The sequence below is a fragment of the Enterococcus sp. AMC1251 genome, from assembly GCF_058216535.1.
This window is the reverse complement of the sequence record NZ_CM177098.1, coordinates 980,415-1,095,757: the sequence shown is the minus strand read 5'-3', so window position 1 is coordinate 1,095,757 and position 115,343 is coordinate 980,415. Positions and strand designations below refer to the sequence as shown.

Below are 115,343 nucleotides of genomic sequence, written 5' to 3'. Positions count from 1 at the left end.
CAAACTTTCAGAAATTCTAAATTGGATCGGACCTGACGAAACAGGTGCTACCAAAATCGTTAAGCAAAGATATAATGCCATCACAATACCGTTCATGGTAATTGCTCTTAGTTTACTGTTTGTTGAAACAGTTTTTTGCATAATTTCCCCTTCTTTCTCCGAGTTTTTTTACAAGGGATGGTTGATGAACCTTGTCGAGGATAGGTCTCCTCAAAAAATGGTACGTAGGCATTATATCTCATAATCAGCTGTTTCACAATGATAAGCTTTAATTGTTCTATTTATTGTTTTGATTTTTCAAGCATTCACCATTCTTAATTTTTAGATGTCTGCTATAATAAGTATTTGTACAAGGAGGGAACAAATGAAGAAACATTTTTATCTCATCATCAATGAAAATGCTGGTGGTGGAACTGGGAATCGCGCCGCTGAAAAGATGATTAAACAACTACAAACAGCTAACATTTATTATAGAACTTTTTACACAGAATATGCTGGACATGAAAAAGACATCGTGCAAGATTTGGCACAAAATATATTGATTCCTTGGAGCTCTGATTTGGAAACAGAAGTCTTTCCACTTTTAGTTATCCTTGGCGGAGACGGAACTTTACATAATGTAATCAATGTTTTAGAACTCTTTGATTCTAAAATTCCGATTGGATATATTCCTTGTGGTTCAGGGAATGATTTTGCTCGTGGTGTGGGAATTGCTAGACAGACTGAAAAAGCCTTTTTCCAACTACTTAAAACCGAATCTCCACAAGAAATTCAGCTCATTTCGTACACTGAATCGATTCAAGAAGAAGTGGGACTTGCTGTCAATAATATCGGTATTGGTTTAGATGCTTCTATCGTCAATGCAGCTAATACTTCTGCATCAAAAAATACATTAAATAAGTTCAACATAGGGGCTTTGTCTTATATTTTTTCTATTTTAAAGGTATTATTCACTCAACAAGGATTTCCAATCCTTGTTGAAATTAATGGAAAAATGATTGAATTTGATCGTGCTTTTTTATGTACAATAACAAAACATCCATACTTTGGCGGTGGTGTATCGATTGCTCCAATGGCCGATCCTCGCAAACCAGTTCTGGATTTTGTCTTGGTTGAACGCGTCAATATGTTTAAAATTTTCTGGCTAATACTGCTATTGGTTCAAAAGAAACAAATGAAGTCAAAGTACTTTCATCATTTTCAATCCAGCAAATTTAAAATCGTTTCAACTGTACCACAGTACGTTCATGCAGATGGCGAAATTTTAGGGAAAAAAAGTACTGATATTTCTTTTGGAATAAAAAGTAGATTATTTTGGTTTTAAGCATATTAAAATAGTGACTGGGACATAACTCTATGAGTTACAACCCAGTCACCTAAAATCCGAATAAACGGTAGGAGCAGAAACAACCCCTTCGGAAATAAGCTGAAATTCACAGAAATTTGAAGAGCAATTTTCGTGAATTCCCTCTTATTTCTCGGGGTTAAACTCTTCTGTCCCAACCTCTACACGTAAATAGACAGTGAAAGAATGCTTTAAAACATTACAAGATACGAGTTGATGTTGCAAAGTAGCTACTTGATTCTCTGGATTGAGTACTTCTTTCCCATCTTGCTTTAGTTTAACGATTCAAATGCCTGTTTCAAATCCTCAATCAAATCCTCACTAGCTTCGATTCCTGTCGAAATTCTCAATAAATCTGGCGTTAGTCCATAAGACTCTCTTAACTCTTGGGGAATATCCGCATGTGTTTGTGTCGTTGGATAAGTGATCAAACTTTCAACTCCACCCAAACTTTCTGCAAAAGTAAAAATCGATAAATTTCGTAAAAAATCTTTGATTATTTTTTGGTCCTTGACTTTAAAACTCAACATTCCCCCACGACCTGGGTACATAACTTCTTCGGTGTATGTACTACTTTTCAAATACGCCACAACTGCCTGAGCATTTTCTTCATGTCTTTCCATTCGTAAGGCTAGCGTTTTCATTCCTCTGATCAATAACCAGCAGTCAAAGGGGGATAAAACAGCGCCTGTAGTGTTTAAGCTATAGGCCAATTGTTCACCGACTTCTTGTGAACGTGCCACCACAACACCTGCCAGCAAATCGTTATGTCCGCCTAAATACTTCGTCGCACTATGCAAAACAATATCCGCTCCCAAATCCAAAGGACGCTGGATCAGTGGCGTATAAAAGGTATTATCAACAATTAACTGAGCTTGATGCCGCTTTGTAAAAACAGCTACTTCTTCGATAGAAACTTCTCTCATCAAAGGATTGGTCGGTGTTTCAATAAAAACTGCTACCGTTTTATCTGTGATTGCTTTTTCAAAACCAGCTTCGTCATCCACATAAATAAATTGATATAGTCCTTGATTTTCTAACTCTTTAAAATAACGATAGCTACCACCATATAAATCTCTAGACGCAACAATCTGACTACCCACAGGAAATTGACTGAACACTAATTGAATCGCACTCATTCCTGAACTTGTCGCTAAACCGATCGTCCCATTTTCTAAAACTGCCAATGCAGATTCTACAACTTCTCGTGTTGGATTTTTGGTTCTCGTATAATCATAGCCCGTCGACTCACCAAGCGTTGGATGTTCATACGTCGTTGAAAAATAAATAGGCGTGTTGATTGATCCTGTTACTGGGTTTTGATGATTACCAATTTGTGCCAAAAAAGTATCTGTTTGAACTTTTCCCGATTGCGATTTGTTTTCCATACACTGCCCTCATTTCTCCCAAAATAATCTAGCTTCATTTTTAGATAAACACATCGCTGTGTTGCTTTTCATTATATACACCAACAGATGCTTAAAGCAAGAAAAAACCGGAACAACGTCTAACCGTTCATCCCAGTTTCTTTATTATTTCATAAAATCATAAGGTGTTGTTTGATCCATCCCTATCATCGGATCAATGGTTTGTGCACTAACTAATTGAGGCGTCAATAGCCTATCCATTTCAGTGTCAACTTGTTCCGTTATTTCTTGAACAGGCTCACTAAATAATGAAATTTCTTCAGATTTAGGTTTCGTCCTCACTGATACAGGCTCTATCTCTTCTTCAATCACAGCTGCTTTATTCTCATTTGAAGCTTCATATACAATTGGTTTATTTTCTGCTGTATCTGAAAATGGTGCCTCTTTATTCAGACCTTCTTCATAAGCTTCCAGTTGCATCCGTGTTGTCAAAGACATATCATCTGCACTAGTGATTCGTTCTTTTAACATCGTTAAACGACTAGCAGATTCATGTGCCACACAAGTATTAAATGCTTGTACTTCACCCAATAAAATTAAGATATCCTTACTTCTGGTGACCGCTGTATAAAGCAAATTACGTTGCAGCATGCGATGATATTGATGAACCATCGGCAAAATAACCATCTTAAACTCGCTACCTTGCGCTTTATGGATCGAACAGCAATAAGAAAGCGTGATTTTGTTCCATTCATTTCGTTTGTAACTCACTTCATTATTATCAAATTGAATCACTAATTCATCGACTTTATCTTCCGAATCTTTGGCTAAAATGATTCCGACGATTTCGCCCATATCACCATTGAAAACGTTAAGTTCCGGCGTATTGACTAAATGCAGCACCTTATCTCCAATACGATAAACCGATTCATTCCATTTTACTTCTTTTTTCGTTCCATCATTAGGATTGAAAATTTCTTGCATCATCTTATTCAACGCGTCAATACCGGCAGCTCCTCGATACATTGGAGCCAGAAGTTGGATATCTTGAGGTGAGAAGCCTTTTGCTTTAGCTTTTGTCACAATTTGACGGACGTAGGTTTCGATATGATGGACATCACTTGGGAAAAATGAACGATCCTGTTGATTCACAGTAAAATCTTGCGGCAATCTTCCTTGTTTGATTTCATGAGCTAAAGGAATAATACTTGAACCATCCCCTTGGCGATAAATTTCGGTCAATTCTCTTTGAGGTATTTCATTGATTTGCAGTAGGTCATGCAACACTTGACCAGGTCCAACGGAGGGCAGTTGATCTTTATCTCCAACAAAAATCACTTGCATGTTGGTTGGAATTGCCTTAAACAAAGTATTTGCCAGCCATGTATCGACCATCGACATTTCGTCGATAATCAATAAACCGCCCTCCAGTTCTTTGGCTGTCATGCTAGGATTTTTTTCCCGACCTGTCAAGCCTAATAAACGATGAATAGTACTTGCAGGCAATCCTGTTGTTTCATTCATCCGCTTAGCTGCACGCCCTGTAGGAGCCGCTAATAGAATGGGGAACATATCCTGCGTATAATCTTTTATATCTAAAGAAAGGCCATTTAGTTCTGCAAATAATGAAACAATCCCATTAATAACCGTTGTTTTACCTGTACCTGGACCACCAGTCAAAATAAAAAGTGGCGCTTTAATTGCTTCTTCAATCGCCTCTTGTTGAGAATCTCCATAAACAATACCTAACCGTTTTTCGATTGCGCGAATGTTTTTTTCAACATCATTTTTATCATATTTGATTTCTTTTTTTCGCGAAAGCAAGCGTTGAATCGACGTTCCGATTCCCCACTCTGAAAAATACAAACTATTTTCAAACAACTTGGTGCCTTCTTGCTGAATTTTTCCTTCTTCCACCAAATGAATGATTTGTTCTGCTACTTGATCTAAAGAAATTTCAACAGGCCGACTAGCTTCAAGGGTATTAATCGTTTCTCTAAGCAACATTTCAGCTTCTACGTATGTATTTCCTGAACGAACGGAATGTTGAAAAATTTCGTGAGTGATTGCTGCTCGTACTCGTTTATCCGAATCTGCTCCAATTCCCAATTGTTCTGCAATATTATCTGCTCGTTTAAACCCAATGCCTTCAATATCTTCTACTAATTGATACGGATTTTCGTGAATAATATCTAACGTTTCTTCTTTATACGTTTGATAAATCGTAAAAGAGAGTTGGCTACCGAAGCCATAACGATTCAAGCCAACAATTACTTGTTCCATGCCATGATTTAAACGAATCGTTTCTATAATTGTTTGTCGCTTTTTTTCATTTAATTGAGAAACTTCTTCGAGAATGTCCGGTGTTTCAATGATACGATCGATCGCATCTTCCCCTAAGATTTCTACAATTTTTTCCGCCGTCCGTTTCCCTATCCCTGGAAATTTTTCACTGGAAAGATAGTTTACAACACCATTAGCAGAAGTTGGACGCTCTTGCTGATAACTATCGACTTGAAATTGTTTGCCATAACGAGGATGATCAACGAAATGTCCAAAAAAACGATAGATTTCTTCTTCCTGAATTTGACCGAAACTGCCAGTTGTTACGATTTCTTTTTCTAAATAATCTGTATTCGTATCTGTGAGTTTCACTAACAACACCTTATAAAAATTGCTGGGATTTTGAAAAAAGATTGCCTGAACTTGCCCAACTATATACTGTTTTTCCTCTCCATCAAACAATGTATCCATCGATTTCACCCCGCATCACAAAAAAATAGTTTATTGTAAAAAAGAATCATCATTCCATAATTTCAAAGTGTAGTTTTCTTTACCTTCTGTTGTTTCCAATATCGACAAGCTATTATTATTCAGCCCCCCCATACTTCGCAGCTCGCTTAACTCTTTGCCTGAAAGTGATTGAATCGCTGCTGTCAACGATGCTCCGTGTCCTACAAAAAGATAGGGACCGTTCCCCTCATCAACTGCTGATTTTACAACAGAAGAAATGCGCGAAATCGCTTGTTCGATTGGCTCTCCTTGAAATACTTCTGGATTGTATCGATCTAACTGATAGCGCATATGGTCTAGCTCTCGTCCATACAGTTCTCTCATTTCCGCGATAGATTGACCTTCTAATTTTCCAAGCCCTAATTCTTTTAGCTCATCTGTATAAAGGATTTCTACTGGTCGTTTTAGTTCTTGATTGATGCCTTCAGCCGTTTTTCTGGCACGTGGCGACGTACTTGAAAAAATCTTCTTAAAAGGCACATCTTTCAGCGTTTGACCTAATAACTTTATTTCTTTATAACTCGTAGGAAGAAGTGGAGAATCTCCAGTCATTCCCTGAAACCTCAGCTCTTGATTCCATTCTGTTTTTCCATGGCGAGTAAAATATAATTTCATGTTTATGCTCCCTTGACTCTTCTTTATGCTTAATTTAGACTTCTATATCTCATCCAGTGTATCATTTTCGCAGACAAAATTCCATTTAACTAAGAGATTATAAAAAATGAACTAGCGTAAATGGATTTCAAAAAAGTAAGTAAAATGAGTTATAATGAATTGGTTAAAATTTTTACTTTGATAGCTAGTCTATCAATTTTCAAATTATACGAGGAGGAATCAGATTTGTTTTTTAAACACATTCATCACATCGCTATCAATTGCTCCGATTATCATAAAACAAAAGAATTCTATATAGAAAAACTGGGTTTTGAGGTGATTCGAGAAAATCGTAGAGAAGATAAAAATGATGTTAAACTTGATTTAAAATTAGGAAATTATGAATTAGAGATTTTCATTTCGCCAAACTCTCCTAAACGTCCATCTTATCCTGAAGCATTAGGTTTACGTCATTTAGCATTTAAAGTTGAGAAGATCGAGGAAGTTATCGCTTTTTTAAATAGCAAAGAAATCGAATGTGAAACCGTTCGAATAGATTCGTTTACTGGAGAAAAAATGACTTTTTTCTTTGATCCGGATGGTTTACCTTTAGAGTTGCACGAATAATTTTGTTAATAAATATAATTCAAAGACCTGCTTTAAAAAGCAATATGTAATAAGTAGATATTTGGTGTCTGTTTGCAACTTTTTATAGAAATACCGACTATTTTTGAGGTAACCAGGATTTTTTATCTAATGATTAGTCTATTACATCTCTTCATCAAAAAATAAATACCAAGACTAAAGGGACGCTCTTCCTTCAATGAGCCTCTCTCTAATCTTGGTACGTTTTTTATATAATAACCACTTGAATAGATTCCACATAAACATTTATTAAGTAAAGATTTTATTCTTTAATCCAATTTATCATTCTCATAGTGATGCTTCAATTCTAATGCTGGAAAATTTTGTTGGCGCAACGCTTCGTAAACCACTAATGCTACCGTATTTGACAAATTTAGCGAACGAACATGGTCATCATTCATTGGAATCCTTAGACATTTTTCTTCATTATCCCGCAAAAATTCTTCTGGTAATCCTGTTGTTTCTTTACCGAACATAAAGTAGTGATCTTTATTGTCAGCATAGTTCACTTCACTATACGTTTGATTGGCGAATTTCGTGATCAAATGTAGTGGACGATCACCTAAATAGGTTAAAAAGTCAATTAAGTCCTTATGATACATAATATTAACGTCATTCCAGTAATCTAATCCAGCTCTTTTCAAATATTTATCATCTGTCGAGAAACCTAACGGCTCGATGAGATGTAAGGGAGAATTTGTTGCCGCACAAGTTCTGGCAATATTGCCAGTATTTGCTGGAATTTGAGGTTCAAATAATACAATATGATTTGTCATAATTACAGTTTCCTTTCATTTAAATGACGCATTATTTATTTTTTATTCGCAAAATCTACATAAAAAAAACGTATCGCCTCGGTGTCAATCACTGCGAGTCGCTACGTTAGTGAAGCTCTTTTCACTAACTTTTATCAGAACAGGAACCTGATAAAAACCAATGAAAAAACAACTTGTATGTAATATAACACCATTACCGGAGCTTTGCAATACCTTTTAGCAAATTTACCAATTGTAAGCGCTATTTCACTTTCCCTTTTAACATACGAACGTCAATTGTGATTTCCGTTAACGGATTGCTTTGGAGCTCTTCCTTTACTTCTTCAGCCACGCCCCACTCAAGCGGAGACATTTCCAATAAATCTAATTGATTCTCTTCTGGTATAGAAAACGTAAATGTCACTCGCTCGTCGACCAACATATCCATTTCTTTAGAAAACTTTGCCAAAACTTTTTCATTTGAATAGGTTTGTTTACTTTCATCGCCTGGATAAAACGCAGCTCTTAGCTCTTTTAAATAATCAGTTTCAGGTATTACCTTGATAACTGTTCCATCTTTTTTTAACACTCGTTGAAATTCATTGTAATGAGAAGGTGAAAAAATATTCAAAACTGTATCCATTGATTGGTCTGCAAATGGCAAGTTAGTCAGATCAGCCACGCACCAAAAAGCGTCGATTGGTTGATTACTAGCCAAATAAATCCCATCTTTCGAAATATCGAATCCTAATTTTGGACCTGCCAAGCCTAATTTAGTAAGCTCAGATAAAAAGCTTCCCTCACCACATCCAACATCTAATGTATCTCCAGCCAAGTTCACCATATCAATGATCCTTTCTAGCAAAGGCTGATACATGCCACTTTGAATCATCTTACCTCTATGAATCAACATTTTTTTATTATATTCTGTTTGAATACTATGAGAGAGGAAATAAATAGTTCCTTTTTTCGATAAATCAAATTGATGGTTTTGTATACATATCAAACTATAGCCTTTTAACTGAATTGCCTTTTTACAGACTGGGCAAAGAAATTGTTCTTGATGTGTTTCTAAAAAATTACGGCCAAAATCAATTTTTTTCAACATATGGTTACTTCCTATTCACTATAAATTCTGACATCAGGAGAAACTGTCGCTATTTATCTTACAACGGGAAGAAGACTTTGGCAACAGCCAGAATTGTGGTACAATGCCAGTGAAGAAAAAGCAAGGAGTGAAGTAAATGATTAAAGAATTTTGTGCTGAAAATTTCACAAATATTCCCACCGCCATCCGTAACGGTGCAGGACGAATCGAATTATGTGACAATCTAGCTGTAGGTGGTACGACCCCTAGCACAGGTGTCATTGAAGAAGTTGTTGCATATGCTGGAGAAAAATCGATTCCTGTTATGACCATCATCAGACCCCGGGGCGGAGATTTTGTTTATAATGATATCGAACTTAAAATTATGCATACCGATCTGATCGAAGCCAAAAAAATTGGAACAGATGGAGTTGTTTTAGGTTGCTTGACAAAAGATGACTGGTTGGATGAAGAAACATTAGAGTTATTGATTGATACTGCTGAAGGATTGCAAATTACCTTTCATATGGCTTTTGATACCTTAACCAAAGAAAATCAATTTAAAGCAATCGATTGGTTAGCAGAACATAACGTACATCGTATTTTAACCCATGGTGGATCTTCTGAAACAGCCATTGAAGACAATTTTGATCATCTAAAAAAGTTGATTGCCTACTCGAATAATCGAATTACTATTTTACCTGGCGGCGGTATTTCTGATAAGAATGTTGAATCTGTAGTAAATGCCTTACAGATCAATGAAGTACATGGAACAAAAATTGTAGGATAAACTTAAAATAATGGAGATTGGATAGACGGTATATAGTTGTCTTTACCTGCCTATCCTCTCTCCTTTGATTCCTACTATTTACTCTAAGTTATTTTGGGATCTATCTTCTATTTTTTTTGCCTCGATACTCATCACTATACTACTTAAAAGACCCAAGCTACCTATGAAAAACAGCTCATTTCTTTTAAACAATACACCTACACTAGCTAAGCTTCCTCCAACAATCAAATTGAGCACAGCGCTTTGATTCATCTTTTGACTGCTCATTGTTGGTAATTCTACATTTACACCTAATTTTTTGTTAAACCTATTCATTTTTTTATTCATTTCATTGATCATTTTTCCCCTCCTATTTTTATTTTTGGTACTACTTTGTTTTATGCTGCATTTCACATCCGTCTGTTTTTTTGTATACAACGGAAACAATTACATTCAAGATTTCTCCTTGTTTCCCGTAAAAATACAACTAGCTACAACACTTTTTACTTTGATCATTTGCCTCTTTCACACATACTGATGGTATGTATCAGATGGAAATAAAAATGCAGTGAAGCATTTTTACTCTTTGATTGCTTTTAACATAGCAACTGCATCGTTAATATAAGCCTCATCAATTAATGGAAAATTTACACCCTCATATAATATCTTAAAAAAATTAAGTTTAGCCAAAAGTTCTTTTTCATCTATTTTATAAAGAGAAGGTGCTAACCAGATATTTGTCGAAAGGACAATCAACTCAGCTAGTTCTTGAGGATAATCCGTTTTTATTGAACCATCTCCAATCCCTTCTTCAACTAATAATTTGATATAAGGAATACTATTTGTAAACGCTTCTGCATATAACTCTCCGATAACTTTAGGATTCGTGATCAGTGATTTTGCAGAAAATGCTAATTTTTGATGTTCTAAAGACTGCACACTCATTGAATTGATCTTCCTAATTTTTTCAAAACCGCTTACGTTTGTCATTGATTCAATTTGATCTGTCACGCCAATTGTATATCTCTTTTCTAAAATAATATTAAAAATTTCTGCTTTTGATTTAAAATGGTGATAAATAACTCCTTTCGTCAAGCCACCTAAATTATCGACAATATCCTGAATCGTCGTATGATCATAGCCCTTTTCTAAAAAAAGCTGCTCTGATACATCTAAAATTTTTTTCACTGTTTCTTCTGGATACTTATTACGTGCCACAAACTTCCCTCCATACATACCGTTAGTATGTATATTATCTAAAAGAACTATTTTTGTCAATTGTATATTTTCAATTAATTAAAAAAAGTGAGTCAAAAACAAAACCGAAAATCCGTTTTGTTTCTGACTCTAAATAAACAATAAATTGATGTTGCTAGATACCTAAAATTAAAATAAATACTGCAGTCTTTCCTTTTGCTCTCAAACAAAATACTGCATAAAAAGGCTAGCAATGCTAAAATAAATCAAAACGCTAGTTAAATCGCTCAAAGTAGTAATAAAAGGTCCGCTAGCAACCGCCGGATCAAATCCTAATTTGTCCATCAGCATCGGGATTAAACTACCTGCCAAATTCGCTACTGTAATAGCACATAACATAGCCATCCCAATTACAAACCCTAACGGGAAATTATGTTGCCAGATCCCAACGACGATAAAAATCGCCACACCAGTCACGACACCTGTCACCAGACCTGTCAACACTTCACTAATGATCAAACGACCAAAATTATTATCTTTTTCATCTGATATCGCCAACCTTCTAACTGCTACTGCTAATGATTGTGTTCCCGCATTTCCAGCCGTTCCTGTAATCAATGAAATGAATACAGCCAAAATACTTGCTTCACTAACTAGTACTTCATAGTGGCTGATTAGAGATGCTGTAGACATTCCTAAAAATAGCAGCGTAATCAACCAAGGCAAACGCTTTGAAGCAGCCTTTATTGGATTTTCACTGACTTCTTCGATATTGACCCCTGCCAAACCAGAATAATCGCTAGCCGCTTCATCATCAATAACATCTATGATATCATCAACTGTTACAATCCCTAAAAGATGGTCATCATAATCAGTCACTGGTAATGCTAGAAAATCATAATCCCGAATCGTTTGTGCAACGTCTTCTTGATCATCACCTACATGAACCGAAATTACCCGCTCACTCAAAACGTCTGCAATCATTGTATCATCATCATTAACAATCAAATCACGTAATGAAATAACCCCGACTAAATGATCTTCCTGATCTACCACGTAAACATAATAAATCGTTTCGGCCACATCTGCCTGATTTTTCAATACATACATCGCGGAACGAACCGTTTGATTCGCAACAATAGAGACAAATTCAGTCGTCATGATCGATCCCGCTGTATCATCTTCATAATGCAGTAATTCTTTGATTTCGCCAGCATCTTCTGTACTCATTAAGCTTAGGTATTTCGCCTTTTGGCTTTTATCAAGCATATTTAATAAATCCACTGCATTATCTGTATACATTTCAGACAACATTTCAGCAGCATAACTGGGACGCATTTCAGCGATATAATCTTTCATATTTTCGTTATCTTCTTCGATAACATCAAACATATCTGCTAACTCTTTGGGAGACAGATAACTATAAATTTGTTTTCTATCTACTTCATCGATTGATTGATAAAATTGTCCTTGCTCATAAATATGGAGGGCTAAAAACAATTCTCGAAACTCAGTCATCTGCTGCTTTTTTAATTTTTCTAACAGCAATGCAAAATGCTCTTCCATTTCTTGCCCCTCGTTCACCCAAACCACTCCTTTCAATCTAAAGTTGATCTACAATTTTCTTCATATCTTCTGCTAAAGGAGAAGTTAACTCTAAGCGTTGCTTCGTAAAAGGATGGTTAAAACTCAATTGACAGCAGTGTAGAGCCTGACGTTCCATACCGCTATCCATTTTACCACCATACATGTCATCTCCCAATAAGGGGCATCCAATTGCCTCAAAATGCACTCTAATCTGATGGGTTCTTCCTGTATGAAGTTGAATGTTTACTAAAGCTTGATTATTCTTACGTTTCAACAACCAATATTCAGTTTCAGCTTGTTGACCAGTTTCGATAATAGTTCTTTTTAGTATAGAGGATAAATCTCGTCCGATTGGAAGCTCTATTGTTTCATGTTCCTTTAAACGCAATACATCACCACCAACCAAGGCTTTATAAATCTTGATAACTTTTTTCTTGCGTAGCTCCTGGTCCAACATAGCATGAGCAAAACCATGTTTAGCAAATAACATCAAGCCTGTAGTATCTCGATCTAATCGAGTCACCACATGAATCACCTGATCTTGGTAATCTTGTGCTTTAAAATACGCCTTCACTCGATTAGCCATCGTTCCATTCGGATGATATTGAGCTGGAATCGATGCAACCCCAGCTGGTTTGTTGACAACTAAATAATGCTCATCTTCAAAAATAATATCGATTGGTACATCATCAACAAGTAACGTTTCATGTTCCTTCTCATCAGGGATCGTAATTTTGACTTGATCTCCAAAAGATAATTTAAATAAAACATTTTCAACAGACTGATTGACTTCAATTTTTCCACCTTGAAACTTTATTTTTGCTAAAAGCCCTTTGGAAATTCCTTGCTCTTTCAAAAAATATTTTACTTGTTGTTCTTCTTTTTTTTCAACTGTCCAATTAAATTCCATTACTTTATTAATCCTCACTAATAAAGGCATCTTTTACTCGATGCCAAAAATGCATATGCCGATAAGAAGCAAAATGAATACGTTCATTCGCAATACGATAATAAATAGACTTGATATCATCTTGGTAAATATCTAATTGATCGACTGTGATCAAATAATCATTACTTTCCTGTAACTTAATTTCTACCCATTCTGTATGTGCAATCACAATCGGCGAACCTAACGTTCTAAAAACTCGATTATTCAGCGAAGCAATCTCGGCGAGTTGAAATGCATTGATACTAGGATGAAGCACGGCGCCGCCAATACTCTTATTGTAAGCCGTCGATCCAGTAGGCGTAGATACAGATAAACCGTCACCACGAAAACGTTCAAACAACTCATCTTTGATAAACACATCAGCGACCATAGTACGATTTGCTCGTTTAATCGTAGATTCATTCAATGCTAAAAAATGCTTATCAGGTTTCTTACCATGAAACTTGATTTTTACATCCAACAAAGGATAACTAACACTTTTTTCTTGATGAACTAAAAGACTTTGAACTAATTCTTCTAACTCATAATCCCGCCAATCAGTATAAAAACCTAGATGACCCGTATGGACACCTAAAAAACTGACGTCGTCCAGTCGATGACTGAAACGATGAAACGCTGATAATAATGTACCATCTCCACCTACAGAAATCACGAGATCTGGTTTCTGGTTGTCAATGTCAATTTTATTATTCTTCAAAAGTAGGAGTAATTGACGGGTAACTTCGTTTGACTTTTGTTCATGATTATGAACGATCGCAACTTTCATACTACTCCTCCTATTCTTTATCCATCCTTTTTTTATTGTTCAATTTTTTATAGTAATTATCCTTTGACTTTCCTCGTCCATGTGAGAAAAGATGCTGTGCTTCTTGGATTTCTTCCCGTATTGAGGACATTTCCTCATCTAATTGATAAGCGGCCTCAGCAGCTCGTTGCAATCGATCTTTCATTTCTTCTGGAAAAACACCTTGATATTTATAGTTTAATGAATGCTCAATTGTCGCCCAAAAATTCATTGCTAATGTGCGTATTTGGATTTCAGCTAAAATCTTTTTTTCACCTGTGATTAACTGGACAGGATATTCGATCACCAAATGATAGGAACGATAGCCGCTCTCTTTTTTGTTTGTAATATAGTCTCGTTCTTGAATAATTTTCAAATCTTTACGATTGCGAATGATATCCACAACTTGCCGAATATCCTCAACAAATTGGCACATGATCCTAAGTCCTGCGATATCCTGCATTTCTTCTTCTAAACGATCAACAGAAATATTACGCAATGCAGCCTTCGTCAAAATACTATCTACAGGTTTCACTCGCCCCGTTACAAACTCAATAGGTGTATGTTTATTTTGTTCTCGAAACTGCTTGCGAATACCGCGCAGCTTGACCTTCATTTCTCCAACAGCCTGTTCATACGGTGCTAGAAAAAGCTCCCACTCTTTCTCCATCCTAATCCCTCTATTTCTTTGAATTTGATTCTCAGCTTATTTTACCATAGAGCCATGAAAAATAGGGCAATTTGAGAAATTGTCTAAAATTTTTAGACAATAGCGAATTTTTTAACTTCTAGTTCACTTTTCTTGACGCAAACGGGTAAAGTATGCAAAAATTGAATTAAATTAAAGAAAGTGGGTCAAATAACAGTGAGTGAACATTTAGAAATAGAATTTAAAACATTATTATCTATTGAAGAGTTTTCACGTACGGTTAGCTACTTTCAACTAAAAGAAGAACAATTTTTTTCACAGACCAATTATTATTTTGATTCAGCCGATTGCCAATTAAAAAAAAGACACATCGGTTTAAGAGTTCGTATACTATCAAATAATGCAGAAATCACTTTAAAAATTCCTGAAAAAGTCGGCCTGTTGGAAATCAACGATGCACTCTCTATTGAAAAAGCACAGCAAATCGTTGAATCGGCTTCACTTCCAGATTATGGAAATGTTTACAACAGATTGACTATATTGGGAATTGATAAAAATGATTTACGTTTAATCGGCAGCTTAACAACTAAACGAGCAGAAATAAAACTTCCCCAAGGTTTACTCGCGCTAGATGAAAGTTGGTACAATGAGCAACATGATTTTGAATTGGAATTAGAAGTAGATGATGAAATCAACGGAAAAAAAGATTTTGTTTCACTATTGAATACTTTGAATATCAAAGAATGCCCAGCACCAAATAAAATCCAGCGAATGATACTAAGCTCAAAAGAAAAAGATTAAGAAGTTATTACAGCAAAAACAAATCATTTCATTTTTCACAGATTTTCTGATAAATTGGGAACACTCAGTTGAGAAATGATGTCTGGTTGCAAAAGAGTCAAATTGGAGGAAGTATGAATGATTGAAATCTATCTGTTCGTTAATCCTTTGGGGGACATTTGTCTCAACGTTGAAAAGGATATTTTAAAATTAGTTGAAACTGAAAACAAAAAAATCCAGTTTCGTTTTATACCATTAGTTAATATGAAAACTATAAACCATCTTATAAAGTTGTTTAACATCCCAGTACATGATATTGAACAACGTAATCAATTGTTTGAAGATATTTATTCCGCTGCACTAGATTATAAAGCAGCCCAACTGCAAGGAAAGAAAAAAGGACGCCATTTACTTCTTGGCTTACAACAAGCTGTGGCGGTAGATAACGTTCCGTACTCTTTAGAATTAGCTGAAAAGCTAGTAGTAGAAGCTGGTGGGGATCTAGATATGTTTAAAACCGATCGTCAATCTGATTTTGTTAAGGAATCTTTTCAAACAGATCAGCAAATTGCCCGAGAAATGGGGATTGTAAAACATCCTTCTGCAGTGGTTTACAATTATACATGTGATCGTGATTTTGGTGTACTTGTAGAAGATTGCGAATCCATGGATGAAATCAAAAAACTGTGTGAAACATCAGAAGATAATTTACAGTATTTTCATGAGAAATTTGAATTAAAGCATTATAATGAAACTAGAGTTCCACATGGACATTTACATTTGCTTTAATTAAAGAGAATAGAGAAAACAGCTCCTTCAGAATTAAAACGAAAGAGCTGTTTTTTTATATTCAAGAGTACGGATAGACGGTAGAAGTAGAAATACTCTTTTTGGAAAATAGCTTCTATCTCAGGCTCCTGCACCTTATTTTTTATTTTTCTAAAGTTCCCAGTAATTTTTCTAACTCGTTTAGTCTTATCTCAAAAACGTTCATAGCATCTTCTATATACTGCGGTTTTGTCATATCCACTCCAGCTTTTTTCATCACTTCTATTGGATAATCACTGCTACCCGATTTCAAATAAGTCAAATAGTTATCCAATGCGCATGGTTCATTGGATAATATCTTATTTGCTAAAGCTGAAGCAGCTGAAAAACCTGTAGAATATTGATAAACATAATAATTGTAATAAAAATGAGGAATCCGTGACCACTCTAAAGAAATTTCAGGATCTTTCATCACTTCAGGACCATAATATTTTTGATTCAATTTACCATAATAATCACCCAAATACTCACTAGTTAAAGGTACACCTTTTGCATCTTCGGTATGAATAAAATGTTCAAATTCAGCAAATTGCGTTTGGCGGAAAATTGTTCCTTTGAAACCATCTAGATAATGATTCAACACGTATGCGCGAATTCTAGGATCAGTTTCTGTTTCCAATAAATATTCTGTTAAAAGATTTTCATTCGTCGTTGAAGCTATTTCAGCTAAGAAAATGGAATAGTCGCCATAAACATACGGCTGATTATTACGCGTAAAATAGCTATGGACACTATGACCCATTTCATGAACTAATGTGTACAATTGATCTAAACTATCATGCCAGTTCATTAAGATGTACGGCGCTGTATCGTAAGCGCCAGACGAGTAAGCTCCACTGCGTTTTCCTTGATTTTCGATGACATCAATCCACCGATCATTGAATGCAGCTTTTACTACACCTAAATACTCTTCGCCCATCGGTTTCAAGGCAATAATTGTTTTTTCTTTTGCTTCTTCATAAGAATACTTGATGGATGCTTCACCTAAGATAGGTGTGTACATATCATACATATGGAGTTCTTCTACTTTCAATAAACGTTTCCGTAAAGAAACATAGCGATGCAACAACGGAAGATTCTTATTTACCACGTCTATTAATGTATCATAAACACTTTCTGGAATATGATTGTTACTCAACGCAGCTTCTCTTGCAGAAGAATAATTACGAACTTTAGCTTTATAATTGTGAGTCTTAACATGCGAACTTAACGTTTGGGCAAATGTATTTTTAAATTGATTATAAACAGTATACAAGCTTTTAAACGCTTTTTCACGGACACTTCTATGTGTATTTTCCATTAACTGCCCATAAACGCCATGAGTCAGTTGAATCTTTTCACCATGTTCATTTTCGATCACTGGAAATTTTAAATCAGCATTATTCAAGATAGAAAAAGTATTACTAGATGCTTCAAAAATTTCACCAGCACCAGCTAATAACGCTTCTTGATCGGCAGATAAAATATGTGGACGATCACTCAAGATATTTTCAATAAAATGACGATAGATCTCCAACTTTGGTTCCTCATCAAAATAGCCCCAAATCTGGTCATCTTCTAATGATAAGACCTCTGGCTCAAACCACGAAACTGCTTCGCTTGCTTGAGCTAACAAAGAACTTGCTCTAGCATATAAAGCTTGGTACGTTGTACTGGTCGTATCTTGATCATTTTTTAAATGAGCATACACATAAATTACTTCGATTTTACGATAAATACTTAACAGCTTTTCAATACTGCCTAAAAAAGCTTTGCTGTCTTTCTCTAGCGTTCCTTTAAATTGTTCAATGTCTTTTAATTCATCTACCAGCGCATGAAAAGCTTCATCAAAAGCTTCGTTATTTTTAAAAATCTTGGTCAAATCCCATGTCTTTTCAGTGGGTAAACTCGAACGTTTTGGCAATTGCTTTGTTTCACTCATTAGATCGGCTCCTTTTCATTTTTTTATCCATAGTTTTATCTTATCACATTTTTAAAGGAGTAGCAGTTATTAGATAACTATTTTCGATTTTTTTCAACCATTTGCTTACGTCTAATATCCTTTGTTTAGAAATTCTTCCGCAAATTTTCCATCCGTTTTCAACTCTAACTAAATGATTACACGCAATCAAATAAGTAAGCATTTGATTTATGCAATAGTCTAAAACTGTCTCAAAAGGAATATTAGGTAACTCGTAAAATAACTCAACGGATTTTTCCAACTCTGTTTTTAACAGCTGAATCAATTCTAAATACCCAAAAACATTCTGATCAAAAAACTGTACCAAATTCCAAATTCGTACTTTTAATAACATATCCGAGCCTCTACAACAGAAGATATGGAGGCCAGGATAATAAAACCAATTTGGTAATTGAAGCAGATGCATGTGATTGTTATATAATTCAGATTGAACCATTCTTATCTTCTCATTTTTCATATATAATTTTCTATTCAACTCGGAATAATACCCTTGTATCAGTTCCCCCATCTTAAATTTTCGTCGAATATAAACTTTTGATATCTCAGGGAAATTTAAGATTTCTAGTAAAAAGTCACTGTAAAAAGACCAGCTTTTTTTTGAAGAATACATTCTCATTTTCCAATCTTCTTCAATATGAAAATATAAGGTCAATTCTTCCTTTTCCCAATCGACTGTCCACAGGTAAAAACCTAATCTATCAGAATAATAACACAAATTTTTGGCTAATTCGCTTAAAGTTTTATGAGTTGAAAATAACTTTTTGCCACAGATCCAAATAGGGACATAACCATGTTTCAAATAACTTTGGGTTCGTTCGATCAGTCGTTGCGTACTCAATGGACTACATTGTATCTCTAATGCAATATTACCTATTAAAAGATCTGGGCGCTGATTCAAAGCTGGTAGATACTTTTCTAACTCATAGTCAATAGCTTCGTTCTCACACCACTTAGCAAAATTTTTTTTCAGTGATACATGCTCTATCGTCTCACCTTCTGAATATGTACTGCAAGAGCTGTTACTATAATGAGAAAAATGCGGTAATTTAACTTTACCATTCTTTATTCGAACTGGATGATCGCAAGCTGGACAAAAATACGGTTTGCCCTTCAGTTGTTCGATTTCTTCTCTCGATAAATTCAACAAGGTTATAGCTTGTTTATCTTTTGAATTTGCACTTAACACATAACTCACCTCATAATTAAGATACGCAAAAATAATACTGATTCATCAAAAAAAACTGAAACAAAGCATACTCGCTTTGTCTCAGTTTTTTTGGAAGTTTATTCGAAGTAATATCTTGTTAACTCCAGTGCGTTACGTTCCATGATACACGTCCCATATTCATTCAATGTCTCAGATGTAACTGTCGATAAATTAGCAAATTCCAATAACTGAGCTAATTCATTTTCTACATCATTTTTCCCTAATTCATCCAATAAGAAAATAACTTGGAGATAATATGTTTTTTTAAATGTATACAAATTCGCTATTACAGATTGTAAAAACACTTCATTTGACAGTTGTACCATTGTGTCAAAATCATTAAGCTCAAATACTAAATTTTTTACTGTATCATCAGCAAATTCTTGTGTTTCATCAGCAAAATCATCTTCGATTTGTTTACGAATTATATTACTAACTTCTTCTGAATTAAGATCGTTAAAACCTTCAAAATTAGAAACTTCATCAATTGATGCATTCTTACTAATAAATAGTTCCAATCCATCGCTTTTTGGCAGAACTTGAAAGGTAACAGCTTCACTGCCTTGAAATTCATCTTCCACATCAACTTCTTCTAAAATACTATAGAAAAAATTCTCTACTTCTTTGTGGTTGCCGAGTAAATCTAAAAAAGTGATTCCTCTGTCAGCTAGATCTTCATTACCTATCAACACACGGATGGTATTTTCGTTAATATGTTCCATTTCCATGTCTCTACACCTCACTTTTGCTAATCAGGAAACTTATTCTTACGTACATTGTAGCGGAATCACGACAAATGTAAAGGGAAAAGTAATAATATTCCTAAATAAACTGTTGTCTTAGTATATTCCTAAAAAACTGTTCTATAAACTTATATGTACTTTTTTTTATTATTAAAAAAAAAAGTAATAAATCGTGTGCTATGTAGAATTTAATCGAAAAAGAAAACCCCTGTCACAAGGACAAAGGTTCTCCTCTTACCTTTTATAAACCTGCCATCAATTGTGCTTGACGTAATTCCAACTGTCTAACTCCTCTTGGTAAGAAGCGTCGAATTTCGTCCTCGTTAAAACCAACCTGTAATCTCTTTTCATCAATCATTATTGGTCGACGCAACAATCCAGGATTCTCTTTTACTAATTCTAGCAAATCTTGCAATGGAAGTTCATCCAAATCCATATTAAGTTTTTGGAAAACCTTAGAACGAGTAGAGATAATCTCTTCTGTTCCATCTTCTGTCATTCGCAAAATTGCTTTCAATTCTGAAATATTCAATGGTTCTGAAAAAATATTTCTTTCCTTGAATGGAATCTCGTGTTCTTGTAACCACGCACGAGCCTTACGGCAAGACGTACAACTTGGGGAAGTATAAAGTGTCAACATGTGCATCACTCCTTATCGTGATTCTCATCACTATTTTGAAATAGGAAATCGAATTGTTTTCCCATTTAACATAAGTATACCCAATTTCTAATAAAAATACTAGCTCTTTTTCAAAGAAAAAACATAATTTTTCGTTATTTTACATGTTTTTTTTAAATATTGAAATAAAGTTCGTTTTTTTTTTACATAAAATTATAACGTTTTCAAAACCGGTAAAATGAGTGAATCCTCATAATCCACTATAACTGTACTAGTCTAAAAGTTTTAACATTTTATTTTTTCTCTATAATCCTGTTTTTTTTTATTTTTAGCTGTATAATGATATCAATGACTTTTTATTAATTGATTAAGGTGGTTACTTTATGGAAACAATTTTTTCTGGCATTCAGCCCAGTGGAATACCAACTATTGGAAATTATATTGGCGCAATGAAACAATTTATTGACTTGCAAAATAATTATGACTGTTACTTTTGTATTGTTGATGAACATGCAATCACAGTTCAACAAGATCCTTTGAAGCTTCGTCAACAAACACGTGGTTTAGCTGCTCTATATCTAGCTGTAGGGCTTGATCCTGAGAAAGCCACAATCTTCATTCAATCTGAGGTTTCTGCTCATGCAGAAGCGGCTTGGATCATTCAATGCAATACAACTATCGGAGAATTAGAGCGTATGACTCAATTTAAAGATAAATCACAAAAAAATGGACGTACTGGCGTAAGCGCTGGACTTTTGACTTATCCTCCTTTAATGGTAGGAGATATTATATTATATAATGCAAACCTGGTTCCTGTCGGAGATGATCAAAAACAACATTTAGAATTAACACGAGATTTTGTGGAACGCTTCAATAAACGTTATGGGCAAGCAAATCAAGCCATTCTGGTTCTTCCAGAAGTTAAAATTGCTGAACAAGGCGGACGTGTGATGAGCTTACAGGATCCAACTAGTAAAATGAGTAAATCAGATTCAAATATCAAAAGTTTTATCTCAATGCTAGATGAGCCAAATATCATCCGCAAAAAAATCAAATCAGCGGTGACTGATTCAACAGGTATCATTGAATATGATCCAGAAAATAAGCCTGGCATCTCCAATTTATTGAGTATTTTCTCTGCAGCTACCGATCGTCCTGTCGAGGAAATAGCTTCTGCTTATAAAGGAAAAGGTTATGGAGAATTTAAAACAGATTTAGGTGAAGCAGTCGTAGAACTATTAGCACCGATCCAAGAGCGTTATTATACCTTACTCGCTTCTGACGAGTTAGACGACATCCTTGACCGAGGAGCTGAAGAAGCTCGTCTTGTCGCCAACAAAACATTACAACGAATGAAAAACGCCATTGGTTTGGGAAGAAAACCACGCAAAAAAGATTAATAAAAAGCCAAGTTGAACGGAATCAGCTTGGCTTTTTATTAATCTCTAAATTGTGCATCATGCAAACGGCGATAATGTCCACCTTTCGCTAATAAATCTTTATGTGTTCCCTCTTCTAATATTCCTTTATCACTAACAACAATAATCCGTGTCGCATGTTTAATTGTTGCCAAGCGATGAGCAATAATAAGTGTTGTTCTACCTTCAGCTAAAGCGTTTAATGATTCTTGAATTACTTGTTCTGTCTCAGTATCTAATGCAGACGTTGCTTCATCCAAGATTAAAATCGGTGGATTTTTTAAGAACATACGAGCAATTGCCACCCGTTGTTTTTGTCCACCAGAAAGTTTAACGCCACGCTCTCCAATTATCGTATCTAAGCCATCCGACATTTGATCGACTACTTTTTCTAAATGAGCTAATTGAATAGCTTTTTGAATTTCTTCTTCGGTCGCATCTAGCTTACCATATGCTATATTTTCCCGAATCGTTCCAGGAAATAAGAACACATCTTGTTGGACAATCCCTATTTGACTTCTCAAAGAAGCTAGTGTCATGTCTTGAATATTAATCCCGTCAATAGTAATTTGTCCTTCTGTTACGTCATAAAATCTCGGCAATAAATTACAAAGAGTTGTTTTACCTGACCCACTTTGACCTACAAAAGCGACTGTTTCACCAGGGACAATCTGCAAATCGATATGATTCAACACTTTCGTAGAATCAGCATAAGAAAACGAAACATCCTCATAGAGGATATCACCATGTAAATGCTCCACCGTTACTGCATCAGGCTTGTCTTGAATTGTAGGTTTCTTATCGATTTCTTCAGTAAATCGTTTAAATCCAGCAATTCCTTTTGGATAACTTTCGATCATATTATTAACTTTTTCGATTGGACGAACAAAAACATTCGACAATAGAATAAATCCAACAAATTGCCCATCTGTAATTTCGCCTTTAATCGTATAATATGCACCAAAAATCAGTGTAAACAAATTGATCAAACGAATGAAAAAGTAATTGTACGCTGAACTGATTCCCATCACTTTATAAAACGTGATTTTTGACTGGCGGTATGCTTGATTCAACCCTTCAAAACGGTGACGCTCAAACGGTTCATTAGCGAAAGATTGTGTCACACGAATACCACTGACAGATGCTTCAACACCTGCATTAAAATCACCAAGGTTGTCATAGATTTTGGTATTAACCTTTGTCATCTTCTTATTAAAGAACACCAAGGCAATAGTAATAAAAGGCAGAGCAATAAATGTAGCTAAAGCAAGCTGTACATGTATTCTAAGCATCAAATAAAATGCACCCGCTAAGGTCATGATTGTAATGAAAACATCTTCAGGACCATGATGAGCAACTTCAGATATTTCAAATAAATCTGTTGTTAATCGACTCATCAATTTCCCTGTTTTTTGATTATCATAGTATTCAAATGGCTGCGTCTGCAAATGTCCATAGAGTTCACGGCGCATATCTGTTTCAATATTTACTCCTAATTTATGGCCAAAAAATACTACAATATACTGTAAAAAAGTATTGAGTATATAAAATAAAAGTAAACCCACACAAGCTAATACGATCAAGCGAAAGTTTCCTTTCGGCATGATTTTATCGATAACTTGATTCACAACTACTGGAAATGATAATTCTAGTAAGCCAGCTAGAACAGCACAACCAAAATCTAAAATAAATAAGTGCTTATATGGTCGATAATAACTAAAAAATCGGTTTAACATAAACTCCCCTTTCTTTTGACACTAAGACTATTATACGCAAAGAGATAATAGGATGCAATCCTATTAAATATTGATAAAAACAAGTTAAAATAAACACTGATATGATTTTAGCTACCTATTTAATTAATAGGAAAAGGTATCAAACATTTGCTTTCTCAATTATTATTTACACAATTTTAGCTATTAGAAATTCTAAAAAATGATTAGCAACCACGAATTCTAGTACTGCCAAAGTAAACACCAAACTAAGGAAAAAGACTTTCGATCTAGTTTTCTATACATTTTGAACCCCTCTAAATACTGTTATGTCAATCACTTGAAAATATAACTATTATTTGCTAGATTATACTTATACATGTACATCATAAAAAAACACCGATAAGTTGCTTATGTCTTGGGGAAGATGAGCTTTATCGGTGTTTATACTTTTTATTATACTAAATGTTGAAATTTTTTCCACTTCAAAATTTCTCTAAGGATATTACTTTTTTGAATAATAAAGTTTAGAAATTTGTTTTTTTATTCCCCTTTTCATCATACAATTAGTGTTTTTCTATAATTTGTCGAAAGTTTCCTTATAACTATTATACTTTGTTCATTAATAATCTGCTCATCTATATTTTTTCCTGTCAGCATTCTAATTTAAATTAAAATTTTCTTTCTGTTCTTTTGTGAAAAAGTTCGCTACAATAGGTAAGGATTTTGAAAATTTTTATGAAAAGTATTAAGGGGTGCAATTTTTTTATGAAAACTATTGTTTTTGATGTTGATGATACAATTTATGACCAGCAACAACCGTTTAGAAATGCAATAAAATCAGTCTTTCCTTGTGTGAAAGATGAAGATATGCATGCTCTATATATTCGTTTTCGTTTTCATAGTGATGAGACATTCCCAAAGGTTATGGCGAATGAATGGACACTGGAGTACATGCGATTTTTCCGAATCAACGAATCTTTAAAAGACTTAAATTATCCGATTGTTTCACAAGAAGATGGTCTAATTTTCCAAAAAAAGTATGAAGATGAACTGGATAATATCGTCATGCATCCTGAAGTAAAAAAAGTCTTTGATTTCTTAAAAGAGAAAAAAATTCCTATGGGGATCATTACAAATGGCCCCACAGATCATCAATTCAAAAAAGTAAAACAGCTTCAATTAGAAAATTGGGTGCCAACTGATAATATTATTATTTCTCAAAGTACGGGCTTTCAAAAACCAGAAAGAGAAATCTTTGATCATGCTGCAAAAGTATTCGGTATGGATAGTGAACGTACATTGTATGTTGGAGATAGCTTTGAAAATGATATTGCTGGTGCCAAAAATGGTGGTTGGAACTCTTTATGGTTCAATCATCGGTTACGCGAAATACCTGCTGATGAAGAAGCATATCATATTAAGGAAGTTACCTCATTTGATGACTTATTCCCTACGATTCAATTGTTATTTCCATAAAAAAATACAGCGTATGCTTAGATTTTTTTTCTAAGTCTACGCTGTATCTTTCTTTTATTCACCAATACTCAAGATCATTCGAATATCATCTTCAGTCATTTTCGCTAATTGTTCTTCGTTTCCTTGAATTACTTTTTGAAATAGCTCTCGTTTTTCCTGTTGTAACGAGTCCATTTTTTCTTCAACAGTGCCTTCTGCGATCATTCGCCAGACCTCTACCACATTCTTTTGACCGATTCGATGCGCTCGTCCAGCGGCTTGTTCTTCCACTGCCGGATTCCACCATAAATCGTAAAGAATTACAGTATCTGCACCAGTTAAGTTTAGACCGGTTCCTCCAGCTTTCAACGAAATCAAAAAGACATCTTTTTCACCAGCATTAAATGCGTCTGCCATATTCATTCGTTCTTTAGGTTTTGTGCTCCCTCTTAAATAGAAAGTTGACAAATCTAAGTCATTCAATTCTTTTTCGATAATCGACAACATACTTGTAAATTGAGAGAAAAGCAACACACGTCGATTGTTTTCTTTAGCAGCTACTAATAAGTCTTTAACTTGCTCTAATTTTCCTGAACCGCCTGTATAATCATCAATAAATAAACTAGGGTCACAGCAAATTTGACGTAAACGAGTCAATCCAGCCAAAATACTTAACCGATTCTTCTTGAAAGAATCTTGATCCATTTGGCTGACATCTTCTTGCATTTGTTTTAGATAAGCTAAGTAAACTGTTTTTTGCTCCTCAGTAAGGACACTGTATAGATTACTTTCGATCTTATCAGGCAAGTCCGCCAATACCGTTTTCTTATCTCGTCTTAAAATAAACGGTTGAATCATTTTGGCAATTTCTTCTGGCTTCATTGATCTAAATAAGGTTTTCGAAGGAAATAGTCCTGGTATAATCATTTGAAAAATAGACCATAGCTCATCCAAATTATTCTCAATTGGTGTTCCACTTAGAGCAAAGCGTTGCGGAACCATTAAACTTTTTAAAGCTTGAGCTGTTTTCGTTCCACTATTTTTTACCATTTGAGCTTCATCTAGAATTAAGTAACCTAAATTCAATCCTTGATACATATCGATATCTTGTCTAAGACTGGCATAGGACGTAATCAATACATCTAAATCCGGCCGATTTGCAAGTTTTTCTCGTTCAGATTTATTTCCAGCTACGACTTCAGTTAGTAAATCTGGCGCAAATTTCTTCAATTCCGCTGCCCAGTTATAAATTAAGCTAGCAGGTGCCACGATCAACGCTGCGCCAGTTTGTTTCTGTTCTTCTTTTTCAGATAATAAATAAGTGATCGTTTGAAGGGTTTTCCCAAGTCCCATTTCATCCGCTAAAATACCGCCAAATTGATAATAGCTAAGCATTTTTAACCATTTAAATCCATCGATTTGATAATTTCTAAGGGTCGCTTGAATTTTTTTGGGCAAATCAACATCAAACTTTTCCGGATGGGTTAAATTTGACACCATTTCTTTAAAAGAATCAGAAAAATGCGCTCGAGTATTATTTTCTAACATATTTTCGATCATTAACCCTTGATTTCTCGGCACTTGAATCGTTCCTTGAACGTTTTTCATATTTTTTCTCAACATCGTCAAAATTTCACTTGTCTGCTGAAACTCTTCCGAATCTAAAGACAAAACTTCTCCAGTTTCCAATGTATAAAAACGATCATTTCGTAGCAAACTTGCTAAAACAGCGTCAATTTCCTGTTCAGCGATTCCTGTGATATCAAAACGCACATCCAACCAAGATTCAGAGTCAGAAACTTCAATCATCGGTTGATAATGGGCCGCATCTAAATATAATTCCCGCAATTTTTTACCCATACGAACTTCACCTAAACGACGAAAAGTCGGAACTTCTGCTTTAAAAAAATAATACAAACGCTCACCAGAAGGTAAAGCTTTTTCATAACCATCCGCAACTTTTTGATAGCCAAATGAGCTTAGTTGCTCTAAAATTTCTTTTTCTTTTTTACTGTCACGAACAACTTCTTGATTCACCCCTGAAGCCACTGAATGGTCATTATCTGTTGAAAAAACAACTTCTCCATAAGTAAAATCAACCCGAACTTTGATCATTCCTTTGATTTTTCGAAAAGTAAAAATTGTTGCTAACGAGTGATAAACAACTTCTTGAGTGACCTCCTCGCTAATCTTCACCCTTCCAATTTTTTCTAGTAAAGGAATAACTCCACCGAAAAAATCTGATAACTCAGACTTTTCATAAATGATTTCAGGTTTTTCAATTCTTTTTAATAATTGTAATAACGTCGTATAGATTGCTTCTTGTTCTTGAGTAAAAATATAGACCTGATCTTTACTAAAGCCCCACTGATAATGTGATAAAAACGTAGTGATCTGGTCATCTATCACTAATTTGTATTTATCATCTGGCTGCTTACTTATATCAAAAAAGATCGGTAATACTCCTTTTACAAAAGAAAGATGTCGATATTTTTTCCCTTCATCGTTTAATTGAAAATATGGGATCAAACTCATTTTTTCAAGTATTTTTTGCCCTTGATCTATTGGCAACACAAGGTAACGTTTATCGATTTTCCCTTTGACTTGGATCCCGTTAGCACCAAGTAATTGACTCGTTTGATAGATTGCTGATAGTTGTTCTAACAACTCTTGGTTTTCAATCGAAAACGCTTCTTTTGTTAGATCAAAATGATGTTGTTTATTGATTAAAAAACTTCCTTCTTTTTGGAAAGTCTGGAAAAATTCACCAATATTTTTAACGATATAGGTTTTAGGTTTAACGCCTTGATTTCCAAGGCGCAATGAAACACCCAAAACAGCTAACTCAGGATAATAACTGTTTGTCTCAATAACATCTACAATATATTCAACCGTTAATGGCGAGATCTTACTTTTTTCTTCCGATAGATTTAGCTTAGAGAAACCCTTTGTAAACATCTCTGAAATAGACAAAGATCGTTTTTCAAATTGGACTGGTTGATCCGCTTTTATAATTCGAGAAGTTCCTTTGTGACGTAAATATAGCTCAACCGCAACTGTATGCTTGCAATAACCATGATCTTTCCAATAAGGACATTCACAAATATCATTTTCTTTGGCAGTTCCATCTAATTGCACACGATACAGTTCATTTCCTAAAACTTCTGCATACCAAATTTTTCTCTCAGAATCTTGCACGACCGACAAGACTCTGCCTTCTTTCATATATTCCCTGCCCCGCTCAACAATTCGTTCTGGAATACTCCACTTCATATTTTCACCTCCTAGGCTGTTTAAGCCGTTTGATAGGTCACTTGACTTTGACCATTTCCATTTGTTTTGATTTGCAATTGCTGTGGAATTCTTGCTTTTAATTCCCTTACATGGCTGATAATCCCGATCATTCTGCCTTCGTTTTCGATTGTTTCTAACGCTTCCATTGCCATTTCTAGGGCTTCTTCATCTAAAGAACCAAATCCTTCATCAATGAATAACGCTTCAATCAAAACGCCTCCTGCTTGCTCTTGGATCACTTCCGCTAAAGATAAGGCTAAAGCCAGCGCCGCAATAAAGCTTTCACCACCAGATAACGTATGAGCACTACGCGTGCTTCCTGCATTATCATCATACACATTGATTTCAAGTCCTGTTTGATTTTTATAACTCCCTGAATCTTGATTCAATTCAAATTGATAGCGATTATTTGTAAGTAAAGCTAAACGTTGATTAGCTACTTTTAGAACCTCCTCTAAATAAGTTTGTAGAACGTATCGTTCTAACCCAGTTTTTCTTGGATTATCGCCATTGACAGTCATCGCCAACTGGTGCAGAGCCGTTACTTCTTCCCATTGCTGTTCAACCGAAGCAATCAATGCTTTCACTTGTGTTTGAATCTTTTCATTGGCTTGAATTTTTTCTTGCTGTTGATAATAATTAGCTTCTCTAGTTTGTATTGAAACCATCAATGTTTCGATTTCTTCTAATAAGCTGGTTATTTCTGGCTGTTCTTTATTTTCAAGCTTTTGTTCTAATTCAGTTAATTGAAACATTAATTGATCTTTTTTCTTATCAAAAGCGGTCAATTCTTCTTTGATTGCTTCTAATTTAGGTACTTCTCTTAGTAAAACGCGTACTATTTTTTCGTCTAGTTCAAACTTAGATTCTTTTATGATTGCAGAAAATTGTTTGTCTAATGACACTTTTTCAGTTAAATTAGCAGCCTGTTCTTTTCTAAGATGCTCTTCACTATTTTTCAGCAACATTTGACTTTCTTTTAGTTTTCCTAATTGTTCATCGATTTCTTGTTTTTGTGTTTCCCATTGGATAATTTGTTCTTCTAGTTGTCGTTTGTCATTTTCTATTTCAATTAAAGTAAGTTGTTCATCGATCAATTGTTCTGAGATTGTTTTTAGTTTTATTTGATTTGCAGCTTGTTCTTGCAGTTTTTCAGTAACAATTTTTTCTTGTTCAGAAACTTTATTCTGTTGCTCTTTAACTGTTTTTTCTAGTTCAACGATTTTATTTTTAGCGGTTTCGATTCGTTCTAACTCAATTTCAAGTTTAACCGATGACGCTTGAAAATTGCTTGTAGTTTGTTCGATTCCCTCTAAAGTCAATGGAGCAGCTAGACTGGTGATTTGTTTTTCTTGTAATCGTTCTAAAAGTGAACGAACTTTGCTATTTTGCAGTTCTAACTCTTTTAGTACTTCTTGTTCGGTAATCTTCGTTTGGCTTACTTGAGCTTGTCGCTTTGCAGCTATTACTTCTTGTTTTTGAGCCATTTGCTCGATATCATTGAGCTTATTTTCTATTGCCTGGATTTCCTCTAATGAAAACTCTTGATGTTCATTTTGGTTTGGGTGCTCCACTGAACCGCAAACTGGACATGGCTCCCCTTCCACTAGAAACAAACTTAAACGACTGATCTGCATTTTTGCCCATTGGCTTTTTTGTTTTGTTACTTGGTCATAAATCGACTCTTTCTCTATCACTGCTTTCTTTAATTCTTCATCCTGGGTACTTAACTGTTCTTTGATCGCTATTTTTTTCATTTCAAGTTGTTGTTGCTTTTTCCAATTTTCTAAAAAAGTTTGCCATTGTGCTTGATAACGTTCTAATTCTAGCTGCTTTTTTTCAATTTGAACCTGTCGTTCTACGACACCTAGTTCCTTTTGATAGTCTTGTTCAGCTTTGAGTTGCGTTGCTTTTATTTCGTTGAGCTTTGCTGTTACTGTTTCTAGCTCTGTAGAACTTTTTTTGATCGTACTTGAGACTTTTTCCTTTTCTTCATATAAAGGAATTTGGAATTGTAGATTTGTGACTTTTTCTTTTTTATTGTTTATTTCTGTGGCTTGAGCTACATTTTCTTTTTGAGCATATTCCCATTGTTGAATCAGTTGTTGCTGCGTTTCTTGTTCTATTTTATTTTCTTTCAGTTCTTGTCCATAAGTTGAAATTAGTTTGGATTTCTCATCGATTTTCTCAATCAATCCTTGATGATTTTTCACCCATTGAAGCTGTTGTTCTTCTATTCTTAATGTTCCAATCCTCTCACTTGCTTCATCAAGTTCTTCTTTTTGTTTTTTTAGCTGACTTTTTTTTAGAAAATCATTGGCTAGTTCTTCTAAAACAAACTTTTCTTGTTCTTTGCTCAACTTTTTCTTTTGTAAAATAGCTACTTCGGATTTTTCTTTAGTTTGTTGCTTGACCATCAATTCCTGTTGCTTAGTTAACGCATCTAATTGTTGTTCTACTGATAAGTCCTCTAATAACGAATCTTGCCAATAAAGTTGATCTAATTTTGCTTGAATAGTTTGCTGAGTTGCTTCAATTCCTTTATTGACCTTCTTCAATTGTGCTTTTAACTGTTCGTTTAGCATCTGATACAATTGTGTACCAAACAAGTTGCGTAAAACTTTTTCTTTATCGTTACTATTTGCGATCAAAAAGGTTCTAAATTCTCCTTGTGGCAAAAGAACGATTTGAGCAAATTGAGTTGCATCTAAGTGCAGCAATTCCTGAATAAAACTATCGACCTCTCGACGTTTCGTGTATTCTCTAAGCTCTTTTCCAGATTGATCTTTAACAATCAGCGAGATCTTCGCACTTTGGGTTCGAGTGCCTTCACCTCGTTTTTTGTAAAGTTCTTGCTCAGGTTTTCTCGTAATCTCATAAAAATAGTCTCCATGAGAAAAAGCCAAGTGAACTTCTGTAGGCTCTGAAGGATCAGCAAATGTTGAACGCATTTCTTTGCCTTGGCGTAACTTTCCTGAGCTTTCACCAAATAAAGCATAACTCATCCCATCAAAAATCGTGGTCTTCCCTGAACCCGTCTTGCCACTGATCAAGAATAGTGACGAGTCCTCAAACATATTAAAGTCAATCGTTTCAGCAATATAAGGTCCAAAGTTTTTTAATGTTAGTGTTAATGGTTTCAACTTATTTCCCTCTTTCTGCTTGATGAAGCATTGCTAGATTCTCTTTAATCCAAACTTTTTGCTGTAAGGTCAATTCTTCTCCCGTTACTTCAGAAAAGAATTGAGTTACTAAATCAGTAGGTGCTAAGGCTTTGATTTCTTTTTTTTGTACACTATTTTTTTGTTGTACTTCTCTTCCAAATAAACGTTCAACCCCAATCACTCGCGGATATATTTGCCGTAACTGATTCATCATATTGGGAATTACAGCGCGATCCGTTAATTGAATATGTAAATAGCTTTCGCGGTCGATCGACTCATAAAATTCCTGTGAGGTCAATTCTTTAAAACTTCCCTCAATCTGTGTCACGTCTCTTAACGGTATGATTTCCTTAAAATCAAATATCGTTTCACCAACCTCAGTATCTACGATCCAAACACCTTTTTTTTGATTCATTTCTGACAAAGAAAATTTTAATGGCGATCCGCTATAACGTGCATTTTCAGCCTGTAATGCATTTTTTCCATGCAAATGTCCTAACGCTACATAGTCGAATGATTCTAGCAATGCTAACGGAACAGTATCCAATCCCCCAACCATCAATTTTGTTTCTGAATCAGATTTTTCGCTACCCGCTATAAAAAAATGACTAACCAAGATATGCGCCATATCTGGTTTGAAATTTTTTTTCATCTCTTTGATAACTTCTTTCATCGCTTGTTCAATCGTCCGAATTTCTTCATTATCAAAATATAATCGAGCTGAGATTGGTTCAAAATACGGCAATAAGAAAATTTGAGTGTTTTTCATTTCTACTGGCTCAAAGGCTTGATCCAAACGAGTATTTAAATGAAAATCTGATTGAACAAACCATGGTCCTCCTGTCTCTAAACGAGTACTGCTGTCGTGATTACCAGAAATAGCCAACACGGGAAATTTTTCTTTTAAATTCATTTCTACGATCATTCGATTGAATGCTTCGATGGCCTCAACGGAAGGAACTGAGCGATCATATAGATCACCTGCAATGACGATTGCATCTACTTTTTCCTCTTTAGCGATCTTTAGAATCTGTTGGAATGCATCTGCTTGTTCTTCTAATAAATCGTAGCCATGTAATTTCTTGCCAATATGCCAATCAGCTGTATGTAAAAAACGCATTTTCCCACCACCTAAAAAAGTCCTTCTTACTATTATACCAAATTTACAGAGAAATATATGGTTCAAACGTATAGAATTTTTTAGATATCAAAAAAAGCTTGAAATATAACTCTTAAAGTCATATTTAAGCTCTAAAAATTGAATTAAAAGTTTCTAAGTTATTCTTTCACTTCGTACTTAAAATTAGGATCAATCTCTTGATCTAAGCTGTCAAAAGCCTCCTGCATTCTACGTTCGACTTCGGCAACGCCTTCTTTATCCATTTTTGGAATATCGCTAACATCAATTGGTTCACCGAAACAAACTGTTACTCGACGACGTTTAAATAGATCTTTTAATGTTAATGGACCTTGATATACCGCAGGAACAATTTTAACTTTTGCCATTTTAGCAATCAATGCCACTCCCCCTTTTAATTCAGAAGAATGACGAGTACCACTGGGAAACATCACCAAACTTAAATCAGTATTTTTTAATGTTTTTACTGGAGTTTTGATTGCACTTGGACCTGGTTTTTCTCGATCGACGGGAAAAGCATTCGCATGTTTTAAAATAAAACTTAGAAATGGATTCTTAAATAGTTCTTTTTTCGCCATAAAACTAAATTTTTTCGGTGATCCTCCTACAGCTAGATATAGCGGTTCCCACCACGTTCTATGAGGTGCAACTAAAATATAATTGTCATTTTGAGGAATGCGGTCTTTCTTTTCATAATGTGCATTGCCGTTGATAATAAATAAAACAACCCGGACAACACCTCGCATAAATGTAAAAAACATGTTTTTCTTCCTTTCTTTTCACTAGCTATAAGTATGCCGAAAGCTGCGGATTTTGACAAGTCTTTTTCGCAGTTTTCCTCTAATCTTAATTGTAGTATAATCTAAGCATATCATCTTTACTATCAAAGAGCTTTACTATATAATTTAAAAAAACTGGAGGTTACGCTAATGATCGAATTTGAATTCTTAAATAAAGAAAAGAATGAAGCCAATTTGATTGCCTTACTTTCTGAACACCAAGAGGATGAAAAAAATGTTCCCTCTGAAAAAAATGTTTCTTTCTCTTTAGCTTTATATGATGATGGTTTTTATATTGGCGGTGTCACAGCAAATAAATGGATGAATACTACCCATATTTCGTTGCTAGCTGTTAATAAAAATTATCGTGGTAAAGGTTATGGTTTTCAGCTATTCAAAAAAGCTGAGGATTTCGCTATTGAATCAGGATCAGAACTTATAACTGTTCATACTCAGGATTACCAAGCAAAAACTTTTTATGAAAAATATGATTATCAAGTTTTCGGACAATTACAAAATACTCCTTTTAGTGGCACTACAAAATATTATTTAGTCAAACGAATTTAATTTGAAGGAATGAATAAAACATGTTATTACCTGGTGAACGAATTGATCAGTTATTTGCTGATGCGATTCAAATTATTCAAAGCAAAGAAGTTTTTTCTTTTTCAATAGACGCTGTTTTACTTGCAAATTTCCCTACATTTCCTAAAAATGGTACGATCGTTGACTTATGTGCCGGTAATGGAGCAGTCGGTCTATTTGCCAGTCGGAAAACAAGGGCCAAAATCATTCAAATAGAACTACAAGAACGTTTAGCTGATATGGGCAAAAGAAGTATCGTGTTAAATCAGTTAGAAGAACAAATGAAAATGATGGAATTAGATCTAAAACAAGCAACTACAGTGATCAAACCCGACTCAGTTGATTTAGTTTTATGTAACCCTCCCTATTTTAAAGAACTACCAACGAGTCAAAAAAATCCGAATCCTCATTTAGCAATTGCGCGACATGAACTTCATACAACATTGAATGAAGTAATTGGAGTGTCAGCAAAACTTTTAAAAACAAATGGCCGTCTAGCCATGGTTCATCGTCCGGATAGATTTTTAGATGTATTGCATGCTATGGAATCAGCAAATATTGCACCAAAAAAAGTTCGTTTTGTTTATCCTAAAGTTGGAAAAGAAGCAAATACACTTCTAATTGAAGGGATCAAACAAGGAAAAAAAGACGGCTTTCGTGTTTTACCGCCATTATTCACTTATGACGAACAAAACAACTACTTACCTGAAATGAAGGTGATGCTCTATGGAAACTAATCATTATTTTTATGTTCTTTATTGCAAAGATGATACATTTTACGGCGGCTACACCACAGATCCTAAACGACGTTTAAAAGAACACAACAACGGTACCGGTGCAAAATACACACGTCTCCCCTCGCGTTTACCTGCAAAAATGATCCACGTTGAGACATTCGACAGCCGCAGTGAAGCAACAAAAGCGGAGTATGCGTTTAAAAAATTAACAAGAAAACATAAAATCGCTTATTTAAAGACGAAAGGAGCTGAGGGGGTGAAGCTGATACATCCCTGACAAAATTTCTAAACAAGCAACTCATACTCATACATAGATAGCCGAATCTGTTAATAACTTAGTCAGCACAGAAATCATTGTTTTTTTCTATGATATTGGTTTGGTATTTTTTAATCTGACTTTTTATAAACTAAAAAGGCTATTTTAATATCAAAAAACTTTTTAAGTAAGATAAAAGTGTCTCCGTAAAATCTTGAATAAACAAACTAATTTTGATCTTTTTTTCACTGAAAAAAAGAGAATTGACCGGGACATAACTCTACGAGTTACAGCCCAGTCACTTAAAATCTGAAAACACGATAAACGCCGAAACTCTCTCTACTCGTTATGAATTATTCAATCACTTCTGCTCCCAAAGTTTGTTTAAAATGGTTTAATGCCCATTCGTGTCCAATAGGATCAAAACTCGCGACTGCATCTTTATGAACCACGATTTTATATCCTAGATTATATGCATCCACAGCTGTATGCAGCACGCAAATATCCGTACAAACACCAACCAAATGAACTTCCGTAATTTCTCTTTCACGTAGACGAATATCTAAGTCTGTGCCACTAAAAGCAGAATAATGTCGCTTATCAATCCAATAACTAGTGGCTTTCTCCCGATTTTCCTCATAAACTTCATAAAGTTTACCATACAGTTTTCGACCGTTCGTACCTGTAAGGTTATGAGGTGGAAATAAGGCATTTTCCGGATGATAAGAATCATTCAAATCGTGCCGATCAATCGCATAAATCACAAAATCATTATTTTCAATAAACTTTTTAGTTATATCTACCACAGAGTTCTCAATCGCTTGCCCTGCGCTGCCCGTTGTCAGAGCTCCATCTATCGAAACAAAATCATTCGTGTAGTCAATTGCAATCAATGCTTTCATTCTAGACCCTCCATTTTAAAAGTAGAACAGATTAAACAAGATGCTCCACAAAGTGGATTACCATTTGTGCAGATTTTTCGCCAGCTTCTTCAATAAATTCATCAAATGTTTGAGTCGCTTCATGGTCTGCTGTATCACTGATTGCTCTCACAACTAAAAACGGAATATTGAATTGCGCTGCTGCTTGAGCAACTGCTGCACCTTCCATTTCACAAGCCAATGCTTCTGGAAATTCTACAATGATTTCCTTCACTTTTGTTTGATCATTAACAAAAGAATCTCCCGTTACGATCAAGCCATGATGAATCAACATTCCTGTTTGTTCAGCCGCTTTTTTCATTTCAAGTTTTAAATAGTCGCTTGATTCATAATACAAAGGCATTCCTGGTAATTGTCCCGATTTATAGCCAAATCCCGTAACATCTACGTCAAAATAAGCTAGCTTATCAGCTATTACTAAATCTCCAACAGATAACCCTTGACCAATACCACCTGCTGACCCTGTGTTGATTACCATATTTACACCATACTGATGAATCAACAAAGTCGTTGTAACGGCAGATAATACTTTACCGATCCCAGAACGGACTACGATCACTTCATGACGTCCTAAAGAACCCGAAACAAATACAGCTCCTGCTCTTTCCCAAGATCGGGTATCAGATAAAGCTTCCTTTAAAATTTTTACTTCTTGATCCATTGCACCGATAATTCCAATTTTCATCGTGGTTTCCTCTTCTCTATAAATTCAATACTATAAATATTAAAATAGCTAACAAAATTGCCACAACAATGATCGCTTTGGTGAGTGTACTGCTGCGTTCGCGAATTTTTGTTTGCTCATTTGAACGAGATTTAGTAATTTCTTTTTGCTTCTTGTGTTCTTTTCGGTAAAAACTAGCTATTTCTTTTTCTTTTTTACGGTACTCTTTATCAGCTTCTTTTTGCTCTTGCTCAAATAATTTCTGAGCCTCTTTATCAGCTTCTTCTTTTCGTCTCCGTAATTCCGTCCGAGTGACTAGCGGACCCTTCCCCATCAGTTATCCTCCTTCAGCAGCTTTTTTAGTTGCTGCAGTTCCCAGTATTGCACAGCAAAAATCGTTTTTGCATCACAAATGAGTCCACTATCAATTTCCACTTTTGCTTCCTCTAATGTTAATGTATATAATTCTAAAACTTCGTCATCATCTTGCGGACGGGGATTAGGAACTTTTTCTAAGTCTTCAGCATAATAAATATGAAGCAGTTCATCAGCAAATCCAGGAGAAACATACATGGACGTCACAAAATTAAGCTCATTCGCTCGAAAACCAGTCTCTTCTTCTAATTCTCTTTTGGCTGTTTCTTTCGGATAATCCTGTTCACCAGGATCAATTTTCCCAGCAGGGATTTCTAAAAGAACTTTTTCCATAGGCTTTCTAAATTGCTTGACCATGATCATTTTATTATCCGCTGTAATAGGAATAATTGCAACTGCTCCTGGATGGAAAACTAATTCACGTGTGCTCGTTTCACCATTTGGTAGGCGTACTTCATCTACAACAACATCAATAATCTGTCCTTTAAATATCTCTTTCCTGGAAATCGTCTTTTCCTCGAACTCTTCAAAGTTCATCATAAAGTTCACCAATCTTTCTATGGATATAATACCTTAATTTTGAAATTTTATCACTTCTCGTTCTTTTTGTGAATCCTTTCTTAGTTATAAATGTCTTTTTTAAGATATCATCTTTGCTTATTAACAATTAATTAAACATTTTAATATACTTTTTATATCATCCAATTATATCAGTAAATAACAATCAGAGCAGGCTCAACCAGCAATAACATAAAAAAAAGAGAAGCTAAACTAGATTACTAGTTTTAGCTCCCATCTATGCAGAATTAAACAATGTGACTGACTGATATCTGATTATTTTTGTAGCTCGGCTAGAGAGTTCATGATTTTGACCAAATCAGCTTTATTACTCTCTTTTTTATCAGCTAATGTCCAACTTATGCATTGCAAATAATGGTCTTTACTTTCCATCAAATCGTAGATATAGTAAACATCCACACCATCTTTACTTGCAGTAAACGTACGGCGCTCACCTTTGAGCCCATTGTATTTGATTGACTCTTTCTTTTCATCCGTTCTTTCGCCTAAGTCAGACAAATCAACAGAGTTCTTAAATGCATCAAAATTATCAAAATCTTTTTTAGCTTCACTTAGAACCATATAGTATTCTTCATTTGAAACATTTTTTAGACTAACATCGGCATTATCACTTAATTCTTTTGTCTCAACCGACTGCCACCCCTCCGTAAGTTCTAATTTAAAGTGTCCATTTTTGGTTTTGATCACTTCTACCTTACCTTTAACTTGATCTTTGGTTTCTTCAGTAGCAGCTTTATTTTCATCCACAGACTCACTTGTCGCAGAAGTATCTCGAGGTTCATAAAATACTTCATCGTCACCATAAGAACTTGATTCCGTTACACTAGAACTCGTTTCTTCTATATAAACGTCATCGTCTTCTTCCACAACTTTACGTCCAGAACAGCCTGAGATCACTAATCCCACTAATAATATAGTAATGATTTTAAATTTTTTCACAATGTTTCTCCTTTTATTCTGATCGTTCTCTTTCATTATACCTCACGTTTCTACTTTTTTCTCATATTTATTTTTGAATTTTTTGTGAATAATTCCGCCCGCACTACATCTAAAGTAGTAAAAAACCCCATTTTCTCTTGCCATTTCTTACATTTTCTCTAAATATCAAAATCAACCTTTGGACTGATATTCTTTATTGAGCAGAATGTGCTAAAATAGCTTATATGGCGGAGGATAGTAACTTTCGATGAAATAAATGATTGGAGGGAATTTAAATGAAAAAAGGAAAACTTGTCCAAATAATTGCTTATTTAATTTTAGCAGGTATAGTTTTGCGTTTTATTACTGGTATACATATACCAACAGTTGCGGTAGTTCTTTTGATCCTCGTGGTATTGATTTTGACTGGATCAAAGAAAAAGTCTGGGAAAAGAGAAGAGCCGTTACCTAATCTTACAAAGTCTAAAGAGGAACACTATGAAACACTCGGCATGACAGATCAAGAAATTGACTTTTTCCGTGATACGATGAATACGACTAAAAAACAAATCATTCAGCTACAAAAAAATATGAGTGCTTCTACTAAATTAAGAGCAATCGACTTGCGTAACGATACATTACGGGTATCAAAAGCTTTATTTAAAGAATTAGTCAAAGATCCAAAGAAATTGCACTTCGCAAACCATTTTCTTTATACCCACTTGCCTAATCTAGTTGACCTAACGGATAAATATTTAGAGATCGATGATCATGAGATCAAAAATAAACAAACATACGAAAAATTGGAAGAAAGTGCTCAAATCATCGATCAAGTCTCTAATTTAATCAAAAAAGACTATGAACAGTTTGTAGCGGATGATTTAGAAAATTTAGATGTTGAGATATCCGTTGCTAAAAGTAGCTTAAAAAGAGATAATGAACGTAGGAACAATTAAGAATAGTAGATTTTACTTTGAAACAAAATGAAATAAATAACCAAATGTTGAAAAGCACTAGATAGCAGTATCTAGCCTTTCAGCTTTCAATTGTTATCTAGCTATGCAGACTAGCTCTTCAGAAAAAAGATTGGATATGTAATGAGGGAAATTTTATCTTAGTTATATTTTCCTATTTTTCAGGCAGAGCAAAGAAGTCTGATAAGCTTTTAACCTTATCTAGATACACAAATCAATCCTTAGGAAAATTGATAGCTTGTCACTAAAGTAAAGCATACATCAATATCTATTTTTTACTTTTAAGCAGGATTAACTGATTTGTTGCGCTTTTAAACTTAGGAGGAATCACAATGGAAAATGACCTAAAAGATATAACACCAGTAAATGATACGCTGGATGATTTATTAAATAATCCCTTTTCAACACCCATCGATTCGTTAACAACGACACAACAGAGTGAAATTTCTGCTCTACAGGATAAGCAAGTTGCAGCTCGTTTAGTTGATAAACTTCCAGCTGACAGACAAGCGCAAGCAAAAGAGCTTGCTGCAAAAATCGATGTGCAAGATTCGCAAGCTGTTATCACCTATGGTTCTGCTGCACAAACGAAATTAAGTGAATTTTCGCAATCGATGTTAAATCATGTGCAAGCTCAAGATATTGGTCCTGTCGGTGACTCTTTAACTGATTTGATGTTCCGATTAAGCGAAGCGAATCCCGATCAACTTAGAGCAGGTGAAGGTAATTTCTTCTCAAAAATGTTGGGAAAAGTAAAACAATCGGTCTTCGAAATCACTGCGAAATATCAAAAGATCGGTGCCCAAATCGATAAAATCTCTATCAAATTAGATCATGAAAAAAATGGTCTGCTGAAAGATAATTTAATGTTGGATCAGTTATATAACAAAAACAAAGACTATTTTGATGCCTTGAATATTTATATCGCAGCTGGTGAATTGAAGATGGAAGAATTACAAACAGTAATTATTCCTGAAGCTATGAAAAAAGCTGAAGAGTCCGGTGATCAAATGGATGTTCAAATCGCAAATGACTATACACAATTTTTAGACCGTTTAGACAAACGAACACATGATTTGCGTTTAGCACGTCAAATCACCATCCAACAAGCCCCACAAATTCGTTTGATTCAAAATACAAATCAGGCGTTAGCAGAAAAAATCCAAGCATCGATTAACACTGCTATCCCACTCTGGAAAAACCAAGTAGTGATTGCATTGACTTTATTACGACAAAAAGATGCAGTAACAGCTCAACGTCAAGTTTCTGAAACAACGAATGATCTCCTTAAGAAAAACTCTGAAATGCTTAAAATCTCTGCAATTGAAACAGCTAAAGAAAATGAACGCGGAATTGTTGATATCGACACACTACAAAAAACTCAAAATGATTTAGTAGAAACAATTCAAGAAACCTTACGAATTCAGCAAGAAGGTAAAGAAAAACGTCGTGCTGCTGAAATCGAGTTAGGTCATATGGAAGAAGATTTAAAGAGCAAATTATTAGAGCTAACTCAATAAAATAGAAAAAACGGGTGTGAGATAAAAGTGATAATTACTTTTATCTCACACCCTAAATACGCTTATCCCCTTACTTCTTAAGAGCTAAATATTTCTATCCTGTCCTCTTTTTTTATACCAATTCGTGATAAGAAGTTTTTATTTTCTCAAATAATTTCGTGTATGGTTTTAACCCTGTGTATTGTTCAATTGTCTGATCCAGCCCATGTTCTTTAATCGCATTCTGCAGTGCACACGCTTCTTCATCCGTTGGTTCTTTAAATTTCATTGCTGCGGCAATTGCAATCGCTAAAGCTTTTGGCGTCTCATTAAAGGCCTCCACAAACTGTCTAGCGGGCTGAATAAATCGATCATTCTCTCCTATTTTTCTAATTGGAGAGCGACCAACGCGCGTCACATAATCTGACACATATGGATTTTTAAAGCGCTCAATAATTTTATCGATATAGGCTTGATGTTCTTGATGTGAAAATTGAAATTTTTTCTCAAGTAACGCACCTGTTTCCTCTAATGCACTTCGTACAATAAATAAAACTTTTTCATTATGAATCGCATCTTCAATTGACTCTATATTTCTCATATGACCAAAATAAGCTGTCACCGCATGACCTGTGTTGACGGTAAATAATTTACGCTCAATATAAGGCGTTAAATCAGGTACATAGTTTAATCCAGTGATTTCTGGTGCATTTTTTTTATCCAACGGCTTCTCTACTACCCATTCATAAAATGGTTCAACCGTGACAGTTAGTGGATTTTCATGATATTGATTCGGAACAATTCGATCTACAGCAGAATTGGGAAAAGCGACAAATTCACTGACGTAGCCCTTTGCCACCGTCGATAATAAAGGGAAAACTGCTGATTTAAGCATTTCAGATCCACCAATCATGTTTTCACAAGCGATCACAGTTAAATACCGATCGGAATTGGCTCTTAATTCAATACCTTTTGCAAGGACTTTAGCTAATTTGGGTAAGATTGTTGGTCCCACTGCTGTCGTAATAATTTCTGCTTCACTGATGTATACTGCTAATTTTTCATTTTCAGTAATACTATTAACTGCTTTGATCCCTTTGACTGTAAAAGATTCTTGTTCTGCATTTGCCAAAATAACTTTATATTGACCTTGATCGTTTATATGGGTAACAATTTTTTCGTTCACGTCAGCAAAAATCACTTCATAACCTGCTTGAACTAATAACCAGCCAATAAAACCTCGACCTATATTTCCAGCGCCAAAATGAACGGCAATTTTTTTCATACTGTCACCTCCTCTTTAAACAGTTCGATGATCTTAGCTTCCGATTTAGCAGCTATTAATTGTTCCACATTATCCATCTCGGAACATACTAGAGCGATTTGAGATAGCAGATCTAAATGTTCATCCCCTAATCCAGCAATACCAATAATCAATTTCACTTCATTTCCATCAAAATCCACACCTTCTGGAATTTGTAAAATAACAATTCCAGTTTGATTGATTAAATGTTTTGAATCATCTGTTCCATGAGGGATCGCTACCATATTGCCGATATAGGTTGTTGTCAATAGATCTCGTTCAAGCATTTTTCCGATATATGCTAACTCTACATACCCTTGATCAGTTAACAATTTACCTGTAGCTTCAATTGCAGCTTTCTTGTTCGTAAACGTTTGTTTTAAAGCAATATTTTCTTTTTTTAATGTAATCATTTTATTTTCCCCTCAATTCTAAATAAGTTAATAATTTTTGTACAAAATAAGTGGTAACATCTTCATTTTCCAGTTGCTGGATCATTTGTTGATCCTCTACAAAAAGCGCGCTGATATAGCTGACAACTTCCAAACCTTCCTGTGAAAGCTTTTCTGGAACCACTATCAAAGCTATTCGGTTGATCGTCATTTTTGTGTGATGCATAGTTTCAATAAAAATAGGCTGTTCTAACGAAAACAATTGAAAAAACGGTTCTTTGATCGATGCGTTGCGAGCATGAAACATTCCAATTTTTGTCTCTGGAATTCCAAATATTTTCCCATTTACATCATACAAAAAAGTACTGACCAGCGACTCAACATCTACATCGGGTGCTTTTTCTAAAAGTTGTGTACAAATAACTCGAATTGTATCTTCCATAGTTCCTATATTTTCGTTTAACTTGGAGTATCTAAAGTTTTTTAAGATTGTTAAAACAATGGCAGTAAAAGTTTGTTGTTGTTCTAAAAAATGAGTGGCTTCTAGTAAAGTTAGTTGCACGGCTTGTTCTTCTTGAGCAATTTTTTTGTGATACCCACTATTTAAACTTTTCAAAAAAATACTGATTTGAGAGAGTTCTCTTTCAGTCAAAATAGGAGAAACTAAAAAATAATCAAAATCTGCTTGACCTAGATCAATTGTAGAAATAATAATATTGTAATTTCCTTCTGCTTTTTTTCTTCCTAGTTCAAACAAAGAGACTGTTTCTAACTTTTTAAGTTGAGGTATTCGTTGTCGTAATCGTGTAACCAACATTCTTGAAGTACCAATACCACTTGCGCATACAACTAATCCGGAAAAACAATTCTCGCTTTCCAATTGCAAAAGTACTGCACCAAAATGCAGAACTAAATAGCCAATTTCTTCATCCGGCACTGATTTTTCCTGATAGACTTGATCGAAAGCTCGTCGTACAACTTTAAATAAATCTGGATAATCTTGCTTGATTGAGTTGATCAATGGATTATAAATACGCATTCCTTGTTGTAAACGTCTTAATGTTGGTCGTAAATGAGCAATCAACCCCTTGATTAAACGCTTTTTTGGTAGTTCTTGATTTAACTCATATTCAACGCTCTTAATTAGTTTTTTTACTAGTATGAGAACTTCTAATTCTTCGTTCTCCATGAAGTGGATCGTATTTTCAGTTGTTTTTACACTCCGAAGATGAGCTGTAACATATGTTGCCTCACCATTTGGAACAAATTCCGGCTCCATTTCCAAAATATCAGCTAATATTTGTTGAGCTGCAGAAAATTCTGGATAGCCCGTCATTTCATTTTTCTTTTCATCTACTTGAATAAAGTTTCCTGCAATCATTCGTTCTACTGAAATCGAAATGTGCACAATTAAATTTGCATATGCTTCATCACTTATCGCCTCTAAGTTATTGTTACGCCAGTTCTTAACACTATATTCAACTTTTTTCAATAACGTTTCACTCACTAAATCTAATAAACGACCTTCCACCCAATCACTTGTTACTAAATCACGTGATTTTTCCTGAAAAAATTTTAGTAGTTGGTAATCAGGAAATTGCTGTGCAAACAGTTCACTCATTAGACTTCTTTTCTGAATCTCACTAGCTTGCAATGACACGCCAAATCCTCTTCGTCTTTCGATTTTAACTGTTTTTGGTAACCGTTCTTCTATTTTGTTGAGATCATTACTGATCGTTGAAATCGTAACATTTAGATCATTCGCTAATCCAACCAGTTTTATTCCTTCATCTTTTAATAGCGCGTTTAGAATTTTTTGCTGACGCTCTTCTGGACTGTATTCATTATAGGATAAGTCCATTAATTGCCAACGAAAACGTTGTTTATCCGAATCTAATCCTGTTAATGTCAAAATTCCATGCTCTTTCACCAATTTAAGCTGATAAGAAGCCAATGTTTCTTCAACTTCTTTTAAATCACGCCGAATGGTTCTAGTACTAACACTTAAATCTTCTGCTAATTCGTTAATAAAAACAGACCGATTATTGATTAGCAGTTGTTCCATGATTAATCTAGCTCTTGCTGAAAGATACATAGAATTCCCCTTTTCAAAAATTGATTAATTAAACTGCTGATAACTTTTCAACTAATTCATCATATTTGTCACTATTTAAAAAATTATCAACTGATACATGATAAGCCTTAGGTAACTTTTCTTTTGCTCGTATAGTTAAATCCTTATGAGTCACAACAATATCAGCATCATCCGGGAGTTGCGATATAGCAGAGTTGACCACTTCAATCGGCAATCCGGCTTTTTTTACCTTGTTTCGTAAAACAGAAGCGCCCATCGCACTTGATCCCATTCCAGCATCACAAGCAAAAATAATTTTTTTCGTATTCGCTAGTTTTTCTGCTGTATCACTTATTTTTTCGACTGTAGAAACACTTGTTTTAGCATTTGTTGTCACGGTTCGTCCTTTTAATGCGCTAACTTTTTCAGAAGCTGCTTCAATCGTTGCATCTGTTGCTTTTGATGTCTTTAAAACCACGGCTGAAATAGCAAATGAAACGGCGGTTGCTACGATGATTCCTGCAAATACACCTAAGTAGCTATCTCGAGGCGTCATTGCTAAAATGGCAAAGATACTTCCAGGAGACGCTGGAGCTACCAATCCAGCGTTAAACAGTGAAAATGTCATTACACCGGCCATTCCCCCACCTATTGCAGAAAGAATTAAGATAGGTTTCATTAAAATATAAGGGAAATAAATTTCATGAATTCCGCCTAGAAAATGAATAATAATCGCACCCGGAGCAGTTTGTTTTGCGCTACCTTGCCCCAAAATAGTGTATGCCAACAAGATACCTAGTCCAGGTCCTGGATTTGACTCTAGTAAAAATAAAACAGAACGACCCGTTTCAGCAGCCTGTTCAATTGCAATTGGACTAATAACTCCATGATTAATCGCATTATTCAAAAATAAAACTTTAGCCGGCTCAACAAAAATACTTGCTAAAGGAAGCAACGAGTTTTCCACCAAAAAACCAACACCTGTTGCTAAAATAGTATTCAATCCTTCTACAGCAGGACCCACGATTAAGAAAGCAATAATAGCTAAAATCGATGCTAAAATACCTGACGAGAAATTATTAACTAACATCTCAAAACCTGGCTTGATCTTACCATCAACTGCTTCATCAAATTTTTTAATACAATATGCTCCAGCCGGTCCAACCATCATTGCACCAAGAAACATTGGAATGTCGGCTCCAGTAATCACGCCCATTGTGACCATTGCTCCAACAACCCCACCACGTACATCATAAACTAATCGTCCACCTGTAAAACCAATCAGAATCGGCAATAAATAAGTAATAGTTGGTCCCGTTATTTCATTTAATTGTTCATTAGGAAACCAGCCTGTTGGGATAAATAAAGCAGTCAAAATCCCCCATGCAATAAATGCTCCAATATTTGGCATAATCATTCCACTAAGAAAGCTACCAAATTGCTGAACTTTCACTTTTATATTTCCTTGCGTTTGTTCCATTGTTTTCCTCCTTCTTCTTAAAACAAGAAAAATGTTGCCTCTTTTGATCCGCGCAGATCACTTCTTAACAAACCTTTGCTTGTCTTCTACATTGTAAACGCTCACCTATAAGGTTACAAGAAGATGAAAGTGTACTTTTGTCCAAATGATTTGGACAAAAATTGAAGAATAAATAGTTCAAAAAAAAACTGAACAGAGCATTTTTCGCTCTGTTCAGTTCCTATATATTATGCTTATCTAATTAAAATAAATGAAAGAATGTTTTGAACAATTTAGGTTAAACAAATGTCCACAGTTTAAACATTCCGTCTGTTTTTTATACTCTTTAGCAGTCATTTCAACCTGACAAACACCACAATGAACAACTTTTATATTTGACATATTTGAGTTTGGCCAAGGAACAAAACTGTGATCTTCCAGTTCATCATGACAGTGAAAACAAGCATAATATTTTTTACAAAAATAGCATTTATTAGCCACAACATCCGCTATAGTATTATAATGAATACATCTCGATTCACTATCAATCGTTAAACCGTATATTTTCACTAAATCATCCTCTCCTTTTAGAAAGAGATTTTGAGAGTCTCTTTGCTATAAAAACAGTCAGAAATGCTTTTACAGCATCTCCTGGAATAAATGCTAGACTTCCCAACAAACTTTTTGGCAATGATACATCTGACAAAAGACTCACACCAATCGCTCCGCACAAATCAATAAATATAGCTCCAAACAGAAAAGTAATACCAAATGCATAAGTAATTTTTTGATTATTTAGATTAAAGGTCTCACTCATCCAACCGATAAAAAATGTAGCAAAGGGATAAGCTAAAAGATAGCCTGCTGAGATACTAAAGAAGACTGTCACCCCTCCTCTACCCCCAGCCAAAATTGGAAAACCAATCGCAACAAGAAGTAGAAAAAGTACTGTTGCGATCGTTCCATTTTTCTTGCCAAGAAGTAAACCACTAAGCATAAAACCAGCATTTTGAATCACAACAGGAATTGGCAAAAGACTAATTGGAATGGGTGGGAAAAACCCTAAGACAATAATAATACTGATCATAATAGCTATTTTAGTGATATCGTTTGATTTCATTTTTTCTCCCCAAATGATAAATTATACTTTATATAGTTAAAAATACTATTTCTACGTTTTTTTGTCAACCATAATCCTAGGAAGGTTAACGTATTCTAGAAACTTTTTTATAAAGACATTTGACTTTATTAGAAAAAAAACATGTCTTTAGTTGTTTTTCTTGATGAGAATGCTACAATAAAGTAAAAAGTACTCTTATCTAATTTAGAGAGGATGAACAATTTGACACATTTTAATTCAAAGGAAGAAGAAAAGCAATATTTTGAACAACAAGCTGATGAAGTTGATTTTCTAAAATGGTATCATCAACAAGAACTTCCTGAATACGAAAAACCTTCCCTGACTGTAGATATTGTTTTAATGTGTTACAACAAAGAAGAAGATCAATTAAAAATACTTTTAATTAAAAGAAAAGGTCACCCTTACAGAAATTCTTGGGCCTTGCCAGGTGGATTTGTAAATAGGAATGAATCAACTGGTGAAAGTGTTCTACGAGAAACAACAGAGGAAACTGGTGTTGTTATTTCTAAAGATAATATTGAACAACTCCATAGCTTTAGTAGACCTGATCGAGATCCTCGAGGCTGGGTCGTAACTGTCAGTTATTTGGCATTTATTGGTGAAGAACCTTTGATTGCCGGAGATGATGCAAAAGAAGTTCGTTGGTTTACCATGGAACGCAATGAAAGTACCCTTTCACTTACAAACGCTGATGTAGAAATTATTTTAGATTTAAATATCGGCGCTTCGACTGGGAAAGATACATTAGCCTTTGACCACAGTGAAATTATATTAAAAGCTTTCAATCGAGTAGCAAACAAAATGGAACATGATCCTCAAGTCCTTCAAGTCTTAGGGAACGATTTTACAATTACAGAAGCTCGCAAAGTTTTTGCTAAGTTTTCTGGTATTGATTATAGAACCATCGATCACTCAAATTTTAAAAAAGCAATGCTTCATCATTTTGAAGAAATTGGAGAACGTCCAGTTGGTATTGGTCGTCCCTCAAAAATTTATCAATTAAAATCTGAAAATTTTTATAAAAAATAATAGTGAATAACAGACTTATTGAAAAGAAGGATAGATCACGTGGTCATATATTTAAGAAAAGCTATACCAAGCGATTTAGAAAGACTTATGAAAATTATTGCATCCGCAAAAAAACTCCTAGTTGAGAACAATATTCCTCAATGGCAACATGATCAAGGACCTAACGAACAGCAATTGGAACAAGATATTCTCCTCCAACGATGCTATGTATTGATTGTTGATCAAAAAATTGCTGGTTTAGGAATTATTTCAACAGGCATTGAACAAGCCTATGAACAGATCAGAAATGGTCATTGGCAACAAACTAATCATAGGTATGCAACACTCCATCGAATAGCTCTTGATCCTGCTTATCGTGGCAACGGATTAGCACTGCTATTGATTAATTTTCTCATTACAACTGCCCGACTGATCAATTATTTAGACATTCGCATTGATACACATCCAAAAAATGAAGCGATGTTGAGAACGATAGACAAAGCAGGCTTTACCTACCGAGGTGAAATTTTATTATCTATCTCTAATGGTGAGCGAGTTGCTTATCAACTGATATTAACTTAAGCGTTAATTTAACTGTTCCATTCTATAAAACCGATGAACAATGAAAAAGTAGTTCAAAGAAATAAATGAGACTTCACAAAATTTCGGCTCTATACTTTCTGATGTTGGTGAGAAATCACCGGCATCTTTTTTAATGCAAAATAATAGAAAAGACACCCTGATATCCTTTAGAATTAAATCAACTAAACCATTCAAAAAGGAACATATTAAGGGGAGAATTTGTCAAGTATTTTCTGGGATATTGATTATTCAGCTCACTCATGTCCTCATCGTAATATCAAAGAAGACAGATCGATTATTCGTTGGCGCTTTAAGACATTCAACGAATGAATTCTTTTCTTCATTAAGGAAATGAGAGAGCAAAAAAATATCGTATACTTGAAACTGTTTCAAAAGAATCAATCGAAACTAGGTTTTGAAAAACGTCAATGGTGTCCTTCCTTCCGTGCCTGTTTAACAGAAAGAGAACTCGTGGATTGGTTACTTGCCTATGATGAAGAATTAAACACTGGCTATCCCCGTTATCAGGAGTTTCTCTAAGCCATTCAAACAAGAGATATTTTAACTTAAGAATCATTTTATGTTTTAGTCATGTTCTTTTTTTACCAAATAAAAAACCTAGAGGAATTTGCCTCTAGACTTCATCATTGATTTAATTCTTTGGATTTTCTTTACCAACATTAGTTAACAAAGAGCCGATCAAACCAAAAAGGAACATGCTTTTAAGTTTGAAAATTATACCAGCAACAACAACTGGACATCCAGCTTACCACTCACTCATGGCGCTATTGTAAAGCAAAGTATAAGAAGAAGCTTTTAGATGAAAAACAAGGGCGATTTACCGAAAACCGAGGTCGAACCAGTGTTTGCACATCTAAAGGCTTAAGAGAGAGAAAAGTGCGTATATTAGAAAAAAATTGACCTATAACATTTTATGAAAAGTATTTTGATCTTTGGAAACATTGAAAGACGCTGATAGTACGTATCATCATTTTACAATCTGTTTTGCAATAAAACTCGAATATTTCACTTGACCGTCTACATTCGGATGAACACGATCCTCATAAAACCACTCTTCATGTTCATTACTATAATTATACCAGTCAATAACGACTAAATTTTTGTATTTCTTTTTCATTGATTCAAGCATCGTGTTAACTTCATTTTGCCATCTTCTTGTCGGAACGCGGACATTAATCCAATAGACTTTGCGTTTAGGACCAATTGCCGTCATAAACTCATCAAATTGATCTTCAGTAAACGAGCCATTTGTGCCAAGTCCAACTAAAACATTATCTTTTAATAATTTTTCTTTATCTAATTTTTCAATGATTGGTGTACTACTATACAGTTGTCTACCGACTTCACCATCAACAATCATCTTAGGGAAAATCTCTTGGAGTCCTGCCGCAGCATCCAGAATAACTGAGTCACCAAATGCTGTGATTTCCATTTCTTGCGCTTTCTTAACTTCATCTGCTGTCAAATCAAAGTTTGCTTCTGGTGCTATAGCAGATTGTTTTGTTGAATCTGCTGTTTTCCCTTCATTTTTAGCTTTTTCTTCTGCTTTTCTCTGATCTGCTTTCTTTTTATTTACTTCAATATTTTTTTGCAATTGTTGCTGTTCTGCAGTCATTTCATTAGCAGGTGCAACAGCAAAAGCGAACAAGGCAAGACAGGATAAAACAATACTGATCAAAGCGGTCAGCTTAGGGACTGTTCTCCATGGTTTTCGGAAAAAATCTTTGATGGCAAACCAAGTATACCGATAATAAAATTTGCCTAAAGGTTTTTCAATAAAGCGATACGAAAGTTCACTGATTCCTAGAATTAATACAATTTCGATCAATGAATGTAAATATACATGATCACTTAACGTTGCAATTTTAGCTTCATAGAAAATCATCACTGGGAATTGATACAAATAAATACCATAACTTCTTTTCCCGAGCCATGAAAATATCGGATTTGTCAACCAGCGATTCATATCAGCTCCTGGATGTGCTGTCACTGCAACTAAAAGTGTTGCAAAGATACTAACAATAAACATTCCTCCGTAGTATACAAAAGCTAAATGGTCTGCTAAAAATAAAAAGGAAAGTAACAAGACAACCAAAGATGTAATTCCTACACCATTTAATAATTTTTTTGCTTTTATCGGGATTTCTTCTTTCAATCGGAAACTTGGCCAAACAAAAGCTAGTGCACTACCCATCAAGATAGAAAATAGTCGTGTATCCGTACCATAATAAACTCTCGTTGGATCAGCTCCTGGAGTATACAAAATCGCCATCAAAAAACCTGAAACAACAGCCAGCGTCATAATAAATGCAAAAATCTTGCCACTATGTTTAACGTATTTTTTAAGAACAATAAATAACAACGGCCAAATTAAATAATTCTGTGCTTCAACAGCTAATGACCAAATATGAGTAAATGGCGACTGCGTTGTAAAGCGGTCAAAATAAGAAAATCCTCTAAAAATCTGCCACCAATTATTATAGTATAGTATGCTACTGGCAACTACACTTCGTAAATTATTTAATAAATCTCTTTGAAAAAGTACTATGTAAGCTGATGAAGCGACCAGCATAGCAACCAATCCAGGGTAAAGCCGTTTCATCCGACGAATGTAAAAGTCTTTTACATCAATTGATTCATTCTGAAGCCATTCTTGTCTCAGTAAATCGGTGATCAAATATCCAGAAACCGCAAAAAAAATGGAGACACCTAAAAAGCCCCCACGCATTGTATTAGGGAACAAGTGATACAGGATCACACCGACAACTGCAATTGTTCGAATCCCATCGAACCCAGTAATATACCGGCGATTTTCTAACCTTTTATTATTATTCATTTATATTCCAACTTTACTAGTATTCTTTTTTATATTTCGTGTAATTTTTAACAAAGGTAACATGATTTTTAAATAACGGATGGATGATAGAAAAAATAAGTTGTGTTTGACCAAAAAAGTGGTCGATAGAAGTGTAATGAATTTCTATCCAGTTCATGTTCTTTGACAGTCGTAGATTTGTTTTTTGACTGATTTAATGTAGCAAATTAAATATACGTTCTTTCTTAATAAATGGCAAGGACTGTTACTCTGTTTCTTTAATTTTTTAAGCAAATTTTAGATATTTTTAAAGTATCTTTTGATGGCTTTTTCTTGATTTCTGTGAAACTCTTTTTTGATTACTAAACGTTTGAAATTTAGGAATAAGTGACTTAAATTTTTTCTATTATTTCTAAGTCTAGATTTGATACTTCCCACCTATTTAAAATAGTGATCATCCATTGCTTTTAACTATTTGTCCTTTCAACGAAATAAAAATTTATTTACTGTCTTAAATATGCTGATACAAAAAAGAAGATAAACAAAACGAATAAACAGTTTTGTATTATCTTCCAAAAACAAACACACGATTATAGGTAATTTTAACCAAAGTTTATCAAAGCACTGCGTTACTACGCAAAAAGCGATTATACAAGTAACGCATATAATGATGGATTATCACTAAGATCAATATAATTTGGATCAAAAGCAGTCATTTTTTCTAATAAATTTGGTAACTCTTCTTTATCTTTCAATAGAATTCCTAAAACAACAGGTCCTGTTCCACGATTGACTTTTTTTGTATATTCAAAACGAGTGATATCATCATTGGGTCCTAAAATATCTGTTACAAATTCTCTCAATGCTCCAGGACGCTGAGGAAAGTTTATTACAAAATAATGCTTTAGCCCTTCAAAAATCAATGAACGCTCTTCGATTTCTTCCATACGGTTGATATCATTGTTGCCGCCACTAATAATACAAACAACATTTTTCCCTTTTATATCATCTTCAACTAATTCTAAAGCAGAAACACTTAGTGCTCCCGCAGGCTCTACAACAATTGCTTGTTTCGTATATAACTCTAAAATCGTTGAACAAACTTGTCCTTCATCGACTGCCAAAAGCTCATCTACATATTTAAACGCATGTTCGTAAGTCAAATTCCCAACTTGCTTGACTGCAGCGCCATCGACAAATTTTTCAACACTATCCAACATCACTGGTTTTCCTTCATTAAAAGCAGCCCGCATTGACTGAGCACCTGATGGTTCAACACCTATTACAGCAGTAGTCGGGCTAACGCTTTTGGTATAAGCGGAAACCCCACTGACTAAACCACCACCGCCAATCGCTGCTAGTAAGTAATCTACTTGAAATTCAGACTCTTTCGCTTCTTGAAATATTTCTACTGCTACAGTTCCTTGACCAGCCATAATATTTAAATCGTTAAAAGGATCTATAAATGCTTTGTTATTTGCTTTAGCATATTCTTTAGCCGCTTTTGCTGAGGCATCAAAAGTATCCCCAATTAATTGAATGGTTACTTCCTCTCCGCCAAAAAATTTCACTTGAGAAATTTTTTGTTGAGGAGTTGTCGTTGGCATAAAAATAGTTGCCGCAACATCCATTTCGTGACAAGTAAAAGCGACTCCTTGGGCATGGTTTCCGGCACTAGCACAAACGACTCCATTTTTCAGCATATCATCTGGCGTTTGTTTAATCGCATAATACGCCCCTCTTAATTTGAATGAACGTACTTTTTGTAGATCTTCTCTTTTCAAATAAACATTGCATTGATATTTTTGTGATAGATACATATCGTACTGCAATGGTGTTTCCGTTACAACATCTTTTAGTGTATCATATGCATCTTCGATATTTTCTTTTGTTAATTTTACCAAATTTTCCTCACCCTTTATTATGTAAAAGGTTGAGAAAAATAATTCTTTCTCAACCTCTATTTACTATTTTAGTCTTCTCTTGATACGAAAGGCATCATTTTACGCAACTCCGCCCCAACTTTTTCAATTGGATGACCAGCGTTATCTTTACGCATTTGATTGAACTCTTTAAATCCATTTTTGTTATCGTCAATGAACCCTTTCGCAAATTTACCATTTTGGATATCGGTAAGAACTTCTTTCATATTAGCTTTTGCTTCAGCAGTCACAATACGAGGACCTGAAACGTAATCACCGTATTCCGCAGTATTTGAGATAGAATTACGCATTTTCTCAAATCCTCCTTCATAAATAAGGTCAACGATCAATTTCAATTCGTGGCATACTTCAAAATACGCTAATTCAGGTTGATATCCTGCTTCTGTCAATGTTTCAAATCCTGCTTCGATCAAGCTAGTTAAACCACCACACAATACTGCTTGTTCACCAAATAGATCTGTTTCAGTTTCTTCTTTAAATGTTGTTTCTAATACTCCAACACGCGTTGCGCCAATTCCTTTCGCGTAAGATAAAGCAACATCGCTAGCTTTTCCTGTTGCATCTTGATAGACCGCAAATAATGCAGGTACCGCAAATCCTTCTGTAAAGGTACGACGAACAAGGTGTCCTGGGCCTTTAGGAGCAACTAAGAAAACATCCACATCTTTTGGTGGGTTGATTACATCAAAATGAATATTGAAACCATGACCGAATGCCAACGCATTACCGGCTTCTAAATTTGGTGCAATTTCATGGTCATAAAGATCTCCTTGAATTTCATCAGGAGCTAAAATCATGACTACATCTGCTTTTTTAGATGCTTCTTCAACGGATAGTACATCGAATCCATCGTTTTTGGCAGCGTCTGCTGATTTACCTTCACGAATCCCGATAATTACTTGATTGCCGTTATCTCTCAGGTTTTGCGCATGGGCATGTCCTTGCGAGCCGTAACCGATAATTGCGATTGTTTTACCTTCTAATTGATTGTTTTCTACTGAGTTATCATAATATACTTTTGCCATTTTTGAACCCTCCAAATTTTTTATGCTTATAAGCGTATGCTTTAAGACCTATTCTTAGTTGTTGCCTCTGGTAAATCCGGTAACACCTGTTCGTGCTAATTGTTTAATGCCATAAGGTGCAACAACATCAACAAAAGCACTGATTTTTTCACTCGTTCCTGTCACTTGAATAACCACAGAGCGTGTACCAACATCAATCACATTCGCTCGAAACGGATCAATCACGGAGAATAATTCTGCTCGAACCGCTGCAGGAGCATTGACTTTGACTAATGCTAATTCTCTTTCCAAATGTGGTTCATCTGTTATATCAGAAACTTTGATTACATCAATTTGCTTATTTAATTGTTTGGTAACTTGTTCACTTTCATTTAAATCTGTCACTTGAATAATGATCGTGATTCGTGAGACCTTGTCTAATTCAGTCGGTCCCACAGAAATACTGTCGATATTGACTTGTCTACGTGTCAACACGCCACTAAATCGATTTAAAACACCAGAATTATTATTGACTGTTGCCGTAATGATTCGTCTCATTTAGTCCACCCCCAGCATCTGATAGTTTGCTTTGCCCGCTGGAACCATTGGTAATACATGTTCTGTTGACGATACCATGACTTCGATCAGCAAAGGACCTGTCTCCGTAAACGCTTCTGTTAATTGAGATTCCACAGTTTCAGGATTATCTATTCGAATTCCTTTAATATGATAAGCTTCTGCCATTTTTACAAAATCTGGTTGAGTTTTAAACACTGATTCCGAACGACGCTCATTGAAAAAACTTTCTTGCCATTGGCGCACCATTCCTAACGATTGATTATTCAAAATCACAATTTTGATCGGAATATTGTATATATTTAAAATAGCTAATTCTTGGTTCGTCATCTGGAAGCCGCCATCTCCCACAAAAAGTACGACCTCTTTATCTGGGCAACCTAGCTTTGCACCAATCGCTGCAGGTACACCGTATCCCATCGTTCCAAGACCACCACTTGTCACAAGCTGTTTTTCATGTTTGAATGGATAAAACTGAGCTGCCCACATTTGATGCTGACCTACATCTGTTGCAACAATCGCTTCACCATTAGTTAGTTCACCAATAAATTCGATAACTTTTTGCGGTTTAATTTCTATGTGTTGCTCTTTGTCATATTTGAATGGGTGTAGTTCTTTTCTGGAAAAGTTCAAATTTTTCCACTCTGTACTATCTGCACATTCGATATCGAATTTTAGCATTTCTTTTAATGTTTCTTTAGCGTCAGCCACAATTGGAATTTGTGTATCGATTGTTTTTCCAATTTCAGCTGGATCAATATCGACATGAGCAATGACTGCATTAGGCGCAAATTCCTTCGGAGCACTGGCTAAACGATCATCAAAACGAGACCCTATATTTATTAAAAAGTCGCAATCTGTTAATGCCATATTTGCAGCAAAAGAGCCATGCATCCCCCCCATTCCTAGAAATAGTTCATTATCTGTAGGAACAGCACCTAGCCCTAACAACGAACTCAATGCTGGTATTTGATATTTGTTGATGAACGTTACTAGTTCTTTCCCTCCATCAGCATGCAAAACGCCAGCACCAATCAATACCAATGGTTTTTTTGCAATCGATAAAGCTTTCATCAGCTTTTTTACTTGAAGTTTATTCGGCTTAACCGTTGGCTGATAACTTGGTAAGTTTAATTTCACCTCTATATCCGCATCGGTTTCCATAATCGTCATGTCTTTAGGTAAATCGATCACAACCGGTCCTTTTCTACCAGTTGTTGCAATGTGAAAAGCTTCTTCAATGATCCTTGGTAATTCTTTGGTTTCTCGAACTTGATAATTATTTTTAGTGATTGGCATTGTCAGCCCAATTACATCAGCCTCTTGAAAAGCATCTTTGCCAATACCAGCAGTAACGACTTGACCAGTAAATACCACCATTGGGATCGAGTCGCTCATCGCATCAGCAATTCCAGTGATTGCATTTGTCGCACCTGGACCGCTCGTCACAATCACTACACCTGGTTTTCCTGTGGCTTTAGCATATCCTTCTGCCGCATGAACAGCTCCTTGTTCATGTCTGGTTAGAATATGAGGAATATCGCCATCATATAATGCATCATATAGAGGGAGGACTGCTCCACCTGGATAACCAAAAATCATTTCCACCTTTTGTTTCAATAATGCATCAATCAAAATTTTTGAGCCAGTTTTCATCTTTCTCTCTTGTTCAGACATAAGCTTCCCTCCTCTTCTAGTCAAGTAAGTCTTCTGGAATCTGCATGATTCCTCCTGTATGAGCTGATGTTACTAGAGCCGTGTAACGAGCCAAATATCCTGTTTTTACCTTAGCTTTAAATTTCGGCAATTGATCATTTCTTTTCGCTAGCTCTTCATCCGACACGTGCAATTCTAATGTACGATTGGTTAAATCAATTTCAATTTCATCTCCATCTTCGACTAACGCAATAGGCCCTCCTGCAGCAGCTTCTGGAGAAATATGCCCCACTGCTATTCCACGAGTTGCTCCAGAAAAACGACCATCGGTAATCAAAGCAACATCTTTTCCTAAGCCTCGTCCAACGATACTTGATGTTGGTGCCAGCATTTCCGGCATACCCGGTCCGCCCTTCGGTCCTTCGTAACGAATCACAACAACATGACCTTTTTTCACAGTATGATCATCGATTGCAGCAACGGCTTCGTCATGAGAACTGAAACAAATTGCTTTTCCCACAAACTTTTTAATTGATGGGTCCACTCCACCAACTTTGATTACACTGCCTTTGGGTGCAATGTTTCCGTACAAGATCGATAAACCACCAACTGGGCTATACGGATTTTCTTTTGGATGGATAACTTCTTTATTTTTGATTACGGCATCTTGAACATTTTCACGAATTGTTTTTCCGGTAACAGTGATACGATCTGGATGAATCGCATTCCCTAAGTCTACTAGCTCCTTCATGATCGCAGGAACACCTCCTGCTTCATGAACATCATGCATCGAATAAGCAGATGATGGGGCAATTTTAGATAAATAAGGCACACGTTCAGCAATCGCATTAACTTCTTCTAAGTTGTAATCGATCTCTGCTTCATTGGCAATCGCTAGTGTATGCAGGACGGTATTTGTTGAACCGCCCATTGCCATATCTAATGCAAACGCATCATCGATTGCTTCCTTTGTGATGATATCTCTTGGTTTGATTTGTTTTTTGACTAGATCCATCAAATGGAAAGCTGATTGTCTAACAAGTTCTCTGCGTTCATCTGATACAGCTAAAATCGTCCCATTTCCTGGTAATGCCATCCCTAAAACTTCCATCAAGCAATTCATGGAATTTGCTGTAAACATCCCTGCACATGATCCGCAAGTTGGACAGGCATTTTGCTCCATAAAATTGAATTCTTCTTCCGTCATTTTGCCTTCTTTAAAGGTGCCAACGGCTTCAAACATATTCGAAAGTGTCAACGTATGTCCTGTTGGATCAATGCCAGCTTTCATTGGGCCACCTGAACAAAAGATAGCTGGTACATTCGTTCGAACACTTGCCATCAGCATTCCTGGAGTGATTTTGTCACAGTTAGGAATATAGAAAACACCATCAAACCAATGTGCATTAATCACAGTCTCTGCTGCATCTGCAATGATTTCTCTACTTGGCAATGAATAACGCATACCAATATGTCCCATAGCAATACCGTCATCTACACCAATCGTGTTAAATTCGAAAGGAATTCCTCCAGCTTCACGGATCGCCTCTTTAGCAACATCCGCTAATTCTCTTAAATGCACATGTCCTGGAACTATATCAATATAAGAATTACAAATAGCTATAAACGGTTTGTTCATATCTTTGGCATTTTTTACTTGCCCAGTTGCATAAAGCAAACTTCTGGCGGGAGCCGCCTCGATTCCTTTTTTGATTTTATCACTACGCATTGTTCATCCACTCCAATTCAGTTATCTCCAGAAGATCTCTTTTTTTGCTTCTTCTGATTCATTTTCTTATTTACTCTGCCACCTCTTCTTTATAAAGATTTCTACAAAAAAAACACCCCATCGATTGAATGGGATGCTTTAGTAAGACCCCCATTTACCAAAGACAAACAGGACTCTAACATCTGCGAAATTTCTCAGTGTTCTAAGTCCTACACGATAAAATAATGACTAATACGTGATTATTGTCTATCTTCTTCATGGCAACGGTCTCCTCTTTTAAAAAATCTATAAAGATTAAAATGGCATGTGATAAATAAAAGCTTTTACTAACTATAAACCTATTAAATGAGAATGTCAATATAATTTGGTAAAAAAATTCAGAAAATTCTAAAAACAGCAGTTGCTATTTTTTTACTCAATATCTTAAGTTAGCTTTGAGATAAAAATTAAGTGACCTAAATAATCTATTCCCTCAATACCTACGTAAAATTATTTAACTAACCTCCAAATAAAAACGAGAATCCGAGTAGAAACTGTAAAAAGCAGTTTCTCGTTAATCGAACTAAAAACCGCACAATGCTTGAACATTGTGCGGTTTTTAGTTCAATTAACAAGAAATATCTCGAGGCAATAAGTCGAAGCTTATCATTACCTACTGAGTACTCGATCTTAAACAACTCTTACCAAAACCTCGTTTTCCCCTACAATGTTATCCTCTTTGAAAATAATACAAAGGTTTGTGAGTTAAACGTTTCATCTGTCTCTTCTTATCTTCAATAATAGACAATAACTCCTCGGAAAAGCTTTCTAAAATAACTCGGCCGCCTTTATACGTACTTCCCCCCATTGAAATTACTTCATCAGGTGTTAATATGATTTTTCTATGGGAGATTTTTTTGAAGAATTCTTCAATCAGGTATGTAGGCAAATAAAAATTATTTTGTGCCGAAAATGATTCTAAATAGATAAAGTCATCAATACTGATATAACAATCGTCCATTGATAGAAAATTCACGGACTTATCTACATAGATATCTCTTTTTTGTAGAATCTCATTAATTTTTTTGTTCAAAAGATTTAAGGTCTCTATTTCTTTGACAAAATTTTCTAATTCTCGATAACGTACAGCTTTGCGTTCATCATAATTCACACGTAAAGCAATACCCACCGATACGACAACTGCACCAATTAAGACACCAGTTATCCCTGTAATAAAAACAACCATTTGGATTCCCTCACTCTTTTCGTTCTTGTTTTTTAGTATAACATATTCCTTCATGAGGACAAAAATATACGAAAAAAAATAATTTTTCGCTTATTTTTTTCACTTTTTTTTTGGTATTTTGATTATTTCTTTTATTGAATAATCTAGATTACTCATTTAGTTGATGATATAATATGACAGTAGTAATATTATATATGAGAGTTGGGGAAGATAGAATGGGGAAAAAAGTGATTAAGTTAGATTTTGATGATGTGGTTATTGCTAACGAAGATGGAAGTACGACACATGCATTGTATGAATGGTTCAATTTTAAGCCGGAAATCGGTGATCTTGTTGATGTTTTTGAAGATGGTGATGAACTAATCATTCACAAAGCAGAACAAGCTACAAATGCAACAGAAAATCTGCAAGATAAGATCAATATCAACATCGTTAATGAAAATAACAATACACAGACACAGTCAGTTGGTGGCTATGTACAGCATGGTAGAGTCGTTAATAAATGGGTTTATTTTATATTAGCCTTATTTTTAGGTGGAATTGGTGCTCATAAATTCTATTCTGGTTTTACAGGGAAAGGAATCATGTACTTAGTATTCTGCTGGACATGGATTCCTGTAATAATTGCATTTTTCACAGCAATTATTACATTACTTAAACCTGCTGATCAAAATGGGAATATTGTTGTTACCTCATAATAATTGAAAAAAAGAGATTACTCCTGTTTTCTCTATTTGTCAGTACTTAGGGTGAAAAACAAAAGTAAATCACTTTTGTTTTTCACCCTTTTTTTACTTAATTCAGTGCATTAAAGTTGACCTTTATTGACCAATAAAGTATACTTTTTTTAAGCATTAAGGTATGCTTTGTGATAAAATGATTTGAAGAGTTTTTTATATAGGAGGAATATACTATGAATTTAATACCAACGGTCATTGAACAATCATCTCGTGGAGAAAGAGCATATGATATTTATTCACGATTATTAAAAGATAGAATCATCATGTTAAGTGGTCCGATCGATGATAATGTAGCAAACTCAGTCATTGCCCAATTACTATTTTTGGATGCACAAGACTCTGAAAAAGACATCTATATTTATATCAACTCGCCAGGAGGAAGTGTTTCTGCTGGATTAGCAATTTTCGACACAATGAATTTTGTCAAAGCTGATGTACAAACAATTGTTCTAGGTATGGCAGCTTCTATGGGAAGTTTCTTATTAACTGCCGGCACAAAAGGCAAACGTTTCGCATTACCAAATGCTGAAATCATGATCCATCAACCTCTTGGTGGAGCTCAAGGTCAAGCAACTGAGATCGAAATTGCAGCGAAACACATTCTTGATACACGTGATCGCCTAAATAAAATTTTAGCTGAACGCACTGGTCAACCACTTGAAGTCATTGAACGTGATACTGATCGTGATAATTTCATGACTGCTCAACAAGCAAAAGAATACGGTTTAATCGATGAAGTAATGGAAAATAGCACCTCTTTAAACAAATAATACTATTGATGTCCAAAAATTCTTTTGAAATTTTGGGCATTTTTATTTAAACTAGTGACAAAAAGCGCTACACTAAAGATAGAAGAAATGAAAGGATGTTATTAACATGGATATTTCAGTGATTGATGCAACAAAAGTTACTACAAAAAATGGTTTGGCAATTGGGAAAGACTCAGCCCCAATAAAAATGGTAGAATTTATGAACGTTCGTTGCCCTTATTGTAAAAAATGGTTTGAGGATTCGTTTGATCTATTGAATGAATATATTAAAGATGGCAAAGTTCAGCGAATTATCAAACTATTAGATAAAGAAAAAGAAAGCTTGCAACGCGGTAATGTGATGCATCACCATGTCGATTATGATTTACCAGAAAAAGGATTGACCGATCTAAAACAAATGTATGATATGCAAGATCAATGGGGAAATCTTTCTTTAGAAGATGTGGCAGTGTTCGCAAAAGATAATTTGCAACTATCTGAAAAGAAAGAAGCAACAATTGTTCAATCAGTAGTTGCAGAAGCGGAAGCAGCAAATATTAAATTTGTACCAACGATCGTGATTGGGGAGCATATCTTTGATGAATCCATTACTAAAGAAGAATTAATTGGTTATTTAAAAGGTAAATAAAAAAATAAGGTTTTGAGAAGTAATGACACTTCCAGTCACTACATCCCAAAACCTTAAAAATATAAATAAACGGTGGTGGTGTAAAGAAACAACTACTACGCTGCCAATCTAAACACTTTTATTTTGATCGCCATCTTTTTGGACTTTATTATCATCATTAGAGCTCAATTTCTTTTCTGAAGTAGAATCTTCAACCTCTTTTTCAGCATCTTCACCAAAACTCAAGATTTTATCCACATCTTCTTTTCCAAGAAAATTACCTAGACCTTCTCCAAGTTGTTTGATCTGCCTCATAATAAAATCTTTATCTTCTACACCCATTTAGTTCACCTAGCTTTCTTCTGCTTTGGCATAACAATCCGTATCTAATAAGAATTCATGCACTTTTTTCTCTTAACTTATCCGCAAATTCATTAATTTTACGAATTCGGTGATTAATTCCAGACTTTGAAATTGCTCCTGAAGGGATCATTTCACCTAATTCTTTTAAGCTCACTTCTGGATATTCTAAACGTAATTCTGCAATTTCCTGTAATTTGTCTGGCAACGCAGTTAAGCCTACCACACTTTCGATATACTGAATATTTTCGATTTGTTTTGACGCAGCATCGATTGTTTTATTAAGATTGGCTGTTTCACAATTGACTAAGCGGTTCACTGAATTACGCATATCACGAACAATTCGGACATCTTCAAATTTCAACATTGAATTTGTCGCACCAATCAACGTCAGAAAATCAGCGATTCGCTCAGCTCCTTTTAAGTAGGAAATATACCCATTACGCCGCTCTAAGGTTCGTGCATTTAAATCATAATAGTTCAGCATCTGGCAAATATCATCGTTATGTTCTTCATAAATTGAAAATATTTCCAAATGATAGCGACTTGTTTCAGGATTATTGACTGATCCAGATGCCATAAATGCACCTCTTAAATAAGATCTCATTTTTTGGGCATTCCCCATAATTTCATCGGATACATGAGTATTAAACATCATCCCATCCAAAATATCTAAATCAGCAAGCACATTTTTCGTATCTTGTTTCAAACGTACGATATAAACGTTATTCTTTTTTAATTTCATTTTTTTTCGAACTAATAATTCTGAGCGAGCATTGTAATGGTCTTTCAACAGAGAATAGATTCGTCTGGCAATCGCTGCATTTTCAGTTTGGACATTTAGTACAAATTGCTGATTCACAATGCTTAATGAACCGTTCATACGAATTAAAGCCGCTAGTTCTGCTCTGGCATGTTCCCGATGAACTTCTAAAGTCGTCAGCTCTTTTTTTACATCTGCTGCAAAAGACAACCTCCGTCCCTCCTCTCTTACTCTTTAATATTTTGCACCGAATACAATCCGAAATAGTTCATCTACAACTTTATCACCATCATGAAAAACGCCACCATCACGTAATTTCAAAAAATCTGTAGAAATTACACGACAGCCTTCATCTCTCAACTTCTGGAAATCATGTTCCACTTGAACTAAATATTCATCATAAATTTCTGGATCCATGTAACCATCTGGAACTTTTTCAGTATTGACTAAAACGGTATCAATAAATTTATTTTTAAGATGCTCATGTAGAACACACACATGATCTGCATCAGTAAAATGTTCAGTTTCACCTTTTTGGGTCATGATATTACAAATGTAAACTACTTCTCCTTTGGCATTGATGATCGCTTCTCCAATTTCATTGATCACTAAGTTAGGCAAAATACTTGTAAACATGCTTCCTGGACCCAAAACAATCATATCGGCTTCTTCTATTGCTTTCACTACTTTTCTAGCGGCTTTAGGCTGCTCATCGTCATTTGTATTGGTCACAAAGACATGATCAATCGTTTTTCGATCAACTGCAATACTTGATTCCCCAACTGCAATAGAGCCATCTTTAAAAACAGCGTGTAAGGTTAGAGGTCTTTCTGATGAAGGATAAACATGTCCGTCCACATGCATCATTTTTGAGAGTAACTGAATCGCCTCATACGTACTCCCACGCATTTCTGAAACAGCTGCAATGATCAAATTTCCGATTGCATGATTAGCAAAATAGTTATCTGATTTGTCAAAACGATACTGAAAAATATCTTCATATAGTTGCGGCATATCTGATAAGGCCACTAGTACGTTACGTAAATCTCCTGGCGGTGTCATATTCATCGACTCACGAATCTCACCACTACTTCCTCCATCATCTGCAACAGTTACAACAGCGGTAATATCCGCACTTTGATTACGTAAACTTTTTAGAATAACAGGCAAACCAGTTCCACCGCCAACAACAACAATTTTTGGTTTTCTAATACGATAGGTTTTCATTTTCATGAGCGGTTTACCGTTTCTTTCCGCTTGTCTTTATCCCTATGCGTAATATTAACATGATAACCTTGTTCAAGCTCATTGCCCAAACGTTCTGTCAAAGCAACCGAACGATGCTGTCCACCTGTACAACCGATAGCAATTGTAATACTTGATTTGCCTTCTTTTTCATAACCAGGCATTACATTTTGCAACAAATCAATAAATCGGGTGTAAAATTTTTCTGTTTCTTGGAAGCTCATCACGTAATCATAGACAGAAGGATCTTGTCCTGTCAGTGGTCTCAACGCTGGAATGTAATGCGGATTTGGTAAAAAACGAACATCCATAACTATATCAGCATCGATGGGTAAGCCATACTTAAAACCAAATGACACGAGTTCTACACGAAATTCATGTGTATCTCTAGATTTAAACTCTTCATTGATACGTTCGCGTAATTGTCTAGGAGATAAATCAGTCGTATCAATTACAACTTGAGCATCGCCTCTGATTTCTTCAAGAATCGCTCGTTCTTTTCTGATGCCTTCTGTGATCAGGCCATCCATCGCTAAAGGATGCGCACGACGTGTTTCTTTATAACGAGAAACAAGTTCTTCATCCGTTGCATCTAAAAACATAATTGTTGTATCGATCAAGTTCGTATTTTCAAGTTCCACTAACATATCTTGAATTTCTCTAAAGAAATTACGTGAGCGTAAATCAATCACTAAAGCGATTTTCGTCACTTTTCCAGATTCTTTGATCAATTCCCAAAATTTAGGAATCAAACTTGGAGGCATGTTGTCAATACAAAAATACCCCATATCTTCAAAACTTTGAATGGCTACAGTCTTTCCTGCTCCGCTCATTCCAGTGATTATAACTAATTGCAAATTATCAGCCATTTTTTAGCGCTCCTTTTAAGCCATTTTACTAATTATAGCATCCCGGGTGTATCAAAGAAAGCTTTTCAAATGATTCTAGTGTTTCTTTCAAACTTTTTATAAATTGAAACTAAAAAAATTGTGTAACACAAGCGTGAATTACGTTTTTATAAATAGTACAAAAAGCAATACAGATGATACTCCCTCTATTTTGATTTCTAAAAGCTAAAGTTCTCTTATTTACTGTATTGAAATTTAGTATACTTATTATTTCATAATATAAATGCCCAATTTTCATTAATGTAAATCCATTTCCACATTATTTAAATTAAATATGATTAATATTAAAAAAATATAATAGTGAAAAAAGACAAAAAAAGAACTTTAGAAGTCCATTTTTGTCTTTTATTTTACTTTATCAATTTTTCTGACAATCTATATTATTATTCCCTGTTAAAGTATGAGTATCTAATACGAGATACATTATTCAAAAGACTACGCATCTTCAATCACGTCAAAATATTCTAAATTCAAAATAGGATCATCACAATTTATAACTGGACGGTCTGCAGGATGGCATTTAACGACCCTAACTTGTATATCTTCTTCTTTTTTGGAGATGGCCTCTCCTACAAAAAACCAAGAAAAATTTGATCCATGACAAACATAATGTGCGCCAATCTTTATTTCTTTTTTTTCCAAGAAAAAATCATCCTTTCATACTTTTTTGATAACTATAGAATATCATGATTTCAAATAAAATACCGCTCAATTTACGTATAAATACTTTCTTTTTTTGACTATTTTTAAATTAAGGTGATTTACAAATGATTTTTTTAGTTTTTTATTATCCCCCCTCATTTTTCCAGACAGTCGCTCACTCTAACTTTTCAGAGAAAAGATAATATTTTTAATAAAAAAAAGACAGCCTTCCAATAATGAAGGCTGCGTTTTTCTTTTCTGAACGGATTATTTATAGAAGGAAAGATATATACCAATAAGGTTGAACAATACATCTAACCACAATCATTCTACTTCAAACATTCAGTTAAATCAAACACAATTGTTGATTCCCATTCAAACTTTATACTTTCTTAAAAAATAATATTTCTCCAAAAAGGAGTATACCAATTTATAAAACACGTTTTAAGTACTTCCCAGTATAACTTGCTTTGACTTTAGCAATCTCTTCTGGTGTCCCTGTCGCGACAATCATTCCACCGCCATCTCCACCTTCTGGACCTAAATCAATTACATGATCTGCTGATTTAATTACATCTAGATTATGTTCAATAACAAGTACAGTATTCCCAGATTCAACAAGTCTCTCTAATACGACAAGTAAGCGAGCAATATCATCTGTATGCAATCCAGTTGTCGGTTCATCCAAGATATAGAAATTTTTGCCATCGGATTTTTTATGCAATTCACTTGCTAATTTCATCCGCTGTGCTTCTCCACCAGATAATGTCGTTGCTGGTTGACCCAAAGTAACATAACCCAATCCTACATCAACGATTGTTTTCAATTTACGATGGATTTTTGGAATGTGTTTAAAGAAATCTACTGCATCTTCCACTGTTAAATCTAAGATATCAGAAATATTCTTTCCTTTGTAATGAACTTCCAGTGTTTCAGAATTGTAGCGTTTGCCATGACATACTTCACATGGAACATATACATCTGGTAAAAAATGCATTTCGATCTTAATGATTCCATCTCCACGACATGCTTCACACCGACCACCTTTAACATTAAAACTAAATCGTCCCTTTTTGTAACCACGCACTTTTGCTTCGTTGGTTTTCGCAAATAAATCACGAATATCATCAAAAACACTTGTATAGGTTGCCGGATTACTTCGCGGTGTACGGCCAATAGGACTTTGATCGATATCGATGATTTTTTCTATATTTTTATACCCAGTGATACTTTTGTGTTTGCCTGGTTTATTTGAATTACGGTTTATTTTTTGTGCTAGAGCTTTTTTCAAAATTTGATTGACCAAGGTACTTTTCCCTGATCCAGAAACGCCTGTAACAGCAACAAACTCTCCTAGAGGAAATTCAACTGTGACATTTTTCAGGTTATTTTCAGTTGCACCTGTCACTTTGATTTTTTTGCCATTGCCTTTACGACGTTCTTTAGGAACCGGAATTACTTTTTTACCAGAAAGATATTGTCCGGTTAATGAATCAGGATTTTTGGCTACTTCATCTGGTGTTCCTGAAGCAACGATTTCTCCACCTAAATGTCCAGCACCTGGTCCTACATCGATTAAATAATCAGATGCTCGCATCGTGTCTTCATCATGTTCTACCACGATCAATGTATTTCCTAAATCACGCATTTTCTTAAGAGATTCGATCAAACGATCGTTATCTCGTTGGTGCAGTCCGATCGACGGTTCATCTAATATATATAGTACACCCGATAAGTTCGAGCCAATCTGTGTTGCTAAACGAATCCGTTGTGCTTCCCCACCTGATAAGGTACCAGCTGCTCGGCTAAGTGTTAAATAATCAAGTCCAACATTTTTTAAGAAGTTCAAACGATCTTCTACTTCTTTCAAGATTGGTTTAGCAATTATTTGCTCTTGTTCGGATAACTTAACAGTCTCAAAAAATTGAACCGCATTTTTAATAGCCAACTCACTAACTTGACCGATATTTGTATTATCTATTTTGACGGACAAAGCTTGAGGGTTCAAACGATAACCCTTACATGTCTGACAGGTTAATTCTGTCATATATAAACGCATTTGATCACGTGTAAAGTCACTATTTGTTTCATGGTAGCGACGTTTTATATTCGTTAAAACACCTTCAAACGGTACTTCCACATCACGGACTCCGCCAAAATCATTTTCATAATGAAAATGGAAAGGTTCACCATTAGATCCATTTAAAATAATCTCTTGATGTTCTTCTGGCAGCTCTTCGAACGGTGTATCCATATCGATATTAAAACTATCCGCCGCTTGCTCCAGCATTTGGGGATAGTATTGCGAGCTAATTGGATTCCAAGGGGCGATTGCTCCTTCACGCAATGTTTTGGTTGGGTCAGGTATAACTAAATCGCGATCAACTTCTAATTTTATTCCTAAGCCATCACAATCAGGACACGCTCCAAATGGTGCATTGAAAGAAAACAACCTTGGTTCCAATTCGCCCACTGTAAACCCGCAATATGGACAGGCGTAATGTTCACTAAAGAGCATTTCTTCTCCGTCGACTACATCAACTAATGCATAACCATCAGCAAGTCGTAATGCCGCTTCAAATGAATCAAATAAGCGAGAACGGATTCCTTCTTTTACTACGATTCGGTCAATGACAATTGCAATATCATGTTTTTTATTTTTCTCAAGTTCAGGTGCTTCTGTTACATCATACGTTTCTCCATCAACTCGCATTCGAACATAGCCTTCACGTTGAATCATTTCAAAAACTTTTTTGTGCTGGCCTTTCTTCTTGACGATTACAGGTGCTAATACTTGAAGCTTCGTTTTTTCCGGCAGTTCCAGCACTTTGTCTACCATTTGTTCAACAGATTGACTGCTAATTTCAGTTCCATCGTTAGGGCAAATTGGATGACCAACACGAGCAAACAACAGTCTTAAATAATCGTTGATTTCCGTTACTGTTCCAACTGTTGATCGAGGATTTTTACTTGTTGTTTTTTGATCGATAGAAATCGCTGGACTAAGACCGTCAATACTATCGACATCTGGTTTATCCATCTGTCCTAAAAATTGTCTCGCATACGCTGAAAGACTTTCCACATACCGGCGCTGACCTTCAGCGTATAATGTATCAAAGGCCAGTGAACTTTTCCCAGAACCAGATAACCCCGTGACGACAACCATCTTGTCACGAGGAATCGTAACATCTATATTTTTCAAATTATGTGCGCGTGCGCCATGTATGACGATTTTATCATTTGCCATTACTTCTCTCCTTTGCTGTGAAACACAGCGAGTATTTTTTGAGCTGATGTTGAACAGCACAAGGTGACCGCTGGGAACGTTGATCCTTTTTCTCGAAACACAGCGAGTATTTTTTTTGAGCTGATGTTGAACAGCACAAGGTGACCGCTGGAAACGTCGATCCCCAACCTTCGATTCTTAGTGTTTTAGCACTTAGAAATTGAAAGTTGAAACGAAGTCTAGCGTCTCTTACTCCTAATTGATAAGAGTATCTATTTTACTCTGCAGCTTTCAACTCCAAAATCGTATCTCTTAAAGTCGCAGCCGTTTCAAAGTCTAACGCTTTAGCTGCATCTCGCATTTCTTTTTCTAATTTCATCAATAAATCAGCTTTTTCTTGGCGACTCAATTCATGATAAGACTTATCAATCTTGATTGTTTCACCTTTTTCATTTGTTTTAGAAATTGAGATCAACTCACGAATTTCCTTAATAATTGTTTTTGGTACAATGCCGTATTCTTCATTATATTTTTCTTGGATCGAACGACGACGTGCCGTTTCATCCATTGCTTTTTGCATCGAATCAGTAATTTTATCCGCATACATAATGACACGACCATCTGAATTACGAGCGGCACGACCAATTGTTTGGATCAATGATCGTTCACTTCTCAAGAAACCTTCTTTATCGGCATCCAAAATTGCAATCAATGATACTTCCGGTACATCCAGCCCTTCACGAAGCAAGTTGATTCCGATCAGTACATCAAACTCACCTAAACGTAAATCGCGAATGATTTCCGTTCGTTCTAGCGTTTTGATATCACTATGAAGATACTTAACCTTGATTCCTAGTTCTTTCAGATAATCTGTTAAATCTTCAGACATTTTCTTTGTTAACGTTGTAATAAATACACGCTGATCCTTCTCCACACGATCATGGATTTCACCGACTAAATCATCAATTTGTCCCATAATCGGTCGAACTTCAATTAATGGATCTAACAATCCAGTTGGTCGAATGATTTGCGGAATCACGGTATCTGTTTGTTCATGCTCATAAGGTCCGGGTGTTGCAGAAACATAGACGACTTGATGCACATGTTTTTCGAATTCTTCTAAACGTAACGGACGATTATCCAAAGCACTAGGCAAACGGAAGCCGTAATCTACTAGCATTTGTTTTCTAGCACGGTCACCATTATACATCCCGCGAATTTGGGGCATTGATACATGGGATTCATCGATCACGAGTAAAAAATCATCTGGGAAGAAGTCGATCAACGTATACGGTGGTTCTCCTTCTGATCGTCCATCCATATGACGAGAATAATTTTCGATACCAGACGTGTAGCCCATTTCTCTCATCATCTCGATATCGTAATTGGTTCGTTGCTCTAAACGTTGTGCTTCTAACAATTTATTTTCACTGCGCAAGACTGTTAAACGAGCCTCTAATTCTTCTTGGATTTGTGCAATCGCATGTTCCATATGGTCTTCATTGGTCACAAAGTGGGTTGCTGGAAAAATCGCCACATGTTCAGTCTCACCAATTACTTCACCGGTTAAAGCATCGACTTCTCTTATCCGTTCAATTTCATCACCAAAAAATTCAACTCTTAAGGCATGATCATCTCTTGAGGCAGGGAAAATTTCCACTACATCACCACGTACGCGAAAACGACCACGCTGAAAATCAATATCGTTTCGTTCAAATTGAATGTTTACAAGATCTGTTAATAACTGACTGCGATCCATTTCCATCCCCACGCGAATAGAGACAACTTGTTCACTATATTCCTTAGGATCACCTAAACCAAAAATACATGAAACGGAGGCTACCACGATTACATCGTTTCTTTCTAATAAAGAACTTGTCGCTGAATGTCGTAGTTTATCGATTTCATCATTGATACTAGCGTCTTTTTCTATATAAGTATCGCTTGAAGGAACATACGCTTCTGGTTGGTAATAGTCATAATAACTAACAAAATACTCGACCGCGTTATTAGGGAAGAATTCTTTAAACTCTCCATAAAGCTGTCCAGCTAAGGTCTTATTATGGGCAATCACCAATGTGGGTTTGTTTACTTCTGTTATAACATTGGACATCGTAAATGTTTTACCAGTTCCTGTGGCACCCAATAAAATTTGGGCTTTTTCTCCACCTTCGATGCCTTCAACTAACCGCTTGATTGCTTCTGGCTGATCTCCATCCGGCTTGTATTTTGACACTAAGTCAAATGTATTGGAGGTCTCTCTTTCTATCATCCAACATCCTCCTCTTACTTCATTTATTAAGTTAATTCAATAAAAATAAATAAAACAATCCACCAAATTTTGTGAGATATACGCTGTTATAACTATAAAATATCTATTTTTTCAATTTGGAGATTCACTCTATTTATAAGAATTTCCAAATTGAAAAAATGAAGGAAACTCCTTTAATTATTTTAACATACCGAACATATTTTCGCTAGTTATAAAACGAGTTGCGTATACGCAATTTTTACGAATTTATATTTTATTTATCTTTGACAATTAGATATACTGTTCTAAAATTAATATTTTCTATTTATCTGATGTTACATTTTATTACATAAGATGTTAGGAAATGAGTTTTTTTTGAATTTCTCATTGTGAATGACTTGTGCTTTTGCCTTTTTTTACTATATAATTATCTAATATGCAAATATAGGAGGTATTTTATGAAAAGGAAACACTTTTTACTCTCATTCATTGTGATGATAGCAAGTCTACTGACATTTACCCTTGGGCAAGATGCTCAGGCTGAGGAAAAAACATATAATATAGGAACAGATTTGACATTTGCCCCTTTTGAATTCCAAGATTCTAAAGGAGAATATGTCGGAATTGATGTTGATTTGCTTCAAGCAATCGCAAAAGATCAAGATTTTAAAGTGAATCTGAAACCACTTGGCTTTGACAGCGCGATCCAAGCGGTACAATCAAAGCAAGTTGACGGTATGATTGCCGGCATGAGTATTACGGATGAGCGTAAAAAATCATTTGACTTTTCAGAACCTTATTTCGACAGTGGGCTTCAAATGGCAGTCAAAAAAGGCAATGACAAAATCAAAAATTACGAAGACTTAAAAGGAAAAACAGTCGCAGCGAAAGTCGGGACTGAAAGTGCAACTTTTTTAGAGAAAAATCAAGAAAAATATAGCTATACAATTAAAAATTTCGATGATGCAACTGGACTTTATCAATCGCTTGAAAATGGCGAAGTCGATGCAATATTTGATGACTATCCTGTTTTAGGTTATGCCATAAAAAATGGTCAGAAGCTTCAATTGGTTGGTAAAAAAGAAACAGGTAGTTCTTACGGTTTTGCTGTAAAAAAAGGACAAAATAAAGAATTAATCGAAAAATTCAATGCTGGTTTGAAAGAATTAAAACGTTCAGGGAAATATGAGGATATTATAGACAAATATATTTCAACTGGAACTGAAACAATCACGGATACCGATTCTAAAATGAAAAAGATTCAATCTAAAAAAGATACTTATGTGATCGCTAGTGACTCTACATTTGCACCATTTGAATTTCAAAATGCTGATGGTAAGTACGAAGGAATCGATGTTGATTTAGTTGAGCGAATAGCAGAACTACAAGATTTCAACATCAAATTTAAATTCATCGGTTTTAGCTCCGCTGTTCAAGCTGTTGAATCTGGTCAAGCGGATGCAATGATCGCTGGAATGACGATCACAGATGAGCGTGAAAAATCATTTGACTTCTCCACTCCATATTTTAACAGTGGCATACAAATTGCTGTCAAAAAAGGCAATGACAAGATTCACTCTTATAAAGATTTAAAAGGCAAAAAAGTCGGCGCTAAAATTGGAACTGAAAGTGCTGACTTCCTTGAAGCTAACAAGAATAAATACGGGTATTCGATTAAATATCTAGATACAACAGACGCTTTATACAGCGCCCTTGAAATTGGTGAAATTAATGCAATGATGGACGACTATCCAGTTATTGGTTACGGCGTTGCGCAAAAACAACCATTAGCTACTCCGATTACTCGTGAAGAAGGAGGAAAATATGGTTTTGCCGTTAAAAAAGGGAAAAATCCAGAGCTAATCCAAATGTTCAATGAAGGATTAGCTGAATTAAAACGAACTGGTGAGTATGATGAAATTATCGGAAAATATGTAAAAGATGGTACTACTGAAAATAAAATAGATGAATCAACGTTGGTAGGCATGATACAAAACAATTGGAAACGTTTATTGAGTGGGTTGTGGATGACGATTCAGTTAACATTAATCTCATTTGTTTTAGCCTTAATCGTTGGAGTGATTTTGGGATTATTCAGCGCTTCTCCTTCTAAAGTATTACGTGTAATTTCTACTATTTATGTTGATATCATTCGTGGTATTCCTTTAATGGTGCTAGCCTTCTTTATCTACTTTGGCTTACCAGGAATTTTAGGTTTCAATATTCCCGTTTTTCTTGCTGGAATCATTACATTGACCCTGAATGCAAGTGCTTATATTTCTGAAATCGTTCGTGGCGGTATCAATGCTGTGCCAGTCGGTCAAATGGAAGCTTCACGTAGTTTAGGTCTTTCATACAATCGTACAATGCAAAAAATCATTTTACCACAAGCAATCAAAATCATGATCCCCTCTTTCGTCAATCAGTTTGTCATCTCTTTAAAAGATACAACAATTCTATCTGCAATCGGCTTGATCGAGTTGTTACAAACGGGGAAAATCATTGTTGCTAGAAACTTACAAAGTACTATGGTTTACTTCGTCATTGCGATGATGTATTTAATCTTGATTACAGCTTTGACGAAATTAGCTAAAGTTTTGGAAAAGAAGGTGAAATAATATGGCTGAAAAAATTCTAGTAGAACATTTGGTAAAAAAATATGGTGATAATACCGTTCTTAACGATATCAATGTATCCATCCAAGAAGGTGATGTTGTTTGCGTCATTGGTCCTTCTGGTTCTGGTAAAAGTACCTTCCTTCGTTGTTTGAATCAACTTGAAGAAGCAACGAGCGGTGATATTATTATCGACGGAGCAAATCTAACAGATAAAAACACGAACATTAATAAAATTCGTCAACATATCGGGATGGTTTTTCAACACTTCAACCTATTCCCACACCTGTCGATCATGGAAAACATTACGTTAGCACCCACAGATTTGGGGCGTCTTTCAAAAAAAGAAGCAGAAGAAAAAGCAATCAAGCTTTTAGATACAGTTGGGTTAGCGGATAAAAAAGACAGCTATCCAGAATCATTATCTGGCGGTCAAAAGCAACGTGTAGCAATCGCTCGTGCCTTAGCAATGAATCCGGATATCATGTTATTCGATGAACCGACATCTGCACTTGATCCTGAGATGGTTGGCGATGTATTGAATGTTATGAAAAAATTAGCAAAACAGGGAATGACGATGGTCATTGTTACCCATGAAATGGGCTTTGCAAAAGAAGTCGCAAATCGTGTTATGTTTATCGATGGTGGAAATTTCTTAGAAGATGGTTCACCTCAACAAATCTTTGAAAATCCGCAAAATGAACGGACGAAAGATTTCTTGGATAAAGTATTGAATATTTAAAAAGGAATAAAAAATGGATTGCTCTTAATGTAGAGTGATCCATTTTCTTATTATTCGAACACACTTTATTCTTGATAATTTACACTTTTTAACGTAAATTTGAACAGACTATCAACGAAAAGGGATGATGTTATGAAGCGATTAAATGCTTTTTTTAGTGATGATTTATTATTTACAGTTTCTTTTGTTATTGCTATTATCAGTTTCTATTTCGGTACGTTCTCATTAAAGTCCATTGATTTCAAAGTTATTTTTTGTTTGTTCGGTTTAATGCTTTTTGTCAGGAACATCGAAAAACTAGGTATTTTAAACTATTTTGCTGAAAAAATGATTGATTTTTCTGCAACAACACGTAGTTTAATCAGAAATATCGTTTTATTATCATTTATTAGTTCAATGATCTTAACAAACGATATAGCGATACTGACGTTAATGCCTATTTACTTAACGATCATAAAAAAATTCCCAGCAATGGAAAACAAGATTGCTGGCGCAGTATTACTAATTGTAGCTGCTAATTTAGGTAGTAGTTTTTTCCCATTTGGAAATCCGCAAAACCTTTTTCTATTCTCCTTCTATTCGCTTTCAACTGCAACGTTTTTTGAATGGTCTTTTGTTCTACTATTTTCTTCAATTCTATTATTGCTGATTTCGTTTCTATTTATAAAAAAAAGCGCGATTCCTAAACAAAATAGTCCACTTCCACAAATCAATCAGAGAAAAATGCTATTTTTAAGTCTGACTGGTCTTTTCATCCTGTTGGGTGTATTTAATGTACTTCCTTATTTTCTTGTAATTCCCGTCACTGCAGTTATTTTTATTATTTATGATAAAGAAACGCTTAGGCAAGTCGATTATAAATTATTGTGGACATTTGTATTTTTTTTTATTGCTGTTGGGAATTTTTCTCAAGTAGAAATGATTTCAACTTTTATAAAAGAACAATTTACGACGAACACTCACACATTTTTTGGAAGTATTCTACTTAGTCAGGTGATTAGTAATGTTCCTGCAGCTATTCTGATTGCGCCATTTACAGATCAAGCTCAAGCACTTTTTTGGGGAGTTAATTTTGGTGGTTTGGGTACGATCATTGCTTCGTTAGCTAATTTGATTGGATTTAAATTATATAAAGAGTATTATCCTGCACAATCAAAAAAGTTTATTTTGCAATTCACTTTTATAAACTTGGTATTTTTGATTTGCTTTGTTCTATTTTTTAGCTTTTTGTTGTAAAAAAGTCGAAGCAAGAATGAATCATCCTTTTGCTTCGACTTCTTATTTTTATTAGTTAGCAATTGCTTCAAGTCTAGCCTGAACCTCTTGTTCTGAAAGTTCATTTCTCATCACATAGCGGTTTGCAGGATGATGGCGACATTCGTCTGAACAGCTGCCAAGATACTTCGCTTCATTTTCTTCTGATGCTAAAATTTGCTTATTACAGAAAGGATTTGCACAGTTGATATACCTTTCGCAAGGTGCGCCGTCAAACCAGTCTTTCCCGATGATTTTTTTATCTACGTGATTGATTTCGACACTGATTCGCTCATCAAAGACGTACATTTTTCCATCCCACAACTCGCCTCTTGTCTCTGGATCTTTTCCATAAACTGCGATACCACCATGAAGTTGAGAAACATCTTCAAAGCCTTCTTTCATCAACCAGCCAGAAAATTTCTCACAGCGAATGCCGCCAGTACAATAAGTGACAATTTTTTTATCCATAAATTGTTCTTTATTGTCTCTGATCCATTGCGGCAATTCTCTAAAGTTGCGAATATCAGGACGAACCGCCCCTCTAAAGTGACCTAAATCAAATTCATAATCGTTTCTTGCATCGATAAAAACAGTATTTTCATCCAGTAACGCTTCTTTAAATTCAGCTGGTTCTAAATATTTCCCAGTTATTTCTAACGGATCAACATCTTCTTCCAAGCTTAAAGAAACTAGTTCTTTTCTAGGACGGACAAACATTTTATGAAAGGCGTTCTCTGGTACTTCATCTATTTTGAAATAAGTATCTTTAAAACGTTCATCAGCTTGCATCGCTTCCATGTAAGCCTCTGTATCAGCAATCGTTCCTGAAAGTGTGCCGTTAATTCCTTCTGTTGCAACTAGAATTCTTCCTTTTAGGTTCAATGATTTACAAAAAGCTAAATGCTCCTTTGCAAATTCTTCGGGGTTTTCAATCGTCGTGTATTTATAATAAAGTAATACGCGGTAATCCATTTTATCTTTCTCCTTTTTCTTAGAAACTGTTTTGCTATCTCCATAATAACTGTACAGTCCTCATTTTCTATTCATACGAACATAGTATATAAAATAAGAAATAAGAAAAGCGAGCTATTTGCTTGTGTACAAATGCACACATAAAGAAGTAAGGTAAAATTAAAACTACCCAAGTTTTCCAAAAAGAAAAGCTTGAGCAGTTAGTATAAACTGACTTATTATTGACCAGATACTGCAAAATAATTCTCATCGTTATCTGCAAAGTTAAAGACTAATCCAGTTGGTAATTGAACTAATTCTCCTACTCGTACACCAGCATCTTTCATTTTTTTGTATAATTCCATCACATCATCTGCAAAAAACATTAATGATGGCGTGTTACCAGCAACTTCTGGTGAATGTTGTTGAATGAATTCTAAATCGTACAACACAATCATTGTTTCTGCAGTTTCGCTTGGCGCAATCTCCACAACAAGTGTGCCGTCAACAGCATCTCTTTCTTTTTCTACAAAACCGATTTTTTGCCAGAACTTGCTTGATTCCTCTACGTTTGTCACATATAACATTATTTTGATTTGGTTAGTAAACATTTTTTTGCTCCTCATCTTTATTTTTTCATTTTAAAATAAATGCTTATTCATTATATACTTTTTATGATAGTCTATGGTAAGATTTATGAAAATAAATTTGCTTCAAAAAGGAGAAAAAATGAAATTAACTGTTTTGGTAGATAATAATGTCTATATTGATCATTACTACTTTGGCGAACCAGCTTTATCTTTTTATATTGAAGATGAAAAAGAAAAAATTCTTTTTGATACGGGATATAGCGGAGTCTTTAAAAAAAATGCTGATTTACTCAACATTGATTTAAGCCAAGTGACAAAGTTAGCCTTATCTCATGGTCACAATGATCATACTGGCGGTTTAAATATGATTTCAAGTATCTTTACTAGACAAAAGCTGCAAATTATTGCACATCCACTAACTTTCTTACCAAAAAAAGAAGACGAGTTGATCATTGGATCTGCAGTAACAAAGGAAGATTTACAAGTAAATTACGATCTACTTCTTACAAAAGAACCTGTTAAGATTTCCCAAAATATCACATTTCTAGGAGAAATACCCGAACTCGTAGATTTTGAACCTCGTAAACAGGTAGGTGAGACAAAATTATCAGAAGTCTTCACACCTGACTATGTTTTAGACGATTCTGCTTTAGTCTTTGAAGGTCACGATGGTATTTATATTATCACAGGTTGTTCTCACAGCGGTATCAGTAATATTTGCGAGTATGCCAAACAAGTGACTGGTATTCAAACAATCAAAAGTGTCATTGGCGGTTTTCATTTGTTTGAAGAAGATTTACAGTTAGACAAAACAATAGAATACTTTAAAAATAATCAAATAGCCACTCTCTATCCTTGTCACTGTATTTCTTTTCAAGCAAAAGCCAAGATTCATTCTCAAATTCCAATCGAAGAAGTTGGTGTGGGATTACAATTAGAATGGAAATAAAAATACCGCCTCCCAAAAGTTACATTTTTTGGGGGCGGTTCATCTGTTGAGGATCTTACCTTCTTTTGTTTTTAACTCTCTTAGTAAAGAGAAATGAATGACTTTTTATGCGTTTTCTTCAATAACTAAGCTGCTATCATTCAATACATCACGGTCTAACTCTTTGATCCGCGAACTAGTTACGATTCCCGCAACCATACTGTCGCTAACGTTAACAGCTGTTCTAGCCATATCGATCAATGGTTCTACAGAAATGACCAGACCAACAATCGCAACTGGTAAATTCATCGCACCTAACACGATCAATGAAGCAAACGTTGCTCCACCACCGACACCAGCTACACCAAACGAACTGATTGTTAAAATCGCAACGAGCATCAAGATAAATTCTAAACTGAAGACATTGATTCCTACCGTTGGTGCAACTATCGTAGCCAACATCGCAGGATAAACCCCTGCACAGCCATTTTGCCCAATTGACATACCAAAACTTGCAGCAAAGTTTGCTGTAGCATCATCAACACCTAAAGCCTTTGTTTGTGTTTCAATATTTAAAGGTAATGCTCCAGCACTTGATCTTGACGTAAAAGCAAAACTCAATACCGGAAATGATTTTTTCAAATAGTTAACAGGATTTACTTTGACTGCTATTAAGATTACTAAGTGAACCAGCATGACAATGATCAATGCGGTGTAAGAAGCTAATACAAATTTCCCTAAATTAAGGATCGCATTATAATCACTTGTCGCAACAACATTAGTCATCAATGCTAAAACGCCATAAGGTGTCAAACGTAAAACCAATGTCACGATACGCATCGTGATTTTATAAAGACTGTCGATCAAGTTTGCAAAAAATTCTGCTTCTTTCGGTGCTTTTCTTTTAATACCTAAATACGCAATCCCAACGAATGCTGCAAAAATAACCACGCCAATCGTACTTGTCGGACGAGTGCCCGCGAAATCGGCAAAAACATTTTTAGGAATAAAAGATAAAATTTGTTGAGGAATCGATAGGTTTTCAACGGTTTCCTGTCGAGTCGCAAGTTCTGCGATTCGTGCCGTTTCTGCCGTTCCTTGTGTAAATTGTGCCCCTTGTAGTCCAAATAACATAGTTGTTCCAATTCCAACCAAAGCTGCTATAGCTGTTGTCCCTAATAAGGTTGCTAAAACAGTAAAGCTAATTTTTCCAACTTGTTTGGATTCTTTCATCTTAGTAAATGCTCCTACGATAGAAACAAAAACCAAGGGGATTACGAGCATTTGTAAAAACGCTACGTATCCATTACCTACGATACCGATCCATTCCATTGCTTGCGTTGTGACTTCGTCTTGGGTACCGAATGTGAATTGAATAATTGCACCTAGTACAATACCGACACCTAATGCGGCAAAAACACGAGTAGAAAACTTATAGTGTTTTGTCTGCATACGATAAAAGACGTATAACACTGCGAGAAATGCAAGGACCACTAAAACAGTGATGAGTGTTGTCATTTTTTTCCTCCTATATTTTAATTTTAATGACAAGTCCATCAAAGGAAGTAAAGGTTCCCGGGGAACATTCTTCAACGATCCGCCCTAAAAATAAATCAATTCATTTTTAGTGATAGGTCTATTGTACCTGATTTAAAAGGTTGAGGGATACCATTTTGTTTCTATAACGATAGAAAAAAAGGGTTTGTGATAGTTTAAAACTATCGCAAACCCTTTACTTCAAACTCTTATTCAGCTGCTGATTGGAAGTTTAACTGGATACCTGGTTTGTCTAAGGCGATTTCAGTGATCTCATAAGCCATACGTTGCACGATATCGAATAATGGACTAACCAACTCATCTACTTCTTCTTGTGAGATATCTTCTTGCGTTTCAATCTTATGATTGATGATATGATTGATTTGGCTGACTGAACCTGATAAAACATACTCCTCAAAAATTAGACGAAACTCTAGACGAGCTGCAATGATTGAATTTTCTTTTGGATAGTTTTCATCCGTTGATTCGATTGGTGAGAAACCAACTCTAAGATCCGTTTCTACTTCTTCCATATCCTGTGTGCGCATGTCGTAATGAAAAGCTTCTACAACTTCTTGTTGACGTTTTATTTCCATGAATTAAAATCTCCCTTTTTTAAGTTAATAACTATTATTGAGATCCAGATAGTACTGGGCAAAACATAGTCTATTTATGATTTTTATTATACCATACATCTTTTTATCACAAATACTCATAGACTTTTTTTAATCTAATTTTTAAATGAATGAATCGGTGCGGGAATTCGACCACCCCGAAGAATAAAATCAGTTGAAGCGAAGTCGTTAACTTTCATAACGGGGGCTCGACCTAATAAACCACCAAACTCGACCATATCACCCACTTTTGTTCCTTTAGCTGGTATGATTCTGACCGCAGTTGTTTTATGATTGATCACACCGATCGCCGCTTCATCCGCAATCATAGCAGCAATTGTTTCAGCTGATGTTTCTCCTGGAATTGCAATCATATCTAAACCAACAGAACAAATCGCAGTCATTGCTTCTAACTTTTCTAAGTTTAGTGCGCCATTATTAACTGCATCAATCATACCTGCATCTTCTGAAACTGGAATAAATGCGCCTGATAATCCGCCAACATGATTACAAGCCATTACGCCGCCTTTTTTCACTGCATCATTCAACAAAGCTAAAGCAGCAGTTGTACCATGAGTTCCAACACTTTCTAAGCCCATTTCTTCTAAAATATAGGCTACGCTATCACCCACTGCTGGTGTCGGTGCTAAGGATAAGTCTACAATGCCAAAAGGAACATTCAAACGCTCTGAAGCAATTTTACCTACTAATTGCCCCATTCTGGTAATTTTAAATGCGGTTTGTTTTACTACTTCGGCTACAATATCAAAAGGCTCTCCTTTGACTTTTTCCAAGGCTCGTTTGACTACACCTGGCCCACTAACGCCTACATTAATCACACAATCAGCCTCACCAACGCCGTGAAATGCACCGGCCATAAATGGATTGTCTTCCACCGCATTCGCAAATACTACTAATTTAGCACAGCCCATATCAGATTTTTCCGCGGTTTCTTTGATTACATAACCCATATGACGAACAGCATCCATATTGATCCCTGCTTTAGTTGAACCGATATTTACTGAAGAACAGACGAACTCTGTCTCTGCCAAAACTTGAGGAATCGAGTTAATCAAAATAGCATCACCATGTTGGTAGCCTTTTTCTACTAAGGCACTGAAACCACCAATAAAATTAATACCAACTGCTTGAGCAGCTTTGTCTAAAGCCTTAGCGTATTTCACATAATCAACATCTGAACTAGCTGCTGCAATAATGCTAATCGGTGTTACAGAAATTCTTTTGTTAATGATCGGAATTCCATACTCAGATTCGATCTCTTCGCCAACTTTAACTAGATTTTTAGCTAATCGAGTAATTTTGTCGTAGATTTTTTGACAAGCTCGATCACTATCGCTATCAATACAATCTAATAAGGAAATCCCCATCGTAATAGTTCTAATATCTAAATTTTCTTCTTCGATCATACGAATAGTTTCTAAAATTTGATTTGTTTCCAAGCTGACTCCTCCTTGAAGGGATTATTATAGTTTATGCATCGTATTAAAAATTTCTTCATTTTGAACACTGATAGTCACACCGAGTTTTTCACCTAAGGTATTTAATTCTGAACGAATTAATTCAAAATCACTTTTTTCTTTTGAAATTTCTAATATCATTATCATTGTAAAATAGCTATCCATAATCGTTTGAGAAACGTCAAGGATATTCATATTCAACTCTGCTAATTTCTGACTAACTCCAGCTATAATTCCCACTTTATCTTTACCGATAACTGTTAATACTGCACGCATATACTTTCCTCCTTGTATAATTTTAAAACTGAACAATCTGGCCCAGCCTAAATAGTTTTTTTTATTATAACATAATTCATTCGACTACTAACTAAACAGGAACAGATTGGTAAAAAAAGCACGATTATTCGTCAAAAAACATATTTAGTTTAAAGAATTTGATTTGTCAAATTAAGCTAGACAAATGTCTTTCATTTATGTAACTCAAAAATACTTCTAATGGTGTTCGATAATTTAAAGATTTCCTTGGTATGTGATTTCTTTTAGAGGTGACAGCCGCAACAAAAGCTTGGTCAACTTGATTAAAATCCATTGTTTTAGGCAGCCCATCTTTACGTAATAACCCATTCGAATGCTCATTTAATCCGCGTTGTGAGGGGGTTCCAGGGTCTGCAAAATAGATAGAAATATCATTGACATTACTCATGTTTTTCCAATTTGAAAATTCTTTTCCACAATCAAAGGTAATGGATTTGAACAAGTTTCTGGGAATCTTTTGTAGCCAATCAGTTGTCGCTTTTTCAATATCCAATGCTTTCCGACCATTTGGTTTTAATGTAATAATCACTTTTGAAAGGCGTTCAACTAGAGTGATGATGGCACTTTTATGATGAACGCCAACAATTGTGTCACCTTCTAAATGCCCAAATTCCTGTTGGAAATTAGGGTAGTCAGTGGATCGTTCTGAAATATTGCGTTTAAATGCTTGCTTTCCACGACGTTCTTTATGCCCGTTGGGCTTTCGTTTCCCTTTCATTGGTAGTTTTGAGCAATCAAATTGATTCGCTTTAAACTGACGATAAAGTGTTCTAACAGAGCATGAAATAGGAAACTCAGCTCGACCAATAATCACATCAGGTGTCCACCCTTGAGCCACCATAGATTGAATGTAATCATGCTGTTTTGTAGGCAAACTAATGGGTTGTCGACCACAACGTGTTTTATTTTCTTTATATTGTTGGTAATAGTCACAGATAGATTTTCCTTGTTTCAGGAAGTTGTAAACATTGTAGATTGTCTGTCTAGAACGAGTTAAAGTCTTAGAAACCATCGTAACAGGTTGGCTCATATTGAAATAAGCTTCTATCATCACGAGTTCATTTGATGTAAGATGAGTATAGGTCATTTGTCTTCACTCCTTATAATTCTTTGGTCGGAACTATTTTGAGTGTAGCACAAATGACTTATTTAGTTGTCTAGCTTAATTTTACTATCGGCGGAAAATAAAAAATAAGACGGAGATATAACTCTTTGAGCTATACTTCAGTCTTACTGAAATACGAGTACACACTTCATTTTTAGATAGGATATTTTGAACTTCAAAGGATACTTCCGTTGATCTATATATATCTGACTAAAAATTTTTCTCCGTTTCAAGAAAATAGTTATAGGTATTATTTTTTTGACCTAATTTTGTCAGCATTTCTGTTGGCTTTAATTTAGTGTTATCTTATTTATAGACATCTAAAGTGACAACCTTCTGATTGTTATTTGTCAAATTCACTTCATTATTTGTATAAACTAGAATAGAATTGTACGTTGTATCAGTTATAGTGGTGAGCTGATTAGAGCTAAGAAAATTAATAGTAATAGTACTTTTTGCTTTTTTCGTTAGCCTATCTTCTTTCTTTGTATATACTAACTAGGCAACAATTTCCAATGTAATTCATCATTTTATTAATACGTATTATCTACACTCCAAGTAACGGTACCATTAAAAGCTTTTCCTGCTGTAACATTACTAGAAGTGACAACTAATTTGTTATTTGCCACACCACCTTTATAGGTATCTGCTGCTTTTTTAAAAAGAATTTGTGTACAGTTTCTTTTCCAACCTCTAGATACATTGCACAACTTGCATTATCATTATCAATAATATTTGTTTCTGCTGGTAGTTCTAATAGATTTCCTTCAACTGGATTTGGAGCATAATCATTTTTGTTGGATTAATTTTACCAATATCATATGCTTTTGGCTTTCCTAAGTGTAAGGAACTGTCATTCCTTACACTGATTGATTGAATTGTTCTTTACAAGTTGAACATGTCACTTTTATTTTACCTTTCCCTTTGGGTGCACGCAATTGTTGTTTACAATTTGGGCACTTAAAAAAAGTATAAATTTTACGCTCTTTGAGCTTTTCCCTTGAAAAATTGACCTTCTTTTTTAGTTGCTGTACTTTTAAAACATAACGAGTATTTTCATTGGAGCGCGGATAAATTCTTTTAGAAAAAAAACGATAGTTCATCCACAACAATAAACCTGCAGCTACCCAAAAAGCAATCGATGTTGGTAAAAATAAATTAAGCAATAATAGAATCAAACTAATCCTCATCAAGGTGTTATTCAATTGATCTATGCGGGCATATCTTCCTACCAATAATTTTTGAATCTTTGCATTCCAGCGAAGTAATCGTTCAAGCCAAATTTGTCCCATATGATCCCTCTTTTCTTTGCTATTATCTCAATCAATAGTCATTGTTTCAAGAGGTATGGCGAAAAAATCTAGAACACATCAAAAATAAATCTGATTGATTTTAATAACTTCTTCTTTAATTTTTTCTTCTAATTCAATTGGGTTCACTACTTCTATTGAAGCACCAAATGATAATAAGTACGAAGTTAGCCAAGAACCTTTCGGCTGCCAGGTTTTTACTTTAGTATATTTTTTGTCTTGCTCTCCTTCGATATCGGGTAAGTCTTCTTGCACCTGGTAAAACAGGTCATTTTTTACCTTAACTTTGAAAACTTCGGCTGATAATCTTTGATCAAATAAGCTTCATTGATATCGTCAATAGAAATATCCAATTCAGTCATTCGTCTTAATTTGAACAGTCGAGTGGTTTTTCTAACACAACAATAACCAGCTAAGTACCAGGCATTTTGTTTAAAAATCAATTTATTTGGCATTACTTCTCGTGTCGTCTTTTGGCTTTTTCCATTGGTGTAGAAAAAAATAATACATTTTTTTGGCTTTTTGGCTTTGGTAATCAATCCGATGACATTTGCTTCATCTTCTCTTTCCCAAGTTGAAAAATCAATATCGATCCATTGTTCTTCTTCTTTTTTTAATAAGGAGGACAGTTTGTTGACTAAAGGGGTGACGTTTTTCAAATTAGTCGCTGCTAAATTTTGCAGTGCTAAAATAATCTGATCTTGCTCTGCATCATTCACAAAAGTAGCGGACAAATGATGTGTATCCAATAAACGAATCCCACCATCCCGTCCGCTTTGAGCGTACACTGGAAAGCCTAATGCAGACAATATGTCAATGTCTCGATAAACCGTACGTGTCGATATTTTCAGTTGTTCTGCTAGGATTGTCGCTTTAGCTTTAGTGTGCATCGTTAAATAATGCATAATATAAAACAATCTAGAAAGTTTATTCTTTGTCCTTGAAATCCAAAATCAACTTATTATTTTCACCAACAAAATCATATTGATAAGAACCCGTCAATCCTTGTATTTCTCCTGTACTTTTAATGATCATACCCGGGGAATCAAGTGAGCCTTTATCAAAAATTCCTTTTTCAGCCGCTGTAAAGGTTCCTGTTTTTCCTTTATATTGGCCTATAAAATGAAGGAATCCCGTGATTCTAGCTGTTGCAAGATGTCCATCTTCTTTATTGCTTTCTAAGTAATAAAGCAAATACTCAACCCATGCTTTACCTTGCAAAACGCCTTCAAGCTCATATTCTGCTCGAACTCGATTTACTGGGAAATCAATTTTTTGTTCATCTACGGGTTGCTCATCCCATTTTGTTACGGTGAATGTCACACTCATACTTATCCCTCCTTATAATTTACAGGATAGCAAACATACGTTCTTTTTACAAGCGAACAGCGAAATAAAAATTTATTTTAATTCAACGTTCCTTATTTCAATAGAGCTTCTTTAATTTTTCTACTGAAAACAGTAACATTCTCTGATTTAGAAGCTACTGTCGTAACATCTAAATGACCAGGATCTTTTGACCTTGCGCCTGAATCTGCGGTTAAGTAAATGCTTAATTTTTCTTCATCTTTATGTTTATTTAGGTAATCTAGAACCGTTTTGGATGGACCACTTGATTGAACGGTCAATAAGACGATTGCTTTGTTCTAGTCCTCAATGTTATTTCATTAATTTATAAAATAAATAACACTTTTAGATAAACATTTTATTTTCCTAGACTTTTTTTAAGTTCATTGATTCCCTCATTTTTAATCCCACGCTCTTAAGGATAAATAGCGACTTTATAGGAATTTGACTTGTCCTTTAGCTCTTCATTGATTTCACAACTTGAAATGACTCCTTGTATCCAACCAATTGCCGCAACAACTGTTTTTGAAAAATTCGGCAGCTATAATTTAGCGATAATCCCTCTTAGTAAAATCAAATAACTGATTATACTAGCGAGATAAACAGCTAACTCTAGCAATAGTAGAAGAAATTATCCAAATCCTAAGGAAATCGTTGTAAAATTAAATACTAAATTGATTGCACTAATCACGATGATTTGAACATAAGGAAGTAAATACTTGGGAACAATCCTCTCAAAAGCCGACTGATTGACCATGCTAGCCGACGTTCGATGATTTGCTTGATTATCTAGTTGATTGATTCGCTAAGTTATAATGGCTGCTGGCACAACAGATAGTAGAATCGATAAACGATCCCTTTGAGATTCCAGCATCGTTAATTGAAACACATATTTAGCCAAATAACTGATTAAAATCAAGAGTAAACTATTTAGAAAAACGTCTTACTTTTTTCATGATAAAAATTGAATAAACGTATCCTTAGATTTCTTTTAGAGACAAATGTTTTTCTCTCGTAGGTCTTCCAAATTGATTACCTTACAATACCGATTTGGATTCATAAATAATACATCTGTAAATAAGGTATCCATCTCTTCAATACTATTAGTTTGTTTTCGCTACTAGCGTTCCTCAACATTTTTTTAGCTTGTCTGCGCGAGGAATAATCTAAGTAGACAAACGGTTTATTCAATAAAAAACTACTCGTTACTTTGGCATATTCACAAGCAATCTTCACTTTGGTTTTGGTACCTTCTAAAAGTTTTCGCCATTTTTGTTTAGGAGAAATCTGCCAAATTTCCAGTTGCTCTACCGCCTGTTCTAACTGAAAACTTGGAAATAACAGAGTATACTCAATCAGTATGTGCTTGATCGTTTCGGAAACTTCAAAATAATTTTGGGCTGATTTGTTTTTATCCAGAAATACAGTCTAGTAGTGTTGTTTTCCCAGTGTCGTTTCCCCCGAGAATTTGCCCTTCTATCCAAATTAAAAGATAGCTCTTGAAAAATATTTTCCACTTTTAATCTATTCATTTTCACTCCTCATAATCCGTTCAATGATATGCTCTCTTTCGTTCTGTGTTAAATCAAGCTTCTGCAATTGAAGGATGAAAGCTTCCATGTGTGCCTCAATCAATCGCAAGCGTAAATCCGTAATTTTATCGATTTTATTTGTCATGAACTTTCCAATCCCTCCCTGAAAGATCAAAAATTTCTTCTTGTCCTAAAATACTATAGGCTCGTTGAATCGTTGTTTGGTTTATATCTAAGTCTTCTGCTATTTGTCTGATAAACGTACTTTTTCATTTGGTTACTAGCGATCCAATATTCGACTTGCTTGATAATTTGTTGATAGATAGATCTGTTTCCTTATAGTTCACCTTCATTCCCTTTTCCTAGTTTTATGTTGTACCATTCAAGTCACGCAATCAGCTGGTAAAACCTATTTTAGAGGAAATTAAAAAAAATTTATATCCATGATATAAATTGCCTAATATTGACTTTTTATACTTGCAAGGGGAGAAAGCAATCGAATTATATAAAGATAATCTAATCTTAATTGAACATAAAAAAAAAGAACTTCACAATAGATAGAAAAATATTATGAAAAAAGATACGTCGATCATTGATGAATATGAAAAAACCGAAACTATCTATTATGTTCCAGAAGGTGTCCTCTGTGTTGAAATTCTTAATGAGGATAAGCGCGATATCTCCTCTTTTATTTCTCAAAATTATTTTTTTAGATAGTTTTTCTACCTTTAAACAAAAAAACTTCTACATGCATTAAATGAAGAATCCGAATACTATGAATTATTGTTGACTAATTTTGCTGATACTTTTCAGCGGCATTACGGCTACTTCAATTTTCTTTATTTGCCCACTACAGAGCTAATAAGAAATGCATTGCATTATTTAAGTGACTATATTGGTATCTTAACTGAGACAGAACATTTGGAATTACCGAAATTTATTACACAAAAAACACTATTAAAATTCTGCCGTACATCACTATCAAAGGTTTCTATTTCTTTTAATACATTAGAAAAACATTTTATATTTTTAGAAAGAAAGTACCTATCACGATAAAAAAGAAGAGGCCGAGACAAAAGCGTGTAGCTCCGAGAAATAAGAGGGAATGCACGAAAAGTGCTTGTCAAATTTTTGTGACCAAGTAGGTACTATTCTACATCAGCTCGTACCTCGCTGTGTTTCACAGCAATTTCAGCTTATTTCCGAAGCCTTCAAAACTTAGTGCTTTAGCACTTAGAATTTGATGTGATCGGAGCGAAGCGTAGTCGCTGCTTTTTTCTCGCCGTTTATTCGGATTTAGAGCGTGGGACAAAACGAAAGATCAGTTTTGTCCCACGCTCTTTCATTTTATCTTGTTTTCACAATCATTTCCAACGCTTTTGCCATGTCTTCACTAGCTAGATCGATACTTTCGTCTTCCATACATTGTTTCAGATTCTCTGTTACAACAAGTCCGATCACTTTATCGATGCTAGAACGAACAGCCATCAATTGCGTCACCACTTCTCGGCAATCTTTTCCTTCATCCATCATTTTTAAAATCCCGCGAATTTGTCCTTCTGAACGTTTTAACCGATTCGCTAATTTAGGATCACAAGCCATCCATAATTTCCCCTCTCCATGCGGACATGCCGCCCATTACATTTGTTACATCATATCCTAATGAAGCAAAATATTCACTAGCCATTTGTGAGCGACCACCAGCGTGACAGATTACATAGTAAGATTGTGCCTTATCTAGAGATTCAGCCGTTTCTTGCAATGTACTTAACGGCATATTTTTTGCCCCTTTGATATGTCCTGAAACATATTCATCGTCTTCACGCACATCTATAATTGCTAAATCGTTTCTTTTTTCTAATTGTTCAAATTCATCGATCATGATTGATTTATACATTATTTAATAACCTCCTGCGGGTAAATTGTACTATATACCTGAAAAGCACCATCTAAATTTTTAACATTGAAACCATTATTTTTCAAGATACGTTCTGCTAAATAACTACGCTGTCCGCTTTGGCAACTTACAATGATTTCTTTATCAGTAGGAAGTTCCGTTAGACGATTTCTTAATTCATCCAATGGAATATTATCAGCTTGAGGTAACGAACCGTTATTCTTCAGTTCTCCTGGGTTTCTCACATCTAGTAAAATGGCGCCATTTTTTATTGCTTCTTTCAATTCGTAGTATTGAATATTGTCAGAGAAGCCTTCAACAATATTGGTAGCAGCATAACCGATCATGTTTACAGGGTCTTTGGCTGAACCAAATGGCGGCGCATACGTAAATTCTAACTCTGGCAGATCCATAACGGTCATACCTGCTTTGATTGCAGTCGCTATGATATCAATTCGTTTATCCACACCATCTTGTCCAATCGCTTGGCCTCCGTAAATTTTACCTGATACAGGATGAAAGAGCAACTTCATCACGATTGGATAACTTCCTGGAAAATACCCCGCATGACTTTTTGTGGTTGTATGAACAGCTTTATATTCTAGATTACTGTTGCGTAATTGGCGTTCATTTAAACCAGTACTAGCTGCAGCAAGATCAAACACTCGCACAATTGCAGTCCCAATACTTCCTTGATTTTTACGTGTAACACCTGCGATCACATCTGCGACTTGACGTCCTTGGCGATTCGCTGGTGAAGCAAGTGAGATCAACGCATCTTCTTCAGTGATTTGTTGTTTAACAACAATTGCATCGCCAACAGCGTAAATATCGGGATCATTCGTTTGATAAGACTGATCCACGAGAATGCCACCACGTAAGCCTGTTTTTAAATCAGCTGCAACAGCTAAATCACTGGATGGTTTAACACCAATCGACAAGATCGTAAAATCACTTGAGATTGATTTCCCTGAATTTAATTCGATGACGTTTCCTGACTCTTTAAAGGCTGTTGCTCCAGCACCTGTATAGACAGTGATTCCTTTTTCTTTCAATTCTTTTTCGATAAAAGCAGCCATTTCCTTATCTAAAGGCGGTAAAATTTGCGGTGCTGCTTCCACAATTGTAACGTCGATCCCTAATTGCTGTAAATTTTCCGCCATTTCTAAACCAATGAAGCCAGCTCCGATCACAACAGCACGTTTAGGTTGTTCGTTTTTGACTGTTGCGACGATCTTGTCGACATCTGGAACGTTTCTTAACGTATATACATTTGTTGCTTCATCTAAACCTTCGATTGCTGGTATCATTGGTTGTGCCCCTGGAGAAAGAATCAATTTATCATAACTGATTACTTCTTCTTTACCTTTTGAATTCGTCAAAACTGTTTTACTTTTTCGATCGATATTGATTGCTTCTGTTTCTGGATAGACATTGATGTTAAAACGTTTCTTCAACTGTTCAGGCGTTTGTAAGATTAATTCTGAACGTTCACTGATTTCTCCGGATACGTAATATGGTAAGCCACAGTTAGCAAATGAAACATACGGTCCTTTTTCCAAAACGATGATTTCGATCTCTTCTGATAATCTTCTTAGTCTAGTCGCAGCTGACATTCCGCCTGCGACTCCGCCTACAATCACTACACGCATTATAACTTTCCTCCTCTGATTTCTCCACACCAAGAGCTCATTCCGCCTTTGACGTTAATAGCATCGATTCCTTTAACTTTCAATTTTTTGACTGCTTGCCGACTTCTCATACCAGATTGACAAATCACATACACAGGCTCTTCACTTTTTTTTGTATAAGAAGAAACTTTACTTAAGGGTATATTTATAGCATCAGGTATATGTCCAGAAGCAAATTCGTTCTTTTCCCGAACATCGATCACTTCAGGTTTTGTTTCTAACTTCGTTTGCAGTTCAATTGCAGTAATTGAATTTCTTTTTAAAAATGAAAACATATGCTCCTCCTTTATACCCTATAGGGTATTTACAAAAACTATCATAAATGATAGTTTTTAAGTTGTAAAGAACTTTGTTTACTTTTTACTTTTTACTTTAGGATGTAATTAGGTCAATTCTTAAGCAAACTGAAGCATTTCTTAAGAAAGCCAAACAAATATTAACTTCTTTGGCACATTTTTGTAACATTTAACCTTTATACTGAATGTACCACTAAAAGAAAAGAGGGTATCAATATGAATCAAAAAATACTAAAAAAACAAAATATCTTACCTTTACTATTGATTCTACTTCTTTCATTTGCTAGTATTTTTCTTATTTTCAACAAAGAAGAACAACCAATCCAAGATGAAGCTACTGCTTATCAGCAGATTTTTATTGATGAAATAGCATCTGAAGCAAAACTATTACAAAAACAAACGCATTTATTCGCCAGTATCACTATTGCGCAGGCGATTCTTGAATCTGACTGGGGTCGCAGTGATCTAGCAGTAGAAGCTAAAAATTTATTTGGGATCAAAGGAACTTTTAATGAACAATCTAGTATTATGCCCACAGATGAATTTATTGATGGTGAACGGATCACAATCGATGATTCATTTAAAAAATATGAAACAATCCAAGAATCTATGGCTGATCATATGGAATTTTTAAAAGGTGGTTCTTATGAAGGGATTAAAAAAAGTAAAAATTATCGAGAAGCTGCTGTTGCTTTACAAAATGGTGGCTATGCTACTGATCCAGATTACGCTGAAAAATTGATTCAATTGATCGAAGAATTTAAACTATATAAGTACGATAAATGATCAAGATGAATCATGCGACTTTCTTTTTATGTCCTGTTATTCTTAATTAGAGAAGATTCATACTTATGCATCAGCTACCTTAGATCTTTAAAAATAACGAAGTTAATCTCTTTAGAAATAAAGGACTTCTTTTTTTAAGGGAATTTTTAAAAGGAGGTTTTACACGTGAATATTTTAGTTGCCGATGATAGCCCAGAAATGGTGCAGATCCTCACAGCCTATTTAAAAAAATCTGGATTTACAGTCTATACTGCCTTAGATGGTAAAACTGCCTTAGACATTTTTTATCAAGAAAAGTTAGATTTAGCGATTATTGATTGGATGATGCCTAAAATTGATGGGCTCGAGACTATCAAAACCATCAAAGCAGAAAGTTCATTAAAAATATTGATGCTGACGGCAAAGGCTACTGGGGAAGATGAATTTCTTTCTTTATCCGCTGGTGCTGATGACTATATTACCAAGCCTTTCCATCCACAAGTCCTATTATTACGGGTCAAAAAATTACTGGGTTTGACTCATTCATTTTATGTAAAAAATTTAATGATTGATCCTGCTAATTTAAATGTTTGGAAAAATGAACAAGCGCTTGATTTAACAAAAAAAGAATTTGATTTGCTGATGATGTTACTCAAGAATCGCGGAAGTATTTTGACAAGAGAGCAACTATTGGTTGGTGTTTGGGGAATGGATTATGATGGTGTAGCACGAACTGTGGATACACACATTAGAAGACTTCGAGAAAAAATTGGCGATGAAATTATCACCACCAAAAGAGGAGTTGGCTATCTCATTGAAAAAGAACATTAGAAAAATCAGTACAACACTTACGTTGACCTTCTCTTTGATCATCATTGGCTGCTTTATTGTCATGTTCATTTTGAATAGTTTGATCGTACCCCACTACTATTCTTCAAAAATGGAACGCAAAGTCACCTCAGCTATGACCAATATCCAACATAGTGCTACTTCAGAAAAACAACTTGCTGAGTTAGAAGCTAACAACCAAGTCACTATTATCACGAAAAGTACAAACGATAGCTCACTTGATGATTTTAATGAAGCATTAAATGTAGAGTTAAATCGAAAAAAAGTTGCATTAAACCGTTTCTGGATTACACAAGATACATTGGATCAACTACAAAATACGCCTCAATCTATACAACGAAATTTTGACCAAGGGAAGCAAAAATCCAGTTTCCTAGTTGAGATGCGTGTGATTGATAATACCTTTTACTTAGTAGGCATTTCTACGGTGAATTTTTCCGAAACTGCCTCTCTGATCAATACATTTAACTTTATTTCTTTGAGTCTGACCTTGATTCTAATTATTGTATTGATTTATATCTCTGTTCGGAAAATAACGGATCCTTTAGTCAACTTAAAAAAAGTAGCAGAAGAAATCACTGGGCTAACATTTGTGACGACCGATGATATTCCAGCGAATGAAATTGGGGAGTTAGCTCTGAGCATCAATAAAATGAGTTATGCTCTGGAAACGTATCAAAAGAACTTACTTGCCAAAAATGACCAGTTGAAACAATTTACAGCTGATTTGACGCATGAGTTAAAAACGCCGATTGCTTTGATCAAAGCATATGGTTCAGGCATTGAAGACGATTTAGATGACGGAACTTATCTAGATGTGATTTTACAACAAACTCAGCGATTAAATGATATCGTTGATCAGATGTTGGATTATGCAAAATTAGAACAACAACAACCCATTCATAAAGTGCCCCTACAATTGTCGGATACTTGGCGACAAACCGTAACTGAACTTCGCCCCACGATGGAAAAAGAAGCAATCTTGTTACTGGAAGCCGACACAGATATGCCGCTTTCATTGATCGAAGCAGATCCAATTTTGCTCAAAAGAGTGTTTGATAATTTATTGACCAATGGCATTAAGTACACTACGGACAAAGAAATACAAGTCAGTTGGCGTGAAACAGAAGAGTTCATCGAATTTACGATTAGTAATCAAACCTCCTTAACTTCAGATTTTGATGTGAGTAAGCTTTGGGAAGCCTTTTATGTTCATGAAAAATCACGGAATAAAACTCTTTCTGGAACGGGTCTTGGTCTGTCAATTGTTCAGTCGATCATGAACGAGCATGGTTTTGCGATTGAAGCTAGATTAGTTCATCAGACATTGATCTTTGTTTTACATTTTTATAAAGTTGGCAAACAAGCGTAGTATTTTGCGCTTGTTTTTTTGATGCCTGATTTTGGCATTTTTCTGTAACATTGAGTTAGTAAACTTTGGATATGTTGTTACCATTTAGGAGGAAGAACTCATGAAAAAAATGTCTATCTATCTCAGCTTAGCCGCAATCACCTTATCCTTATTTGGTTGTAATCTCAACCAAAACAATGCAACAAACAAATCAGAAAAGCTGATCGTCAACAATGAAATCGAAAAAAACAAAACCTATGCCAAAACTGATTTTTCCTTTGATGTCGATCCTGCAACCTTCACTGTTTCAATTACCGAAAATGGTGAAAAAGCAGAAGTATCAAAACCTCAAGAAACAAAAGAAGTTTCTGACTTAAAGAAAAGCAAAGAAGAAATCAGTTGGACTTACCCAAATGAACAAATCAAGGTCAAATTAAAAAAAGAGAGAAATCATCTTGCTGTTGCTCTGACCAGCTTATCCGATGAAGATACCACTTTTACCTGGCCTAAACTAGACGCTAAAAATTATGTATTGCCCATTGCTGAAGGAAAAACCATTCCGAACGACCAAAAAGAGTGGCTTGCCTATTTTAAACAAAATGAAGAATTATCGATGAGCGAAGCTTTTTCAATGAGCTTTTTTACTACCAATCAAGAAACATTTGCTACATCGTTCGTGACAGACAATACGTTCAATAGCGATCTTTTAACGAATACTGAACCTCACTTGACCCTGGAAGCTAGCCATAATTTTATCGGCTTCGACAAAAATAAAACACTGAATTATCGCCTGTATATTACTGATAATGATCCTGTCGCAATCGCTAAAACATACCAAATGGATCGAATTAATTTAGGTGAATTTAAAACACTTGATGAAAAAGAGAAAGACAATCCAGAAATCAAAAAAATGCGGGGTGCGATTCAAGTTTATTATTGGAATAGCCGCATCTTAACGACTGAAGATATCAAATGGGCGAAACTACCACAAATGGCGGACAAACCAATTTTCCAATGGATCGGTGAATTACTGACTCAATATGGCGAAGATGGTTCCGAAGAATACCTAAAAGCTTTAGAAGCATTTAAAAACAATGAAGGCTATAAATATGAAAAAAATACCTTCTTAACATCAATCAATTATGTACTGCTTTATGCACAGTTTTACAACAAAGATATTTTCAAAAATCCAGATGCCAAAGCACAAAAACTGATCGATAAAGGCATCAATAAATTAAGTGAACAGGAACGATACACATTGAATAAACATCTATTGGCTAGCGTCTTAGGTGAGTTAACACCACCGCTTGAAGAATGGGGACAAGCAACGTCATCTGATGTTTTCAAAGACATGAAATCATCAGGCATCGAAAATGCCTGGATTGGTCTACCAAACTGGGCACATGGCTTGATGAATCCTGAGATGGTCAAAACAGCGGTTGATGAAGGTTATTTGATCGGACCTTATGATTCTTATCAGTCGATTCAAGAAAATGCTAGTATTGACTGGAACACTGCCTCGTTCCCTAACAAAAATCTATATGAAGATGCCACTGTTACTAAGAAAAATGGTGAAAAAGTTGCTGGTTTCTTAGGCAAAGGTCGTAAACTTAATCCAACTCAAATTTTCCCTGATGTAGAAGAACGTTTTACAGGGATCATGCAGAACAACATTCCTTTCAATTCTTGGTTCTTAGATACTGATGCTGCTGGCGAAATTTATAATGACTATAGCCCTGATCATTTGACTACACAAAGTGAAGACGTTGCTGGACGCTTAAAACGCATGAATTACTTTAACCAAAATAGTCAAGTTGTCGGTTCCGAAGGGGGAAATGACTTTGCGTCAAAAGAAATGGTCTTTGCTCATGGAATCGAAACCCCTGTCATTATGTGGTCTGATCCTGATATGCGTGAAAACAAAGAAAGTGAATACTATGTCGGAAGTTATGCTGCATTAGATGGCGGTATTCCAACAAAATACAAAAAAGTCGTACCGATCAAGGAAGAATACAAAGCAATTTATACTGATCCTGTTTATTCTCTGCCACTTTACAAGCTTGTTTACAACCGTTCAGTGATCACTTCTCATCAATGGGAATGGGATAGCTACAAAATCAAAAATCAAGTCGGCGAACGTCGTATGAAAGAATATTTGTACAATACTCCACCAATGGTGCACATCGACAAAGCTACTTGGGATGAACATAAACAAGATATCTCAGAAAATGCTAAAATCTGGATTCCTTTCCAAAAAGCAGCTTTACAACATGAAATGACTGATTTTAAAGCATTGACAGATGATCATTTAGTTCAAAAGACGGAATTTGGTGATACATTATCTGTGATCGCTAACTTCTCTGATATTGATTACGATGCAGATGGTATTAAAGTTGCTAGTCATACTGCTTTGATTGTTAATGATGGAAAAGAAACTGTTGTAAAAACGGAAGAGGAAGAATAAAAAGAAGAGAGTGAGGTTATAATCAGTTTTTTTCTGACTATTATCCCACTCTCATTCTTCTAAAATTTAATGTATTTCGTTGAGCGTACGTTTCTTCTTATCAATCATCTCAATCGTCTTAGGCAATCCATCGTCACTCTTGAGACTTATTGTTGCCAGTTTTTCCTGAAATTCTTCGATTCTCGCTCTGATAATTATATATATATTTCTGTCATTGGAATTTTCTGATTCGATATGTCTAATGCCACGGCATAAGCGTCACTACCAACCATCAATTCTAAAGGCGGTTCGTTCATTTCAAGGATTTCCATGTACAATTCAGCGACTTTTTTGGGATCACCTGCTTGATTATCATTCATATAAATACAAATGACACGTTGTCCCACAGCTTTGTCCTGTTAAATGGATTTTTCACCGATTTCTTTTGTAGATAACTTGGAATCTTTTCTTAATAACGCTATCATCTTTTGATCTAACCAAGCCATTTTCTATCTCGTTTCATATTGAAAATGCTTTACTAATTATTCTTTCATCATCTTCGGTTTCAATGTTCTTATGGCTATTATAATTTATTTTGTAAACAAAATCGAAAAGATGAGAAAATGAAACAATCATTATTGATAACCCATACTACAACTACTCGAGATCTTATCTTTAACGGAAAAACAGTGAAAGTAAAATCTGTTCAAACAGCCTGTCTATCTTCATTGACCAGATTTCTAATCGCAATGACCACCTCAGATTATTTAAATTTGACGCAAAAATGAAAATCCTTTTTGACAATTGTAAAGCAAATTCTTTCTTCCTTTTTACGTTCATATTATAATAAGAGAAATGAAAAGACTTTTACTCAATTACTAAAAGAAAAGAGGATAAAAAATGAAGGATATAAATGATTTTTTTTCAAGCATCAGTGAACCTGAATATCTAAAACGTGTAAAAGAGTTATTCGATTGGACCATGAAAACCTACCCGAAATTCAGTGTTGTAATCAAATGGAATCAACCTATGTTTACGGATCATGGTACTTTTATTATCGCGTACAGCACTTCTAAAAAACATCTTGCCATTGCACCAGAAACAGTTGCAATAGCAGCCTATAAAGAAGATATTGAAAAATCTGGCTACCAACATACTGATAACATTATAAAAATCACTTGGGATCAGCCGATCGATTATCCCTTACTGAAAAAAATAATCGATTATAATGTTCAAGAAAAAATAGATTACACGAAATTTTGGCGGGAATAAATTCTATAAAGTTCCATTCATTCAAAAAAGTTTTATCGATGAGACTTTATTGAAGTAGCAAAATCTGTTCAAATCAATTATTATTTACACATAGAGAGTTACTTAATTATCTTCCCCAAAGATAAGATATGATAATAAGACGAGCTTAAGACAAAAGCACCTAGCTCCGAGAAATAAGAGAACATTCATGAAATGACAAGAAGAACGCAATTTTCAATTTCGATTTAGTACATTGTATGCCTTGTGTTTTTCAGTATTTCAGCTTATTTCCGAATCCTTCCAATCTAATTACTTTTGCACTTAGATTGGATATGATCGAAGCATTGCTACAGTAGTTGCTTTTTTTCTCACCGTTTATTCGGATTTAGAGTGTAGATCAAAACTAATTTTCAGTTTTGATCTGCACTTCTATTTTTCTATATTGAATAATCAAGTAGGTTTTTATTTAATTAGTTAGTTAGTTTTACCTTTTTATTCTTTTTCAAACCTTACTAAAATCTGACTTGTCTTGTATTGATCGTGTGATCTTTTTCATTTGATACTAGCTTATATTATAGAGTAGCTTTCGATAATTGTGCTTAGCAGAGCTATGGTATCAGAAAACATTTGATTCCTAACGATTCTAAATTGTTTTTAGAAAAACCGAGCAAAAGCTTAAAAATTTCTTTAGATAAAAAAGGACTTGAGGTTAGGACAGAAGAGTTTAACCCCGAGAAATAAGATGGGATTAACGAAAATTGCTCTTCAAATTTTTTGTGAATTTCAAGGGGTTGCTTCTGCTCCCACCGTTTATTCGGATTTTAGGCGACTGGGTTGTAACTCATAGAGTTATGTCCCAATCACATTTTTTTACTCAACGTTTTTTATTTTTACTATTTTCAAAAACTTATTGACGAGCCTCCTACCTTTAAGTTAAGATAATATTACAAAACCAAATAAAAAAAGGCGCTCTGTAGGAAGACCGCAAATCATCCCCCAGAGCCCTGTATTATCAGCCAGAACTAATAATACAAGTTGCCTCCGTCAATAGCTATTGACTACTATCATTGTACTAAAAGTAAGAAAAAATCGCTAGTCCTTTTTACTTATTCAGTGAATTAGTTGATATTTATTTATAGATCGCTTCATGATATTAGTAACTGACTAATATCATTTTTTCGTGTTTTGTAAAATGTATTAGATAATTAGAGCGAAAAACAAAATAAACAGGCACTCTGTAAGAAGACTGCAAATCCTCTCACAGAGCCCTGTATCGTCAGCCAGAACTGACAATACAAGTTGCCTGAGTCAATGTACATTGACCTCTTTATTCTACCTAATTTTTGTAAGAAATACTAGTATTTTTTTCGAATTTCTAGGAATTTTGATGGTTAATGATTATTTATTGAACTCTTGCGCGGTATTGGTTGGTGACCAATGCCGCATTTTTTCGCTCTTTTTATAAATAGTAAACACTAAGTTCTCCTTTTTTCTTGACGTAACCCCTTAGTGTTTGCGAGCTAGTGTTGCAAGAAACAATCGCTCACCATACTTTTCTGTTTAGTCTAAAAAAAGGTTGCCGAGTCAATGCGTACAAAATAAATGATTTAAAATAAATAAACATGCAAACAAATAATTTTCCTAGATCTACCTGACTGAATAACGAAAAGTAGCGAATGATTTCTTGTACACCAGTATATAGTTGTAATCTTTCTAGCGGAAGATAGATTATAACTTTTCATAAAAAATAGTAGGTTTGCAGAGCCTACTATTTCAAGCAGCTGTTTCTCTATAACGCTATTCCTTTTTTCTGTAAACAACTAACCCAACCATTTATCAACTTAATGGGAAACAGCTGTTTGTTTTATAAAAATATATTTATTCAACCTTTTCTATTTAAGTTGATTTTAATAATATAAAGTTTGAACGTATGACTATTTAAAAAAAAGAGAACCCTATAATGTATCGTGGTGTCGAACATCAAAAAAGTTGCTTCCTCAGTTAACATGCCGGCTGAAAAAGAAGTTCCTCTTCTTGAGAAAATATAGAGCAGAGGTTACAAATTCGTTTTGTTTCCCTTATTCTAACGGTATTCACTGAAGGGGTACGCAATAAAATCATAGGAATCAAAGAAGTAGCCTATAGCTATCAAACCCTTTTCTCATTTTCGCTCTCGTATTTATAGTATACAAGGTCTTATTTTTCTATAGTAATTCTAAAATTCTACTAAGAACTTTCCTGCTTGCCGGATCTAGATTTTGATTCGCTTTTTTTCTCACCAACACAATTTTAGATAGAAGAAAATAAGCTTGAATTCACAGCAATTGTCGTGAATTCAAGCTTATTTCTGAAAGGGTAGATATTCTTATTCTGCTATTTTCATTCGATTTCTACTAATGATACTCAGCCTACTTATTATAGATTTTTGGCCCTTTTCGCATGTTTTTGCGATCATTTTTAGGCTTCTCCATTTTTTCAGATCTGCCTCCACCTTGTTTTTTCTTAATTAGTTCAAGCATTTTCTTCTTTGTATCCATTTACTGCACCGCCCTTGTTAAGAGAGTCACTGTCTCGATATGAGTTGTTTGCGGGAAGTTATCCACTGGTTGAACTTCTTTGACCTCAAAGCCACCTTCAACGAGTAAAGCAAGATCACGTGCCAACGTTGCTGGATTACAGCTAACATAAACAATTCGTTTAGGTTTTGTTTCAATCAGAGTCTCCACTAAACTTGCTTCCAAGCCTTTACGTGGTGGATCAACAATCACAACATCCGGTTTGATCTCATTTTCAATCATTCTTGGTAACGCTTCTTCTGCCAAACCAGCTGTAAAAGTTGCATTCGTGATATTATTAAGTTTAGCATTGCTCTCAGCATTTTTCGCCGCTTCTTCGATGACTTCCACACCATAAACGTGCTTCGCATCTTTCGCTAATGTTAGACCGATCGTACCGATCCCGCAATAAGCATCTACAACGATTTCTTCACCAGTCAATGCTGCGTATTCTTTCACTTTCTTATACATTACTTCTGTTTGCTGAGGATTTACTTGATAGAATGAACGAGAAGAAATTTCAAATTTCAAGTCAAAAATCGTATCGATTATTTTATCTTCTCCGTGCAACAGAATGGTCTCATCTCCAAAAATCACGTTTGTCTTTTTAGCATTGACATTTTGCACAATGCTCACAACTTCTGGCAACGCTTCTAGAATATCAGGAATGATTTTACTTGTTGGGAATAATTTGGGTGTTCTAGTAATGAGAACGATCATCATTTCTCCCGTGTGATAGCCACGACGAACAACGATATGGCGTAAGTTTCCAGTGTTATCGGATTCGTTGTAGGGCTTGATGCTGTAACGTCTCATGATATCACGGATTTTGATGACTGCTTCATCAATTTTAGGATCTTGGATATAGAAATGTTCTAACGGAATAAGATCATGACTATTTTTTCTGAAAAATCCTGTTTGCAATTTGTTCTCAATTTTTCTAACTGGAATTTGTGCTTTATTACGGTAGCCCCAAGGATCGTTCATACCTAGAGTATCTAAGACTGGAACATCTGGTAATTTCGCCACGCGCTGCATCACATTTTTCACTTGGTCTGTTTTGAAAGTTAATTGAGCACCATAGGCTAAATGCTGTAATGGGCTAATTCCAACTTTAGTAAAGTTGGCATCTTTTACTGGCACTCGGTCTTCACTTGATTTTAAGATAGTTAAAACTTTTCCGTAGCCAAAGCTTTTACCGACTTTCAAGATTTTGATTTCGATTCTTTCACCTGGCAAAGCATTTTCTATAAAAAGTGGGTAGCCCTCAACTTTAGCAACCCCCATTCCTTCGTGTGTCAAATCAATAATATCAACTTCAATTGTTTCATTTTTGTTCACTGGAAAATTATTCATATGTCGCTCCTTCTTTTATGCGCTCCACTCATTCTAATGAAAAAGTACTAGAAAAGCAATAGAGAGATTGTTTCTATAGCTTAAAAGAGTCAAAAATTAATCTTTCTATTCAATTGATCTCGGCTAGTTTGTTTTCGATAAGTTGAATCACTTGTTTTTTTGCTTGTTCACTTTCAATGAAATCGTACTTGTCTCCATCAATTTGAATTTTAGGACTCTCGCTGTATTCTTCAAACCATTTTTCATAGCGATTATTCAATTCTTTATAATAGTCATATAACGAGGGATCTTGTTCTATTTGTTCGTAAGATCTTCCTCTTCTTTGAATACGTTCTAACATTTTAGGGAAGGATATTTTAATATGCACTAATAAATCTGGACGTTTTTTGTGTGCCGCATACGGTAGCTCTTGTAACATATTTTCTAATAACGAATCGTATACGCTCACTTCTGTTGCATTTGCTCTTCCCAGATCAGCATTTAAATGAAATAATAACGAATCTTCATATATCGAGCGATCTAATACATTATTTTCATGAGAAAGTGCTTGTTTAATACTATCGAATCGTTTGTTTAAGAAATATATTTGTAATAAAAATGCGTATTTTTTGGGATTTGCATAAAATAAGGGCAATACTTCATTATCCTCAACAGATTCATAAAAAGCTTCTGATCCTAAATGTTCTGAAATAATTTCTGTTAAGCTAGATTTTCCTGCACCAATTGTACCTGCTAAAACGATCACTACCATCGAACTCCCTACCTATTTAATAATTTTTTTGTATATAAAACAAAATATGAGTTTTATTAGCTTATTTGCGAGTCTCAGATATGACATTATCGATAACGATTACTAATCAAAACATGTGACTACATCAAGCGTTTATTGCTACGAATCGTTGATAAATAAAAAGGAACAACGTTTTTTGCAAAATAGGTCGTACTTTCTATTTCGTATTAAAGTTACTCTTTATTCTCTCACAAGTCAAAGAAGCTTTTTTAATCATTAACTAAAAACTAATTTTTTATAAAGTTCGTCATGAAAAAAGTATCTAAGACAAACAAATACTTGCTTTATCTTAGATACTCATTCTATTTTATTGTTTGAAGGATCTAACCAATTTTTCCATTGTTATCAATATCTTCATCTGTCAGACGCTCGACTTCTTTTACAAATTCTTTACTCTTTTTATGATACTCTGCTTCATCTTCATCATATTCATTGAGTACAGAACCCATAATTGCATTTGAAGGAATTGCATCAGCATTTGCAAACATTTCAATATGTTGATGTAAATTGATAAATTCCATTGGAGCATCTCCGCCGTATTCACCATCTAAATTAATCATCATCCGGCTATTTGATTCTAATGTTTCCGCATGTAAGCGACTTGTTTTAGTATAAATCAAGCGATGGTCTTCCACATGTTTACCGCCGTTAAGCATCAATGCTACCAAATGTAATATTTCAAAAACATTGGCCGTTTTTACAATAATCAAAGAGAACTTTCCATCATCAAGTTTGGCATCTGGCGCGATTTTTTCAAATCCTCCGACAGAATTAGTCAAACCTAAGAAAAACATAGATGCATTTCCTTCATAGATCCCTTCATCATATTCCATTCGCATCTTAACCGGCTTCACTCGAGGTAACATCTCTGCACCTTTTGCTAAATAAGCTAGATAACCAAAAATACTTTTAAGTTCTGAAGGAACTTCATATGTCAATTCAGTTAAATGTCCTCCGGCTGCAATGTTAATAAAATAACTTTCTTTTGCTTTACCAATGTCCATTTTGACGGTTTGATTCTTTTTGATAACTTCTGCTGCTTTGACAATATTATCTCTAGGAATTTTTAACGCTCTTGCGTAATCATTTGTAGTTCCAGCAGGAATAATCGCCATAGTTGGTCGTTTTTCTAAAGGAGCAATGCCATTTACAACTTCATTGATTGTTCCGTCGCCTCCGGCTGCTACAATCAGGTCAAATCCTAATTCAGCAACTCGGCGCGCTTCATTCTTAGCGGAATTTTCATCTGGAGTTGTAGCAAAAGCACTGGTTTCATATCCGCATTCTTCCACTATAGAAAGAATATCAGCTAGATTTTTTTTGACTAGCTCTTTACCTGACGTTGGATTATAAATCACTCTTGCTTTTTTCATAATCATCTGCTACTTTCTAGCGTTTTGCCAATTCTTCTTGTAACAATTTATTCACAACACCTGGGTTGGCTTGACCTTTCGTAGCTTTCATAATTTGACCTACTAAAAAGCCAACTGCGCGATCTTTTCCGTTTTTGAAGTCATCTACAGATTGCTGGTTATTGTCTAATACCTCATTGATGATTGGTAACAATTGTGACGGATCAGATAATTGTACTAATCCTTTCGCTTCCACAACCTCTTTGGCATCTCCACCATTTTCAATCAACTCTTTAAAGACTTTTTTGGCAATTTTAGAACTAATTGTGCCATCTTCAATCAAAGTGATCATACCTGCTAAATTAGCAGGTGTTAATTTTGTATCTGGTAATTCGATTTTTTCACTATTCAAGTAAGCTGAAACTTCACCCATCAACCAGTTAGATACCTGTTTGGCATCTGCTCCTTCATCTAATGCCGCTTCAAAGAAATCAGACATTTCTTTTGTTAATGTCAGAACCATTGCATCGTATTCTGGCAAGCCTAGTTCTTTGATATAACGAGCACGTCGAGATGCTGGCATTTCTGGTAAACTGTGACGAACACGCTCGATCCACTCGTCATCAATTGCAAAACGAGGAACATCTGGCTCAGGGAAGTAACGATAGTCACTTGAGCCTTCTTTAACGCGCATTAATAATGTCTTGTTGGTTGTTTCATCAAAACGGCGTGTTTCTTGCTGGATTTCTCCGCCAGATAGTAATACTTTGGCTTGACGTTTTTCTTCAAACGCAAGACCTTTTTTAACAAAGCTCATTGAGTTAAGATTCTTAAGCTCTGCTTTTGTTCCAAATTCTTCTTGACCATACGGACGTAAAGAAATATTGGCGTCACAACGCATTGAACCTTCTTCCATTTTCACGTCTGAAACTCCTGTGAAAAGAATGATTGAACGAATTGCTTCTAAGTAAGCATAAGCTTCCTCTGGTGAACGCATATCCGCTTCTGAGACGATCTCAATTAATGGTGTACCTTGACGGTTTAAGTCAACATATGAATAGCCGCCATCACCATGCATGTTTTTCCCAGCATCTTCTTCTAAGTGCACACGTTCAATACGAATACGTTTTGTTTTGCCTTCAACTTCAATGTCAATCCAGCCATCGTGACCAATTGGTTGGTCGAATTGAGAAATTTGATACGCTTTGGGATTATCCGGATAGAAATAGTTCTTACGGTCAAAATGAGTATCTTTAGAAATTTCACAATTTAATGCAAGTGCAGCTTTCATTCCAAATTCAAGCGCTTGTTTATTCATTACAGGTAATACGCCTGGGTAACTCCAGTCGATCACATTTGTATTGCTATTTGGTTCTGCCCCAAAGTGAGCTGGTGCAGATGAAAAGATTTTAGAGTTTGTTTTTAATTCTACATGGACCTCAAGTCCGATGACAGTTTCAAAATTCATTAGTCATTTCCCCCTAAGATCACTGGTTTTTTCGTATGGAAATCCGTTGCTTGTTCAAATGCATAAGCCGCTTTGTACATTGTACTTTCATCGAAATGTTTTCCGATGATTTGTAAGCCGACTGGTAACCCTTCTGAAAATCCTGCTGGCACTGACATACCAGGCAATCCAGCTAAGTTCACTGGAATCGTTAGTAGATCGTTCATATACATTGTGATCGGATCATTGATATTTTCACCTAAACCAAACGCAACAGTTGGTGATGCTGGACCAATGATGATATCGTAATTTTCAAACACATTATCAAAGTCTTGTTTAATTAACGTTCTAACTTGTCCCGCTTTTTTGAAGTACGCATCGTAATAACCCGCACTCAATGAGAACGTCCCCAGCATAATACGGCGTTTTACTTCTATACCAAATCCTTCTGAACGTGAATTTACATACACATCGTCAAGATTTTTTACGTTTTCAGAACGGTAACCATAACGAATACCGTCAAACCGTTGCAGGTTTGAGCTTGCTTCAGACGAAGCGATAATATAGTACACAGCTACACCATATTTAGAATGAGGTAAACTAACTTCTTCAACTGTTGCTCCTAAGCTTTTGAATGTTTCTGCAGCTTTAAAAATCGCTTCACGAACACCCGCATTGACACCTTCACCTAAATATTCTTTTGGTAAAGCGACTTTCATGCCTTTGATATCCCCAGTTAACCCCGCAGTAAAGTCAGGAACAGAACCACCTGCTGATGTGCCGTCTTTTTCATCATAACCACTGATTGCATTTAATGCCAAAGCATTATCTTTTACATTTCTTGTCAAAGGACCAATTTGATCCAAACTAGAAGAAAAAGCAATCAAACCAAAACGAGACACTCGTCCGTAGGTAGGTTTCAATCCAACGATCCCATTAAATGATGCTGGTTGACGAATACTTCCGCCAGTATCGCTTCCTAAAGAAACAGGGATTTGACCTGCAGCAACAGCAGAAGCAGAGCCACCAGAAGAGCCACCAGGAACTTTAGAATGATCCCAGGCATTTTTAGTTTTCTTAAAATACGATGTTTCTGTACTTGCCCCCATCGCAAATTCGTCCATGTTTAATTTACCAACAGGGATCATATCTGCTTGGTAAACTTTATCCATAACCGTTGCGTCATAAATCGGATTGAAGTTGTGTAACATTTTCGATGCTGCAGTTGTTAAAATATCTTTGGTTACAATATTATCTTTGATCCCAATTGGAATCCCCGCTAATGGGCTTGATTCAGTGATGCCTTTAAGATCAATTGCTTTTGCCAACTTTAAGGCCTTTTCTTCACTGATTGTAATAAAAGAATCCACGTCTTTTTCTGTTTCATTGATGCGATCCAATGTTGCTTGTGTTAAGTCAGTTGCCGTGATTTCTTTTGAAACAAGTAAATCATGCAGTTCTGTTAGTGACTTATCATATAATTTTTCCATTATGCACCAGCCTCCCCATTGTCGATAATCGCTGGCACTTTAATATAGCCATTTTCTGATTCAGGTACATTTTTCATTAATTCATTGCGATCCATCCCCGGTGTCGCGACATCTTCTCTCATTACATTGATTGATTGTGCAACATTAGAGGTAAATGGAACACCTTCTGTATCTACTTCTCCTAATAATTCTACCATATCGATAATCTTACCCAATTGGTCGGTAAAGTCTTTTAACTCTTCATTAGAGAAAGACAATTTAGACAACTTGGCTACATGCTTTGCTTGTTCTTCACTGATTGCCATGGATACCCTTCTTTCCTTTAGATAAACTCAATCTAGAGTCCACTAATTCTTTTTTATACTGTTAAACGATATTTCGCACTAAAACAGCTTTTTACTTATTCTATCATAAAATTCTAAGATTTTTTGAATGAGATGAAAGAAAATAGTTTGAAACGCTGTAAATAATACTGATCATTCGATTTATTTCTTTTTCGAGCTATTCAGATTCCTCATTCGTGTAACTATTATCTAATGCTGTAACCATTTGCTGTTCATCCCACACTTCGATGCCAAGATCTTGTGCTTTGGTCAACTTGCTGCCAGCCTCTTCACCTGCAACGACAATATCGGTTTTCTTCGAAACACTGCCCGTTACTTTTCCGCCTAGATTTTCAATTTTTTCTTTTGCTTCTTCTCTATTATAATGTGTAAGCTTTCCCGTTAAAACAACTGTTTTATCTTTAAATGGAGATTCTACATCTTCTAATTGAGACGTGCGTATCCCCTTATAATCAAAATTCACACCAGCCTTAGTTAGCTCATCCATTAGTTCATGCACTTCTTCATTGTCAAAATAAGTAACTAAACTATCAGCAATAATCTCACCGATTGAATCCAGTGCAACAACTTCTTCCTTTGTTACTTTGCTGATTGTTCGTAAGTCACCAAAATGTTCTGCTAAAACTTTAGCCGCCTTAGAACCAACGTGACGAATCCCTAAGCCGAATATCAAGCGTTCAACAGAATTATCGCGACTTGCGGCGATAGCTTGGTAAATATTATTTGCCGATTTTTCTTTGATTTTTTCTAATGTCATCAGCTGCTCTTGAGTTAAAAAATAAAGATCAGCAACGTCGGCGACTAATTCTTTATCATACATCTGTTCTAATACTCGAGGACCTAAGCCATCAATATTCATCGCATTTCTAGACACAAAATGATTTAGTCCTTCTTTAATCTGAGCTGGACATTTTGGGTTGATACAGCGTAAAGCTACTTCTTCATCCAGATGAACTAATTCACTATTACAAACTGGACAATCGGTTGGAATTTCGTATGGTTTGCTATTTTCATCCCTTTTTTCAGTCAAAACTTGCGCAACTTCAGGTATAATATCTCCGGCTTTGTAAATAATCACTGTATCATTCAACCGAATATCTTTCATTGCAATGAAATCAGCGTTATGCAAGCTCGCTCGACTAACAGTCGTACCAGCTACACGAACAGGCTGCATCACAGCGGTTGGCGTTATTACACCTGTTCGTCCAATCGTCCATTCGATTTCTTCTACGACTGTTTGTGCTTCTTCTGGCGGGAATTTATAAGCAATTGCCCAGCGAGGCGCTTTGACAGTGAAACCTAATTCGTCTTGGATCGTGAATTCATTGGTTTTGATCACGATTCCATCGATTTCATAAGGTAACTCTGAACGTTTTTCATGGTATTCTTCTATATAAGCCCAAACTTCATCGATATTTTGACATAATTTTTTTTCGGGATTAGTTCTAAATCCAATTTCAGATAATTCGTTCAAAGCTTCGAACTGCGTTTTTGCCATCATTGGTCCAAAATCAGCCACAGTGTATAAGAACGTACTAAGATTTCTTTTCGCAACCATACGAGTATCCAACTGACGTAAACTACCCGCTGCAGCATTTCTTGGATTTGCAAAAACATCTTGTCCTGCTTCTTCCCGTTCTTTATTCAAATTGACAAATGATTGTTTTGGCATATAACATTCGCCACGGACTTCAACTGAAATTGGTTTTTTTAGCTTTAAAGGAATCGATTTGACTGTTTTCAAATTTTCCGTGATATTTTCACCGATTGTTCCATCACCACGAGTTGCGCCTTGAACGAATTTACCATTCTCATATTTTAACGAAATAGCCAATCCATCAATTTTCAATTCGCAACAATAGCTCACAGATTTTCCAGCTAATTTTTGAACACGTTCGTCAAAATCATAAATATCTTCTCTACTGAAACCATCATTCAAACTGTACATCTGAACTTCATGTGTAACTTTTTCAAAGCCTTGCAAAATCTTTCCACCAACACGCTGTGTTGGTGAATCAGAAGTGATCAAATCTGGATATTCGGTTTCTATGTCTGATAATTCTTTATACAAGCGATCATACACATAATCTTCTACGGTCGGTTTATCTGCTACATAATATTCATGAGAATACTGATTTAACTGCGTCCGTAGTTCTTTTGCCTTATCTGTCGCTTCGGCTAATGTTAAGCGTATTTCCGCCATAATTGCCCCCTCCTAATATTAAAAGTAAAACAAATCGGTTAACCCTGTAGAAAATCAATAAATTATGAATGAGGTGCTTTTTCTCTCATTCATAATCTATCTTTTTTCTAAAGAGCTAGCCCATACACTATATTTTTTCAATCGGAGCAAATGCTGCTAATAAGCGTTTAATGCCTTTTTCTGGGAACGCAACATCTAGTTCTAAGTCTTTAGCTGTTCCGCCAACTCGAACGACTGTACCTGTTCCCCACGCTTTATGTCTGACTTTATCTCCTGCTTGCCAGGCCATTGATTCTCCACCACTAGCAATTTTATCCGTTACTGGCTGTTTGGTTGGCTGGGCATAAGCCGGTTTAAAGACTTTAGGTTCGAAGGTTCTAGCAGGTGCTTTAGGTGTTGCAATCGAACCCTGTAAGTCTAATAACTCTTCATCGATTTCGTCTAAGAAACGGCTCGGACGATTGTATTGCGTTTTTCCGTATAATGTTCGAGAGAACGCATTGGTTATAAATAAGGTCTCTTCCGCTCGAGTAATTCCTACATACGCTAAACGTCGTTCCTCCTCTAATTCACTTTCCTCTAACATCGCACGAGATAATGGAAAGACACCTTCTTCCATCCCAATCAAAAAGACAACTGGAAATTCAAGTCCTTTTGCAGCATGTAATGTCATCAGCGTTACTTGAGACGTGCTTTCTTCTAGATTATCTAAGTCTGAGACCAGCGCTAAGTCGTTTAAGAATACAGCTAATTTTTCATCTGGCGCATCAGCCTCTTCCTCATCTTGACGTTCGTAGCGTTTATCAAATTCTTGGGTAACTGTTAAAAATTCATCCAAGTTTTCTAAACGTGCTTGGGATTCTAAATTATTTTGTCTGACTAACTCTTCACGATAACCGCTGCGTTCAAGAACTTCTTTTACCAATTCAGTAATGGTTAAATATGGAATCATCTGAGTTAAATCTTGAATCATCACACCAAAACTACCTAATTCTTTACCAGCTTTCCCTGAAATGTTTGCTAAATCTACGTTTTGAGCTGCCTCTAACAATGACCAGCCATGCATTTGAGAAAAACTTCTTAGTTTCTCGACAGAGCTTTTACCAATGCCACGTTTTGGCTCATTAACTACTCGTTCAAAACTAAGTGAGTCCATCGAATTAGAGATAATATTTAAATAGCCTAAAATATCTTTGATTTCTTTACGATCATAGAATTTGTGTCCACCGACCATAGTATAAGGAATATTCGATTTTAAAAGCATCTCTTCCATTACCCGGGATTGCGCATTGGTACGATATAATACGGCAAAATCACCATAGATGCGCTCTTTTTCACGTATTTCTTTTTGGATTTGTCCAACAATAAATTGCGTTTCGTCTCGTTCGTTATCGCCACGATAATAAATAATTTTTTCGCCATCAGTATTTTCTGTCCATAATTGTTTGTCTCGACGATTGCGATTGTTTTTAATTACGTTATTTGCTGCATCTAAAATTTTTTTCGTTGAGCGATAATTTTGTTCTAACGTAATCACAGCAGCATCGGGGTAATCTTTTTCAAAATCTAAAATATTCTGCATATCTGCTCCACGCCAACCATAAATACTTTGGTCAGCATCTCCTACTACACATAGGTTTTTAAAACGAGCGGCTAACATATTAACTAAGGTATATTGAGCATGGTTGGTATCTTGGTACTCATCTACATGAATATAATGAAATTTATTTTGATAATACGTCAACGAGTCTGGATGTTCATTAAACAAACGTATCGTATTCATGATTAGATCATCGAAATCCATACATTGATTATTTCTTAATTCTTTTTGATACATTTTATAGCATTTAGCAACTACCTCTTCGTAGGGAGTGCTTTGTAATTCCTCGACTCTTTTTGGTGTTTGTAATTCATTTTTTGCATTACTAATTGTTCCAAGAATTGAGCGCGGGTCGTATTTCTTTATGTCAATGTTCAGCTCATTCAAAATTCGTTTCATCAATGTCCGCTGTTCGGACGTATCGATAATTGTAAAATTACGATTATAGCCGATATTGTCAACATCTCGACGTAAAATCCGCACACACATTGAATGAAATGTCGAAACCCAGACATCGTTTCCACCAACTTCTAATAATTTCCCAACCCGCTCTCTCATCTCTTTTGCAGCTTTATTTGTAAACGTGATCGCTAAAATATTCCATGGATTAACATCTTTTTCTTCTATTAAATAAGCAATGCGGTGAGTTAAAACTCTCGTCTTTCCGCTACCTGCGCCCGCCATAACTAATAAAGGCCCTTCAGTATGTAGAACGGCTTCTTTTTGTCTCGGGTTCATACCTTGGATCAAGGCGTTTTCTTGTGCCATCATCAACGTCCTCTCTCTTTTTTCAATCTTATACATTATACCAAAAAAAACTCAAAAGCTGAACAGATTGAACAAACCTTGATAGATGAATTTTTTTCATAGTTATAGAAAATTAATTATGACAGCATTGCTTTAATTATCGCATTATTTATTATTTTTAATGAATTAAAAAACTCACTCAATAAAGAGTGAGACCCGGCATTCTTGGCAAATCCAGTCAGACCGCTCAATTTCAATCCACTCACTCCATAAAGAGTGAGACTGAATTTTTTAGCAAAGAAATTGAAGCAAAAGAATTTCAATCCACTCACTCAATAAAGAGTGAGACCAAAGAACAAGTCTTTTTATAAGACCAATGAATGATTTCAATCCACTCACTCAATAAAGAGTGAGACTGAGAAAGAACATAATGCTACATTGGTGATTGATATTTCAATCCACTCACTCAATAAAGAGTGAGACGTTAAATGATATTGATAATGAGAACCCTTTTTTATTTCAATCCACTCACTCAATAAAGAGTGAGACTGCAAATTGATGGTTGCTCTCATAATACGTGTATATTTCAATCCACTCACTCAATAAAGAGTGAGACTGCGAAAAAGTAATACAAAAAATACAAAAACACCACTTTTTTTCTTTGAATCCTTAAAAGAATGTGAAAAAAATGAGAAAGAGCTGGTTTACACTCAGTTTCTTTCTACATTCTGGTGCGAATCTCTTAGCAATTCCATGTGCACTTATGTTTCGCACCGAAAATACTCATTAGTCAAACAACTATCCAATAAACTCAGTATAATTAATAGGCTAACAGAAGTCACGCTATTTTTTTATGCATCTTGCAGTATAAAAAGAAATCAGTTCTTTTTACTATTAATTCTAAATATCGAAACTGTCGATTCCTCTACTCAATCTTTCTATGATCTCCTCATTCACGTAAACAGAAACCTCTCCGTCGTTCACTGGAAATATGCCTTTACCCGTTTCATCCAAAATTACTTGTGCATCGTTATTTCCTAAAATATCAACAAATTTTTTCCCAGCATGTACAGCACTGATTGTCATGTTTTTTTCGCCTCCTTGAGCATTTGTCATTACAACAGCATATCCTGATTTTTCTTGATCAAAAGTTCCAGTTCTGATCCAACCAAGCACATTAGCATCGTCAAAATAATCCATTTCACTGCCATAAGCTAAGCAATCACGAATTTTTAGTAACAAATCTAAATCTTTCCCAACAGCATCTACACCTTGAGAAGGTATACCAAATAAATCTCCCCAAAAGACAACAGGTGTCCCAGCTTTTCGCAACAAAATCAACGCATAAGCATGGACCTTAAACCACCCATCGACCCATGACTCTAAGCTTTGTCCTTTTTGTGTATCATGATTATCAACAAATGTTACCGCCCATTCTGAGCGCTCTTTCGTCAAAGTCTCTTCAAAAATATTGCGCATGTCATAGCGACCATCAGAGTTTGCAGCTTCATAAAAATGATAATGCAAAGGAACATCAAATAAAGAAATCAACGTCCCAGAACTGTCGATATATTTCATCAATTTCTCAAGCTCGCCACTCCAATACTCGCCAACTACAAATAAATCTTTCCCTTTTTCTTTTCTTCTATTCAATAACCAATTGACAAAATAATTGAAATGAATATGTTTTACTGCATCCAAACGATAACCGTCAATGTTCGTCAATTCCTGATACCACTTCCCCCATTTATTTAATTGCTCAACCGTTTTAGCATATTCCATATCCAAATTACAACCCATCAAATAATCATAATTACCATTTTCGTTATCAACCTCTTCATCCCAACCTTTGCCATCAAAATTGAAAACCCCATGATCTTGCCGTCGATCATCAAAATCAACACCAGAAAAATTTTTCCACGTCCAGATATAATCGTTATATTTCTGATTTCTTCCTGGAAAAGTAAATTTTGTCCATGCTGAAATTTCTTCTTCCCCACTAAGTGCCTCATTTCGATTATCTAGTCGGTATTTTATAGCTGAAACATTCTCTTCCTCATCAGCTCCCATGAAATGATCAAAAACAATATCACCATAAACTTCTATTCCAGCCTCTTTTAAAGCTTGGATGCATTCTAAATACTCTTTTTTCGTACCATATTTAGTCGAAATCGTTCCTTTTTGTTCAAACTCTCCTAAATCGTACAAATCATATGGGGCGTACCCAACATCTTCTAAACCATTAGCACCTTTATATGCTGGCGGAAGCCAGACACCGCTGATCCCTTTATTATGTAGTTCTTCTGCTAAGTCAGCCAAACGTCGCCAGTGCTGACCATCAGCAGGCAGGTACCATTCAAATCCTTGCAATATTGTACGATTATCCATACGTATCCCTCCGATTTTTCTTAATCTCATTAAGCCAAAGAACAAACAACTTTGTCAAATAATAGAATCTGTAGCCTCCAATTTCATTTTTGACCGTTTTTGATCGTTTTTGATTGCATAAGTAATTTTAATATGCTATTATAATCAGTGAAAAGAGGAATGAAAATGCTTACAGAAGAAAGACATCAAGCGATTTTACGTTTATTAGATCAACAATCAGTCGTCAAATCACAAGAATTAGCTGCTCTTCTTAACGCCTCTGAATCAACGATAAGAAGAGATTTACAAGAATTAGAAGATGCTAAATTATTAGAACGAGTTCATGGTGGAGCAAAAAGAATTTTAAATTTGGGCTTTGAACAAGATATGTCCGAAAAATCAATCAAAAACATTCAAGAAAAGCAACTCATCGGTTCATTAGCTGCTAAATTTGTTCACGATAGCGATGTTATTTATCTAGATGCAGGCTCAACCACTTTAGAAATGCTACCTTTTTTAGCAGACAAAAATATCACAGTTGTTACAAATTCAGTTCATCATGCAGCGAAACTTGGTGACCTAAATATCAAGACTATTATTCTAGGTGGATCGCTTAAGCTATCTACAAAAGCTATCATTG

101 protein-coding genes and 1 CRISPR repeat array (2 of these 102 cut by a window edge) are annotated in these 115,343 nt (G+C 35.2%); of the genes, 27 read left to right on the top strand and 74 right to left on the bottom strand.

Annotated features, from left to right (window positions below; genetic code table 11):
- On the bottom strand, window positions 1-141 hold the 5' end (the start) of the coding sequence (locus AC4BBR_RS05080; protein ID WP_490461476.1) for a QueT transporter family protein. Its footprint begins 366 nt before the window's first position; the window shows 141 of its 507 coding nt (coding positions 1-141); it begins with the start codon at window positions 139-141; the stop codon falls past the left edge of the window.
- Window positions 142-364: 223 nt separating this feature from the next.
- Here AC4BBR_RS05080 and AC4BBR_RS05075 point away from each other — a divergent pair, with 223 nt between their 5' ends.
- Window positions 365-1,324 (top strand): diacylglycerol/lipid kinase family protein, encoded by a 960-nt coding sequence (locus AC4BBR_RS05075; protein ID WP_490461475.1) that lies wholly within the window; start codon window positions 365-367, stop codon window positions 1,322-1,324.
- Window positions 1,325-1,617: 293 nt separating this feature from the next.
- Here the strand turns inward: AC4BBR_RS05075 and AC4BBR_RS05070 are convergent, their stop codons facing one another.
- The 3 genes from AC4BBR_RS05070 to AC4BBR_RS05060 form a co-directional block, all read right to left on the bottom strand.
- Entirely contained in the window at window positions 1,618-2,733 is a 1,116-nt protein-coding gene (locus AC4BBR_RS05070; protein WP_490461474.1) for a PLP-dependent transferase, read from the bottom strand.
- 144 nt (window positions 2,734-2,877) lie between these two features.
- Window positions 2,878-5,466 carry an SF1B family DNA helicase RecD2 gene (recD2, locus tag AC4BBR_RS05065; RefSeq protein ID WP_490461473.1) on the bottom strand — a complete coding sequence of 863 codons (2,589 nt, stop codon included), beginning with the start codon at window positions 5,464-5,466 and terminating at the stop codon, window positions 2,878-2,880.
- 30 nt (window positions 5,467-5,496) lie between these two features.
- Entirely contained in the window at window positions 5,497-6,120 is a 624-nt protein-coding gene (locus AC4BBR_RS05060; RefSeq protein ID WP_490461472.1) for a histidine phosphatase family protein, read from the bottom strand.
- 225 nt (window positions 6,121-6,345) lie between these two features.
- Between AC4BBR_RS05060 and gloA2 the strand changes: the two genes are divergently transcribed.
- Complete coding sequence (gloA2, locus tag AC4BBR_RS05055) at window positions 6,346-6,726, top strand: SMU1112c/YaeR family gloxylase I-like metalloprotein (protein WP_490461471.1); 381 nt, start codon at window positions 6,346-6,348, stop codon at window positions 6,724-6,726.
- Window positions 6,727-7,013: 287 nt separating this feature from the next.
- Here gloA2 and trmL read toward each other — a convergent pair whose 3' ends face one another.
- Together trmL and AC4BBR_RS05045 are read right to left on the bottom strand one after the other, a co-directional pair.
- On the bottom strand, window positions 7,014-7,520 hold the full coding sequence (gene trmL / locus AC4BBR_RS05050; protein ID WP_490461470.1) for a tRNA (uridine(34)/cytosine(34)/5-carboxymethylaminomethyluridine(34)-2'-O)-methyltransferase TrmL: 507 nt from the start codon (window positions 7,518-7,520) through the stop codon (window positions 7,014-7,016).
- Window positions 7,521-7,761: 241 nt separating this feature from the next.
- Window positions 7,762-8,607: a methyltransferase domain-containing protein gene (locus tag AC4BBR_RS05045; protein WP_490461469.1), complete on the bottom strand. Its 846-nt coding sequence runs from the start codon at window positions 8,605-8,607 to the stop codon at window positions 7,762-7,764.
- Window positions 8,608-8,743: 136 nt separating this feature from the next.
- Here AC4BBR_RS05045 and AC4BBR_RS05040 point away from each other — a divergent pair, with 136 nt between their 5' ends.
- Window positions 8,744-9,376: a copper homeostasis protein CutC gene (locus tag AC4BBR_RS05040; RefSeq protein ID WP_490461468.1), complete on the top strand. Its 633-nt coding sequence runs from the start codon at window positions 8,744-8,746 to the stop codon at window positions 9,374-9,376.
- 78 nt (window positions 9,377-9,454) lie between these two features.
- On the opposite strand, the gene AC4BBR_RS05035 is transcribed toward AC4BBR_RS05040, so the two are convergent.
- From AC4BBR_RS05035 to yjbM, 6 genes are all read right to left on the bottom strand, one after another.
- Window positions 9,455-9,715, bottom strand: a complete 261-nt coding sequence (locus AC4BBR_RS05035) for a hypothetical protein (RefSeq protein WP_490461467.1) — start codon at window positions 9,713-9,715, stop codon at window positions 9,455-9,457.
- Window positions 9,716-9,934: 219 nt separating this feature from the next.
- The gene (locus tag AC4BBR_RS05030) at window positions 9,935-10,573 is read right to left on the bottom strand and encodes a TetR/AcrR family transcriptional regulator (RefSeq protein ID WP_490461466.1); all 639 of its coding nucleotides are present in this window, start codon (window positions 10,571-10,573) and stop codon (window positions 9,935-9,937) included.
- Window positions 10,574-10,774: 201 nt separating this feature from the next.
- Window positions 10,775-12,136, bottom strand: coding sequence for a magnesium transporter (gene mgtE, locus AC4BBR_RS05025; RefSeq protein WP_490461465.1), 1,362 nt, complete (start codon window positions 12,134-12,136; stop codon window positions 10,775-10,777).
- Window positions 12,137-12,155: 19 nt separating this feature from the next.
- The gene (locus tag AC4BBR_RS05020) at window positions 12,156-13,049 is read right to left on the bottom strand and encodes an RluA family pseudouridine synthase (RefSeq protein WP_490461464.1); all 894 of its coding nucleotides are present in this window, start codon (window positions 13,047-13,049) and stop codon (window positions 12,156-12,158) included.
- A gap of 7 nt (window positions 13,050-13,056) precedes the next feature.
- A complete protein-coding gene (locus AC4BBR_RS05015) occupies window positions 13,057-13,854 on the bottom strand; it encodes an NAD kinase (protein ID WP_490461463.1) in 798 nt (265 codons plus the stop codon).
- Between the two features lie 10 nt (window positions 13,855-13,864).
- Window positions 13,865-14,542, bottom strand: coding sequence for a GTP diphosphokinase (yjbM, locus tag AC4BBR_RS05010; RefSeq protein ID WP_490461462.1), 678 nt, complete (start codon window positions 14,540-14,542; stop codon window positions 13,865-13,867).
- A gap of 195 nt (window positions 14,543-14,737) precedes the next feature.
- Here yjbM and AC4BBR_RS05005 point away from each other — a divergent pair, with 195 nt between their 5' ends.
- The gene (locus AC4BBR_RS05005; protein WP_490461461.1) at window positions 14,738-15,322 is read left to right on the top strand and encodes a CYTH domain-containing protein; all 585 of its coding nucleotides are present in this window, start codon (window positions 14,738-14,740) and stop codon (window positions 15,320-15,322) included.
- Window positions 15,323-15,439: 117 nt separating this feature from the next.
- Window positions 15,440-16,090, top strand: coding sequence for a ClpXP adapter SpxH family protein (locus tag AC4BBR_RS05000; protein ID WP_490461460.1), 651 nt, complete (start codon window positions 15,440-15,442; stop codon window positions 16,088-16,090).
- Between the two features lie 142 nt (window positions 16,091-16,232).
- On the opposite strand, the gene pepF is transcribed toward AC4BBR_RS05000, so the two are convergent.
- From pepF to spxA, 4 genes are all read right to left on the bottom strand, one after another.
- Window positions 16,233-18,050, bottom strand: coding sequence for an oligoendopeptidase F (gene pepF / locus AC4BBR_RS04995; protein ID WP_490461459.1), 1,818 nt, complete (start codon window positions 18,048-18,050; stop codon window positions 16,233-16,235).
- Between the two features lie 43 nt (window positions 18,051-18,093).
- On the bottom strand, window positions 18,094-19,275 hold the full coding sequence (locus AC4BBR_RS04990; protein WP_490461458.1) for a competence protein CoiA: 1,182 nt from the start codon (window positions 19,273-19,275) through the stop codon (window positions 18,094-18,096).
- A 98-nt stretch (window positions 19,276-19,373) separates the two neighbouring features.
- Window positions 19,374-20,024, bottom strand: a complete 651-nt coding sequence (locus tag AC4BBR_RS04985; RefSeq protein ID WP_490461457.1) for an adaptor protein MecA — start codon at window positions 20,022-20,024, stop codon at window positions 19,374-19,376.
- Window positions 20,025-20,280: 256 nt separating this feature from the next.
- Window positions 20,281-20,679: a transcriptional regulator SpxA gene (gene spxA, locus AC4BBR_RS04980; RefSeq protein ID WP_010760718.1), complete on the bottom strand. Its 399-nt coding sequence runs from the start codon at window positions 20,677-20,679 to the stop codon at window positions 20,281-20,283.
- 362 nt (window positions 20,680-21,041) lie between these two features.
- Between spxA and trpS the strand changes: the two genes are divergently transcribed.
- Window positions 21,042-22,058, top strand: coding sequence for a tryptophan--tRNA ligase (trpS, locus tag AC4BBR_RS04975; protein ID WP_490461456.1), 1,017 nt, complete (start codon window positions 21,042-21,044; stop codon window positions 22,056-22,058).
- 38 nt (window positions 22,059-22,096) lie between these two features.
- On the opposite strand, the gene AC4BBR_RS04970 is transcribed toward trpS, so the two are convergent.
- The gene (locus tag AC4BBR_RS04970; protein WP_490461455.1) at window positions 22,097-23,812 is read right to left on the bottom strand and encodes an ABC transporter ATP-binding protein; all 1,716 of its coding nucleotides are present in this window, start codon (window positions 23,810-23,812) and stop codon (window positions 22,097-22,099) included.
- Window positions 23,813-24,556: 744 nt separating this feature from the next.
- Between AC4BBR_RS04970 and AC4BBR_RS04965 the strand changes: the two genes are divergently transcribed.
- The gene (locus AC4BBR_RS04965; protein WP_490461454.1) at window positions 24,557-25,267 is read left to right on the top strand and encodes an HAD family hydrolase; all 711 of its coding nucleotides are present in this window, start codon (window positions 24,557-24,559) and stop codon (window positions 25,265-25,267) included.
- A 54-nt stretch (window positions 25,268-25,321) separates the two neighbouring features.
- On the opposite strand, the gene AC4BBR_RS04960 is transcribed toward AC4BBR_RS04965, so the two are convergent.
- From AC4BBR_RS04960 to AC4BBR_RS04945, 4 genes are all read right to left on the bottom strand, one after another.
- The gene (locus AC4BBR_RS04960; RefSeq protein WP_490461453.1) at window positions 25,322-28,519 is read right to left on the bottom strand and encodes a DEAD/DEAH box helicase; all 3,198 of its coding nucleotides are present in this window, start codon (window positions 28,517-28,519) and stop codon (window positions 25,322-25,324) included.
- Window positions 28,520-28,539: 20 nt separating this feature from the next.
- Window positions 28,540-31,683 carry an AAA family ATPase gene (locus tag AC4BBR_RS04955; RefSeq protein WP_490461452.1) on the bottom strand — a complete coding sequence of 1,048 codons (3,144 nt, stop codon included), beginning with the start codon at window positions 31,681-31,683 and terminating at the stop codon, window positions 28,540-28,542.
- Window position 31,684: 1 nt separating this feature from the next.
- The gene (locus AC4BBR_RS04950; protein WP_490461451.1) at window positions 31,685-32,824 is read right to left on the bottom strand and encodes an exonuclease SbcCD subunit D; all 1,140 of its coding nucleotides are present in this window, start codon (window positions 32,822-32,824) and stop codon (window positions 31,685-31,687) included.
- 158 nt (window positions 32,825-32,982) lie between these two features.
- Entirely contained in the window at window positions 32,983-33,603 is a 621-nt protein-coding gene (locus tag AC4BBR_RS04945) for a lysophospholipid acyltransferase family protein (protein ID WP_490461450.1), read from the bottom strand.
- Between the two features lie 168 nt (window positions 33,604-33,771).
- Between AC4BBR_RS04945 and AC4BBR_RS04940 the strand changes: the two genes are divergently transcribed.
- From AC4BBR_RS04940 to AC4BBR_RS04930, 3 genes are read left to right on the top strand one after another with little or no spacing between them, the layout of a single operon-like run.
- Complete coding sequence (locus AC4BBR_RS04940; RefSeq protein WP_490461449.1) at window positions 33,772-34,188, top strand: GNAT family N-acetyltransferase; 417 nt, start codon at window positions 33,772-33,774, stop codon at window positions 34,186-34,188.
- Window positions 34,189-34,208: 20 nt separating this feature from the next.
- Window positions 34,209-34,943, top strand: coding sequence for a tRNA1(Val) (adenine(37)-N6)-methyltransferase (locus AC4BBR_RS04935; RefSeq protein ID WP_490461448.1), 735 nt, complete (start codon window positions 34,209-34,211; stop codon window positions 34,941-34,943).
- Complete coding sequence (locus AC4BBR_RS04930; protein ID WP_490461447.1) at window positions 34,933-35,220, top strand: GIY-YIG nuclease family protein; 288 nt, start codon at window positions 34,933-34,935, stop codon at window positions 35,218-35,220. The genes AC4BBR_RS04935 and AC4BBR_RS04930 overlap by 11 nt, the downstream gene beginning before the upstream one ends.
- Window positions 35,221-35,552: 332 nt before the next feature.
- Here AC4BBR_RS04930 and AC4BBR_RS04925 read toward each other — a convergent pair whose 3' ends face one another.
- The 5 genes from AC4BBR_RS04925 to AC4BBR_RS04905 form a co-directional block, all read right to left on the bottom strand.
- A complete protein-coding gene (locus tag AC4BBR_RS04925; RefSeq protein ID WP_490461446.1) occupies window positions 35,553-36,101 on the bottom strand; it encodes a cysteine hydrolase family protein in 549 nt (182 codons plus the stop codon).
- A 31-nt stretch (window positions 36,102-36,132) separates the two neighbouring features.
- A complete protein-coding gene (locus AC4BBR_RS04920; protein ID WP_490461445.1) occupies window positions 36,133-36,825 on the bottom strand; it encodes a 5'-methylthioadenosine/adenosylhomocysteine nucleosidase in 693 nt (230 codons plus the stop codon).
- Window positions 36,826-36,841: 16 nt separating this feature from the next.
- On the bottom strand, window positions 36,842-37,138 hold the full coding sequence (gene macP, locus AC4BBR_RS04915; RefSeq protein ID WP_490461444.1) for a cell wall synthase accessory phosphoprotein MacP: 297 nt from the start codon (window positions 37,136-37,138) through the stop codon (window positions 36,842-36,844).
- Window positions 37,138-37,719: an NUDIX hydrolase gene (locus tag AC4BBR_RS04910; RefSeq protein ID WP_490461443.1), complete on the bottom strand. Its 582-nt coding sequence runs from the start codon at window positions 37,717-37,719 to the stop codon at window positions 37,138-37,140. Before AC4BBR_RS04910 ends, macP begins: the two co-directional genes overlap by 1 nt.
- A gap of 294 nt (window positions 37,720-38,013) precedes the next feature.
- Window positions 38,014-38,697: a hypothetical protein gene (locus AC4BBR_RS04905; protein WP_490461442.1), complete on the bottom strand. Its 684-nt coding sequence runs from the start codon at window positions 38,695-38,697 to the stop codon at window positions 38,014-38,016.
- Window positions 38,698-38,972: 275 nt separating this feature from the next.
- Here AC4BBR_RS04905 and AC4BBR_RS04900 point away from each other — a divergent pair, with 275 nt between their 5' ends.
- Window positions 38,973-39,632: a 5-bromo-4-chloroindolyl phosphate hydrolysis family protein gene (locus AC4BBR_RS04900; RefSeq protein WP_490461441.1), complete on the top strand. Its 660-nt coding sequence runs from the start codon at window positions 38,973-38,975 to the stop codon at window positions 39,630-39,632.
- Window positions 39,633-39,982: 350 nt separating this feature from the next.
- Window positions 39,983-41,170, top strand: coding sequence for a toxic anion resistance protein (locus tag AC4BBR_RS04895; RefSeq protein WP_490461440.1), 1,188 nt, complete (start codon window positions 39,983-39,985; stop codon window positions 41,168-41,170).
- A 112-nt stretch (window positions 41,171-41,282) separates the two neighbouring features.
- On the opposite strand, the gene AC4BBR_RS04890 is transcribed toward AC4BBR_RS04895, so the two are convergent.
- The 6 genes from AC4BBR_RS04890 to AC4BBR_RS04865 all read right to left on the bottom strand — a co-directional run bounded on the left by AC4BBR_RS04890 (window position 41,283) and on the right by AC4BBR_RS04865 (window position 47,497).
- The gene (locus AC4BBR_RS04890; RefSeq protein ID WP_490461439.1) at window positions 41,283-42,434 is read right to left on the bottom strand and encodes a mannitol-1-phosphate 5-dehydrogenase; all 1,152 of its coding nucleotides are present in this window, start codon (window positions 42,432-42,434) and stop codon (window positions 41,283-41,285) included.
- A complete protein-coding gene (locus AC4BBR_RS04885) occupies window positions 42,431-42,865 on the bottom strand; it encodes a PTS mannitol transporter subunit IIA (protein WP_490461438.1) in 435 nt (144 codons plus the stop codon). The genes AC4BBR_RS04890 and AC4BBR_RS04885 overlap by 4 nt, the downstream gene beginning before the upstream one ends.
- A gap of 1 nt (window position 42,866) precedes the next feature.
- Window positions 42,867-44,939, bottom strand: a complete 2,073-nt coding sequence (locus tag AC4BBR_RS04880; protein ID WP_490461437.1) for a BglG family transcription antiterminator — start codon at window positions 44,937-44,939, stop codon at window positions 42,867-42,869.
- A gap of 28 nt (window positions 44,940-44,967) precedes the next feature.
- A complete protein-coding gene (locus AC4BBR_RS04875; RefSeq protein WP_490461436.1) occupies window positions 44,968-46,398 on the bottom strand; it encodes a PTS mannitol transporter subunit IIBC in 1,431 nt (476 codons plus the stop codon).
- Between the two features lie 237 nt (window positions 46,399-46,635).
- Entirely contained in the window at window positions 46,636-46,947 is a 312-nt protein-coding gene (locus AC4BBR_RS04870; protein ID WP_490461435.1) for a CHY zinc finger protein, read from the bottom strand.
- A 4-nt stretch (window positions 46,948-46,951) separates the two neighbouring features.
- Entirely contained in the window at window positions 46,952-47,497 is a 546-nt protein-coding gene (locus AC4BBR_RS04865) for a biotin transporter BioY (RefSeq protein ID WP_490461434.1), read from the bottom strand.
- A 222-nt stretch (window positions 47,498-47,719) separates the two neighbouring features.
- Between AC4BBR_RS04865 and AC4BBR_RS04860 the strand changes: the two genes are divergently transcribed.
- Together AC4BBR_RS04860 and AC4BBR_RS04855 are read left to right on the top strand one after the other, a co-directional pair.
- Window positions 47,720-48,547 (top strand): NUDIX domain-containing protein, encoded by an 828-nt coding sequence (locus tag AC4BBR_RS04860; protein WP_490461433.1) that lies wholly within the window; start codon window positions 47,720-47,722, stop codon window positions 48,545-48,547.
- Window positions 48,548-48,586: 39 nt separating this feature from the next.
- Window positions 48,587-49,108, top strand: coding sequence for a GNAT family N-acetyltransferase (locus AC4BBR_RS04855; RefSeq protein WP_490461432.1), 522 nt, complete (start codon window positions 48,587-48,589; stop codon window positions 49,106-49,108).
- Between the two features lie 988 nt (window positions 49,109-50,096).
- Here the strand turns inward: AC4BBR_RS04855 and AC4BBR_RS04850 are convergent.
- The 7 genes from AC4BBR_RS04850 to AC4BBR_RS04820 all read right to left on the bottom strand — a co-directional run bounded on the left by AC4BBR_RS04850 (window position 50,097) and on the right by AC4BBR_RS04820 (window position 60,077).
- Entirely contained in the window at window positions 50,097-51,965 is a 1,869-nt protein-coding gene (locus AC4BBR_RS04850) for an acyltransferase family protein (protein WP_490461431.1), read from the bottom strand.
- Between the two features lie 626 nt (window positions 51,966-52,591).
- The gene (gene ilvA, locus AC4BBR_RS04845) at window positions 52,592-53,848 is read right to left on the bottom strand and encodes a threonine ammonia-lyase IlvA (RefSeq protein ID WP_490461430.1); all 1,257 of its coding nucleotides are present in this window, start codon (window positions 53,846-53,848) and stop codon (window positions 52,592-52,594) included.
- Between the two features lie 68 nt (window positions 53,849-53,916).
- On the bottom strand, window positions 53,917-54,912 hold the full coding sequence (gene ilvC, locus AC4BBR_RS04840; protein ID WP_490461429.1) for a ketol-acid reductoisomerase: 996 nt from the start codon (window positions 54,910-54,912) through the stop codon (window positions 53,917-53,919).
- 54 nt (window positions 54,913-54,966) lie between these two features.
- Window positions 54,967-55,449: an acetolactate synthase small subunit gene (ilvN, locus tag AC4BBR_RS04835; protein WP_490461428.1), complete on the bottom strand. Its 483-nt coding sequence runs from the start codon at window positions 55,447-55,449 to the stop codon at window positions 54,967-54,969.
- The gene (ilvB, locus tag AC4BBR_RS04830; protein WP_490461427.1) at window positions 55,450-57,144 is read right to left on the bottom strand and encodes a biosynthetic-type acetolactate synthase large subunit; all 1,695 of its coding nucleotides are present in this window, start codon (window positions 57,142-57,144) and stop codon (window positions 55,450-55,452) included.
- 16 nt (window positions 57,145-57,160) lie between these two features.
- Entirely contained in the window at window positions 57,161-58,852 is a 1,692-nt protein-coding gene (gene ilvD / locus AC4BBR_RS04825) for a dihydroxy-acid dehydratase (RefSeq protein ID WP_490461426.1), read from the bottom strand.
- A 709-nt stretch (window positions 58,853-59,561) separates the two neighbouring features.
- Entirely contained in the window at window positions 59,562-60,077 is a 516-nt protein-coding gene (locus AC4BBR_RS04820; protein WP_490461425.1) for a hypothetical protein, read from the bottom strand.
- A gap of 173 nt (window positions 60,078-60,250) precedes the next feature.
- On the opposite strand from AC4BBR_RS04820, the gene AC4BBR_RS04815 reads away from it, so the two are divergent.
- The 3 genes from AC4BBR_RS04815 (at window position 60,251) to AC4BBR_RS04805 (ending at window position 62,215) form a co-directional block, all read left to right on the top strand.
- Entirely contained in the window at window positions 60,251-60,775 is a 525-nt protein-coding gene (locus AC4BBR_RS04815) for a TM2 domain-containing protein (protein WP_490461424.1), read from the top strand.
- Window positions 60,776-60,990: 215 nt separating this feature from the next.
- Window positions 60,991-61,587 carry an ATP-dependent Clp endopeptidase proteolytic subunit ClpP gene (clpP, locus tag AC4BBR_RS04810; RefSeq protein WP_490461423.1) on the top strand — a complete coding sequence of 199 codons (597 nt, stop codon included), beginning with the start codon at window positions 60,991-60,993 and terminating at the stop codon, window positions 61,585-61,587.
- A 106-nt stretch (window positions 61,588-61,693) separates the two neighbouring features.
- Window positions 61,694-62,215 carry a DsbA family protein gene (locus AC4BBR_RS04805; protein WP_490461422.1) on the top strand — a complete coding sequence of 174 codons (522 nt, stop codon included), beginning with the start codon at window positions 61,694-61,696 and terminating at the stop codon, window positions 62,213-62,215.
- 108 nt (window positions 62,216-62,323) lie between these two features.
- On the opposite strand, the gene AC4BBR_RS04800 is transcribed toward AC4BBR_RS04805, so the two are convergent.
- From AC4BBR_RS04800 to uvrB, 7 genes are all read right to left on the bottom strand, one after another.
- A complete protein-coding gene (locus tag AC4BBR_RS04800; protein WP_490461421.1) occupies window positions 62,324-62,536 on the bottom strand; it encodes a hypothetical protein in 213 nt (70 codons plus the stop codon).
- Window positions 62,537-62,591: 55 nt separating this feature from the next.
- Window positions 62,592-63,527 carry a DNA-binding protein WhiA gene (gene whiA / locus AC4BBR_RS04795; protein WP_490461420.1) on the bottom strand — a complete coding sequence of 312 codons (936 nt, stop codon included), beginning with the start codon at window positions 63,525-63,527 and terminating at the stop codon, window positions 62,592-62,594.
- Between the two features lie 24 nt (window positions 63,528-63,551).
- Window positions 63,552-64,550, bottom strand: a complete 999-nt coding sequence (locus AC4BBR_RS04790) for a gluconeogenesis factor YvcK family protein (protein ID WP_490461419.1) — start codon at window positions 64,548-64,550, stop codon at window positions 63,552-63,554.
- Window positions 64,547-65,431 carry an RNase adapter RapZ gene (gene rapZ / locus AC4BBR_RS04785; RefSeq protein ID WP_490461418.1) on the bottom strand — a complete coding sequence of 295 codons (885 nt, stop codon included), beginning with the start codon at window positions 65,429-65,431 and terminating at the stop codon, window positions 64,547-64,549. The genes AC4BBR_RS04790 and rapZ overlap by 4 nt, the downstream gene beginning before the upstream one ends.
- 474 nt (window positions 65,432-65,905) lie before the next feature.
- Window positions 65,906-66,112 (bottom strand): hypothetical protein, encoded by a 207-nt coding sequence (locus tag AC4BBR_RS04780; protein WP_490461417.1) that lies wholly within the window; start codon window positions 66,110-66,112, stop codon window positions 65,906-65,908.
- Window positions 66,113-66,542: 430 nt separating this feature from the next.
- Window positions 66,543-69,359: an excinuclease ABC subunit UvrA gene (gene uvrA / locus AC4BBR_RS04775; protein ID WP_490461416.1), complete on the bottom strand. Its 2,817-nt coding sequence runs from the start codon at window positions 69,357-69,359 to the stop codon at window positions 66,543-66,545.
- A 256-nt stretch (window positions 69,360-69,615) separates the two neighbouring features.
- Window positions 69,616-71,610 (bottom strand): excinuclease ABC subunit UvrB, encoded by a 1,995-nt coding sequence (uvrB, locus tag AC4BBR_RS04770; protein WP_490461415.1) that lies wholly within the window; start codon window positions 71,608-71,610, stop codon window positions 69,616-69,618.
- A gap of 437 nt (window positions 71,611-72,047) precedes the next feature.
- Between uvrB and AC4BBR_RS04765 the strand changes: the two genes are divergently transcribed.
- From AC4BBR_RS04765 to AC4BBR_RS04755, 3 genes are all read left to right on the top strand, one after another.
- A complete protein-coding gene (locus AC4BBR_RS04765; protein ID WP_490461414.1) occupies window positions 72,048-74,207 on the top strand; it encodes an amino acid ABC transporter substrate-binding protein/permease in 2,160 nt (719 codons plus the stop codon).
- Between the two features lies 1 nt (window position 74,208).
- Window positions 74,209-74,946: an amino acid ABC transporter ATP-binding protein gene (locus tag AC4BBR_RS04760; RefSeq protein ID WP_490461413.1), complete on the top strand. Its 738-nt coding sequence runs from the start codon at window positions 74,209-74,211 to the stop codon at window positions 74,944-74,946.
- Window positions 74,947-75,078: 132 nt separating this feature from the next.
- Window positions 75,079-76,182, top strand: a complete 1,104-nt coding sequence (locus AC4BBR_RS04755; RefSeq protein ID WP_490461412.1) for an SLC13 family permease — start codon at window positions 75,079-75,081, stop codon at window positions 76,180-76,182.
- Window positions 76,183-76,233: 51 nt separating this feature from the next.
- Here AC4BBR_RS04755 and trhO read toward each other — a convergent pair whose 3' ends face one another.
- The gene (gene trhO, locus AC4BBR_RS04750) at window positions 76,234-77,175 is read right to left on the bottom strand and encodes an oxygen-dependent tRNA uridine(34) hydroxylase TrhO (RefSeq protein ID WP_490461411.1); all 942 of its coding nucleotides are present in this window, start codon (window positions 77,173-77,175) and stop codon (window positions 76,234-76,236) included.
- A gap of 218 nt (window positions 77,176-77,393) precedes the next feature.
- Window positions 77,394-77,765 (bottom strand): VOC family protein, encoded by a 372-nt coding sequence (locus AC4BBR_RS04745; protein ID WP_025872573.1) that lies wholly within the window; start codon window positions 77,763-77,765, stop codon window positions 77,394-77,396.
- A 118-nt stretch (window positions 77,766-77,883) separates the two neighbouring features.
- Here AC4BBR_RS04745 and AC4BBR_RS04740 point away from each other — a divergent pair, with 118 nt between their 5' ends.
- Window positions 77,884-78,693, top strand: a complete 810-nt coding sequence (locus AC4BBR_RS04740; protein ID WP_490461410.1) for an MBL fold metallo-hydrolase — start codon at window positions 77,884-77,886, stop codon at window positions 78,691-78,693.
- 105 nt (window positions 78,694-78,798) lie between these two features.
- Here the strand turns inward: AC4BBR_RS04740 and AC4BBR_RS04735 are convergent, their stop codons facing one another.
- The 15 genes from AC4BBR_RS04735 to AC4BBR_RS04665 all read right to left on the bottom strand — a co-directional run bounded on the left by AC4BBR_RS04735 (window position 78,799) and on the right by AC4BBR_RS04665 (window position 91,772).
- Complete coding sequence (locus tag AC4BBR_RS04735) at window positions 78,799-80,190, bottom strand: L-cystine transporter (RefSeq protein ID WP_490461409.1); 1,392 nt, start codon at window positions 80,188-80,190, stop codon at window positions 78,799-78,801.
- 227 nt (window positions 80,191-80,417) lie between these two features.
- Window positions 80,418-80,804, bottom strand: a complete 387-nt coding sequence (locus AC4BBR_RS04730; RefSeq protein WP_490461408.1) for a DUF1149 family protein — start codon at window positions 80,802-80,804, stop codon at window positions 80,418-80,420.
- A 134-nt stretch (window positions 80,805-80,938) separates the two neighbouring features.
- Window positions 80,939-82,282: a PFL family protein gene (locus AC4BBR_RS04725; protein WP_490461407.1), complete on the bottom strand. Its 1,344-nt coding sequence runs from the start codon at window positions 82,280-82,282 to the stop codon at window positions 80,939-80,941.
- Between the two features lie 24 nt (window positions 82,283-82,306).
- A complete protein-coding gene (locus tag AC4BBR_RS04720; protein WP_490461406.1) occupies window positions 82,307-82,576 on the bottom strand; it encodes an ACT domain-containing protein in 270 nt (89 codons plus the stop codon).
- Between the two features lie 166 nt (window positions 82,577-82,742).
- Complete coding sequence (locus AC4BBR_RS04715; protein ID WP_490459128.1) at window positions 82,743-83,702, bottom strand: IS30 family transposase; 960 nt, start codon at window positions 83,700-83,702, stop codon at window positions 82,743-82,745.
- A 551-nt stretch (window positions 83,703-84,253) separates the two neighbouring features.
- Window positions 84,254-84,430 carry a hypothetical protein gene (locus AC4BBR_RS04710; protein ID WP_490461405.1) on the bottom strand — a complete coding sequence of 59 codons (177 nt, stop codon included), beginning with the start codon at window positions 84,428-84,430 and terminating at the stop codon, window positions 84,254-84,256.
- Window positions 84,431-84,580: 150 nt separating this feature from the next.
- Window positions 84,581-85,012 carry a hypothetical protein gene (locus tag AC4BBR_RS04705; RefSeq protein WP_490461404.1) on the bottom strand — a complete coding sequence of 144 codons (432 nt, stop codon included), beginning with the start codon at window positions 85,010-85,012 and terminating at the stop codon, window positions 84,581-84,583.
- A gap of 78 nt (window positions 85,013-85,090) precedes the next feature.
- On the bottom strand, window positions 85,091-85,285 hold the full coding sequence (locus AC4BBR_RS04700; protein ID WP_490461403.1) for a WCX domain-containing protein: 195 nt from the start codon (window positions 85,283-85,285) through the stop codon (window positions 85,091-85,093).
- Between the two features lie 20 nt (window positions 85,286-85,305).
- On the bottom strand, window positions 85,306-85,935 hold the full coding sequence (locus tag AC4BBR_RS04695; protein WP_490461402.1) for a helix-turn-helix transcriptional regulator: 630 nt from the start codon (window positions 85,933-85,935) through the stop codon (window positions 85,306-85,308).
- Window positions 85,936-85,957: 22 nt separating this feature from the next.
- Window positions 85,958-86,359 carry a DUF3224 domain-containing protein gene (locus tag AC4BBR_RS04690; protein WP_490461401.1) on the bottom strand — a complete coding sequence of 134 codons (402 nt, stop codon included), beginning with the start codon at window positions 86,357-86,359 and terminating at the stop codon, window positions 85,958-85,960.
- Window positions 86,360-87,901: 1,542 nt separating this feature from the next.
- Window positions 87,902-88,054, bottom strand: coding sequence for a hypothetical protein (locus tag AC4BBR_RS04685; RefSeq protein WP_490461400.1), 153 nt, complete (start codon window positions 88,052-88,054; stop codon window positions 87,902-87,904).
- Window positions 88,055-89,256: 1,202 nt separating this feature from the next.
- Window positions 89,257-89,511: a metal-sensitive transcriptional regulator gene (locus AC4BBR_RS04680; protein ID WP_490461399.1), complete on the bottom strand. Its 255-nt coding sequence runs from the start codon at window positions 89,509-89,511 to the stop codon at window positions 89,257-89,259.
- A complete protein-coding gene (locus AC4BBR_RS04675) occupies window positions 89,501-89,806 on the bottom strand; it encodes a rhodanese-like domain-containing protein (RefSeq protein ID WP_490461398.1) in 306 nt (101 codons plus the stop codon). The genes AC4BBR_RS04680 and AC4BBR_RS04675 overlap by 11 nt, the downstream gene beginning before the upstream one ends.
- Window positions 89,806-91,458: an FAD-dependent oxidoreductase gene (locus AC4BBR_RS04670; protein WP_490461397.1), complete on the bottom strand. Its 1,653-nt coding sequence runs from the start codon at window positions 91,456-91,458 to the stop codon at window positions 89,806-89,808. The genes AC4BBR_RS04675 and AC4BBR_RS04670 overlap by 1 nt, the downstream gene beginning before the upstream one ends.
- Window positions 91,458-91,772 carry a rhodanese-like domain-containing protein gene (locus AC4BBR_RS04665; protein ID WP_490461396.1) on the bottom strand — a complete coding sequence of 105 codons (315 nt, stop codon included), beginning with the start codon at window positions 91,770-91,772 and terminating at the stop codon, window positions 91,458-91,460. The genes AC4BBR_RS04670 and AC4BBR_RS04665 overlap by 1 nt, the downstream gene beginning before the upstream one ends.
- A 237-nt stretch (window positions 91,773-92,009) precedes the next feature.
- Here AC4BBR_RS04665 and AC4BBR_RS04660 point away from each other — a divergent pair, with 237 nt between their 5' ends.
- The 4 genes from AC4BBR_RS04660 (at window position 92,010) to AC4BBR_RS04645 (ending at window position 97,222) form a co-directional block, all read left to right on the top strand.
- On the top strand, window positions 92,010-92,579 hold the full coding sequence (locus AC4BBR_RS04660) for a glycoside hydrolase family 73 protein (protein ID WP_490461395.1): 570 nt from the start codon (window positions 92,010-92,012) through the stop codon (window positions 92,577-92,579).
- 165 nt (window positions 92,580-92,744) lie between these two features.
- Window positions 92,745-93,389, top strand: coding sequence for a response regulator transcription factor (locus AC4BBR_RS04655; protein WP_490461394.1), 645 nt, complete (start codon window positions 92,745-92,747; stop codon window positions 93,387-93,389).
- Entirely contained in the window at window positions 93,334-94,779 is a 1,446-nt protein-coding gene (locus AC4BBR_RS04650; protein ID WP_490461393.1) for a sensor histidine kinase, read from the top strand. Before AC4BBR_RS04655 ends, AC4BBR_RS04650 begins: the two co-directional genes overlap by 56 nt.
- 100 nt (window positions 94,780-94,879) lie before the next feature.
- Window positions 94,880-97,222 carry a glycoside hydrolase gene (locus AC4BBR_RS04645; protein ID WP_490461392.1) on the top strand — a complete coding sequence of 781 codons (2,343 nt, stop codon included), beginning with the start codon at window positions 94,880-94,882 and terminating at the stop codon, window positions 97,220-97,222.
- Between the two features lie 194 nt (window positions 97,223-97,416).
- Here the strand turns inward: AC4BBR_RS04645 and AC4BBR_RS04640 are convergent, their stop codons facing one another.
- Window positions 97,417-97,608 (bottom strand): hypothetical protein, encoded by a 192-nt coding sequence (locus AC4BBR_RS04640; protein ID WP_490461391.1) that lies wholly within the window; start codon window positions 97,606-97,608, stop codon window positions 97,417-97,419.
- A gap of 493 nt (window positions 97,609-98,101) precedes the next feature.
- On the opposite strand from AC4BBR_RS04640, the gene AC4BBR_RS04635 reads away from it, so the two are divergent.
- The gene (locus AC4BBR_RS04635) at window positions 98,102-98,473 is read left to right on the top strand and encodes an iron chaperone (protein WP_490461390.1); all 372 of its coding nucleotides are present in this window, start codon (window positions 98,102-98,104) and stop codon (window positions 98,471-98,473) included.
- Between the two features lie 2,387 nt (window positions 98,474-100,860).
- Here the strand turns inward: AC4BBR_RS04635 and AC4BBR_RS04630 are convergent.
- The 10 genes from AC4BBR_RS04630 to AC4BBR_RS04585 form a co-directional block, all read right to left on the bottom strand.
- Complete coding sequence (locus AC4BBR_RS04630; RefSeq protein WP_438758633.1) at window positions 100,861-100,989, bottom strand: hypothetical protein; 129 nt, start codon at window positions 100,987-100,989, stop codon at window positions 100,861-100,863.
- The gene (rlmD, locus tag AC4BBR_RS04625) at window positions 100,990-102,363 is read right to left on the bottom strand and encodes a 23S rRNA (uracil(1939)-C(5))-methyltransferase RlmD (protein ID WP_490461389.1); all 1,374 of its coding nucleotides are present in this window, start codon (window positions 102,361-102,363) and stop codon (window positions 100,990-100,992) included.
- A 109-nt stretch (window positions 102,364-102,472) separates the two neighbouring features.
- On the bottom strand, window positions 102,473-103,114 hold the full coding sequence (locus AC4BBR_RS04620; RefSeq protein ID WP_490461388.1) for a deoxynucleoside kinase: 642 nt from the start codon (window positions 103,112-103,114) through the stop codon (window positions 102,473-102,475).
- 362 nt (window positions 103,115-103,476) lie between these two features.
- On the bottom strand, window positions 103,477-104,526 hold the full coding sequence (locus AC4BBR_RS04615; protein WP_490461387.1) for a diacylglycerol kinase: 1,050 nt from the start codon (window positions 104,524-104,526) through the stop codon (window positions 103,477-103,479).
- Window positions 104,527-104,542: 16 nt separating this feature from the next.
- Window positions 104,543-105,973: an Asp-tRNA(Asn)/Glu-tRNA(Gln) amidotransferase subunit GatB gene (gatB, locus tag AC4BBR_RS04610; protein ID WP_490461386.1), complete on the bottom strand. Its 1,431-nt coding sequence runs from the start codon at window positions 105,971-105,973 to the stop codon at window positions 104,543-104,545.
- Entirely contained in the window at window positions 105,973-107,442 is a 1,470-nt protein-coding gene (gene gatA, locus AC4BBR_RS04605) for an Asp-tRNA(Asn)/Glu-tRNA(Gln) amidotransferase subunit GatA (RefSeq protein WP_490461385.1), read from the bottom strand. The genes gatB and gatA overlap by 1 nt, the downstream gene beginning before the upstream one ends.
- Complete coding sequence (gene gatC, locus AC4BBR_RS04600; protein WP_490461384.1) at window positions 107,442-107,747, bottom strand: Asp-tRNA(Asn)/Glu-tRNA(Gln) amidotransferase subunit GatC; 306 nt, start codon at window positions 107,745-107,747, stop codon at window positions 107,442-107,444. Before gatC ends, gatA begins: the two co-directional genes overlap by 1 nt.
- A 196-nt stretch (window positions 107,748-107,943) precedes the next feature.
- A complete protein-coding gene (gene ligA, locus AC4BBR_RS04595; RefSeq protein WP_490461383.1) occupies window positions 107,944-109,989 on the bottom strand; it encodes an NAD-dependent DNA ligase LigA in 2,046 nt (681 codons plus the stop codon).
- 127 nt (window positions 109,990-110,116) lie between these two features.
- Window positions 110,117-112,357, bottom strand: coding sequence for a DNA helicase PcrA (gene pcrA, locus AC4BBR_RS04590; RefSeq protein ID WP_490461382.1), 2,241 nt, complete (start codon window positions 112,355-112,357; stop codon window positions 110,117-110,119).
- 229 nt (window positions 112,358-112,586) lie between these two features.
- A CRISPR array of direct repeats spans window positions 112,587-112,952; the repeat unit is 33 nt; unit sequence ATTTCAATCCACTCACTCAATAAAGAGTGAGAC.
- A gap of 284 nt (window positions 112,953-113,236) precedes the next feature.
- Window positions 113,237-114,724: an alpha-amylase gene (locus AC4BBR_RS04585; protein WP_490461381.1), complete on the bottom strand. Its 1,488-nt coding sequence runs from the start codon at window positions 114,722-114,724 to the stop codon at window positions 113,237-113,239.
- Between the two features lie 165 nt (window positions 114,725-114,889).
- Here AC4BBR_RS04585 and AC4BBR_RS04580 point away from each other — a divergent pair, with 165 nt between their 5' ends.
- Window positions 114,890-115,343, top strand: the 5' portion of a protein-coding gene (locus tag AC4BBR_RS04580) for a DeoR/GlpR family DNA-binding transcription regulator (RefSeq protein ID WP_490461380.1). 299 nt of this gene lie beyond the right edge of the window; 454 of the gene's 753 nt are visible here — the first part of the coding sequence; its start codon is at window positions 114,890-114,892; its stop codon lies off the right edge, out of view.

Excerpts from the sequence above, each read along its gene's own strand:
- AC4BBR_RS05075 (WP_490461475.1), top strand. The coding sequence starts at position 365 with ATGAAGAAACATTTTTATCTCATCATCAATGAAAATGCTGGTGGTGGA.
- AC4BBR_RS05070 (WP_490461474.1), bottom strand. The coding sequence starts at position 2,733 with ATGGAAAACAAATCGCAATCGGGAAAAGTTCAAACAGATACTTTTTTG.
- recD2 (WP_490461473.1), bottom strand. The coding sequence starts at position 5,466 with ATGGATACATTGTTTGATGGAGAGGAAAAACAGTATATAGTTGGGCAA.
- AC4BBR_RS05060 (WP_490461472.1), bottom strand. The coding sequence starts at position 6,120 with ATGAAATTATATTTTACTCGCCATGGAAAAACAGAATGGAATCAAGAG.
- trmL (WP_490461470.1), bottom strand. The coding sequence starts at position 7,520 with ATGACAAATCATATTGTATTATTTGAACCTCAAATTCCAGCAAATACT.
- AC4BBR_RS05045 (WP_490461469.1), bottom strand. The coding sequence starts at position 8,607 with ATGTTGAAAAAAATTGATTTTGGCCGTAATTTTTTAGAAACACATCAA.
- AC4BBR_RS05040 (WP_490461468.1), top strand. The coding sequence starts at position 8,744 with ATGATTAAAGAATTTTGTGCTGAAAATTTCACAAATATTCCCACCGCC.
- AC4BBR_RS05035 (WP_490461467.1), bottom strand. The coding sequence starts at position 9,715 with ATGATCAATGAAATGAATAAAAAAATGAATAGGTTTAACAAAAAATTA.
- AC4BBR_RS05020 (WP_490461464.1), bottom strand. The coding sequence starts at position 13,049 with ATGGAATTTAATTGGACAGTTGAAAAAAAAGAAGAACAACAAGTAAAA.
- AC4BBR_RS05015 (WP_490461463.1), bottom strand. The coding sequence starts at position 13,854 with ATGAAAGTTGCGATCGTTCATAATCATGAACAAAAGTCAAACGAAGTT.
- yjbM (WP_490461462.1), bottom strand. The coding sequence starts at position 14,542 with ATGGAGAAAGAGTGGGAGCTTTTTCTAGCACCGTATGAACAGGCTGTT.
- AC4BBR_RS05000 (WP_490461460.1), top strand. The coding sequence starts at position 15,440 with ATGATTGAAATCTATCTGTTCGTTAATCCTTTGGGGGACATTTGTCTC.
- pepF (WP_490461459.1), bottom strand. The coding sequence starts at position 18,050 with ATGAGTGAAACAAAGCAATTGCCAAAACGTTCGAGTTTACCCACTGAA.
- AC4BBR_RS04985 (WP_490461457.1), bottom strand. The coding sequence starts at position 20,024 with ATGGAAATGGAACATATTAACGAAAATACCATCCGTGTGTTGATAGGT.
- spxA (WP_010760718.1), bottom strand. The coding sequence starts at position 20,679 with ATGTTGACACTTTATACTTCCCCAAGTTGTACGTCTTGCCGTAAGGCT.
- trpS (WP_490461456.1), top strand. The coding sequence starts at position 21,042 with ATGGAAACAATTTTTTCTGGCATTCAGCCCAGTGGAATACCAACTATT.
- AC4BBR_RS04970 (WP_490461455.1), bottom strand. The coding sequence starts at position 23,812 with ATGTTAAACCGATTTTTTAGTTATTATCGACCATATAAGCACTTATTT.
- AC4BBR_RS04965 (WP_490461454.1), top strand. The coding sequence starts at position 24,557 with ATGAAAACTATTGTTTTTGATGTTGATGATACAATTTATGACCAGCAA.
- AC4BBR_RS04960 (WP_490461453.1), bottom strand. The coding sequence starts at position 28,519 with ATGAAGTGGAGTATTCCAGAACGAATTGTTGAGCGGGGCAGGGAATAT.
- AC4BBR_RS04950 (WP_490461451.1), bottom strand. The coding sequence starts at position 32,824 with ATGCGTTTTTTACATACAGCTGATTGGCATATTGGCAAGAAATTACAT.
- AC4BBR_RS04945 (WP_490461450.1), bottom strand. The coding sequence starts at position 33,603 with ATGTTTTTTACATTTATGCGAGGTGTTGTCCGGGTTGTTTTATTTATT.
- AC4BBR_RS04940 (WP_490461449.1), top strand. The coding sequence starts at position 33,772 with ATGATCGAATTTGAATTCTTAAATAAAGAAAAGAATGAAGCCAATTTG.
- AC4BBR_RS04935 (WP_490461448.1), top strand. The coding sequence starts at position 34,209 with ATGTTATTACCTGGTGAACGAATTGATCAGTTATTTGCTGATGCGATT.
- AC4BBR_RS04930 (WP_490461447.1), top strand. The coding sequence starts at position 34,933 with ATGGAAACTAATCATTATTTTTATGTTCTTTATTGCAAAGATGATACA.
- AC4BBR_RS04925 (WP_490461446.1), bottom strand. The coding sequence starts at position 36,101 with ATGAAAGCATTGATTGCAATTGACTACACGAATGATTTTGTTTCGATA.
- AC4BBR_RS04920 (WP_490461445.1), bottom strand. The coding sequence starts at position 36,825 with ATGAAAATTGGAATTATCGGTGCAATGGATCAAGAAGTAAAAATTTTA.
- macP (WP_490461444.1), bottom strand. The coding sequence starts at position 37,138 with ATGGGGAAGGGTCCGCTAGTCACTCGGACGGAATTACGGAGACGAAAA.
- AC4BBR_RS04910 (WP_490461443.1), bottom strand. The coding sequence starts at position 37,719 with ATGATGAACTTTGAAGAGTTCGAGGAAAAGACGATTTCCAGGAAAGAG.
- AC4BBR_RS04900 (WP_490461441.1), top strand. The coding sequence starts at position 38,973 with ATGAAAAAAGGAAAACTTGTCCAAATAATTGCTTATTTAATTTTAGCA.
- AC4BBR_RS04895 (WP_490461440.1), top strand. The coding sequence starts at position 39,983 with ATGGAAAATGACCTAAAAGATATAACACCAGTAAATGATACGCTGGAT.
- AC4BBR_RS04890 (WP_490461439.1), bottom strand. The coding sequence starts at position 42,434 with ATGAAAAAAATTGCCGTTCATTTTGGCGCTGGAAATATAGGTCGAGGT.
- AC4BBR_RS04885 (WP_490461438.1), bottom strand. The coding sequence starts at position 42,865 with ATGATTACATTAAAAAAAGAAAATATTGCTTTAAAACAAACGTTTACG.
- AC4BBR_RS04880 (WP_490461437.1), bottom strand. The coding sequence starts at position 44,939 with ATGTATCTTTCAGCAAGAGCTAGATTAATCATGGAACAACTGCTAATC.
- AC4BBR_RS04875 (WP_490461436.1), bottom strand. The coding sequence starts at position 46,398 with ATGGAACAAACGCAAGGAAATATAAAAGTGAAAGTTCAGCAATTTGGT.
- AC4BBR_RS04865 (WP_490461434.1), bottom strand. The coding sequence starts at position 47,497 with ATGAAATCAAACGATATCACTAAAATAGCTATTATGATCAGTATTATT.
- AC4BBR_RS04850 (WP_490461431.1), bottom strand. The coding sequence starts at position 51,965 with ATGAATAATAATAAAAGGTTAGAAAATCGCCGGTATATTACTGGGTTC.
- ilvC (WP_490461429.1), bottom strand. The coding sequence starts at position 54,912 with ATGGCAAAAGTATATTATGATAACTCAGTAGAAAACAATCAATTAGAA.
- ilvN (WP_490461428.1), bottom strand. The coding sequence starts at position 55,449 with ATGAGACGAATCATTACGGCAACAGTCAATAATAATTCTGGTGTTTTA.
- ilvB (WP_490461427.1), bottom strand. The coding sequence starts at position 57,144 with ATGTCTGAACAAGAGAGAAAGATGAAAACTGGCTCAAAAATTTTGATT.
- ilvD (WP_490461426.1), bottom strand. The coding sequence starts at position 58,852 with ATGCGTAGTGATAAAATCAAAAAAGGAATCGAGGCGGCTCCCGCCAGA.
- AC4BBR_RS04820 (WP_490461425.1), bottom strand. The coding sequence starts at position 60,077 with ATGGTTGTTTTTATTACAGGGATAACTGGTGTCTTAATTGGTGCAGTT.
- AC4BBR_RS04815 (WP_490461424.1), top strand. The coding sequence starts at position 60,251 with ATGACAGTAGTAATATTATATATGAGAGTTGGGGAAGATAGAATGGGG.
- clpP (WP_490461423.1), top strand. The coding sequence starts at position 60,991 with ATGAATTTAATACCAACGGTCATTGAACAATCATCTCGTGGAGAAAGA.
- AC4BBR_RS04805 (WP_490461422.1), top strand. The coding sequence starts at position 61,694 with ATGGATATTTCAGTGATTGATGCAACAAAAGTTACTACAAAAAATGGT.
- AC4BBR_RS04800 (WP_490461421.1), bottom strand. The coding sequence starts at position 62,536 with ATGGGTGTAGAAGATAAAGATTTTATTATGAGGCAGATCAAACAACTT.
- AC4BBR_RS04790 (WP_490461419.1), bottom strand. The coding sequence starts at position 64,550 with ATGAAAATGAAAACCTATCGTATTAGAAAACCAAAAATTGTTGTTGTT.
- rapZ (WP_490461418.1), bottom strand. The coding sequence starts at position 65,431 with ATGGCTGATAATTTGCAATTAGTTATAATCACTGGAATGAGCGGAGCA.
- uvrA (WP_490461416.1), bottom strand. The coding sequence starts at position 69,359 with ATGGCAAATGATAAAATCGTCATACATGGCGCACGCGCACATAATTTG.
- uvrB (WP_490461415.1), bottom strand. The coding sequence starts at position 71,610 with ATGATAGAAAGAGAGACCTCCAATACATTTGACTTAGTGTCAAAATAC.
- AC4BBR_RS04765 (WP_490461414.1), top strand. The coding sequence starts at position 72,048 with ATGAAAAGGAAACACTTTTTACTCTCATTCATTGTGATGATAGCAAGT.
- AC4BBR_RS04760 (WP_490461413.1), top strand. The coding sequence starts at position 74,209 with ATGGCTGAAAAAATTCTAGTAGAACATTTGGTAAAAAAATATGGTGAT.
- AC4BBR_RS04755 (WP_490461412.1), top strand. The coding sequence starts at position 75,079 with ATGAAGCGATTAAATGCTTTTTTTAGTGATGATTTATTATTTACAGTT.
- trhO (WP_490461411.1), bottom strand. The coding sequence starts at position 77,175 with ATGGATTACCGCGTATTACTTTATTATAAATACACGACGATTGAAAAC.
- AC4BBR_RS04745 (WP_025872573.1), bottom strand. The coding sequence starts at position 77,765 with ATGTTTACTAACCAAATCAAAATAATGTTATATGTGACAAACGTAGAG.
- AC4BBR_RS04740 (WP_490461410.1), top strand. The coding sequence starts at position 77,884 with ATGAAATTAACTGTTTTGGTAGATAATAATGTCTATATTGATCATTAC.
- AC4BBR_RS04735 (WP_490461409.1), bottom strand. The coding sequence starts at position 80,190 with ATGACAACACTCATCACTGTTTTAGTGGTCCTTGCATTTCTCGCAGTG.
- AC4BBR_RS04730 (WP_490461408.1), bottom strand. The coding sequence starts at position 80,804 with ATGGAAATAAAACGTCAACAAGAAGTTGTAGAAGCTTTTCATTACGAC.
- AC4BBR_RS04720 (WP_490461406.1), bottom strand. The coding sequence starts at position 82,576 with ATGCGTGCAGTATTAACAGTTATCGGTAAAGATAAAGTGGGAATTATA.
- AC4BBR_RS04715 (WP_490459128.1), bottom strand. The coding sequence starts at position 83,702 with ATGACCTATACTCATCTTACATCAAATGAACTCGTGATGATAGAAGCT.
- AC4BBR_RS04705 (WP_490461404.1), bottom strand. The coding sequence starts at position 85,012 with ATGGGACAAATTTGGCTTGAACGATTACTTCGCTGGAATGCAAAGATT.
- AC4BBR_RS04695 (WP_490461402.1), bottom strand. The coding sequence starts at position 85,935 with ATGCATTATTTAACGATGCACACTAAAGCTAAAGCGACAATCCTAGCA.
- AC4BBR_RS04690 (WP_490461401.1), bottom strand. The coding sequence starts at position 86,359 with ATGAGTGTGACATTCACCGTAACAAAATGGGATGAGCAACCCGTAGAT.
- AC4BBR_RS04685 (WP_490461400.1), bottom strand. The coding sequence starts at position 88,054 with ATGACAAATAAAATCGATAAAATTACGGATTTACGCTTGCGATTGATT.
- AC4BBR_RS04680 (WP_490461399.1), bottom strand. The coding sequence starts at position 89,511 with ATGGCTTGTGATCCTAAATTAGCGAATCGGTTAAAACGTTCAGAAGGA.
- AC4BBR_RS04675 (WP_490461398.1), bottom strand. The coding sequence starts at position 89,806 with ATGTATAAATCAATCATGATCGATGAATTTGAACAATTAGAAAAAAGA.
- AC4BBR_RS04670 (WP_490461397.1), bottom strand. The coding sequence starts at position 91,458 with ATGCGTGTAGTGATTGTAGGCGGAGTCGCAGGCGGAATGTCAGCTGCG.
- AC4BBR_RS04665 (WP_490461396.1), bottom strand. The coding sequence starts at position 91,772 with ATGTTTTCATTTTTAAAAAGAAATTCAATTACTGCAATTGAACTGCAA.
- AC4BBR_RS04660 (WP_490461395.1), top strand. The coding sequence starts at position 92,010 with ATGAATCAAAAAATACTAAAAAAACAAAATATCTTACCTTTACTATTG.
- AC4BBR_RS04650 (WP_490461393.1), top strand. The coding sequence starts at position 93,334 with ATGAAATTATCACCACCAAAAGAGGAGTTGGCTATCTCATTGAAAAAG.
- AC4BBR_RS04645 (WP_490461392.1), top strand. The coding sequence starts at position 94,880 with ATGAAAAAAATGTCTATCTATCTCAGCTTAGCCGCAATCACCTTATCC.
- AC4BBR_RS04635 (WP_490461390.1), top strand. The coding sequence starts at position 98,102 with ATGAAGGATATAAATGATTTTTTTTCAAGCATCAGTGAACCTGAATAT.
- AC4BBR_RS04630 (WP_438758633.1), bottom strand. The coding sequence starts at position 100,989 with ATGGATACAAAGAAGAAAATGCTTGAACTAATTAAGAAAAAACAAGGT.
- rlmD (WP_490461389.1), bottom strand. The coding sequence starts at position 102,363 with ATGAATAATTTTCCAGTGAACAAAAATGAAACAATTGAAGTTGATATT.
- AC4BBR_RS04620 (WP_490461388.1), bottom strand. The coding sequence starts at position 103,114 with ATGGTAGTGATCGTTTTAGCAGGTACAATTGGTGCAGGAAAATCTAGC.
- AC4BBR_RS04615 (WP_490461387.1), bottom strand. The coding sequence starts at position 104,526 with ATGAAAAAAGCAAGAGTGATTTATAATCCAACGTCAGGTAAAGAGCTA.
- gatB (WP_490461386.1), bottom strand. The coding sequence starts at position 105,973 with ATGAATTTTGAAACTGTCATCGGACTTGAGGTCCATGTAGAATTAAAA.
- gatA (WP_490461385.1), bottom strand. The coding sequence starts at position 107,442 with ATGGAAAAATTATATGATAAGTCACTAACAGAACTGCATGATTTACTT.
- gatC (WP_490461384.1), bottom strand. The coding sequence starts at position 107,747 with ATGGCAATCAGTGAAGAACAAGCAAAGCATGTAGCCAAGTTGTCTAAA.
- ligA (WP_490461383.1), bottom strand. The coding sequence starts at position 109,989 with ATGGCGGAAATACGCTTAACATTAGCCGAAGCGACAGATAAGGCAAAA.
- pcrA (WP_490461382.1), bottom strand. The coding sequence starts at position 112,357 with ATGGCACAAGAAAACGCCTTGATCCAAGGTATGAACCCGAGACAAAAA.
- AC4BBR_RS04585 (WP_490461381.1), bottom strand. The coding sequence starts at position 114,724 with ATGGATAATCGTACAATATTGCAAGGATTTGAATGGTACCTGCCTGCT.